This is a genomic window from Glutamicibacter mishrai, from assembly GCF_012221945.1.
Lineage (GTDB): Bacteria > Actinomycetota > Actinomycetes > Actinomycetales > Micrococcaceae > Glutamicibacter > Glutamicibacter mishrai.
Window position 1 is genome coordinate 2404457 of the sequence record NZ_CP032549.1, and the last position, 115343, is coordinate 2519799.

Annotated in this window: 90 protein-coding genes, 4 pseudogenes and 1 riboswitch (2 of these 95 running past the window's edge); of the genes and pseudogenes, 51 read left to right on the plus strand and 43 right to left on the minus strand. The window is 58.2% G+C overall.

Going from position 1 to position 115343, the window contains the following annotated elements:
* Positions 1–745, plus strand: partial view of a siderophore-interacting protein gene (locus D3791_RS11415; protein ID WP_172512256.1) — the 3' portion only. 110 nt of this gene lie to the left of the window's left edge; only the last 745 of its 855 coding nucleotides appear in the window; the start codon falls outside the window, past its left edge; it ends in the stop codon at positions 743–745.
* 298 nt (positions 746–1043) lie between these two features.
* Here the strand turns inward: D3791_RS11415 and D3791_RS11420 are convergent, their stop codons facing one another.
* Positions 1044–1895: a DNA-3-methyladenine glycosylase family protein gene (locus tag D3791_RS11420; RefSeq protein WP_172512257.1), complete on the minus strand. Its 852-nt coding sequence runs from the start codon at positions 1893–1895 to the stop codon at positions 1044–1046.
* A gap of 5 nt (positions 1896–1900) precedes the next feature.
* On the minus strand, positions 1901–2494 hold the full coding sequence (locus D3791_RS11425; RefSeq protein ID WP_172512258.1) for a DNA-3-methyladenine glycosylase I: 594 nt from the start codon (positions 2492–2494) through the stop codon (positions 1901–1903).
* A 317-nt stretch (positions 2495–2811) separates the two neighbouring features.
* Between D3791_RS11425 and D3791_RS11430 the strand changes: the two genes are divergently transcribed.
* The 5 genes from D3791_RS11430 to D3791_RS11450 all read left to right on the plus strand — a co-directional run bounded on the left by D3791_RS11430 (position 2812) and on the right by D3791_RS11450 (position 7942).
* Positions 2812–3177, plus strand: a complete 366-nt coding sequence (locus D3791_RS11430; protein ID WP_172512259.1) for an ArsR/SmtB family transcription factor — start codon at positions 2812–2814, stop codon at positions 3175–3177.
* A 2-nt stretch (positions 3178–3179) separates the two neighbouring features.
* Positions 3180–4106, plus strand: a complete 927-nt coding sequence (locus D3791_RS11435; RefSeq protein ID WP_172512260.1) for a cation diffusion facilitator family transporter — start codon at positions 3180–3182, stop codon at positions 4104–4106.
* A gap of 142 nt (positions 4107–4248) precedes the next feature.
* On the plus strand, positions 4249–4998 hold the full coding sequence (locus D3791_RS11440; protein ID WP_022874801.1) for an ABC transporter ATP-binding protein: 750 nt from the start codon (positions 4249–4251) through the stop codon (positions 4996–4998).
* A gap of 3 nt (positions 4999–5001) precedes the next feature.
* Positions 5002–7497, plus strand: coding sequence for an ABC transporter permease (locus D3791_RS11445; RefSeq protein ID WP_172512261.1), 2496 nt, complete (start codon positions 5002–5004; stop codon positions 7495–7497).
* Between the two features lie 100 nt (positions 7498–7597).
* Positions 7598–7942 carry a DUF6176 family protein gene (locus tag D3791_RS11450; RefSeq protein ID WP_022874803.1) on the plus strand — a complete coding sequence of 115 codons (345 nt, stop codon included), beginning with the start codon at positions 7598–7600 and terminating at the stop codon, positions 7940–7942.
* 72 nt (positions 7943–8014) lie between these two features.
* Here D3791_RS11450 and D3791_RS11455 read toward each other — a convergent pair whose 3' ends face one another.
* Genes D3791_RS11455 through D3791_RS11465 form a run of 3 tightly spaced genes read right to left on the minus strand, consistent with a single transcriptional unit; the run spans position 8015 to position 13488 of the window.
* Positions 8015–11341, minus strand: a complete 3327-nt coding sequence (locus D3791_RS11455; RefSeq protein WP_172512262.1) for an ATP-binding protein — start codon at positions 11339–11341, stop codon at positions 8015–8017.
* Between the two features lie 3 nt (positions 11342–11344).
* Positions 11345–12031, minus strand: a complete 687-nt coding sequence (locus D3791_RS11460; protein ID WP_022874805.1) for a DUF4194 domain-containing protein — start codon at positions 12029–12031, stop codon at positions 11345–11347.
* On the minus strand, positions 12028–13488 hold the full coding sequence (locus D3791_RS11465) for a DUF3375 domain-containing protein (RefSeq protein WP_022874806.1): 1461 nt from the start codon (positions 13486–13488) through the stop codon (positions 12028–12030). Before D3791_RS11465 ends, D3791_RS11460 begins: the two co-directional genes overlap by 4 nt.
* 225 nt (positions 13489–13713) lie before the next feature.
* On the opposite strand from D3791_RS11465, the gene D3791_RS11470 reads away from it, so the two are divergent.
* Entirely contained in the window at positions 13714–14997 is a 1284-nt protein-coding gene (locus tag D3791_RS11470; protein ID WP_172512263.1) for a polysaccharide deacetylase family protein, read from the plus strand.
* Here the strand turns inward: D3791_RS11470 and D3791_RS11475 are convergent.
* Together D3791_RS11475 and D3791_RS11480 are read right to left on the minus strand one after the other, a co-directional pair.
* A complete protein-coding gene (locus tag D3791_RS11475; protein WP_172512264.1) occupies positions 14984–18439 on the minus strand; it encodes a TM0106 family RecB-like putative nuclease in 3456 nt (1151 codons plus the stop codon). The two genes, D3791_RS11470 and D3791_RS11475, sit on opposite strands and share 14 nt — an antisense overlap.
* Before the next feature lie 108 nt (positions 18440–18547).
* On the minus strand, positions 18548–18868 hold the full coding sequence (locus tag D3791_RS11480; protein WP_061953381.1) for a hypothetical protein: 321 nt from the start codon (positions 18866–18868) through the stop codon (positions 18548–18550).
* A gap of 159 nt (positions 18869–19027) precedes the next feature.
* Here D3791_RS11480 and D3791_RS11485 point away from each other — a divergent pair, with 159 nt between their 5' ends.
* Positions 19028–19747, plus strand: coding sequence for a M50 family metallopeptidase (locus D3791_RS11485; RefSeq protein WP_172512265.1), 720 nt, complete (start codon positions 19028–19030; stop codon positions 19745–19747).
* Here the strand turns inward: D3791_RS11485 and D3791_RS11490 are convergent.
* Entirely contained in the window at positions 19730–20887 is a 1158-nt protein-coding gene (locus D3791_RS11490) for a YihY/virulence factor BrkB family protein (protein ID WP_172512266.1), read from the minus strand. The genes D3791_RS11485 and D3791_RS11490 overlap by 18 nt on opposite strands.
* A 677-nt stretch (positions 20888–21564) precedes the next feature.
* Between D3791_RS11490 and D3791_RS11495 the strand changes: the two genes are divergently transcribed.
* Positions 21565–22311, plus strand: a complete 747-nt coding sequence (locus tag D3791_RS11495) for a transglycosylase family protein (protein ID WP_022874812.1) — start codon at positions 21565–21567, stop codon at positions 22309–22311.
* A 118-nt stretch (positions 22312–22429) separates the two neighbouring features.
* The gene (locus D3791_RS11500; RefSeq protein ID WP_246242041.1) at positions 22430–23794 is read left to right on the plus strand and encodes a CoA transferase; all 1365 of its coding nucleotides are present in this window, start codon (positions 22430–22432) and stop codon (positions 23792–23794) included.
* Here D3791_RS11500 and D3791_RS11505 read toward each other — a convergent pair.
* Together D3791_RS11505 and kynA are read right to left on the minus strand one after the other, a co-directional pair.
* The gene (locus D3791_RS11505; RefSeq protein WP_172512267.1) at positions 23791–24630 is read right to left on the minus strand and encodes a PaaX family transcriptional regulator; all 840 of its coding nucleotides are present in this window, start codon (positions 24628–24630) and stop codon (positions 23791–23793) included. The two genes, D3791_RS11500 and D3791_RS11505, sit on opposite strands and share 4 nt — an antisense overlap.
* The gene (gene kynA, locus D3791_RS11510) at positions 24620–25486 is read right to left on the minus strand and encodes a tryptophan 2,3-dioxygenase (protein ID WP_022874815.1); all 867 of its coding nucleotides are present in this window, start codon (positions 25484–25486) and stop codon (positions 24620–24622) included. Before kynA ends, D3791_RS11505 begins: the two co-directional genes overlap by 11 nt.
* 120 nt (positions 25487–25606) lie before the next feature.
* On the opposite strand from kynA, the gene D3791_RS11515 reads away from it, so the two are divergent.
* From D3791_RS11515 to D3791_RS11530, 4 genes are all read left to right on the plus strand, one after another.
* Positions 25607–26293: a CE1759 family FMN reductase gene (locus D3791_RS11515; protein ID WP_172512268.1), complete on the plus strand. Its 687-nt coding sequence runs from the start codon at positions 25607–25609 to the stop codon at positions 26291–26293.
* Between the two features lie 132 nt (positions 26294–26425).
* Positions 26426–27211 (plus strand): 2-oxo-hept-4-ene-1,7-dioate hydratase, encoded by a 786-nt coding sequence (gene hpaH / locus D3791_RS11520; protein WP_022874817.1) that lies wholly within the window; start codon positions 26426–26428, stop codon positions 27209–27211.
* A complete protein-coding gene (locus tag D3791_RS11525; protein WP_172512269.1) occupies positions 27196–28005 on the plus strand; it encodes an aldolase/citrate lyase family protein in 810 nt (269 codons plus the stop codon). The genes hpaH and D3791_RS11525 overlap by 16 nt, the downstream gene beginning before the upstream one ends.
* Before the next feature lie 105 nt (positions 28006–28110).
* Positions 28111–29400, plus strand: a complete 1290-nt coding sequence (locus D3791_RS11530) for a cell division protein PerM (protein WP_172512270.1) — start codon at positions 28111–28113, stop codon at positions 29398–29400.
* Between the two features lie 112 nt (positions 29401–29512).
* Here the strand turns inward: D3791_RS11530 and D3791_RS11535 are convergent, their stop codons facing one another.
* The 3 genes from D3791_RS11535 to D3791_RS11545 form a co-directional block, all read right to left on the minus strand.
* On the minus strand, positions 29513–30187 hold the full coding sequence (locus D3791_RS11535) for a GH32 C-terminal domain-containing protein (protein ID WP_172512959.1): 675 nt from the start codon (positions 30185–30187) through the stop codon (positions 29513–29515).
* A 326-nt stretch (positions 30188–30513) separates the two neighbouring features.
* Positions 30514–31080 carry a VanZ family protein gene (locus D3791_RS11540; RefSeq protein ID WP_172512271.1) on the minus strand — a complete coding sequence of 189 codons (567 nt, stop codon included), beginning with the start codon at positions 31078–31080 and terminating at the stop codon, positions 30514–30516.
* 15 nt (positions 31081–31095) lie between these two features.
* Positions 31096–31257: a hypothetical protein gene (locus D3791_RS11545; protein ID WP_172512272.1), complete on the minus strand. Its 162-nt coding sequence runs from the start codon at positions 31255–31257 to the stop codon at positions 31096–31098.
* 357 nt (positions 31258–31614) lie between these two features.
* Between D3791_RS11545 and D3791_RS11550 the strand changes: the two are divergent.
* A pseudogene (locus D3791_RS11550) lies at positions 31615–32100 on the plus strand (transposase family protein); the annotation flags it as partial.
* A gap of 21 nt (positions 32101–32121) precedes the next feature.
* Here the strand turns inward: D3791_RS11550 and D3791_RS11555 are convergent.
* Positions 32122–32817: pseudogene (locus tag D3791_RS11555) on the minus strand (LacI family DNA-binding transcriptional regulator); the annotation flags it as partial.
* A 233-nt stretch (positions 32818–33050) separates the two neighbouring features.
* A complete protein-coding gene (locus D3791_RS11560) occupies positions 33051–33581 on the minus strand; it encodes a maleylpyruvate isomerase N-terminal domain-containing protein (RefSeq protein WP_172512273.1) in 531 nt (176 codons plus the stop codon).
* A gap of 109 nt (positions 33582–33690) precedes the next feature.
* Between D3791_RS11560 and purN the strand changes: the two genes are divergently transcribed.
* Both purN and D3791_RS11570 read left to right on the plus strand, forming a co-directional pair.
* A complete protein-coding gene (purN, locus tag D3791_RS11565) occupies positions 33691–34260 on the plus strand; it encodes a phosphoribosylglycinamide formyltransferase (RefSeq protein WP_172512274.1) in 570 nt (189 codons plus the stop codon).
* 62 nt (positions 34261–34322) lie between these two features.
* On the plus strand, positions 34323–35837 hold the full coding sequence (locus tag D3791_RS11570; RefSeq protein ID WP_172512275.1) for an SDR family NAD(P)-dependent oxidoreductase: 1515 nt from the start codon (positions 34323–34325) through the stop codon (positions 35835–35837).
* A gap of 18 nt (positions 35838–35855) precedes the next feature.
* Here the strand turns inward: D3791_RS11570 and D3791_RS11575 are convergent, their stop codons facing one another.
* Positions 35856–38876, minus strand: a complete 3021-nt coding sequence (locus D3791_RS11575) for an alpha-mannosidase (RefSeq protein WP_172512276.1) — start codon at positions 38874–38876, stop codon at positions 35856–35858.
* A 266-nt stretch (positions 38877–39142) separates the two neighbouring features.
* On the opposite strand from D3791_RS11575, the gene D3791_RS11580 reads away from it, so the two are divergent.
* Complete coding sequence (locus D3791_RS11580) at positions 39143–39715, plus strand: TetR/AcrR family transcriptional regulator (protein ID WP_172512277.1); 573 nt, start codon at positions 39143–39145, stop codon at positions 39713–39715.
* A 137-nt stretch (positions 39716–39852) separates the two neighbouring features.
* Here D3791_RS11580 and D3791_RS11585 read toward each other — a convergent pair whose 3' ends face one another.
* Together D3791_RS11585 and D3791_RS11590 are read right to left on the minus strand one after the other, a co-directional pair.
* Positions 39853–40350: a hypothetical protein gene (locus tag D3791_RS11585; RefSeq protein WP_172512278.1), complete on the minus strand. Its 498-nt coding sequence runs from the start codon at positions 40348–40350 to the stop codon at positions 39853–39855.
* 131 nt (positions 40351–40481) lie between these two features.
* Positions 40482–41819 carry an MFS transporter gene (locus D3791_RS11590; protein WP_172512279.1) on the minus strand — a complete coding sequence of 446 codons (1338 nt, stop codon included), beginning with the start codon at positions 41817–41819 and terminating at the stop codon, positions 40482–40484.
* 150 nt (positions 41820–41969) lie between these two features.
* Between D3791_RS11590 and D3791_RS11595 the strand changes: the two genes are divergently transcribed.
* The 3 genes from D3791_RS11595 (at position 41970) to D3791_RS11605 (ending at position 47388) form a co-directional block, all read left to right on the plus strand.
* Entirely contained in the window at positions 41970–42746 is a 777-nt protein-coding gene (locus D3791_RS11595) for a hypothetical protein (RefSeq protein ID WP_172512280.1), read from the plus strand.
* A 97-nt stretch (positions 42747–42843) separates the two neighbouring features.
* On the plus strand, positions 42844–44514 hold the full coding sequence (gene purH / locus D3791_RS11600) for a bifunctional phosphoribosylaminoimidazolecarboxamide formyltransferase/IMP cyclohydrolase (RefSeq protein WP_172512281.1): 1671 nt from the start codon (positions 42844–42846) through the stop codon (positions 44512–44514).
* Between the two features lie 1518 nt (positions 44515–46032).
* Positions 46033–47388, plus strand: coding sequence for an MFS transporter (locus D3791_RS11605; protein WP_172512282.1), 1356 nt, complete (start codon positions 46033–46035; stop codon positions 47386–47388).
* Positions 47389–47476: 88 nt separating this feature from the next.
* Here the strand turns inward: D3791_RS11605 and D3791_RS11610 are convergent, their stop codons facing one another.
* The gene (locus tag D3791_RS11610; RefSeq protein WP_172512283.1) at positions 47477–48481 is read right to left on the minus strand and encodes a LacI family DNA-binding transcriptional regulator; all 1005 of its coding nucleotides are present in this window, start codon (positions 48479–48481) and stop codon (positions 47477–47479) included.
* A 197-nt stretch (positions 48482–48678) separates the two neighbouring features.
* Between D3791_RS11610 and D3791_RS11615 the strand changes: the two genes are divergently transcribed.
* The 6 genes from D3791_RS11615 (at position 48679) to D3791_RS11640 (ending at position 59714) form a co-directional block, all read left to right on the plus strand.
* A complete protein-coding gene (locus D3791_RS11615; protein ID WP_172512960.1) occupies positions 48679–51162 on the plus strand; it encodes a glycoside hydrolase family 78 protein in 2484 nt (827 codons plus the stop codon).
* A gap of 62 nt (positions 51163–51224) precedes the next feature.
* Positions 51225–53498 carry a glycoside hydrolase family 3 N-terminal domain-containing protein gene (locus D3791_RS11620; protein ID WP_172512284.1) on the plus strand — a complete coding sequence of 758 codons (2274 nt, stop codon included), beginning with the start codon at positions 51225–51227 and terminating at the stop codon, positions 53496–53498.
* Between the two features lie 233 nt (positions 53499–53731).
* Positions 53732–56257, plus strand: a complete 2526-nt coding sequence (locus tag D3791_RS11625) for a glycoside hydrolase family 2 TIM barrel-domain containing protein (RefSeq protein ID WP_172512285.1) — start codon at positions 53732–53734, stop codon at positions 56255–56257.
* Between the two features lie 11 nt (positions 56258–56268).
* Positions 56269–57042, plus strand: coding sequence for an SDR family NAD(P)-dependent oxidoreductase (locus D3791_RS11630; RefSeq protein WP_172512286.1), 774 nt, complete (start codon positions 56269–56271; stop codon positions 57040–57042).
* A 629-nt stretch (positions 57043–57671) separates the two neighbouring features.
* Complete coding sequence (locus D3791_RS11635; RefSeq protein ID WP_172512287.1) at positions 57672–58892, plus strand: NRAMP family divalent metal transporter; 1221 nt, start codon at positions 57672–57674, stop codon at positions 58890–58892.
* A 30-nt stretch (positions 58893–58922) separates the two neighbouring features.
* Entirely contained in the window at positions 58923–59714 is a 792-nt protein-coding gene (locus D3791_RS11640) for a putative hydro-lyase (RefSeq protein WP_172512961.1), read from the plus strand.
* A gap of 71 nt (positions 59715–59785) precedes the next feature.
* Here the strand turns inward: D3791_RS11640 and D3791_RS11645 are convergent, their stop codons facing one another.
* The 7 genes from D3791_RS11645 to D3791_RS11675 form a co-directional block, all read right to left on the minus strand.
* Positions 59786–60775 (minus strand): adenosine deaminase, encoded by a 990-nt coding sequence (locus D3791_RS11645; RefSeq protein WP_172512288.1) that lies wholly within the window; start codon positions 60773–60775, stop codon positions 59786–59788.
* 383 nt (positions 60776–61158) lie between these two features.
* Positions 61159–61836, minus strand: a complete 678-nt coding sequence (locus D3791_RS11650) for a GntR family transcriptional regulator (RefSeq protein WP_172512289.1) — start codon at positions 61834–61836, stop codon at positions 61159–61161.
* Between the two features lie 52 nt (positions 61837–61888).
* On the minus strand, positions 61889–63628 hold the full coding sequence (locus D3791_RS11655) for an acetyl/propionyl/methylcrotonyl-CoA carboxylase subunit alpha (protein ID WP_172512290.1): 1740 nt from the start codon (positions 63626–63628) through the stop codon (positions 61889–61891).
* 15 nt (positions 63629–63643) lie between these two features.
* Positions 63644–65242 carry a 5-oxoprolinase subunit B/C family protein gene (locus tag D3791_RS11660; RefSeq protein WP_172512291.1) on the minus strand — a complete coding sequence of 533 codons (1599 nt, stop codon included), beginning with the start codon at positions 65240–65242 and terminating at the stop codon, positions 63644–63646.
* Positions 65239–65997: a LamB/YcsF family protein gene (locus tag D3791_RS11665; RefSeq protein ID WP_172512292.1), complete on the minus strand. Its 759-nt coding sequence runs from the start codon at positions 65995–65997 to the stop codon at positions 65239–65241. Before D3791_RS11665 ends, D3791_RS11660 begins: the two co-directional genes overlap by 4 nt.
* 109 nt (positions 65998–66106) lie before the next feature.
* A complete protein-coding gene (locus tag D3791_RS11670) occupies positions 66107–67792 on the minus strand; it encodes a formate--tetrahydrofolate ligase (RefSeq protein WP_172512293.1) in 1686 nt (561 codons plus the stop codon).
* 157 nt (positions 67793–67949) lie between these two features.
* Positions 67950–69353, minus strand: a complete 1404-nt coding sequence (locus D3791_RS11675) for a DHA2 family efflux MFS transporter permease subunit (RefSeq protein WP_246242044.1) — start codon at positions 69351–69353, stop codon at positions 67950–67952.
* 200 nt (positions 69354–69553) lie between these two features.
* Here D3791_RS11675 and D3791_RS11680 point away from each other — a divergent pair, with 200 nt between their 5' ends.
* The 3 genes from D3791_RS11680 to D3791_RS11690 all read left to right on the plus strand — a co-directional run bounded on the left by D3791_RS11680 (position 69554) and on the right by D3791_RS11690 (position 73006).
* On the plus strand, positions 69554–70153 hold the full coding sequence (locus D3791_RS11680) for a TetR family transcriptional regulator (RefSeq protein ID WP_172512295.1): 600 nt from the start codon (positions 69554–69556) through the stop codon (positions 70151–70153).
* A gap of 219 nt (positions 70154–70372) precedes the next feature.
* Positions 70373–72595 carry an NADP-dependent isocitrate dehydrogenase gene (locus tag D3791_RS11685; protein ID WP_172512296.1) on the plus strand — a complete coding sequence of 741 codons (2223 nt, stop codon included), beginning with the start codon at positions 70373–70375 and terminating at the stop codon, positions 72593–72595.
* Positions 72596–72730: 135 nt separating this feature from the next.
* Positions 72731–73006, plus strand: a complete 276-nt coding sequence (locus D3791_RS11690) for a type II toxin-antitoxin system prevent-host-death family antitoxin (RefSeq protein WP_281350595.1) — start codon at positions 72731–72733, stop codon at positions 73004–73006.
* 4 nt (positions 73007–73010) lie between these two features.
* On the opposite strand, the gene D3791_RS11695 is transcribed toward D3791_RS11690, so the two are convergent.
* A complete protein-coding gene (locus D3791_RS11695) occupies positions 73011–73313 on the minus strand; it encodes a hypothetical protein (RefSeq protein ID WP_172512298.1) in 303 nt (100 codons plus the stop codon).
* 397 nt (positions 73314–73710) lie between these two features.
* On the opposite strand from D3791_RS11695, the pseudogene D3791_RS16780 reads away from it, so the two are divergent.
* The 3 genes and pseudogenes from D3791_RS16780 to D3791_RS11705 form a co-directional block, all read left to right on the plus strand.
* Positions 73711–73908 (plus strand): annotated as a pseudogene (locus tag D3791_RS16780) (recombinase family protein); the annotation flags it as partial.
* 85 nt (positions 73909–73993) lie between these two features.
* Entirely contained in the window at positions 73994–74122 is a 129-nt protein-coding gene (locus D3791_RS16785) for a helix-turn-helix domain-containing protein (RefSeq protein WP_246242045.1), read from the plus strand.
* Between the two features lie 67 nt (positions 74123–74189).
* A complete protein-coding gene (locus D3791_RS11705) occupies positions 74190–74648 on the plus strand; it encodes a hypothetical protein (RefSeq protein ID WP_172512299.1) in 459 nt (152 codons plus the stop codon).
* 257 nt (positions 74649–74905) lie between these two features.
* On the opposite strand, the gene D3791_RS11710 is transcribed toward D3791_RS11705, so the two are convergent.
* On the minus strand, positions 74906–75466 hold the full coding sequence (locus tag D3791_RS11710; protein ID WP_172512300.1) for an esterase/lipase family protein: 561 nt from the start codon (positions 75464–75466) through the stop codon (positions 74906–74908).
* Positions 75467–76434: 968 nt separating this feature from the next.
* On the opposite strand from D3791_RS11710, the gene D3791_RS11715 reads away from it, so the two are divergent.
* Positions 76435–77436, plus strand: coding sequence for an RNase H family protein (locus D3791_RS11715; RefSeq protein WP_172512301.1), 1002 nt, complete (start codon positions 76435–76437; stop codon positions 77434–77436).
* A 31-nt stretch (positions 77437–77467) separates the two neighbouring features.
* On the opposite strand, the gene D3791_RS11720 is transcribed toward D3791_RS11715, so the two are convergent.
* The gene (locus D3791_RS11720; protein ID WP_172512302.1) at positions 77468–79000 is read right to left on the minus strand and encodes a deoxyguanosinetriphosphate triphosphohydrolase family protein; all 1533 of its coding nucleotides are present in this window, start codon (positions 78998–79000) and stop codon (positions 77468–77470) included.
* A 40-nt stretch (positions 79001–79040) separates the two neighbouring features.
* Positions 79041–79961, minus strand: a complete 921-nt coding sequence (locus D3791_RS11725) for a 2-hydroxyacid dehydrogenase (RefSeq protein WP_172512303.1) — start codon at positions 79959–79961, stop codon at positions 79041–79043.
* 132 nt (positions 79962–80093) lie between these two features.
* On the opposite strand from D3791_RS11725, the gene D3791_RS11730 reads away from it, so the two are divergent.
* A complete protein-coding gene (locus D3791_RS11730) occupies positions 80094–80327 on the plus strand; it encodes a hypothetical protein (protein WP_172512304.1) in 234 nt (77 codons plus the stop codon).
* Between the two features lie 274 nt (positions 80328–80601).
* Here the strand turns inward: D3791_RS11730 and D3791_RS11735 are convergent, their stop codons facing one another.
* Complete coding sequence (locus D3791_RS11735; RefSeq protein ID WP_246242046.1) at positions 80602–81195, minus strand: YdeI/OmpD-associated family protein; 594 nt, start codon at positions 81193–81195, stop codon at positions 80602–80604.
* A 111-nt stretch (positions 81196–81306) separates the two neighbouring features.
* On the opposite strand from D3791_RS11735, the gene D3791_RS11740 reads away from it, so the two are divergent.
* The 6 genes from D3791_RS11740 to D3791_RS11765 all read left to right on the plus strand — a co-directional run bounded on the left by D3791_RS11740 (position 81307) and on the right by D3791_RS11765 (position 93455).
* Positions 81307–82158 carry a hypothetical protein gene (locus D3791_RS11740; RefSeq protein WP_172512305.1) on the plus strand — a complete coding sequence of 284 codons (852 nt, stop codon included), beginning with the start codon at positions 81307–81309 and terminating at the stop codon, positions 82156–82158.
* 257 nt (positions 82159–82415) lie between these two features.
* Positions 82416–85694 (plus strand): helicase-related protein, encoded by a 3279-nt coding sequence (locus D3791_RS11745; RefSeq protein ID WP_246242049.1) that lies wholly within the window; start codon positions 82416–82418, stop codon positions 85692–85694.
* On the plus strand, positions 85687–86364 hold the full coding sequence (locus D3791_RS11750; RefSeq protein WP_172512307.1) for a DUF4391 domain-containing protein: 678 nt from the start codon (positions 85687–85689) through the stop codon (positions 86362–86364). Before D3791_RS11745 ends, D3791_RS11750 begins: the two co-directional genes overlap by 8 nt.
* A gap of 17 nt (positions 86365–86381) precedes the next feature.
* The gene (locus D3791_RS11755; protein WP_216847345.1) at positions 86382–88466 is read left to right on the plus strand and encodes a site-specific DNA-methyltransferase; all 2085 of its coding nucleotides are present in this window, start codon (positions 86382–86384) and stop codon (positions 88464–88466) included.
* Positions 88466–90364: a site-specific DNA-methyltransferase gene (locus D3791_RS11760; RefSeq protein ID WP_172512309.1), complete on the plus strand. Its 1899-nt coding sequence runs from the start codon at positions 88466–88468 to the stop codon at positions 90362–90364. The genes D3791_RS11755 and D3791_RS11760 overlap by 1 nt, the downstream gene beginning before the upstream one ends.
* A 1-nt stretch (position 90365) precedes the next feature.
* The gene (locus D3791_RS11765) at positions 90366–93455 is read left to right on the plus strand and encodes a type III restriction-modification system endonuclease (RefSeq protein ID WP_172512310.1); all 3090 of its coding nucleotides are present in this window, start codon (positions 90366–90368) and stop codon (positions 93453–93455) included.
* A gap of 375 nt (positions 93456–93830) precedes the next feature.
* On the opposite strand, the gene D3791_RS11770 is transcribed toward D3791_RS11765, so the two are convergent.
* The 4 genes and pseudogenes from D3791_RS11770 to D3791_RS11785 all read right to left on the minus strand — a co-directional run bounded on the left by D3791_RS11770 (position 93831) and on the right by D3791_RS11785 (position 96546).
* Entirely contained in the window at positions 93831–94226 is a 396-nt protein-coding gene (locus tag D3791_RS11770; RefSeq protein WP_172512311.1) for a hypothetical protein, read from the minus strand.
* Positions 94227–94248: 22 nt separating this feature from the next.
* On the minus strand, positions 94249–95274 hold the full coding sequence (locus D3791_RS11775; protein WP_172512312.1) for a restriction endonuclease: 1026 nt from the start codon (positions 95272–95274) through the stop codon (positions 94249–94251).
* A 47-nt stretch (positions 95275–95321) separates the two neighbouring features.
* On the minus strand, positions 95322–95792 hold the full coding sequence (locus D3791_RS11780; protein ID WP_246242051.1) for an HNH endonuclease: 471 nt from the start codon (positions 95790–95792) through the stop codon (positions 95322–95324).
* 192 nt (positions 95793–95984) lie between these two features.
* Positions 95985–96546, minus strand: a pseudogene (locus tag D3791_RS11785) (recombinase family protein).
* A 284-nt stretch (positions 96547–96830) separates the two neighbouring features.
* On the opposite strand from D3791_RS11785, the gene D3791_RS11790 reads away from it, so the two are divergent.
* Both D3791_RS11790 and D3791_RS11795 read left to right on the plus strand, forming a co-directional pair.
* Complete coding sequence (locus D3791_RS11790) at positions 96831–98219, plus strand: ApeA N-terminal domain 1-containing protein (RefSeq protein WP_172512314.1); 1389 nt, start codon at positions 96831–96833, stop codon at positions 98217–98219.
* 662 nt (positions 98220–98881) lie between these two features.
* The gene (locus D3791_RS11795) at positions 98882–100051 is read left to right on the plus strand and encodes a hypothetical protein (protein WP_172512315.1); all 1170 of its coding nucleotides are present in this window, start codon (positions 98882–98884) and stop codon (positions 100049–100051) included.
* A 75-nt stretch (positions 100052–100126) separates the two neighbouring features.
* Here D3791_RS11795 and D3791_RS11800 read toward each other — a convergent pair whose 3' ends face one another.
* From D3791_RS11800 to D3791_RS11810, 3 genes are read right to left on the minus strand one after another with little or no spacing between them, the layout of a single operon-like run.
* Complete coding sequence (locus D3791_RS11800) at positions 100127–100675, minus strand: flavin reductase family protein (RefSeq protein WP_246242052.1); 549 nt, start codon at positions 100673–100675, stop codon at positions 100127–100129.
* Positions 100662–101702, minus strand: coding sequence for a methionine synthase (locus D3791_RS11805; protein WP_172512317.1), 1041 nt, complete (start codon positions 101700–101702; stop codon positions 100662–100664). The genes D3791_RS11800 and D3791_RS11805 overlap by 14 nt, the downstream gene beginning before the upstream one ends.
* 18 nt (positions 101703–101720) lie before the next feature.
* A complete protein-coding gene (locus D3791_RS11810) occupies positions 101721–102713 on the minus strand; it encodes a DUF1852 domain-containing protein (protein WP_172512318.1) in 993 nt (330 codons plus the stop codon).
* A gap of 122 nt (positions 102714–102835) precedes the next feature.
* Here D3791_RS11810 and D3791_RS11815 point away from each other — a divergent pair, with 122 nt between their 5' ends.
* From D3791_RS11815 to D3791_RS11840, 6 genes are all read left to right on the plus strand, one after another.
* A complete protein-coding gene (locus D3791_RS11815; protein WP_172512319.1) occupies positions 102836–103777 on the plus strand; it encodes a LysR family transcriptional regulator in 942 nt (313 codons plus the stop codon).
* A 232-nt stretch (positions 103778–104009) separates the two neighbouring features.
* A riboswitch (SAM riboswitch) is annotated at positions 104010–104100 on the plus strand.
* Positions 104101–104187: 87 nt separating this feature from the next.
* On the plus strand, positions 104188–105489 hold the full coding sequence (locus D3791_RS11820) for an O-acetylhomoserine aminocarboxypropyltransferase/cysteine synthase family protein (RefSeq protein WP_172512320.1): 1302 nt from the start codon (positions 104188–104190) through the stop codon (positions 105487–105489).
* The gene (locus D3791_RS11825; RefSeq protein WP_172512963.1) at positions 105489–106700 is read left to right on the plus strand and encodes a cystathionine gamma-synthase; all 1212 of its coding nucleotides are present in this window, start codon (positions 105489–105491) and stop codon (positions 106698–106700) included. Before D3791_RS11820 ends, D3791_RS11825 begins: the two co-directional genes overlap by 1 nt.
* A gap of 71 nt (positions 106701–106771) precedes the next feature.
* The gene (locus tag D3791_RS11830) at positions 106772–107638 is read left to right on the plus strand and encodes an AraC family transcriptional regulator (protein ID WP_172512321.1); all 867 of its coding nucleotides are present in this window, start codon (positions 106772–106774) and stop codon (positions 107636–107638) included.
* 63 nt (positions 107639–107701) lie between these two features.
* Positions 107702–108238, plus strand: coding sequence for a hypothetical protein (locus D3791_RS11835; protein ID WP_172512322.1), 537 nt, complete (start codon positions 107702–107704; stop codon positions 108236–108238).
* Positions 108239–108653: 415 nt separating this feature from the next.
* Positions 108654–109295 (plus strand): hypothetical protein, encoded by a 642-nt coding sequence (locus D3791_RS11840; protein WP_172512323.1) that lies wholly within the window; start codon positions 108654–108656, stop codon positions 109293–109295.
* Here D3791_RS11840 and D3791_RS11845 read toward each other — a convergent pair.
* Together D3791_RS11845 and D3791_RS11850 are read right to left on the minus strand one after the other, a co-directional pair.
* Complete coding sequence (locus D3791_RS11845) at positions 109292–110461, minus strand: hypothetical protein (RefSeq protein ID WP_172512324.1); 1170 nt, start codon at positions 110459–110461, stop codon at positions 109292–109294. The genes D3791_RS11840 and D3791_RS11845 overlap by 4 nt on opposite strands.
* Positions 110461–111339 carry a serine/threonine-protein kinase gene (locus tag D3791_RS11850; protein WP_172512325.1) on the minus strand — a complete coding sequence of 293 codons (879 nt, stop codon included), beginning with the start codon at positions 111337–111339 and terminating at the stop codon, positions 110461–110463. Before D3791_RS11850 ends, D3791_RS11845 begins: the two co-directional genes overlap by 1 nt.
* Positions 111340–111746: 407 nt before the next feature.
* On the opposite strand from D3791_RS11850, the gene D3791_RS11855 reads away from it, so the two are divergent.
* Positions 111747–112451, plus strand: a complete 705-nt coding sequence (locus D3791_RS11855) for a DUF4238 domain-containing protein (protein WP_172512326.1) — start codon at positions 111747–111749, stop codon at positions 112449–112451.
* A gap of 242 nt (positions 112452–112693) precedes the next feature.
* Here the strand turns inward: D3791_RS11855 and D3791_RS11860 are convergent, their stop codons facing one another.
* The 3 genes from D3791_RS11860 to D3791_RS11870 are packed head-to-tail and all read right to left on the minus strand — an operon-like array spanning position 112694 to position 115189.
* Positions 112694–113212 (minus strand): gamma carbonic anhydrase family protein, encoded by a 519-nt coding sequence (locus D3791_RS11860; RefSeq protein WP_172512327.1) that lies wholly within the window; start codon positions 113210–113212, stop codon positions 112694–112696.
* A 37-nt stretch (positions 113213–113249) separates the two neighbouring features.
* Positions 113250–114092, minus strand: a complete 843-nt coding sequence (purU, locus tag D3791_RS11865; RefSeq protein WP_172512328.1) for a formyltetrahydrofolate deformylase — start codon at positions 114090–114092, stop codon at positions 113250–113252.
* Positions 114093–114139: 47 nt separating this feature from the next.
* On the minus strand, positions 114140–115189 hold the full coding sequence (locus tag D3791_RS11870) for an FAD-dependent oxidoreductase (protein ID WP_246242053.1): 1050 nt from the start codon (positions 115187–115189) through the stop codon (positions 114140–114142).
* A 149-nt stretch (positions 115190–115338) separates the two neighbouring features.
* Between D3791_RS11870 and D3791_RS11875 the strand changes: the two genes are divergently transcribed.
* A protein-coding gene (locus D3791_RS11875) for a bifunctional methylenetetrahydrofolate dehydrogenase/methenyltetrahydrofolate cyclohydrolase (RefSeq protein ID WP_172512329.1) crosses the window boundary here: on the plus strand, positions 115339–115343 show its 5' end (the start). It continues 856 nt past the right edge of the window; only the first 5 of its 861 coding nucleotides appear in the window; it begins with the start codon at positions 115339–115341; the stop codon falls past the right edge of the window.

Consider the following 115343-nt stretch of genomic DNA (forward strand, 5'->3'; position numbering starts at 1 on the left):
GACGCTCGGCGGGCCCGGCTTTGCCAACTTCGTCGACAAGGACGTGACAGACCGATACGTCAAGTTCCTGTTCGCCAAGCCGGAGCTGGGCCTGGACATGCCTTACGACATGGAAGAGCTGCGCAATAAGCTGGCACCGGAAGATCTGCCGGTGCGCCGCACCTACACCGTGCGTAGCAGCGATCATGAAGCGCAGACCATTGACGTTGATTTCGTCGTCCATGGCGATGAAGGGCTGGCTGGGAAATGGGCGCGGGACACAGAGATCGGTTCGTCGATCTGTTTCGCCGGGCCAGCTGGCCTCTTCGTTCCACGCGAAGAATTCGACTTCCATTTCTTTGCCGGTGATGAGACCGCGATTCCGGCAATTTCTGCCGCTTTGGAAGCCATGTCGCCTCAGATGAAGGGCGTGGCCATCATTGAGGTCGCCGACGCTGCTGATGAGCTGGAATTGGTTCACCCAGAAGGTGTAGAAGTCCGGTGGCTGCATCGCAACGAAGCATTTACCCCGCAGAATACCGTCTTGGAACAGGCCGTGCGAGAGTACCCGTGGTCAGGCGGCCGCGTGCAGGTCTTCGCCCACGGCGAGCGTGAAGTGATGAAGCGGTTGCGCCTCTACTTCTATGATGAGCGCGCTGTGGAACGCCGTGACATGTCATTGTCCGCGTACTGGGCATTCGGCCGAGCCGAAGATGCTTTCCAGGCAGAAAAGCGCACCGAAGTCGGCAAGATCTTCGCCGACTAAGGACTAAGTTAGACACACCTAATAAAAAATTACAGATATTAGGTGATTAGGGGTTGACCTTATTAGGGCTAGTTAGGTTATGCTTATTCCAGAGCTTCTCCCGTGTGTGGTCGGGAGAAGCGACAAACTTGACCGATATCATCGGCCAGTTCGCTACGGTTCGGGGCTGCTCACCTCGACCTAGTGGTCGGCTTAGCCGGCTTGAATAAGGGGAATAGGGAATCGGATGACCTGCTCAGTCATCCGGATCGCAGAAAAAGGAACTTGCCAAGATTGCACACCTTGGCAAGTTCCTTTTTCATTTGCCGCGGTTGACGGAGTCATGGGCCCACAGGAGCAAGGTGGCCAGGTATCCCGTACCTACGGGCAGGGACGCACCAGCGCCAGGTGCGATGCCAAGATCCTTGAGAGCCCGTCTGACGACAAGATCGGAATCCAGAAAAATCTTTGGGTCTCGCAGCCCGCGCAGTGCCATATAGTCTCGGGTCCACGGGCCGACCCCGCGCAAAGATAGCAGCTGCCCTAGGAATTCGTCCGGCCGCTGACCAAGTTCTTGCCCGTCATCGAGGTACCACGAGGCGACGGTGTGCAACGTTGCGGCCCGCGACAACGGGCATCGAATGATGGCCTGGATCTCCGCGGGGCTCAGGCTCGCGGTGGCCTCGGCGGTGGGGAAGGCCCGCAGTCCCGACGGGTGCGCGTCACCCAGATGATCAACGTATCGCCCGGCCAATGTCCTCGCGGCAGCCAGCGAGACTTGTTGGCCGATGACCGTAGTTGCGAGCGCTTCGAATAGGTCCGGATAACTGATGAGCCTCAGATGAGGAAATGCCACGGCCAGGATCTTGAATCCTTGCATCTCCGAGAGGGCCTGATAGGCGCCGGATGCGTCCTGCTCAAGCCCGAACCAATGGATGATGACCGTCTGAAGCTGGGGAAGCAACTCCATCGGGGCGTCATGATCCACGGAGATTCCTGATGCATCCAATGTCAGGCGAGTATCAATCAGGTGATCCTCAATGCGCAGAACCCTGTGGACCTCGGCCCTGCCGGAATTGATGTTCTCCTGGGCTGGAAGTGAATGGAGGCTCAGCACGGAGAGCGCATGCGCGATATCCAGCGTTCCCGCCGCTTCCAAACGCAGCCGCATGAGTTCTAGGCCCAGATTCCAGAGCTGTTGCGCCGGTGGGATCCCACCAGATGCGTATCGACCATGCCGATGGCTTCCATAAGCGCGAACATCGTCGTAGGCCCAACAAATTTGAAACCGCGCTTTTTCAAGGCTTTGGCTAGTTCCTTGGATTCAGGGCTCTGAGTGGGGATCTCCGCTATGGTTCGAGGGGTGGGAGTCGCCTCGGGCTTGAAGGACCAGATGAAATTGGCCAACCCTCCCTCTTCACGCATCATGAGCGTAGCTTCCGCATTCGCGATGGTAGCGCGAATCTTCAGCTTGTTGCGCACGATGCCGGGGTTGTCCATGAGGCTGTCAAAGTCGTTCTCCGTGAAGAGAGCGACCTTTTCGGGATCGAAGTTGGCGAAGGCCTGCCTGAAAGCCTCCCGCTTGGACAGGATGATGGCCCACGAAAGCCCGGACTGGAAACATTCCAAGCTCAGCCGCTCGAAGACTCCTGCCTCGGTATTCACCGGCATGCCCCACTCGGAATCGTAGTAGTCGCGGAGCATATCGTTGGTGGCTGCCCATTGCGGTCGGGCGAGGCCATCTTCACCGATAACAAGATCTTCAGTCATGTATCTATCTTCGCATTGAGTGAGGTCAAGGGCATGTACTGAAGAAATGCTTCAGATTTTAGTAAATCTCGAGTGCCGGTTGGATGTCGGAGGCCGTAGCGGCTCGCGGACGTTCAACCGCGAAATTTCGGCCTGTATGACGGAGTTTGAAGTGCTCAATTAGCGGCGCTTCACGTTCAGTATAGGCCGGTTCTATTGCGTAACAATGAGGGTCCTGTGCCAGATGCGAGCGCCCCGGCGAGCCGCCAGAGGCTGAATCGGGCCTTGGTTCGCTACTAGGTCTTCAGATTTCGGGCGCAGTGATCTATCATCGTTATATGGCGATGATAGAGTCCAAAAGCGATGAAGTGCTGGATCGTGAAGGCAAGACGCGGCAAGCTGCCCTCTTCCATGCCCTTGCCGACCCGACGCGGCTGCTGATCCTTGAGCACCTGAAGACCGGGGAGCACAAGGTCAGGGAACTCACCGATCATCTCGGGCTGGCCCAAAGCACCGTCAGCGCCCATCTTGCCTGCCTGCGGGATACCGACCTGGTGACAGTCCGCAGCCAAGGGCGGGCCAGCATCTATTCGCTGGGCCAGGCTGAATATCTGGATCAGCTGCTTTTGTTGGCACAGCAGCTCATTCCAAACCAAACGCATCATTGGCATGAAGCACACACCGGCAACCTGGCGGAGGTGTAATCATGGGCCACGATCATTCCCATGGCCACTCGCACGACCATTCGGACGCGAATCGCGCCCGCTTGGCCTGGGCCTTCGGCATCACCGCTTGCATCCTCGTTGCCGAAATCATCGGAGCCATCGTCACCAGTTCGCTGGCGCTGCTGGTTGATGCCGCACATATGCTGACCGATACGCTCGGGCTGCTGCTCGCCCTGACCGCGGCCAACTTGATTGCACGCAAACCTACGACAAAACGCACATGGGGTTTTCGGCGCGCTGAAGTGCTCTCTGCCACCGTGCAGTCAGCACTGCTCTTGGCCGTGGGGATATATGCGGCCGTTGACGCCGTCCGCAGGCTCTTCGCTCCGGCGGATATCCACCCCACGGGGCTCCTGGTCTTCGGTGTTGTTGGCCTCTTCGGAAATGTCATTTCCATGTGGATCATCTCCGCGGGGCGCAAGAACAACCTCAACATGCGTGCCGCATTCCTTGAAGTCGTCAACGACGCCCTGGGGTCTGTCGCCGTGATCATTGCAGCCATCGTCATCGCGACTACCGGGTGGATGCGCGCAGACTCGATCGCAGCCCTGGTGATTAGCGCGCTGATTGTGCCACGCGCCATGAGGCTGTTGAGCGAAACCACCCACATCCTGCTGGAATCCACGCCGCGGGGCTTGGACCTCAATGCGGTACGCGAACATCTTGAGAACCAGCCCGGGGTTATCGCAGTGCATGATCTGCATGCCAGCCAGATCGCCTCCAACCTTCCGGTGCTCACCGCCCACGTGGTCGTCGAAGACTCCATGTTCTCCGCAGGAGTCGCCGGCGACCTGTTGAAGAACCTGCAAAATTGCGTGGCTGACCACTTCACGATCAGCATTGAACATTCGACTTTCCAGATCGAGCCATCATCGCACCAAAGCACTGAGCATCAGCACGGGTGCTAGCTTTCGGATCAATAAATCCGCGCCGGATCACCTGTGACTTGGTTTTGCCCCAACTGGGTCATACCTGAGTATGAGCGCTCGGTAAACAAGACAAGCCTGTTGGTGGATGCCCCTCTGGCTAGGAAGTTTATATTCTTTTGGTATGACTTCTGAAACCCTGCCAAAAACTGATTATGCGGTCGCCGCTCGCGGGCTGACCAAAACCTACGGACATGACACCACCCGAGTTGAAGCGCTGCGCGGCGTCGACGTTGCCTTCGCCCGCTCGCGTTTCACCGCCATCATGGGCCCTTCCGGATCCGGCAAGTCGACCCTGATGCACTGCCTGGCCGGGTTGGACTCAGCCGACGGCGGAGAAATCATCATCGGCGGCAAGAACCTGCTATCGCTTAGCGACGATCAGCTCACCGAAATGCGCCGCGAACAGATCGGCTTCGTGTTCCAGTCCTTCAATCTGGTGCCCACCATCAACGCGCAAGAGAACATCCTGCTGCCGCTGTCCCTTGCCGGCAAGAAGCACGATAAAGCCTGGTTCGACACCGTGATCAACGCCTTGGGCCTGCGCGATCGCCTCACCCACAAGCCGCATGAGCTCTCCGGCGGCCAGCAACAGCGAGTAGCTGTCGCCCGAGCGCTGCTCACCCGTCCCGAGGTGGTTTTCGGCGACGAGCCAACGGGCAACCTGGATTCCCGCACCGGTGCAGAGGTGCTGTCGCTGATGCGCACCTCGACCCGTGAGATGGGGCAGACCATCATCATGGTGACCCACGATCCTGTCGCCGCGTCCTACGCTGACACCGTCCTGCTCATGAAGGACGGCGCCATCGTGGGAACCATCGAGGAGCCAAGCGTGGCTACCGTGTCCGAGGCGCTTGCCTCTTTGGCGGAGTAAGCGATGCTGCACGTAGCACTTTCCAATATCAAGACCTATGCGCGACGCTATATCGCCGTCGTGCTCGCAGTTGCCATCGGCACCGCGTTCCTGGCGGCAACACTGGCAGTGAACTCATCAACTCAGGCGACCTTGAAGAATTCCTTGGGGGACTCCTACAAGAACGCCGATTTGGTCGCCTACTGGGATCCAAGCCCGAGCGCCGACCCGGACGAGTCGACGGAGCTGACCACCAAGGAAATCAACGGCGTTCGCGAGCTGCCCGGAGTATCCACCGCCTATGGCTTGGGCTTTGCCTACGGCCAGCTGCATACCGCGGATAACGGCTACACCGTTCAGATCCAGCCGGTCGACCCGAACCAGGGACTAGGCGGCATGGAGCTGCTCGAAGGCCGGGCTCCACTGGCCAATAACGAGATGACCATCGATGATTCGCATGCCGAAGACATGGGCATTTCCATTGGCGATGTTGTCGCACTGAGCGATGACCAGGGGAAGACCCAAAACATCAAGGTTGTCGGCATCCAGCGATCCTCAACCAACCCGCAGACCTCCGCCTATGCGCTGGCCGGGATGAGCGAAAAGGCCTGGAACCATTTCGCTGGCGACGGCGCGGTCTTCCGCGATGTGGTCATCAACGCCGACGGGTCCATCGACGCCGTGCGCCAAGAGCTGCAGGACTACTTCGCAGACCAGAAGAAGAAGGACATCGCAGTTGTCTCGGCAGATCAAAAGGTCATCGACGAAGTAGCGCAATTGACCGGCGGCACCGACCAGCTCAGCGTCATCCTCGTGATCTTCGCCTTGATCGCGCTGGTCGTCACCGGCCTGGTCGTGGTCAATACCTTCTCTGTAGTGATCGCACAGCGCACCCGTGAATTGGCGCTGCTGCGTACCTTGGGCGCCAAGCGCAAGCAGATCCGCAGCTCGGTGCTGATTGAGGCCCTGGTCATCGGCATCGTCGCATCGGTCATTGGCGTCCTGCTGGCCATCGCGTTGATGGCAGGCCTGATCCAGCTCTTGCATACGCTGGTTCCTGCCATGTCCTACGCAACATTGGCGATGACTCCGATTGGCCTGGCCATTCCGATTGTTGTTGGCATCCTGATGACCATTGTCGCCGCGAGCCTGCCTGCTCGTCGCGCCATGAAGCTGGCGCCATTGGCTGCCCTTCGCCCCTTTGACTCAGCCAGCGTCAAGAACCGCGCAGGCATTGTCCGCATCGTCTTCGGCACGATCCTTGCATTGATCGGCGTTGCCTTGCTGGTCTTCGGAGCGATCAAGGGCAACCTGATTGTCGCCTTCCTCGGCGGCTTGGTCTCCTTCCCGGGCATCTTGATGCTCGCCTCGCTCTTCGTACCGAGCAGCGTGGCAGGCATCGGCAAGGCAATTGCCGGCAAGTCCACGTCCCGACGCCTGGCCGCGCTGAACGCGGTCCGCAACCCAGGGCGAACCACTGCCACCGCGACCGCGCTGCTGATCGGCGTGACCCTGGTTTCGATGATCATGGTCGGCGGGCAAACCGCCAAAGCCAGCCTGAACAATTCGGTAGCAGCCGAATATCCAGTGGACATGATGGTGTCCTTCTACGATGGCGCGACCAACCAAGCCAAGGCTGAGAAGCTGGCCAAGCAGATCGACGATGTTGATGGCGTGAGCGCAACTTCGATCTTCACCAGCGCCTATGCTGACATGGAACTGTCCAAGGGTGAACTGGTCAATATGCAGCTGCTCGCCGTTGACCCGGATCAATACGCCAAGACCGTACTGGACCAGAAGGTTGTTCCGAAGGATGGCGAACTGATCTTGTCGCAGTGGGAGACTGACCAGAAGACCATTGAGGTGGCCGGCACATCGCTCAAGGTCAAGGAATCCGGGGCGTTGCTCTCGGGAAATCTGATCACGAACGAGACGTTCAAGTCGCTGGGTATCAAGGATCCGGATTCCTACACGGGCATCATCGTCAAGGTCGATTCCGCTGTCGCTGGCTCGCAGATCAATGACCTGGTGACCCAGATTTCGGATATCACCGGTGTTGAATCTTCGATGATCGACGGAGGCGTGGTCATGAAGTCGATGTTCACCCAGATCATCGACGTGCTGTTGACCATCGTCTCGGCGCTGCTGGCCGTCGCCGTGCTCATCGCGTTGATCGGCGTAGCCAATACGCTCAGCCTCTCGGTGCTTGAACGCACCCGTGAGAACTCGCTGCTGCGGGCGCTGGGGCTGAAGAAGAAGCAGCTGCGAAGCATGCTGGCTACCGAAGCAGTGCTGATCGGCGGTGTCGCGGCATTGCTCGGCATGATCCTGGGTGTCGCCTACGGCCTGCTCGGTGCGCAGTCGGCACTGGCATCCATGGGAACCCTGACCTACTCCATCCCGTGGTGGCAGCTGGCTGCTGTCCTGGCCATCAGCGTGATTGCTGCACTGCTGGCTTCCATCACGCCAGGCCGGCGGGCTGCCAAGCTTTCACCAGTGGAAGGCTTGGCCACCGAGTAGACGCGTCATAGGCGCTGAAGGGCGGGCCCGGAGAACAGCACATCTGTTCTCCGGGACCGCCCTTTTGCAACATCCGGCAAGCGGGATCAAGACTTAACCCATGAATATAGAACTCACCCGGTTTCGCGTGCTCCCTGGCAAGACCGAAAAGGTTAATGAATGGATGGATTTACTGAATTCGAATATGCCAGCCGTACTTGAAACCCTGGAACAAGAAAAGATGTACGTCGAGACGATCTTTAGCGAAAGCATCGACGGAGTCGAGTATTTGTATTGGTACAGCATCCAGGGTGAAAACGGTGCAATGGTTCAGGACTCGAATCACGAGATCGACAAAGCGCACATGGAGTTTTGGAAGGAATGCATCGACCCTGAATTCGTTCCGCAAGAACTGATGCCACGTGTGAACATGATCCCTGAACACATTCAAGCCCTCATGAAGTAGCCACCACGCCATGAAGCAAAAGGTCCGGTTCCCTGCCGAGGGAACCGGACCTTTATCCGTGCGAAACGCGTTCTAGCTGCGTAGCGTGATGGTGGTGGCCATGGCCGGAGAGCGGCCGGTGGTCACGAAGCCCGAGATATTCGATCCCGGATGTTTGATGATGTCCGTAATGGAACCCAGATGGCGGCTCAGATCGATCTTGTCCTCGGGAGCGGCCAGCACCAGGTGGAAGCCGAATTCCTGCAAGGCACGTATGCCGGCAGCTGCATATTCGGAGTTGGCCTGGATGAAGGCTTCATCGATCATCACGGTACCGAAGGACGTGAATCCGGCAGAAGCGAAGCCCAGCTGGTAGGCCAGAGCAGCACCCATGATGAAGGAGGTAAAGCGCTGCCCCTCGCCACCCGAGAGGGTTCCAGGCTCCAAACCGGTTTCGATCTCACCGTTGGTCTTGTGCTCATTGCAGCTGATGACCACGTGCTGGCGAACATCCAGCACGGTGGAGCGCCAGGCGTTCAACGCCGGATCACTCAATGCCGTCACCAGGGATTCCAGCGCCTGGTAGGAGGTCGCCAAGGTGGTTTCATCCTTGGTCGTGTAGGCCTCCTGCAGGGCATCCTTCAATTCCTTGCGGAAGTTTCCGGCCTCGACCGGAATCGCGTTCTCGACCTCCAGACGCAGGATGGATCCATGCTCGAAGGTCACCTCGGCCAGGATCTGGTTCAGCGGCTTGATGCGTTCGGAGATCATGCGGCGTTCTTCATCCAGCAGCTGCAGCAGGTCGCTGAAGCGCTCATAGGAGCGGTTGGCGAAATATTCGCGGAACTGCGCTTCATGATGAGGCAAGCCGTCGGCGACAATCTGGTCGTGCAGCTGCGTGTAGTGCTCGGCAGCCTCGGCAGAAGTGCCGTGGGTCTGGGCATGCGAGGTGCCGAAATCCCGGGCAAAACGGCGGAAGGTTTCACTGAGCTGGCTGCCGATTTCTTGGCGCTTGCTGCTCAGCGAGTTCATCTGGCTGCCCAATTGCAGCTTGACCTCGGCGAAAGCCTCGCTGATCTGCTCGCTGGCAGGGCAGTTGCCGGAAACGACCTGATCCAGGACCGGGCCCAAGAGCTGATGCTGGCGCAGGGACAGCGGAATCGCCTGCTCCCAGTCCTTTCTCGGCTCCTGCGCTGTGGCGAGGACCTGCTCGGCGCGCTGGATCTGCAGCTGCAGATCCTGTATGCGGGAGCGAACCAGCGCCAAATCGCCGACCAGCTTTTCGGCTTCGGCCTTGGCGGATTCGATCTGCTGGCGAACCCGCGAGGAATCGCCGGAGAGCGAGAGGGCATCGCCGAGTTTCTGCTCGCCGCGGCGAAGAGCCTCCAACGCCGGCGAAGAATCCAACTGGCTGAAGCTGCGCTCGTCAGCGATGATCGCCTTGAGCAGCTGCGACTTGGCGACCACCTTGTTCTTGGCGGCGCTGCGCTCATCGGCTGAAGTCTGGGCTTCGGTGATCTTCTCTTCCAAGCGGGCGGCCTTGGACTGCAGCTCGGAGATTTTTGATTCGTTGGTGAAGCCGAGCAGGTACTCGGAAGCAGGAAGCCCGCGGGTATCGCGCTCAAAGGTGCCATTGCCGGTCTTCATCGTGCCCGCCGGGGTGATGGCCTTGGGATGCACGTGCATGGCTGCATCGTTCTCGACGCAGACAAGCGGGTAGTCGGCGGTGATCTTGGCCTTGAGCCAGGCGCCGGCCTCGCCGGGAGCGAAGTCGAGTTTGGTCACCAGATCGGCTGGCCCGGCTTCGGCATCCTTGGGCTGCTGTGAAATATCGGTCCACCGCACTCGCCCCAGGCCATCGAGCTGGTCAATAGCGTGGGTCACCTGGCCGAGCAGGTCGCCCGGAATCAGCAGGGTGCGGGCCAGGGAATGCAGGGCTTTCTCGGCCGCCAAGCGCCAGGTCGAGGCATCGGCCGCAACATCCATCAGCTCGCCGGCGAACGGAAGCTGTTCCTCGCTCAGAGAGCAGGCCGAGGCAATGGCACGGCGAGCCGCGATGGAGCGGTCGTCGATGTTGCTGGCGCGACGCTGGTAGGAGCGGATCTGTTCAGCCAGAGTCTCGGCCCGCTTGCGCAAGTTCACCAGCGAGGCCATGGCTTCATATTCCACGGTCTGCGCATCACGGGTGATCGAGGCCAGCTGCTGCAAGGTGCGCGCTGCATTCGCGCGCAACTCGTCCAATCCGGTGGCGGAGAATTCGAAGTTCAACCCCGCGTCCGATGCCTGCTGCTGCAGGGCGCGAATGGTGTTTTCCTTCTCGCTCAGCGCTTTGCGGGCAACATCGGCTTCGCGTTCCAGAAGCATCAGCGAGGCAGAACCAGCCGAATCGTGGGCGGCTTCCAAGGACTGCAACTGGTCATCGAGCTGCTCCTTGCGGGAGCGAAGCTCTTGTTCTTCCGCCTGCAAGGTCGACAGTTCGCTGTGATGGGAGGCTAGATCATTGCGCAGGACCAGCTGGCGGACCTGGGACTCCAGCTCCTGGACGTCGCTATCGAGCAGCTGGCGGGTCTCGGTGATCTGCTGTTCCAGCTGCCGGTAGTCCTGGTCCTGCTGCGGAACATCGGCCAGCGCATCACGCTGGGCGCGAGCGGTATCCAGCTGGCGGTAGATGCCGCGAAGGTGGGCGAAGTCCTCGACTGCCGCGGCTGCGGCCTTAAGCGTTGCCGGTTCTTCGAGCACTTCGTGGCGGAAGAACTGGTTGACGCCCTTGGCCAGTCCCTTGCCGTTTTGCAAGGTGCGCAGCAGGGCAAAGGCCTTGTCGCTTTCAACCCCGAGGCGACGGCGCAGGCGCTCGATAAATGCCTTGTGGGTGTCGAAGGCCTCGGTGGGAGCCAGCGCCTTGGAGAGCGAGGATACGGTGAAGCGGCGCGGGCCATGGTGTTCCAGCTCCGCGATATCGACCTTGCCTTCGCACAACAGGTAGTGCTTGGAGACCTGGCCTTCCAAGCCGGCGTCGGGCAGATCGAACACCGCGCCGGCGGTGACGGTATTGCCCATGCCGTCGTCGTAGCTCAGGATGATGGCGCTCCAGGTTGCCCCGGGACGCTGGTAGACGGTGCCTTCGGCGGTCTTGAACTGGCGGCCGCGCATGTAGGAGAAGGTGGTGCGCCGATCTTCGCGGGTGGCGGCGTCATTGGCTGATTCATTCAGCCGCGGCGTCGCAAAGAACACGTGGCCCATGGCGTCAAACAGCGTCGACTTGCCCACGCCGGGATGGCCGGTGACCAGGGTTCCGGCACGGTCGACGGCCAGGTCATGAAGTCCGTGGAAGGTGCCCCAATTAACGATCTGCACCCGGCTGAGGCGATGCTGGCCGGGGTTGATGGCGCCGCCCAGCGGAAGAGTCATTTCAATGCTCATCGGTTACTCCTGCACCAACTCGGGGGTCTGTTCAGCCAGTTCGTCGTTCTCGTCAGCTGTTAGGTTGAAGGCCGGCTCATTGGCATCGATGGCTGCGATATAACGCGGGATGTCCTGGATATTGCCCAGAGGCAAGGCCATCGCCAACGCAGGGGAGATGCGGAACTCGTTCTCCAACTCGGTGCCGGTCAACAGCCTCAAGGACTGCAGGCGGGCAATGGCAGCATCGCAGGATTCGGCGAAGCGCTTGTCATCGCGGTCGCTGGCCTGGCGGTGCTCGGCCAGGATCTCGTGCATCGTGGACCGGGAAGCCACGGCATCGGCTCCGCTGCCGGACTGCTGTTCCAGCAGCAGGCGCAAGCGCAGCGCCAGCAGCGTTTCATCGCGCTTCAACGGGCGTCGCGGGGCAATCGGTGCGGTATGGACCTGCTCGATTTGTACCGGGGCCAGCATCGCGATCTTGCGATCCATATCCAAGGTCAATGACAGGAAGATCTCCGAGAAGTAATCGGTGATCGTCTGCTGCTGATCCAGCAACAGCTGCCAGGCTGCGGCATCGATCGAGCCGTCGAGGTAAGGGCCGCGCAAGAGGCGAACCAGCAGCTGGCGCAGCGGCAGGGAGTACTTTCCGGTATCACCTTCGAACAACGGTTCGGCGATCGGTGCGGCGTAGGCATCGCTCGTGGTCATAGCGGCTCCTTCGTGAAGCTTAAAGCGGGCAGGATAGCGGTTCTCATCGAACCATCAAGTTGCTGGAATTCAATGTTGACCAGGTCAGCCTCGTTGAGCGACTCGCCATTGGTGCGGCCGATCTCCACGAGGGCGCGAATGGTATTCAAATGCCGATGCTCATCATCCAAGGCAGCGAATACTTCATCCATGCGCACCGCCGAGCCTTGCGAGCCATCCAGATGCCGGGTAATCGATGCGCGCAGCAAGGCCATATCGGCCTGGGGAGTCGCCGGGTTGCGGACGATGTCGGCTTCGCTGAATTCCGGGGCCTGGGCCAACGGCGGAGGCGCGACGTGTTCGGAAGGATCGTAAATGCCCAATCCCGAGAGCGTCATCAGCTGCGGGGTGTACAGGTCCATCGGGGCCAGGCCGCTGCGCGGTTTCAACGCAGTTGACTTGCTGATTGCCAGCTCCGCCTCGCGGACCGCCTGGCGCAGAAGCTCAGCTTGCTTGTAATCCTCGGATTGCACAAAGGCATGCAAGGACTCGGACAGCTTGCCGTAGGACGCGTGCACCTCGGCGGCCTGCCGGCGCAATTCCCGCAGCAGGTTCGTGAGGATCTGGCGTTCTGTGGTCTCCAAGTCGTCAACAAAATCGCGCTCGAGGACTTCAGCCAGCGCCGAGCGGAATCGCTGCTGGGCATCGGGGGAGTTGAGGAATTCGGTGAACCCGCTGAAGGTTTCGCCTTCGGCCGTCGAACGCAGCTGGCGATCGGCTTCGAGCACCTGGCCCACCGCGACGCCCTTGGCTGTGGAAGCATCGAGGATGCCTTCACGAAGCGAGTGCAACATGTCCTGGACGCCATCGCGCATGCGGCGGAAGTCCGCCGGGAGGCTTGAAGCAAGGTCCAGCAGCGAACGCGTGGCCGACAGGGCTGTGGTCCGCGACAACACTGCAGGATCATCCCCGCTGCGCAGCTGTTCAATCTGCGCTTGGCGTTGGGCGATCTGGGATTCCAAGGCGCGGATTCGGGCCTCGGGATCGGGGTCCGTCTCGTGGACCAAGGATTCCAGCGAGGAAAGCAGGGTATTGAGGCGCGAGGAGTTCAGGTGCGAATCATCGGTGGAAAAATCTGCGAGGAATCGAAGCGCGCGCAGGGTCTGGGCGCTGGGTTCGTAGACGAAGCGCCCATCGATCAGCGGACGGGCCAGAATCCCTTGCTTGACCCAGGCTTCGGCAAAATCCTGGGCGGAATACGACTGCGGGATCTGCTCGTCGCTTTTCCGGGCCTGCTTCAAAAACGAATCCAGCGACGCATGGAAGAGCTCCAACGCTACGCGGGAGCGATCTGCGGTGAATTCTGCTCTGATGAAGGCAACCGCCCAAGGTTGGGCCGTCAAAAGACGATATGCTGCCGAGCCTTTGAACTGCTGAGCCTGAAGCCACAAACTATTCGCGCGGTGCGAGGGCTGCATGTACTTCCTTGATCTTTAGGACGCCTAACTAATCAATTCTAAATCATCGGGCTTAACAGTAAATGTGAATCCATCGCGTCTGGGCCTGAATCTGGAGGATTGCCGACGAAACAGCATCCGGGGGTGTTGCCAAAACCTCATCCTGTGTAGGGTCGAATTAGATGGATGACAACTTGTTTTCTGTCCAAGCATGGCAAAAGCCAAAATGCGCGGAGGTGGGGATCAATGAAGTCTTTACGACTAGCGATATCCGTCGGCCTGGTCATGGCAATGGCTGCCTGCAGCGGCCAATCGACCACCGAAACCCCGGATTCCCAGTCCGCTGCCCCTGAACAGCCCCAACAAGAACAAGACCGGGTCAAAAGCGTGAAGGCCGAGATCAACCGGCTCGCCGACGGCTATGACTATGACGCCGCAATCAAGCTGGCCAAAGAGGACAAGGAACTGTCCTCCATGACCGCCGGGCTGGAAGACGAAAAGAAGCAGACGAAAGCGTGGGAGCGGCCCGATCAGATTCCGCACCTGTTTTTCCATTCGCTCATTGTGGATACCGACCGCGCCTTTGACAAGGACAATAGCTCCGCTGGGTACGAGGACTACATGGTGACGCAAAAGGAGTTCTCGGCGATTCTTTCATCGCTCTACGCCAAGGACTACGTACTGGTTAATCCGCAGGATTTCGCCGGGCTGAATAAGGCGAAAAAGATGGAATACCGAAAGATCATGCTCCCCAAAGGCAAGAAGCCGCTGGTCTTATCGGTGGATGATCTCAGCTACTACGAATATATGGAAGGCGATGGGTTCGCCAGCAAGCTGGTGCTCGACGAGCACGGACAAGTCCGCAATGAATATGTTGATGCCGAAGGCAAGAAGCACATCGGCGCCTATGACGTGACCACGATGGTTGATGATTTCATCAAGGAGCACCCCGATTTCAGCTATCGCGATGCTCGGGGCCTGGTTGCCATGACCGGGTATAACGGCGAGTTCGGCTACCGCACCTCGCAGAGCCAGTATCCAAATAACAAGAACCTGGAACAGGATCAGAAACAAGCCACCGCAATCGCGAAGGCCATGAAGGAAACCGGGTGGGTCTTCGCGTCGCATTCATGGGGCCACATCCAAGCTGGCACCGTGAGCATGGGGCGCCTGCAACGCGATTCCAAGCTTTGGAAAGAAGAAGTTGAACCAATCGTGGGCTCAACGGACCAATTCATTTACCCGTTTGGCTCTGACATAGCGCATACCGGAGCGTACGCGGGGCCGCGGTACGAGTACCTGAACAAGCAGGGCTTCAGATACTTCTACGGTGTGGATGGCACTACCGAATCTTGGATGCAGCAGGGCCAGGACTACCAGCGCCAAATGCGCATCAACGTTGACGGACTGCAGTTCGCCAAGGAGGAAAAAGGCGACCGTCCGGTACTGGGCGCATTCTTCGACGTGGAAAAGGTCATCGACCCGGCCAGGAAAATGACCGAGTCGAAATCCCCATCTACAAAGCCATAAAGGCGCCCAGCTGCGACAACGCCAAAGGTGAAGAAGGCAGATAGTCAGTGAGCCTCTCGCTGCGCACGATAATCGCCTTCCACTGGCCTCTGGAAATCGCAACGTTGATCCGGTTCCGGTTCAAGAGGAATTCAATGCCGCGCGAAGCGTCATCTGCGCTGGAGCAGGCCATCGTCATGAGCACGACGGGCGCTTCCTGGCCTTGGAACTTATCGACCGTGCCAACCTTGGCGGCTTCCAGGCCTTCTGCGGCCAGGACATCGCGCACCAGATTAACTTGGGCGTTATAGGCGGCAACAACCAAGATGTCGGCCGGTTCCAAGGCTCGTTGCGGCTTGCCGGGCCCTGGGCTCCACATCAGTCCCAGATGCTCGCGAACCAGCTGGGCAATCGCGCGGGCCTCTTCAACCGAGCTGACGGTATTGCCCCGGTGCTCGACCAGCGCAGTGCTCACTCCCGCTGGCGTGCCTTCCAATGACCTCTGGCCTGCGGCCGGGGCTGAGAACAGCTGGTGGTCGTAGCTCAAGGCCGAGACCTTGGCACACAACTCGGGGTGCATGCGCCAAGATGCCGCAAGGAAGTAGCCCAGTTCCGATGGCAGCACGGGTTCCCCTGCAGAGAGCCAGCCCAATGCGGACTCGTCGACTGGCTGCGGGTGGGATCCCTGGGTTACTTGGGGAAGCTGCTGCGGGTCGCCAAGCAGCAGAAGATTTCGGGCAGCCCGGGAGACGGCCAGGGTATTGGCCAGCGAGAACTGCCCCGCCTCGTCGATGACCAGCAAATCAAGGCTTCCTGCAGGGACTTTGGAACCGGTGAGGGTCCACGCCGTGCCGCCGATGAGCGCTCCGTCGGCCGAAGCCAAAACCTCGGTGATGGAGTCTTTAGAGGTTCCGGACCATGGCACCGGGTCCTTGTGCTTGACCTCTTTGGCGACGAGTTCGGGATCTACCCCTGCGTCGATTGCCTTGCGGAGAACATTTTCGACGACTGCATGGGATTGCGCGACAACGCCGATTTTCCAACCGCCATTGATCAGTTCACGGATCACGTGGGAAGCAACGAAAGTCTTTCCGGTGCCGGGAGGACCCTGGACAGCAAGATACGAGTGGTCAAGGTCCTTCAACGTCTCGACAACTGCTTGATAGACCTGAGACTGGCCATCGAGAACAACCGGCTGGGCCGGGGCGGAAAGCGTCTTGAGCCGCGGGGAGATGCGGCGCAAGATATCGATTCCAGGCTGTTGTGGCAGCACGGGAACCGTTGACCCGACTTTTTGCGCGATTTCCGACAAGGCATCGTCGATGCTCTTGGTCATCAAGGGCTTGTCCGGGGTGAGCGCCATGGGAACCGAACCGTAGGGAGGGATCTTGGCGCTGGACTTCTCAGCAATGATGATCCACCCTTCGCCGACTTCCACGACCGTGGCATTAAATGCTCCGCCGCGCAGGGATTCGTCGACTTCCATGCCTTCGGGCAGCGGGGAGTTGAACATGGCGAAAACCGATGAGCCGGGGGAGAGCAGCGAGCCTTCGGCCAAGGTGCCATTGAGCTTGGTCAGCCGTGTGAAGGTTCGTGCTCGTTCGGTGGGCTTGTGCCAATCTTCGAGGATTTCGGCGCTGTCGACCGAGAATACGCCTCGGACGTCGCTCCAATCATCAACGGGTGCCGAGAGACGGTCGAAGTGCTCCCACCAGAACTGTTTTTTCTCTCGGCGGTTGTAGCCGGTGGCCGCGGCCACCATGGCGATGGCGCGATCGTCATCGCTGAGGGGCTGTCCGGACGGAAGATTTGCCAAGTAATCCTGCAGTCGCAGTTCTTCTGGGGTTGGCTCGTATTCTTCTTTGGCTTCTTCCTGCAATGGCATGGCAGGAAGGCTCTGCGGCTGGTGGTCTTCCAGCGTCAGCAGCCAGTCGCGCAAACGCAGCGTGGAGAGGCAGTCGTATTCGTTGTAGTCGGCAATCGAGGCTAGTACTTCGCTGGCTGTGGCATCATCGTTGGCATCGCGCGCCTGCATGTAGTGGGCGTAGGCCACTACCGAGGCGCCGGCATCGGTCACGTCACCGCCCCTCAGATGCTGCCCCATGTACAGCGGTTCAAGTTTCTTGATCGAGTAGGAACGGGTGGAGACCACTAATGAATTGCGCACCGTTTCATAGAGATCCACCAGCAGGTTTTCCCGCAGCCAGGTATCAACTTCTTCTTCTCCGGCAATGTGCACCTGCGACAGCTTGCGCAGGGCGCTCTTTTCGTAGGCGGCGTAGTGGTAGATCTTCATGTTCGGGAATTGCTGGCGCCGTTGCTGAACGTAGCTGATGAAGTCGAGGAATGCTTGGCGTTCTTCTGCACGGCTATGTGCCCAGAAGGGCTTGAACACCGGCCGTCCGGTGTCGTTTTCAATGACGCCGAAAAGGTATTCCAGGCCCCAGGAACCGTCGGTGCGTTCTTGGTAGAGCGGGTCACCCTCAAAGTCGAAGAAGATATCGCCTGGGTCTGGTGCCGGAAGCTGCGAAATGGTTTGGCTGGATTTGACCCGGAAGCTCACACCTTGGACTTCACCGTCAACGCGCCCTAGCCCCAGCTGCATTTGCGCCTGGTCGACCATTCGAGCCAATGATGTTCCAGCCGGTGCTTCCAGAGCAGCCAGTTGCTCGATGGTGAAGACCTTGCGTTTGCGCAGCTTCTCACGTTGCACCATGGACATGCCGGCGACGAGCAGGACATCGCGGGTTGCCTGGACTTGCTCGGCGCAGTAATCGCAACGGCCGCAGATGCGCAGCTGGTCCGAGTCCCAAGCGACCGGCTGCGAGGATTCGCGATGATTCTGGATCATCGACAAGAAGCGAGCACGCTGTGCACGGAAGACAGGAAGCACCTCGTCGACGCGATGGACCGAATGTGTGCCATCACCGAGGACGAGCGTGGTCTTGCTGGATACCTTGATGCCTTCAGCCATCATCTGATCCGCATATGCGGCGACCTGGAGCAGGGCGCTGACGCGCGCGTGGCGGGCCAACTTCGTATCCCAGACGGCCCATGAACCATCGGGCTGGCGAACCAGGAAATCAGCGAATCCAATGAACGAACCGTCAAAGAACGTGGCTTGGAATATGACATCCGCACCGCTGCGCAAGACATGCATGGTTTGCTCGTGAGCATGGCGGAGTCCCTCGGGCGTCATGGTGGGACGGTCGTGGAACTGCTTGACGCCCTTGCCGGTGGCAGGGTCATACTCGCCGTAGGTCTCGATCAGCTGATCCAAGACGTTGTGTTCGTGAACGTCGCCGAGAATGGCGGTGCGCTCGAGCATTTCGTCGCGTGTGTTGTCAGCAGCAGGACGGCGGCCGAGCTTGACGTCTAGGAGAAATAGAGACTGGAAATTGCAGTCGACGGACACGGCGAGGTCGCTGGCTGAGAAGATGAACTGATCCTCTAAAAAGAACACGGGGCCGGCGCCTTTCGCTGACTGATATCTACCTAGTCAACGTAGCACCGGACCCCGACAGAATCATTGTTCTGCAACGTCAACGACGTTATTCACGTTTGGCGAGTTTCAGGAAAGTTCATCCTTCGACTTCTTGGATCCGCCAAGCACCAGAGATAGGAGCGCAACACCTGCGGTGACGCTGTTGACTGCGGGCCAAGCGCCGAGCTTCTTTGCCAATGGGTGGGAGGCGCCGAAGCCGCCAACGTAGGCACTGATCAATGCGATCGCCTTGCCGGTTCCAGCATCCTTTTTCCAGATGAGGAATGCGCCAACACCTGCTGCGCCAAGCACTACGGCTGCCAGCGGGCGTTTCTTGGTCGCGCGTCCGGTAGCGTAGCCTCCGGCCAATCCGGTAACGGCTAATGCAGTAGAAGCTAAGCGAGACATGAAGATCCTCCAAATATTTTGCACAACATCTCGCTATGAAGGTTATGCCTTGCACCTGTGATGTTTCCCAGAACGTGGTTGAACTGCTGGGTCGCACAGGGCTCAAACAGGCGGTGCTTGCAAGAATGGGTAGCATCGATGGGCGATTGAGGAGCTTGAATGAACTTGGACATTGTTGAAGCTTGGCATCGTTTGGCTCAACCGGTTGCTGTTGATCTGAGTCCTTGGCAGTGGGTGATTATTGCCGCTGTGGTGCTGGTTTTGGTGATCCCTGCTCCAGCTTGGCGGATCACCGGATTGTATTCGACGTTGGTCCACGAGCTAGGACATATTGTCTCTGCATTATTCACCGGAAGATTTGTCACGGGCCTGAAGCTGGGATGGGATCATTCCGGCGAAGTGGTCAGCCGTGGACGTGGAAAATTTTCGGTGATCGTGTCGGGCATTTTCGGCTATCCGGCGCCGTTGTGGGTTTCCGCGGTGATGTTCTGGGCCATTTCCATCGGGTACGCAGGCCAAGCGCTGGGAATTTACGCGCTCTTCTTCCTGTTGGCATTGATCTTTGTCCGCAACTGGCCAGCCCTCGTGGTGTGCGCCGTGAGCGCGATCGTGGCTCTTGGCGTCGTCTTTTTCGCGCCGGTGGAAGCCTATCTATATCTCTCGCTGCTCATCGCCGGATTCCTGCTGATTGCCGGACTGCGCGACTACGTGAAGCTATTAGCTGTTCACACGTGGCGTCGTCGCGACATCTGGCAGTCTGACGCCTACTTGATTGCCCGTGCAACCCATACCTTTGCAGGCTTGTGGCTTTTGGTGATTCTGGTCCTTGGCGCTTTCGCCCTGTGGTGGTCGGCCACAAGCCTAGTGGCCTTGGTCTGAGGTTTTCTCCGTGTCCTTGCGCAGGGACCTGATAGTCGTGGCCCGGGAGATCATCCACGCGGCACCGGCAGCCAGCCCAACCGGCAGCAGTTTTGTCTTGCGCTTGGCGGGGCGCTGCGGGTCGATTTCCATGTCCTGAAGCGGGTCGCCACCATGATTGATGCGAACTTCCTGGGCCTGGACGAGATCTTTGTAAGTAGCCAGTTCCTGCTTTGCCACCAGCGTGTCATCGCGCAGAGGGAGCAGTACCTCGTCATCGGCGGGCAGGCCGGTGCGCAGCTGGCGCAACCGGATGAATTCGATATCGACCAGCGCGCCAAGCAGCAGGGCGATATTGCTGATCCAGCAAGCCAACACGAGGATGATGACACCACCGATGGTTCCATAGGTGGCGGAGTAGCTGGCGAACTGGGAAAGGTAAATGCCGAACCCGACCAGTGACAGCCCCAAGATCACCAGAGCCGTCAGTGTGCCGGCTGAGAACCAACGGAATCGCGGGCGCTTGACGTTAGGCGTGAAGTAGTAGAGCAACGCCAAGACGAGCAGGATCATCACCAGCATGATTGGCGGTTTGGCGATGTTCAGCATGAGCACGAAACTGTCGCCGAGACCAACGACGTTGCCGATACCGCGGGCAATGGAACCTGAAGTCACGAGAAGGACCAGCGTGATCACCGTGACCAGCATGATCATGACAGTAATAAGGAACATCTGTGGGCGGCGTTTCCACTGCGGGCGTCCTTCGGGCACCCCGTAGAGCCGGTTCAAACTACGGCCAAAAGCCGTGACGTATCCAGAAGTACTCCAAAGGGCACCGAGTGAACCGGCAAGGATTGCCCAGAACGTTCCGCTGGCTTGGGACGCAAGACCCTGTAACAGCTGTTCGGTGGTGTCGAGCAGTTGCTGGGAATCGCCATTGGACGCATGTCCGTTGGGTGCCAGACCCTGTTCCAGGATTTCCATGATCCATTTGGTTCCGCTTTCGCTGGCACCGGCCAGAGACAGCAGGGAAATCAGGGCCAGAAGTCCGGGGAACATTGCCAAGACCATGAAGTAAGAGAGCGACGCTGCGACGTCCAGACCATCGTTCCTGAAGAACTCGCGCAATGCGCGCGGGAAGCAGGCGAGTGATTCTTTCATGTGTTCTTTGGTGAATCTGCCTTGGTTTGGCATGGGGTTCCCCTGTCTGACAAATGAATTCATCAGTGCGACGATCTGGTTTCGCACATCACACTACCTAACTGCTCGTCCAGTGACTAGGTCATTTAGATTGTGGTCGTGTCTTAGCCTGTTGAGAACGCCAGATTTTCAGTTGTTGCTGAGGGGTGCAGGACCTGAAGTCTCAGCCAAATTCTGCGGCGTTGGTTCGGCGGTCATTGAGTCGTCAGCGACGGCGTTATGGACGACCGCGGGCCGTGACTTTAACACACGGATTGGGCCGGATTCTGGCGTCGCGGCTGGATTGAAAGCCATATCACAAAAAGTTCTTTGATATCCAGTTCGGTTCGGTAACATTCTTGCCGGTTCACAAGGGGTTTAAGGCCCGTGGTCCTGCCGAAATTTAATTTTTTCGGCTGAAACTGACCTGTGATTTCGCGGATTCTGGACGTTTCCTGAGTTGCGGAGGTGGTGGGGGTCTGGGTTAGTGTCTTTATAACGTTTCGATAACACTCGCTGTGTTATTGGGGAAACAGGTACTGCCGGGACTTCCAGACCGCTCGCCAGGGCAGTACTTCATACAACGTCGAAATGCGACGCTGAGCGGTGCACGAAGATGGTCTTGGACGACCTGAGCGCGGGAAGAGCACTGGAGAATCATGATCCAGCAGAAGACTAAGAAATTGATCCGCCGCGGCGGAGCCTCCCTGGCAGCCGTAGCAGTAGCCGGTGGCGCAATCGTTGCAACCACCGCACCAGCAAACGCAGCAAGCACCTGGGACAAGCTGGCTCAGTGCGAGTCCGGCGGAAACTGGTCCATCAACACCGGTAACGGTTACTACGGTGGCCTGCAGTTCTCGCTGTCGACTTGGAAGGCATTCGGCGGCTCGGGCATGCCACACCAGGCTTCGAAGGCTGAGCAGATCCGCGTTGCAACCAAGGTTCAGGCTGCACAGGGTTGGGGCGCATGGCCAGCATGTACCGCAAAGCTGGGCATCAGCGGAACCCCAACCGGCGGTTCCTCGAGCGATTCCACCTCGAGCACCCAGACCAAGCAGGCTGCTCCAAAGGTTACCGAAACCAAGAAGGCTGCGCCTAAGGTCACCGAGACCAAGAAGGCCGCTCCACAGGTTTCCGAGAGCAACAACTCGGTCAAGTCCACCAAGCAGGCTGCTCCAAGCACCTCGGGCAAGCACGCTGCTCCAGCTCCACAGGCACCAGTGTTCAACATTGATGTCACCGACTCGGGCAAGGACTACACCGTCAAGTCCGGCGACACCCTGGCCAAGATTGCTGACCAGCTCGGTGTTGACGACTGGCGCGGCCTGTTCGTCCTGAACGACGATCAGCTGGCCAACCCAGACCTGATCATGGTTGGACAGACCCTGAACGTTCCAGCGAACTAGTTTCGCTAGACAAGCTAGTTAGGTCCACATGGCGTCAATTGACGCCGTGTGGACCTCTCCGCATTTAACGTACCTATATATAGGGGACGAATCGGCGCAGTAGTCTGGTGCTATGAATATGAGTGCCGATGAGGAAAAGGCTGTTCTACGAATTCTCGGCAGGGGTTTTGAACGATCCGGGATGCTGGCTGTGTCCTCTGTTCCGGAGATCGACGGACTAGGTTCATGGTGGGGAGGTCCACTCAACGTGGAGCAGCTTGCCGTGGGGTCGGTTGCTCTGGTGTCTTCGGCCTTGAACTCACTGAGCAACGGCCAATTCACACCAGCTATCAGTTCCAGCCAGGTTGCCGCGGCGTTCGGGTCCTCCGGCTATCTGCGGATTAATGACGAAAAGACCAAAGGCTTCGCAGAGCATTCGGGCTTCTTCCGCACCAGTGATGGTTGGACCAGGACCCACGCCAATTATCCGCATCATGAGCACCGGTTATTGCAGTCCCTCGGCGTCAACTCAGGAGCGGGGCTGGGCGAAGCCCTGGGCCAGATGTCCTCTGAACAAGCACAGGAACTCATTGTGGCTGCAGGCGGCGTGGCCGCCGCGGTGCAAACTCGCCAGCAGTGGCTGGAATCAATGCAGGGCCAGGCCGCGCAGCAAGGCGATTGGGCGCAATTTTCGCTCCGACCTGCGGATGCGGTCCGAACCTGGCAGTACAACCCATCATCTTCGCGTCCGCTGTCGGGATTGCGCGTCTTGGATTTGACCCGCGTCATTGCCGGTCCCACTGCGACCCGCACCTTGGCCGCGTTAGGTGCCCACGTGCTCCGCGTGGATGCTCCCCGGCTGCCCGAGCTGCAAGCGCAACATGTTGATACGGGGTTCGGCAAGCGCAGTACCTTGCTCGATCTCTCGTCGTCAGAGGGCAGCGAGCGAATGGCGCAGTTGCTGCAGGGCGCTGACGTGCTGATTACCGGTTATCGGCAGGGGTCACTAGCGCGTTTTGGCCTCAGTGCCCAGAACTTGGCCGAGAAATACCCGGAACTGATCATCGCCGAGCTGGACGCCTGGGGCTATGACGGCCCATGGGTCGACCGGCGCGGTTTCGACAGCATCGTGCAGGCCGCCTGCGGCATCTCCGATGTGTACCAAACAAAGGATGGAAAGCCCGGTGCTCTGCCGGTGCAAGCGTTGGACCACGCCACAGGCTATGGGCTGGCCGCGGCGATCATCGCCATGGTCCAGGCCCGTTCAGAACATCGCGGAGTTGGCAGCGTACGTTTCTCATTGGCGCGCACCGCGGCCGCATTATTCGAATTCGGGGCACCCGCCCTGCCGGCGCAGCCGCTGGATGCTCCTCGCATGGGCCATATGGAAAGCCCTTACGGGAAACTGGACTATGCGCTGACACCCTTTGTGGTTGATGGCGAGATTCTCGATTTCCCGGCGGCCCCACCGGCCTATGGGCAGGATGAACCGATCTGGTTTTAGCCCGCGAGCACCGAGGCGACAAATTCCTTGGCTGGGCGTTCAAAGACGCTCGAGAACTCCAAGAAGCGTTCCCTGCTGCGTTTGCCGGACCAAGCCGCCGGCAACATGCCATCGGGTAGTCCCGGATCAAGGTAGGGCAGTGCCCGCCATGCGTCGATCATGCCCACGTACCCGCGGTAGGCGTCGGCGGGATCGGTTTGGCCGGCGTTTAGACCGGCAGTGGCCTTGAGGAACTGCTGGTGCAATGAGTCAAGATGTTCCAGATCCCACCATTGGGCTGCGGCTTCCTGGGGCGTGGCAGGGAAGTGCGGCTGCTGGACCGTGAATAACGTGGCCAGGGAGCGGGCCTGCAATGCCGCCAGGGCCGCGTCGACCTCAACGCGCAGATACTCCGGGAAAATCCACAAACCGGCAGCTACCAAGCCGCCGCCGAGCTGCTGGAAGTGCTTGCGGATCTGGTGGCGCAACGGGCGCATGCTCTCCGGCAGCGAGTAGGTCACCAAACACCACTGGTCGTTGGGGGACATCTGCCGCGGCGTGAAGATGCGGCGGCTGCCGCGTTCAAACATGGCCCGGGCCATCGGCGGCACGTCTAAGGTTGCATCCGCAGTGTTCGCCAGCACCTGCTTATCGATCAGCCGGGAGATGGCTGTTTGGGCTGCGGCGGCGGAGATGCCAGCAGCCGTCGCCAGCTCTACCACTTGCGTGCGCGGTACCGGGGCCGGTTGGTGGCGCAGGTAGAGCCCGGTAATGGTGCGGATGATCGACGTGGCGCTGCCGGTGCGTGCCTCGAAGTCGTCGAGGCTGAAGGGTGATATCGGGGTGCTAGTTGCCAATTTCGGTGCGCACCGCAAACAGCTCGGGGAAGAAGGTCAGATCCAGGGCGCGCTTGAGGAAATCAACGCCCGAGGATCCGCCGGTGCCGCGCTTGAATCCGATGGTGCGCTGGACAACGCGCAGGTGGCGGTAGCGCCATGCCTGGAAATTGTCCTCGACGTCGACCAGATCCTCGCAGGCCTGGTAGAGGCTCCACTGGGTGTCTTCCGATTCGTAGATTTCCTTGAAGACCGGAACCAGGGCTTCTTGGAAGGTCCATGGCTTGGTGACATCGCGGGAAAGGATCTCCTCGGGGATTTCGTAGCCTCGACGAGCCAGTGCCGCCAGGAAGACGTCATAGAGTCCAGGTTCATGCAGGAGCTTGGCCAGCAATTCGTGGGCTTTGGGATCTGCCTCGTGGACCTTGAGCATGCCTTCGTGCTTGTTGCCCAGGATGAATTCGACGGCGCGGTACTGGAAGGACTGGAAGCCGGAAGACGAGCCGAGGAAGCCACGGAACTGCGCGTATTCCCGCGGGGTCAGTGTAGCGAGGACCGACCACTGCTCAGTCAGGGTTTTCTGGATGTGCTTCACGCGGGCCAGGCACTTCAACGCCTTGCCGATATCGTCCTCGCCGAGCAGTCGGCGGGCTTCGACCAATTCGTGGAGCATGAGCTTGAGCCACAGCTCGCTGGTTTGGTGCTGGATGATGAAGAGCATTTCATCGTGATGTTCGGGCACGCTGACTGGGTGCTGCGCGGAGAGCACGCGGTCCAGATCCAGGTAGCTGCCATAGGACATGGTGTTCCTGAAATCGGTGCGCACGCCTTCTTCGATGTCGCGCTGGTTTTCGGACTGTGGCTTCTGGTTGCTCATGCGCCCAGCATATCAATATTCTTACCAACGTCACAGTAATGAAAATGGGACTCGGGAATACCTTCGCAATCCATCGCGTTGATACATGCATACGCATATAAATCATGAAAGGTGGCAGCAATGAGCAAGTCGATAGTGGTAATCAGCGGCGGACTGGGCTCGCCATCGAGCTCCTCTATGCTCGGGCATCAAATTGGCCAGAACATTGCAGCGAAGCTGTCGTCGGCAGGCGTCCAGGCAGATCTCAGCAACATCGAACTGCGCGAGCATGCCAGCGAAATCACCAACAACATGCTCACCGGCTTCGCCGCACCCAACCTCCAGCGCGTGATCGACGCCGTCACCAGCGCGGACGTCCTCGTGGCGGTCACCCCGGTCTTCACCGCGTCGGTATCCGGGCTGTTCAAGTCATTCCTCGACATTCTCGACCCCAAGTCGCTGGACGGAAAGCCGGTAGTGCTCGCCGCGACGGCGGGGACCCAGCGCCATCAGCTGGCTATCGACTACGCAATGCGTCCGATCTTCAGCTACCTGCGGGCCAACATCATGCCCACCACGGTATTCGCCGCCTCGGAGGACTTTGGCGGACAGGGGCTGGCTGGCACCTTGGCCGAGCGCGCTCGCCGGGTTGCTGACGAAGTATTGCTCACCCTCGGCGCTTCCAACGGACGGCTTCAGGCCGACACTGACCTGGGAGACACCCGCTCGATTGCCCCGTCGGTCAGCGAAAACGCGGACCCGAACGACGAACTGACCTCGCTGCCCTTCGAAGCGCTGCTGGCGAATGTGAAAGCCGCGGGCCGCTGACGCAGGCAAAAATGTTAGTACGATGTGCCATGCACCTGGAAGCTCGGTACGATCAAGAAACGTGAGCCATCTCATTGAGCTGGTCGGTGGGGGCTCACCTTGGTTTTAACAGGAGTGAAAGGTGTAGCGCCGATGCTATCCGAGGAAACAATCACGGCCATTGCCGATGAGCTGGTCCAGGCCGGCCAAACGCGTACCCCGGTACCGCGCCTGACCGCGCGCTATCCGGAAATGACTGTCGAGGACTCCTACCGCGTGCAGAACCTCTGGCGCCAGCGTTCCGAGGCGGCCGGACGAGTCCTCGTGGGGCGCAAAATCGGCTTGACCTCGCGGGCCATGCAAATGGCCACCGGCATCACCGAACCCGACTACGGAATCATTTTCGACGACATGGTCCATGACTCGGGTGCCACATTCAACTTCTCGGAATTCACCGGCGCCCGCGTCGAAATGGAACTGGCCTTCAAGCTGAACAAGGACATCGAAGGCCCGCGCGCCAACATCTTCGACGTTCTGGACGCCACCGAATACGTCATCCCGGCCCTCGAAATCCTCGACGCCCGCGTTGAAATGGAAGGGCGTACCATCGTCGATACGATCAGCGACAACGCAGCCATGGGCGCGATGGTGATCGGCGGCAACCCGGTGAAACCAGACGCCGTTGACCTGCGGTGGGTCTCGGGCATCCTTTTCAAGAACCAGACCGTGGAAGAGACCGGCGTCGCCGCCGGCGTGCTGAACCACCCTGCCGCCGGTGTCTACTGGCTGGCCAACAAGATTGCTCCGCACGGCGACAAGCTCAAGGCCGGCGAATTGATTCTCGCTGGCTCCTTCACCCGGCCCATGTGGGTCAATGCCAACGACACCGTTTTTGCCGACTACGGACCGCTAGGAACTGTGACATGTCATTTCGAGTAGAACCGGATCCATCGCTCAAGGACGCGCTGGAGCAGGCCGATCATCCGCTGGCCGGAATCTGGGTATGCTCCGCCTCGCCGCTGATTGCTGAAATCTGCGCGGGTGCCGGATTCGATTGGCTGTTCATCGATGGAGAGCATTCTCCCAACGACCTGCAGAACATCTTGGCCCAGCTCCAAGCGGTACGCAGCTACCCGGTCGTGCCAGTGGTGCGCCCGGCGGTTAATGACCCGGTAGTCATCAAGCAGTTCCTCGACCTCGGCGTGCAGTCGCTGATCATTCCGATGGTCAATGATGCGCAACAGGCCGCCGCGGCCGTGGCCGCCTGCCACTACCCGCCCAAGGGAGTGCGCGGGGTGGGCTCGGCCTTGGCACGTTCGGCAAGGTGGAACCGCATCCCGGACTACCTGACGCGTGCCGATGAAACCATCACCGTGATGGTCCAGATCGAAGCAGATGAAGCCGTGCGCAACGTCCAGGCCATTGTGGAAACCGAGGGAGTCGACGGCATTTTCATCGGCCCTTCGGACTTGGCTGCCTCGATGGGAGTCATTGGCCAGCAAAACCACCCTGACGTTGTGGCCGCCGTGATCAAGTCGATTGATGCCGCCAAGGCGGCTGGCAAATACGCCGGCGTCAACGCATTCGACCAGAAGACTGCGCGCCAGTACATGGATGCCGGTGCAGACTATGTCGGGGTCGGCGCGGATGTGGCATTGCTGGCTCGCGCCACCGAGGCGCTGGCTGCCAGCTTCGCCTCCGGATCCCAGGCACCAGCACCGAAGAGCTACTAAAGCACTGGTTCTGGGCAAGCGCTCAGGGGAAGGTTGCGCGTCGATCGGCGCGGGGCGCTGTGAATGGTGGCAACATTGAAAGTGATGAGTCGCGAAAAGAAACCCATGAAGGCCGTGATGTTGCGTCTGCGCAACGGCTGGCCGATGCCCCTGGCGTTGCAGGGCGTGTTCGAGATCCTGCAATCAGTCGTTTTTTGTCTTGCCTTGATCATGCTGCCCTTGGTTGCGGTGTACTTCAGCGGCGGGTTCCTGGAAGACTCCTTTAACATCATCTTGCAGTTTGCCGGATTCGTCTGGCTGCTGATCCACGGCGTCCCTATCGAGGTGCTGAACCTGGGTCCCGAAGCCGACCCGGGGTCCGTTTCCGGGTGGCTGACGCTGATCCCGCTGGGGCTTTCGCTGCTGCCATTCCTCTTCTGCCTGCGCGCGGGGCGGCGCATCGCCCGCGCCTCCTACACGGACCAGCTGTGGCAGGGATTGCTCGGTGCCTTCATTGCCTATGGCGGCATCGGAGCTGCCGTGGGTGCGCTGTCCAATAACAGCTATGGGCGGGTCAACGTTTTCGCCGCGGCCTTCATTCCGTTGATCATCGCGGCGCTGGGCCTGATCATCGGCGCGCGACGCGAAGCAGGCTCCTGGGCCAGGCTCTTCGGTGTTGACATGGCCGCCTATATCCAGCGGCTTTCACCGCACCGCCGTTGGGCCGGCTCCTACGTCTGGCACGTGGTCGTGGCAGGATTCCTCGGCTATGTCGCGGCGGTAGGCATCAGCGGGCTGCTGTTGACCATCAACTTGGGATTGCACTGGACCGAAGTCGCCAACGTCTACCAGGAACTGAGGCCCGGCCCGATCGGCTCCGCGGCCCTGACCCTGGTGCAGCTGTCCCTGATTCCCAACGCGGTCTTCTGGGTTCTCTCATGGATCAGCGGTGGCGGGTTCACCCTGGGCACCGGCAGCACGCTGTCGACCCTGGAGACCACCGTCGGGCCATTGCCCTCCATTCCGATGCTGGCCTCGCTGCCATCAGGGGAAATGTCCCACCAGTGGCTGTTCCTCCTATTGCCGGTGGCCGCGGGCATCATGGCTGGCTGGTACTTCCTGCGTGGCGGCGAGAACCATCTTGAAGACTGGTTCGCCCGCCGCATCCCGTTCAACATGCTCTCCTTGGGCCTGTCTACCGCCTGCCTTTCGCTGTTCACCGGCATTGTCGCCGCTGTGCTCAGCTTGATCGGTTCGTGGCTTTCTTCAGGTTCCCTGGCCATCGGCCGTCTTATCGACATCGGACCCAACCCGTGGCTCACCGCAGGTGCGCTGGTACTGCAGGTTGGCGTCGGCACCGCGATCGGCTACCTGATCGCCCCCTTGTTCGAAACCGACCCGGTCCTCGAAGGCTAGGGCCCGGTTCCGGATCACTGCATAATCAAAGACCGTGGCCCGGGTGGCATCAATGAACATTGATGCCACCCGGGCCACGGTCTTGTTGGATCACTGCCTGTTCAGCACAGGTCTAGTCGAAGCGGATTACGCTCAGGTCATGGAAACTGGCGGTGCCTTCGGCCGCATAGAGCGAGAGCCCGGTACTGGAAGGGGAGGGGAAGATCAGCTCGGTCATGGTCACTGCTCCGTCGTGGGCAAAGATCTCCACGGAGCAATGGTCAACAAAGATCGTCAGCTCATAGCGTCCGTTGACCAGCGGAAGCGGCGCCTTATCCAGTGAGGCGAATGCTGCGTGGAAGTCCGTTTCCCCGGAGGTGCGGCGATCCACGAACAGCTCGGAACGTTCAACGTCGATCCCGATCCGCGTGCCCTCGCTCGCGCCTGAGCGGACGATCAAGCCGGCTTCCTTTGCCGTCCCGGGATCGATGGACAATTTTATGCGCTGGACCGCTCCCGCCGCCTGCTCCAGCACCCGCGCTTCATTCTCAAGTTGCACGAGGCCGCTGGTGAACTCAGCAGTGGCTTCAAGCTCGTTCTTCGGATCGGAAGCGGGAACCTGGACCAGCCGCGGTGTGCCGTTAATAGTTCGCAAAGCGACTTCGCGAGCCAACGACATCGGGCTGCGCCACGGGGAGGTCGGGATGTCATTGGCGTATTCCCAATTGTTCATCCACGAAATCATCAAGCGGCGGCGCGTGCACGAGTCACTCGGTTCTGCCCGGGGCACGATTCCCTGAGCTGGCATTGGGACCGTGGGCTGCACGCATTCCGTGTTGTGGGAGTGCAACGATGATCTGCCCCGGGTGGCCAAGGGCCTTTGGAACTGCGTGTCCCGTTTACAGATATCTCTGCGGGGAATGCAGTAATTTCCAGAATCAGGTCAAATTCGTTCAATTTTGAGAGTGCCTGTTCGACTTCGATGTGCGGCGTTTATTTAGATCTTGGATCAACGGAATCTGGCACAAAAAGCAAACCCGCCCCGGCTCTAGACTTGAGAGCGGGAGCGGGTTTACGAACTAGATGCAGCAGAAGGCGATTCGGGCTGGCCGTCGTGGGTGATCAGTTGTTGATCTAGCCACGTACGGCAGTTGACATCGCCGGCGTACTTTCAGAGCGCTTGATCAATGCGTAAACGCACCAGCCAATCACAGCACCGACAGCGTACACAATCATGTCGGTAATGGTGAGCGCGCGTCCCCAATTTGTGATCAGTTGAGTAAATTCAATGAGAATACCGAAGCCGACAACAGTGATGAATGCGGCCCTGGTGCTCATCCGGGTGAACCATAAGGTCAATACCATGCCAGGTACGAAGAGCAAGGCGTTCAGCGCTGACTCTCGAACTGCAACTAGATTCAGCCCGTACTGGTCAACCCAGCCGTCAAAGGGAATCAATGAGTAGTTTGGCGGATCATCCTCAAAGCGTTCGCGAATAGTACCGCTTTCGGGGATGACTGTAATCATGACGACGCCGATATACCAGCAGATCAAGAGCCATAATCCAAGTACACCACTTAGCTGACGCTTGGAAGCTCTTTTGGAAAGTCTGTTGATTACGATCATCGCAACTAGAACAATGATGCTGATAATGAGGAACCAAGGTACGAGCCAACCGAAAGCTCGAAGTGCATTAGTCAATACTGAACGCCTTACTTATGGGTAGGTGATTTTCCCGGAAACTGTGACATATCCGCCGTCGTCGACCTTGGAAATGTAAATGCGATATGAACCCTTCGGCATGTCCTTGAAGGTCTTGGATCCTGAAGATCCGCAGCTGACTGTGAAGGTGCCCTTGTTGCGCCAAACGAAGCTCATATGCTCAAGCCTAATGGTGGCTTTCATGCTTGAGGTCGAACCAACGCGCTTGTCGCAACTATAGACTGACGCGGAAACCTTGAGGCTGCCCTTTTTGCTGGAATGTACTTCGCGAGAAGCGACACCGTACTTTATGCGGGCCTCGTAATTCATGGTCGATGTCGCAGCCTGAGCCGGCGCGATAGGAATAAGTACTGCAAAGGACATTACCAACAAGGTAATTAGACTAAATTTCCCGCTGCGTTTTAACGGCTCTTCGATTTTTAGCGTGGTGACCCCAAAATAAGTAAGGTCCGCAGCTCCTCTGCGAAGATGGATGTCGACTAAAACAAATTCATCTGCAAGGAACTACGAGCCGTGGTCAAGGATACCGGGCCAATCGATGCCGCGTCGATTCTGTTGAACCTCACCGACTACCGCGTCATCACCGCCACCCACGAACTTGCCAGACGACAAGTGCTCATTGAACCGGTCGCCACCGAAGCAGCCTGTCCCTCCTGCGGCGTCCTTACCACTAGGATTCAAGCCAGACCGGTACACCGGGTCAAAGACGTCCCTACCGGCGGTGAAGGCCTGCAAGTCCTGGTCCGCAAACGCCGCATGGCCTGCCAAGAACCGGCCTGCGAACGGCGTTCCTTCGTGCAAACCACCGACCAGCTGCCCTTCCGGGCACGGATCACCACCAGGCTCTCCCAACAACTGGTGGACGAGATGAGCTGCGAGCTGCGCGCGGTCTCCCGGGTCGCGGCCGCGCACGGGATCTCTTGGCCTACCGTGATGGCCCGGCTGAACACCGTCGGGGAACTGGTCGGGAACGTGGACCGCATGTTCATCCGCCGCCTGGTAGACGCCCCATGCGGTGCGATCGTTGGCGCAGAAAATAGCAGTCGGCCGGTGAGGCGAGCCCAGAAGCTCCATGCCAAGGGCGTACCCATGGGTTTCACCGCCTTCGCCAAAACGGATCAATGAGGGGTCGAGTTCTAGATCTGCTTCGGCCATGGCCTGCCGGAAGCCTTCAAAGCGTCCCACCGTGGCAGGAAGCCCGCTCTCCAGCGATTCGATGTTGATCATGCCGATCCGGGTGTGGCCGGCTTCGATCAATCGCCGGGTCGCCCGGTATCCGCCCTGGACCTCGTTCGGGGTGACGCTGGGAAGCTTGCCATCCTTGTCTTGGGCATTCAGGACTACCGATGGAACGCCTTCCAGCGCTTTGGGGACTTTGAGGTAGCGGTTGTACATTGCCGCGTAGACGACGCCCGCGACTTTGTACGACAGCATCGTATCCAGCGAGGCGGCTTCAAGTTTCTTGTCGCCGCCGGTGTTGATGGTCAGCAGGAGCAGGCCTTCTTCCCAGGCTCGTTCCTGTACGCCTTCGATGATTGCGCCGGCGAATGGTGAGGTTGCCGCCGTGTCGCCGATGAAGCCGATCATCCCTGATACGCCTTCGCGAAGAACTTTGGCGTGGGCGTTGGTGCGGTATCCGAGTTCTTCCACCGCGTCCCACACTCGTTGCCGGGTGTCCGCTGAGAACCGCGAACCTGTCGCCGAGTTGAGAACCAGGGAGACGGTGGCCTAAGGTACGCCTGCTGCAGCGGCCACATCGTGCATTATGGGCCCGGCTGAAGGCTTGGCTCTGACCATGAAGGTGTCTCCCCGTTGAGTGATGCTCATTAGTTATTCGTATAACAAGAGAAATATGTAGCACGGGTCATAGGAGCGGTCAACGGAGATTTCAAAAAAATTAACTGGCGTTCACGGATCAGTGAACGCCAGTTGCTGCAAGGCCAGGGAAGTCAGGCTGTGTGGGAATCCAAATCCCACAAATGATGCACAAAATCGTGCCATGCGTATTGGTTCAATGTTTCCACGGTGAAGGATGAACCGTTCGAACGCAGGCCCCGGCGCGAGTACGAATCCTCGTCGATGCTGCCCAATTTATCTGCGTACTTCGACGCAGCGCTGCGAAGCTGTGCCGCAACCTCTTCTGGTTCCAAGGCGTTGTAGTTTCCAGCATCCGCGGCTTGGTCCTGGTCCCAATTGGGGAAGGTCGGCTCATCATGCTCCAGCATCAGATCCAGCCGCTCATTCATGATCACCAGCATGTGCGCCACATGCGTGACGTACTCCTGGTCGCTCCACCTCGAGGCTTTGGTCCGCACGCGGGCCTCGGGCCTGGACAGCACGGCAACATAACGCTCCACGCCATCGAGTAATTGGGCGATGACATCTCCTGGAGTCACCGCGCGCACGTCGTATTCGCACTCGGGGCACACCGAGTCCAAGACAAAGGTCCAATTCTTCTGATCAGGAACAATTTTGCTCATGTGATCATCTTGCACCGAGGATGCTGGCCCCGCCACATTTGCTACCGGAGAAGGCAACAAACTGTTGCCGAATGAAAAACTAGGCCGCAGGAACCGTAGAATTGAGCCCATGCGCATCGTGGTTTTGGTTTCAGGTACCGGTTCTAATCTTCAAGCAGTCATCGACGCCGTCCAGGACGGTTCACTGGCCAACGTGGAGATTGCCGCTGTGGGCGCCGACAAGCACGGAACCTTGGGAGTGGAGCGCTCGGCGCAAGCAGGAATCGAAACCTTCGTGGTGAACTTCAAGGACTTCGAGGACCGTGCGGACTGGAACCATGCCTTGACCGAAAAATGCCTGTCCTACGCGCCGGACTATGTGGTCTCTTCCGGCTTCATGCGCATTGTCGGCGAGGAATTCATCAACGCTTTCGACGGCACCTACATCAACACCCACCCTGCCCTGCTGCCGTCCTTCCCGGGCGCCCACGGCGTGCGCGATGCGCTGGCCTACGGCGTGAAGGTCACCGGCTGCACCGTGCACATCGCCGACACCGGCGTGGACACCGGCCCGATCCTGCGCCAAGAGGCCGTGGCTATCGAGGATGACGACACCGAAGATACGCTCCACGAGCGCATCAAGGTTGTCGAACGCCGCCTGCTCATCGCCACCCTGGCAGATCTCGCACAGGGCAAGTAGCTTAGCGCCTAGAACCTCGTGCTGACCGGCCTCGTCTTCAAGGCCGTAAAATTGGTGGCGAGATGACTGAGCAAACACCTATCGCCGATGAGGCGTCAACCACCGAACTGTTCACCGACGCCGAGTTGGCCTCCGCGCTGAAGGTGCTGTCGGTGGTGCACCAGCTGGATTCGGCCGATGAACGCCATATCGCCGTACGCCGCGCCACCAGCAATATGTTCAAAGCCGCCAAGCGCTACCGCAAGTCGCAGAAGCGTGCCGAAATCAGCGCCGCGGACCGCGCGCTGATCGAAAGCACGGCCACCGGCTCACCCCAGCGCCTGGATGATGAAACCCTGGGCCTGGACCTGAGCACGCCCACCGAAGGCGCCAGCGCCGGCGAATTCCGCAAGCCCCGCGGCTGCTACATCTGCAAGCGGCGCTACACCACGGTGGATGCCTTCCACCATTACCTCTGCCCCGACTGCGCGGCGGCCGGACGCGAGCGCCGCGATGCGCGTGCGGATTTGAGCGGCAAGCGCGCCCTGCTCACCGGCGGGCGGGCAAAAATCGGCATGCATATCGCCCTGCGGCTGCTGCGCGACGGGGCGCACACCACCATCACCACGCGCTTCCCCAAAGACGCCGCCCGGCGCTTCGCCGCCATCGAAGACAGCGGCCAGTGGCTGCACCGATTGCGCATTGTCGGCATCGATTTGCGCGACCCCGCCCAGGTCATCTCCCTGGCCGACCGCATCGCCGCCGAAGGCCCGCTGGACATCTTGATCAATAACGCGGCCCAGACCGTGCGGCGCACCACCAACTCCTACCAGCACCTGATCGAATCCGAGCAGCAGCCGCTGAGCGGCGAACTGCTCGCCGGCAACGGCGGCCCGGAACTCTGGGGCGAAGCCAACCCGCCAGCCGAGCACCCCAAGGCCCTGGCCAGCGCCTTCAGGCTCGAAGACTCGGCCTTGCTCGCCCCGGCACAGCTGGGCAGCTACGACGCGCAGCAGCTGGCAGACCTGGCCATGAAAGCCGGGTCGGCATCGCTGGAGCGGATCACCGCAGGCACTGCCATCGACGCCGGAGGCCTGGTTCCCGATGTGGTCGCCGAGAACTCGTGGACCCAGATCCTGGGGGACGTGGACGCGCTGGAGATGCTGGAAGTGCAGCTGTGCAATGTCACCGCGCCATTCCTGCTGGCCTCGCGCTTGCGCCCTGCTTTGGCAGCCAGCGACGCACGGCGCAAATACATCGTGAACGTCTCGGCTATGGAAGGCCAGTTTTCCCGCCGATACAAGGGCGCCGGGCACCCGCACACCAATATGGCCAAGGCCTCGCTGAATATGCTTACCCGCACCAGCGCCGAGGAAATGCTGGACACCGATCGGATCCTGATGACCGCGGTGGATACCGGCTGGATCACCGATGAACGCCCGCACGATTCCAAGGTGCGCATGGTCGCCGAGGGCTGGCACGCGCCGCTGGATTTGATCGACGGGGCCGCCCGGGTCTACCAGCCGATCGTTGATGGCGAGCGCGGAATCGACCTCTACGGCTGCTTCCTCAAGGACTACGAACCCTCGCCCTGGTAAACGGCGGCGGCCCGGCCGCTAGCCGGCTGTGGTCAAACGCAAGGTCCGCACCTCGAAAGGCCCCAGGGCCAAGGGCAACCCGCCCTCTGTGAGCTCAAGTGCGCCGCCATCCAGCGGATCTTCCAGCAGGCTTGCCGTTGTTGCCGAGGCGAGAGGAAGGTTCAGCTGCAAGGTGCCGTTGGCCCGGCGGCCCAGCGACTCGTAGACGCGCACCACGAGGTCCCCGGAACGGTCGGCTGCCAGCTTCACGCTGGATACCACCAGGCCTTCACCGGCCACGCGCACCAGCGGCGCGACGGGCTCGGCGCCGAGGATCGTGCGCTCAGCGCTGTTGAGCAGGGCACCTTCCCTGGTCACGGTGGCAACATCAGCGCCCACCACCAGTCCGTAGCGGTGGGTTTGCATGCCCTGATCGGTCTGGGGGTCCGGGAAGCGCGGAGCTCGCAGCAAGGACAGCCGCATGGTGGTGGTGACTTGGGCGTCCTTGGCATCGCGGGTGACATCGAATCCGTAGATGGAGTCATTGACCAAGCCAACGCCGAAGCCCGGTTCTTCCGCCAGTGCAAAGCGGTGCATGGAGGTTTCGAACTTGGCCGCTTCCCAACTCGTATTCACATGGGTCACCCGCTTGTGGTAGCCGAACTGGGTTTCGGCGATGATCTGCTCGGCGCGGACATCCAGCGGGAAGGCGACCTTGAGGAACTTCTCGGTTTCATGCCAGTCGGTGCTCTGGCTGATCTGCACGGTGCGTTCGCCCGGCGCCAACGAGACTTCCTGCACCACGGTGGACTTGGAGAAGCTGCGCTTGATGGTGATCACCGCGCCCGAATCCTCGGACGAAGCCAGCTCCATGGAGTCCAGATCGCGCAGGTCGGTGACCTGGTTGCGGTAGTACTTGTCCACGTCCCAGGCATCCCACATATTCGGGAAGTCCTGATGCAGCTGCAGGAGGTTGGCTTCCTGTCCCGGCGCGATCCCATCGCGCCCGGTGGCCAGATCCACTGCGGAAGTGATCAAGCCCTGGGCATTGATGGCTACCCGGATAATGCCATTATCCAGCAGGTAGCCGCCATCCACAGCGGTTGCCTGGACCGCCGCCGCGGTGTCCGAGTCCAGGGCCTTTGCTTCGCCGAAGGCCAGGGTGTTGCGGGTGAACGCGGCGCCGTTGAAGGTGATGGGAATTGAACCGTTGCCGGCCAGACGCTGCTGGGCCTGGAGGATCAGCTGCTCGGCCTGATCGATCACCTGGGCGTAGCGGGCGACGACTTCTCGGTGCACCCACGCGATGGACGTGCCCGGCAGGATGTCGTGGAACTGGTGCAGCAGCACGGTCTCCCACAGCTCGTCGAACTGCTCGTACGGGTACTCGGCGCCGGTGTATGCGGCAGCCGTGGCAGCCCATAGCTCGGCTTCGACCAGCAAATGCTCGGTGCGGCGATTGCCTTGCTTGGTCTGGTGCTGGCTGGTGAGCGTGGCGCGGTGCAGTTCCAGATAGAGTTCGCCCACCCATACCGGGGGATGCGGAAGTTCGGCCTTGGCACGATCGAAGAAGTCGTTGGGGTGCTCCCATGTGACCTTGGCGCTGCCCTCGAGGTTGGCCAGGCGCTTGGCCTTGCCGGTCATCTCGCGGGTGGTGCCGCCACCGCCATCACCCCAGCCCACCGGGGCGATTGAGTTATTGGCGATGCGTGCTTCGCGGAACTGGCGGGAGGCCTTGGCGACTTCTTCGCCGGAGAGCTGGGAGTTGTAGGTATCCATCGAGGGGAAGTGGCTGAAGATGCGCGAACCGTCGATGCCTTCCCAGTCGAAGGAGTGATGCGGGAATTTGTTCTGCTGGTTCCAGGAGATCTTCTGGGTGAAGAACCATTCGAAGCCAGCGCGGCGCATCAGCTGCGGCAGGGCAGGGGAGTAGCCGAAGGAATCGGGCAGCCAGACGCCCTTGGAACTCACGCCGAATTCGTCGCGGAAGAATTTCTGGCCGTAGAGGAACTGGCGGACCAAGGATTCGCCCGAAGGCATGACGGTGTCGGATTCAACCCACATTCCGCCCAAGGGCAGGAAGCGCCCATCGGCCACCGCCTGCTTAACCCGGTCCCACACCTCGGGGCGATGGTTCTTGAGCCACTTGTACTGCTGGGCGCTGGACATGCCGTAGAGGAATTCGGGCTCATCGCCAAGCAGCTCGACCATGGAGGAGCAGGTGCGCGAGACCTTGCGGATGGTTTCGCGCAATGGCCACAACCAGGCGGAGTCGATATGCGAGTGGCCGATGGCCGAAATCTGGTGGGCGCTGTGCTCCGCGGGAGCGGCGAGTACGCCTGCGAGTTCCTTACGGGCCAACGGTGCGGTAGCGGTGATGTTCTGCAGGTCCAGCACATCCAGCGCGTTGTCCAGGGCTTGGAGGATCTGCATCTTGCGCGGGCCCTGGGGCAATTGCTCCTGGAGGTCGAGCAGCACTTCGAGGTCCAGTGACAGGTCATGGACCTGCGGCTCGAACACGGCCAGATCCATTCGGCGGGTGGTGTAGAGCCGGCTGCTCGAGGAGGTGAGGATATCGCCTTGCTCGGTCGGCAGGAAAGGATGGTGGTCCAGCAGCACCGGATTGGATGCGGCTTCCAGATACAGATCCACCAGTTCATCACCGGCGGCGCAGTCGGCGATCGGCACCCACTGGTTGCGCGGATTCAGGGCCTTGATGGTGATGCCGTCCGGGCGATAGATCAGCCCTTCACACTGGAACCCGGTCATGTTCACGTCAAAACCGAGGTCGATCACCGCTTCGACGCGGCGCCCGGCCCAGCTGGCCGGTACCTGCCCCTGCAAATGGAACCAGGTGGTGCCCCAGGCCGCGCCCCAAGAGGTTCCTGCCTGTGTCGGCGAGTAGTCCAAGGCCAGGCCCTCGGCAGGGGTGACCGGTTCGCCGGGAAGTTCATGCCACGACACCTTCAGCGGAATCGACTGAGAGTAGATGGCAGGACGAACACGTTCCTGCAGTACTCGTTTGACTCGACCGGTGGTCAGTGAGGTGTCGTCGTGCATTGCTGCCTTTCCCAGGGCGGCACCCCGAAAATCAGCGGGGTGGTTCCCTGCCAGACTACCCAAATTCACTGATGAACAGCTATTTATTCGACAAGCGGGGGAGGTTTTCTGGCAAATGGCTTGAGACGGTAGCCGACACCGCGGGTTTCTGGAAAAATCACTGGGGCTTGGAGTCGACCCATCAGGTAATCTATCCAAGATCCTCAAACCGGCAGACGGCGGCTAGCTCGCTGTCTGAGTTCCCTACGGAAAGGCACAACAGTTCTATGCGCTCAGATGCTTTGCGACGACGAGAAACGATTCTGAGTACAGCACGAGAACTTTTCGCCCAGCATGGCGCCAATATCGCAATGGATCTCATTGCAGAGCGCAGCAATGTGGGAATCGGAACCCTCTACCGCAACTTCGCTTCCCGGGCCGAACTGATTGAAGAAGTCACCGTCACGACGCTGCAAGAAGTCCTGGATGCCGCCACGAGCGCCGAAGCGAACTTGGCTGGGGAACCCCGGGCATGGACCGAGTTCCTGGAGAACCTGGTGAAGCTGAATCTCGGCGCGTTGAGCGAAGCACTCGGGGCCGCCTTGCCTTCGACCTTGAGCGAGCGCGTGTTGCGCGTGCAACGCGAATGCGCCCAATCGGTGAGCCGGGTCCTCGAATTGGCCAAGGGCTATGAACTGGTGCGTGAAGATCTGAACGCCGTAGAGCTGGTGACCGCCATCGGAGCGGCCACGCGCCCCTTGCCCCGGCCTTTCAAGGACCAGGCGCCGCAACTCCAAGAACGCCTCGTGCAGCTGATGCTCGATGGTTTCCGTCCGCACGTCGTGGCGGTTAACGCCTAGGAATTCTCCGCCCCGGAGGTGAAGTGCTGCTCCGGGTCAGTGCTGGAAAAATTCGGGCAGTCGCCCAAGCAATTCATCCCAGTTCCGGCGCAGCCAGCGTCCTATCGAGCTTTTGATGATCCGGATCCGGACATGCTTCATCGCGCACGCACCAGATTGGCAAAGGGCAGCTTGTTGTAACTGTCGTGGAAATCCTGGTGGCAGGAAGCCAATGCGGCGTTCAGTGATTCCACTGGCAGTTCCTTCCACGCGACCAAGAGCTGCGAGGAGCCAGCCAGCTGCCAGATCAATCGTCCATCCCAGTGGCCCGGCGGCTTTCCCCGGCCGAAATCGATGAACTCCTGGATCTGCCGGCGCAACCCTCGGTTCCCCTGGCTGCCGGCACCGGCCTTACCGATGTACAGGACCTCGGAGCCCTCGACCCATTCGCCGGCCAGTTGCTCTGGGGTGAGGGATGGATTTTTCTTCTTGAACGTGCCGGCGGTGCTGCGGTTGAGGAACCGGGGATTAAAGCCTTGGGGCGCCAGGACGACGAAGATTCCCTGGTGCTGCGGGATGCGATTGATTTCCAGTTTGGCGATGGGCCGGAAGCCGGTGAACCCGTCGTTCTTGAGGTAGTGCTGGTCAAAGACCATGGATGATTCCCGTCGCTGTGCTCCGCCATGCCTACCGCCAAGGATGCTGCGACGATCTACCTGCGCAAGAGGTGTAGTCCTCTCATTGTATGGCGCAGGTCTGTGCCCCGCGCGCCATCATGGGAACTCGACTAGTGCAGTTCCTGGCCCTTGGTTTCCGGCGCGAGCTTGGCCATGACAAGCATGGCGATGACAACCAAGACCGTGGCTCCGGTGAAGAGCCCGGGCAGCCCGACCACTGGCCACAACGCGGCGAAAAGCAGCGGGCCGAAGCCCGCGGCAAAACGCGACATGGTCGATGCCCAGCCGAATCCGCTGGCTCGCAGCTCGGTCGGATACAGCTCTGAAACGTAGGCATACAGCACCGGAATGGCCACCTGGACGATGACGCCGAATACCAGCACCCAAGCCACCGCCGTTGACGGCACATCCAGGTTCAGGGCCACCAGAACCAGCACAAGACCCGAGAGCGGGGCCGAGATCGCCAGCAGCCATTTGCGTCCTACCCGCTCCACCAACAAGGCAGCGATGACCACGCCGAGCAGGCCCATCAAAGCCATCACGGCGGTAGCGAAGAAGGAAGCGGACTGGGCCATGCCGGCTTCGGTCAGAATGGATGGCAGCCAGGTCAGTGCCAGGTAGTACACCAGCAGCACGGTGACAAACAGCAGCCAGCTGGTGGCGGTGATCTTCCATGAATAGCGCCACAGCGCCACTACCTGCTCCCACCAGCGTGCCGGGCGCTGGGCAACAGGCTGCTCGATGACGTAGTCGCGCGGGGTGGCCCCGGTGCGCTGCACCAGCTGGTCGATGACGGCTCGCGCTTGTTCTTCCCGCCCCTTCGCCGCCAGGTACAGCGGGGATTCGGGGACCGAGCGGCGGACGAGGAACACCATGAAGGCCGGGAGGATCATCACTGCCAGGATCAGGCGCCAGTTATCGGCGGTGGCCATGACCCAGCCCGAAACGAAGAAGGACAGCGCAGCGCCTACCGGCCACCAGCCATCCATGGCGGTGAGCACTCGGCCGCGCAATTTTGCCGGGGTGAATTCGCCAACCAAGGCGTAGTCCACGGGAATGCAGCCGCCCAACCCGACGCCGGCGAGGAAACGGAAGGCGACAAAGAAGCCGAAGTTCGGCGAGAGTGCACCCAGGACGGTGAACACCGCGAACATCAGCAAGGTCAGGCTGAAGGCGTTCTTGCGGCCGAACCGGTCAGCGATTCCGCCCCAGAGGAAAGCGCCCAGGGCCATGCCCACCAAGTTGGAAGTGCCCAGCAGTGCCGCGGTGGGGCGATCCAGCCCCCATTCCTCGGCTACCAACGGGATCAGGGCCCCATTCAGCGTCACGTCCCAGGCATCGAACATGAACCCGAGGCCGCCGATGATGAAGATGGCGCCCTGGACCTTCCACTTGAAGGGGAGTTCTTGCACGACGGTTGTGCCCGAAGTCGGGGGTGCAGAAGACACGGTGCGGCGCCTTTCTCAGTGCGAGCGAAAAGTAGTGTGTACCGCGTCGAAGCATAACCGAAAAGCAATCCAAGTCCCCAGCTCTCTACGCTTCTTTGCTTGCCACGTCAAGGCCTGTTGCCAGCGCGAGTCAGGGAGTAATCTCTGGGCATGGGAGTAGATTGGGCCGCTCTCGAAGAGGCGATACGGGTGACCGCCCTTCGGCACGCGGCAGAAGTGATAACTGGACACCCGGACCAAGACTTCTATGCCATAGCCCTGCATGGGGTCAGCACCGAGGAAAGCGAAAGCATCGCCATGCCGTTGCTCGCGCTGAATTCGGTCCAGGCCCTGGAAAGAGACCGTGCTACGGCTTCGCGGGAAGAATTGGTGGAACGAGGCGAAGACGCCGATGAGCCAGCTGATTATGAGGATCGCCCCGACGCGCAGCCAAATAGCCCGCTGGAAGGCGAGGACGTCACATTGGAAGAAAACTCCATCGTGATTTCCGATGCTGATGATCAGGAATTTGAGGACGAAGATCAAGAGGATACCGACGAGGAAGATCTTGATCAGGTTCTTGCATCTCTCGAAGAGGGACTGGATGTTGACGATGCTGAGAGCTTCTACTCGGATAAGTGGGAGCCCAGCGATTGGCACTGGTCAGCTATCGATTTATGTGAAGATCCGGCGGCTACGCTGTGGTCTGATGCGATGACTGACCTCGCCTCACGCGAGGGATGGGAACCGACCATCAAGCGCTACTACCGGACCTTGGTGGCTGTGGCCAACGCACTGCGGGAAGAACTTCAGCAACGCACCCCCGCAGACCTTGTCTGTTATGTTGCCGATGAAGATCATGCAGAAAAACTTTTGCGTCTCTGCCTGACTGACCAGCAACTTTCTAAGTATTTCCCACAGCTTTCCCAGCTGGTTGAAGGGCAGTGACACGAACTGAATAATCGGGCTATCTCTTGGTTAGAATGAGGGCGGTGGCCTGTGCGCTGCCCGCCCCATTCATTCTCACCGCCGGGAGAAAAATTTCGTGAGTAAGACCGTCCTGGACAAAGTCGCCATCCGTCGCGCACTGATTTCCGTCTACGACAAGACCGGCCTGGAGGAGCTGGCAACCGGACTGCACGCCGCAGGCGTACAACTGGTATCCACCGGATCCACCGCTAAGAAGATCGCCGCAGCGGGAATTCCTGTGACCGAGGTTGAGCAGGTGACCGGTTCGCCAGAAATGCTTGACGGTCGCGTGAAGACCCTGCACCCACGCATCCACGGTGGCATCCTTGCTGACCGCCGCGTTACCGAGCACATGGACACCCTGTCCTCGATGGACATTGAGCAGATCGACCTGGTGGTCGTTAACCTCTACCCATTCGTGCAGACCGTTGCTTCCGGCGCATCCCAGGATGAAGTTGTTGAGCAGATCGACATTGGCGGCCCTGCCATGGTCCGCTCGGCAGCCAAGAACCACGCTGCAGTTTCCATCGTGGTTGACCCAAACTTCTACTCGCAGGTCATTGCTGCCGCGGCTGACGGTGGCTTCGATTTGAAGACCCGCCAGCGCCTGGCAGCTAAGGCTTACGCTCACACCGCAGCATATGACACCGCTGTTGCTTCGTGGACTGCCAGCCAGTTCCTCGATGAAGACGGCGACGGCGTCATCGACTGGCCAGCCTACGCAGGCGTTGCCCTGCAGCGTTCGGCAGCACTGCGTTACGGCGAAAACCCACACCAGCAGGCAGCGCTGTACGTTGACGAAGCTGCTCCAGCGGGCATCGCCCAGGCTGATCAACTGCACGGTAAGCCAATGAGCTACAACAACTACGTTGACGCCGATGCCGCACTGCGCGCTGCTTTTGATTTCGAGAAGCCAGCCGTAGCTGTTGTGAAGCACGCAAACCCTTGTGGTGTTGCGGTGGCTTCCGACGATGCCGCTGATCCGATCGCTGACGCGCACCGCAAGGCTCACGCGACCGATCCAGTATCCGCATTTGGTGGCGTGATCGCCGCCAACCGTACGGTCACCAGGGAAATGGCTGAAACCGTCAAGGGCATCTTCACCGAAGTGGTTATCGCACCAGACTTCGAACCTGAAGCTGTTGAGATCCTCTCGGCTAAGAAGAACATCCGCTTGCTGGCCCTGCCAGAAGGATATGACCGGAACAAGAACGAGTTCCGCCAGGTCTCCGGTGGCATGCTGGTTCAGGCCTGCGACAAGATTGACGCCGAAGGCGACAACCCAGAGAACTGGACCCTGGCCGCTGGCGAAGCTGCCGACGCAGCAACCCTGGCTGACCTCGAATTCGCGTGGAGCGCAGTTCGCGCTGCAAAGTCCAATGCGATTCTGCTGGCCAAGAATGGTGCAGCAACCGGTATCGGCATGGGCCAGGTCAACCGCATCGACTCCTGCAAGCTAGCTGTCGAGCGCGCCAACACCCTTGGCGTGAAGGTTGATTCCGGCGCAGATGCAGCCGGTGGCGCTGAGAACGCTGACGGCGCTGCTTCCGAGCAGCGTGCTGTGGGCTCCGTGGCTGCTTCGGATGCGTTCTTCCCATTCGCTGACGGTCTGCAGATCCTGATCGATGCTGGCGTCAAGGCTGTTGTACAGCCTGGCGGTTCGGTCCGCGATGAGGAAGTCATCGCTGCTGCGAACGAAGCAGGCATTACCATGTACTTCACCGGTGCACGCCACTTCTTCCACTAGGAGCCGATAGCGCTTATAGCCACGATTCACGCGGATCTTTCCGCGTGAATCGTGGCTATTTTTTGCCTTGGACCGCAACATTTAGTCAGACGGAGAAATCAAGGCAGAGGCCGCCGGCGGCTTTGCCGAGGAGAAACACTCCGATGATGAGGGGCGGTACCGAGGTGATCACAGCGGTTTTTCTGGCGAACCACTCACTGAAGGCCTCGAAGGGTTTGCCCGGGCTAGGGTCTCCGGCACCACCGAGGACGGTCATGAGTAAAAACAAGCCACTCAACTGTAACGATATCCATCACCCGGACCACGGGGCGAACATGACGCCTGGTTCCTACCACCGTATGACAAGCCACGGGCCACTGTACAAAAGCCTCTTGGCGCACTTCATTTGTCACCGGGATCGAAAGTTCAGATGTTCGGCGCGTGAGTCAGTCCGTCAGCGAGCGACTTCCCGTCGGTGCTGCTCGCTGCCTCGCAACTTTTCGCATACGCGCAAGCGGCCACCGATGGTGTAGAGGTAGGTCTCGACGTACTCGGTGCCGTTTCGGCTCTTGCGATGGTCTTTCTAAACATTGGTGTCGCGCTGTTCCTTGCACATTCATTGGAGCCACCGATTCATATCCCGACGCGTTGGCGTCTTCATTGCACTTCCGCGGCGGGGATCCTTGAACGCGGCTCCCTGCTGATCCTCGTGATGTCGAATCAGATCGTCACGGTCAGGGCGGCCTCGTCCGCTCCCTTGAATATGTTCCGAACACGAGTGGTTCGCCTGAGTGAACGATGTAGTCAGTAAAGGTGCGGACGTAGACTAACTGATGGACGACGTGGCTCGATTCTTTGGTCCTCTCGAAAAGTTGCTCTAGGCGGACGGCGGTCCCATTCGTGCTGAAGTTTCCCACTTTCAAGACGATGATGTCGCACTTGTCGCTCAGCACGCGCGTGCCGATGCCTCTTCCCGGCTAGAGGGCTTGCTGCAATCCGTGGGCGGTATGTGTGGGGACAGAATCCTCCGCCGCTCGTGGAACTCGCGTCATATTCGTCCGCACTTGCGTTACTGATGATGTTGGCGGCCCTCGTATTGGTCGGTGCGTTCACCCCGTGTTCAGTCTCGTTGTTTTCTCGTCGATTGCCGGACTCGGCACGCTCGTTGAGAACTCAGACGCGGTGATGCCCGCGGCGATCATGGTTCTCGTCTATCTACAGGTGGAAGCCTACATTCGCACCAAGAGAATGATGTCTTAGACAGTCAAGGTCCCTGGTCCTCTCCTCATCTTGGCGGCGATGATCATGGTCATCAAGCAAGTCGTTATTTCTCGTCAAAACGGATACCGAAGACGCATTCAGCGATGCCCTGGTGGCACCGCCAAGGTTTGTTTTGCTTTCAGGACTTGCGCGCGCAAGTGATAACGGTTACAGTCGTTTCAACTTGCGCGTGCAAGTTGACGCACACGCCGTAGATAATGTCCTGCAATCCGCACTGTGCTTACACGGCATCTCTTTGACAATGGAGTCCCTATGACCATGCCCTTCAATCCAGGCTCTCAGTCCGAGGAGCCATCCACTGTGCTCTCCGCGCCCCTTCCTGCGCCGTCCGGCGCGCACCAAGAAGGTACCCGTACGGTCACGGGCCTCATCCGTCCCTCCCAAGCGTCACGTTCCTACATTTGGCTGCTCGTCCTCGCGCAGTTCGGAATTTTCGTAGCGTTCATTACGCCGATCGCCATCTCTCTCGCGGTGCGAGTGAGTGCACTGGCACCCGGTTTCGAAGAGCGGTATCTGGGTTACATCACCGGGGCCGCTTCCATTGTCGTAATGGTCATTACTCCGATCGTCGGAATCCTTAGCGACCGCACACGCTCGCGCCTAGGTCGTCGACGCCCCTGGATCCTCGGTGGAATGCTCGTTGGGGTGGGGTCACTGTTCGTTATGGGCTTGGCACCGAACGTGCTCCTTCTGGGCGCGGGTTGGATCCTGGCACAGATTGGGTGGGGGCAGGCATTGGCCATCCTCACCACCTCGATGGCAGACTCCCTTCCTGAGCATCAGCGCGGCAGGGTCGCAGGCCTCGTCGGGTTCGCGACGCAGGTCGCACCCGTAGCCGGTGTGATCATGGCCGGAAGTCTCGTTGCCGATTCGCTCCTGCTGTTCTTGGTCCCCGGCATGGTGGGCGTATTGTTCCTTACGCTCTTCCTGATCTTCTCCCGCGAGCAGGACAGTCGCCAAATGATCATCTCCGGGGTTCTCACCATCAGAACGACGTTCCGTAAGTACTTGTTCAACCCCGCGAAGTACCCCGACTTCTCACTGGTATGGACAGGCCGATTCTGCTTCTATTTCGGGCTAACCCTGAACACGGCCTTCACTGCCTTCTTCTTCGCGGCCCGCCTGAAGATCAGCGTCGAGGAAATTGCCGGCGTGCTCGCGACTCTGAGCTTGGTTGGCATCGCTGCGACCACGATCGGTGCGATCGGTGGCGGCTTCCTTTCCGATAAACTCCGTCGCCGTCGACTCTTCGTTCTCGTCGCATCCGTAATCTTCGCCGTGGGAGTCGTGACGGAGGCCGTTGCGTCGGACATCACCATGCTCTTCGTCGGATCGCTCATCGCGTCAATAGGCATCGGAGCGTTTTCTGCTGTAGATCAAGCGCTGCTCTTGGATGTCCTTCCCGAGCGTGACACCGATGCTGGCCGATTCATGGGAATCGCCGGATTCGCCACCGCCATCCCCCAAGCGATCGCGCCGTTCATCGCTCCGCTCATCCTTGCCATCGGAGCGAGTTCGTCCGGGGGCAAAAACTACACCCTGCTCTACTTCATTGCCGGAGCGATCACCCTGGTCGGCGGAATTATTGTGATGAGGGTTCGGCAGGTGCGCTGATTACACAACACAGGCAGGGCCCGCAACGATCGAGAAACTCACCGACTTCGTTGCGGGCCCTGCTTGTTTATCGTCGTCTCAGCTACTGCTATGTGGACGGACTCACGGAGGTCGATTCTCGCGAGATCAACGTGAGGGCAGAGGTCTGCTCCCAGTCCGGCGTCGGCGTCCCGTCCAGTGCATGAATGGCCAGCGCCGCGAGATAGTGCCCCAGTCCTGTCGAGTCGATCCGCACACTGGAAATGCGAGGCTCGAACATTAATGCCGTCGGGGTATCGTCGTGACCGACCACGGAGAGGGACCGGGGTACAGCGATTCCTGCACGTGCGGCGGCACCGATGATTGCCGCCGCGACATCATCATTGAATGCAACCACGCCCGTGATGCCTGCGTCGACCCATGCCTGGACGGGCGGGTCGAGCTCGGATCCCACAGTGACCGGGTCGAGCGTTCTTGGAGCTTCGAGACCGAGACTGACGGCCGCAGCTGTGGCCGCAGCTTCTCGCGCGTCCGCAAGTTCAACGAGTCGCGGGTCGCTCGGTCGGGCAAAGCCGATTCGCCGGTGGCCGAGTTCGCGAAGATGCTCCACCTGGAGTCGGGGTCCCCCCTCAGAGTAGCGGGCATCTGATGCCTCATCTGGGTCCGGGATGATGCGTTCGACGCCTGCTTCACGCATAGAACGGATCAGAGGGTCTGGGAATCGAAGCAGGCCCATCACGACATCTGGCTGCAGCGTCTCCCATAACGGACGGGAGCGCGCCCCCTCGTGTGGCGTGAAGGTGATCAAAGTGTATCCATGCTCGTCGAGGGCTTGGGTCGCCTCATCGATGTTCTCTCGCAGGCTGTGCTCGATAGGCCAATCCGGAAGAACGAGCAACACGAGGTGGCTGCGTCCGCTGGCGAGCGCTCGCGCGGCAATGTGAGGCCGATATCCCAAGCGTCTGGCTTCTGCGAGCACCCGGGCCGTGGTGGCTGCGGAGATCGTCTGCCCGGGGGTCTCGTTGAGGACGAAGCCCACCGTCGCTCGGGATACCCCGAGGGATCGAGCGATATCCGCCGCGGTAACCCGACGCCCTGATGACTGCGATGCCACTGTCACTCCTTCGTTGCACGGCGTTTTCCTCCATTAGTCCATCACACTTCCCTCCTATTTTGATGGATTGACTTGTGCGCGCTAGCTCACGTGTTATGGTAGAGCGTAACTAGCTCGCGCTAGTTGAACTTTTTGACAACGGAGTCTCGGTAGCCCGACTATCGAAGCTCTCATCCGTAAGGAGCGCCGTTCCGGTGATGACCGAGTCCAGTTCTGCCGTTTTCGTCAGCCCTCCCTTTGCGCAGGGAGCTATTGGTGAGCCTGCGTCGTATCTTCGGAAGGAGTTCGTCGCGCTGACAGCGCCCCGTCGCGCGACGCTCCGATCGACTGCAGTGGGGCTCATCGAGCCGCACCTCAATGGTGCCGTCGTCGGTGATGAGGTGCTCGCTCCCGGGTGGACCTCCTATCGTCACCGGCTCATCGTGAGCACGCACGATGTCACCGACCGGATTGTTGTCGGTGCGAATACTGTCGCGGCTGTGCTCGGTGAAGGATGGGCCGTTGGTCGCCTGGGATGGGAGGAGCGACGCCATCACTATTCCGATCGTCCTGCGGCGTGGTTCGAACTCGAACTCGAATATGACGACGGGAACCGGGAAGTGATCGTCAGTGACACATCGGTCACCGCCTCGCGCGGCGGGCTGGGAGCGAACAGCATCTACGATGGCGAGACCTACGACGCCCGAAGCGAGCCTGTTGGGTGGGACCGTTCAGGGTTCGATGACAGCGATTGGGTACAGGTTGAAGAATTTGACTGGCCGCTTGAAGCTCTGGTTGACCCTATCGCCCCGCCGATTCGACGCATCGAGGAGCTGGCACCTGTGGCAGTTCTCCGCACGCCCCGCGGAAAACTCGTCGTCGATTTTGGACAGAACATCTCGGGCTGGGTCCGGCTAACCGTCGATGGACAGCGCGGTGACACGATCACACTGCGTCACGTCGAGGTAATGGTGGACGGGGAGATCGAGGACGAGACCTTGCGCACGGCCGCCGCGACGGACACCTACATCCTCCATGGTGACGCGCCGGAGACGTGGGAGCCGCGATTCACCTTCCATGGTTTCCGCTATGTCGAAATCGATGGGTGGCCAGGTGAGCTCTCGTCGGACGCGATCCGAGCGGTGGTCATCCACTCCGATATGAATCGCACGGGATGGTTGAAGACCTCCAACCCCCAGCTGAACCAGCTGCACTCGAACGCAGTGTGGTCGATGCGCGACAACTTCGTGGGCGTGCCCACCGACTGCCCACAGCGGGACGAGCGTCTGGGGTGGACAGGGGACATCAACGCGTTCGCTCCGACTGCCGCTTTCCTCTACGACGTACGTGGTGTGCTCGGGTCCTGGCTCAGAGATCTCGGAATCGAGCAGCAGGAGAAAGGATTCGTGCCATGGGTTGTACCCGATGTCCTCTCTACTCCGTCCTCTCCGACAGCCCTGTGGAGCGACGTCGCAGTGAGTCTTCCATGGGCGCTCTATCGTGAGTACGGCGACAAACAGATCCTCCATGACGCGTACGACTCGATGAGCACCTTCATCCGTCAGGTTGCTGGACTTCTTGATGATGACGGCTTGTGGAGTACCGGATTCCAGTATGGGGATTGGCTCGATCCGGACGCGCCGGACGATAATCCTTCGGGCGGGAAGACTGACCGTCACTTGGTCGCCGGGGCCTATCTGTGCCGTACCACGCGAGAGATGGCAGACACCGCGCGCATCCTCGGACGCACAGAGGACGCGGCGGAGTTTGAAGCCCTCGCTGATCAGGTACGTGGGGCGTTCTGCCGCGAGTATGTGACTCCCAACGGCCGTCTGGCCTCAGAGACCGCCACAGCGTATGCGTTGGCGATCTCCTTCGGAATCCTCGACGAAGCGCAGAGGGAGCATGCAGGTGACCGGTTGGCGGCGCTTGTCGCACAGGCCGGGTACCGCATCTCCACCGGATTTGCCGGAACTCCGTTGGTGACCGATGCTCTCTCCTCGACCGGGCACCTAGCTGAGGCGTACCTCCTGCTGTTGGAGACGGAGGCGCCGTCCTTCCTCTACCCGGTGACCATGGGGGCTACGACCATCTGGGAGAGGTGGGACTCGATCCGTCCGGATGGCAGCATCAACCCGTCCGGGATGACGTCACTGAATCACTACGCACTCGGCGCGGTTGCCGACTGGATGCATCGGACGATCGGCGGTCTCCAGGCGATCGAACCGGGGTATCAGCGGATGCGAATCGCCCCACAACCGGGTGGAAATCTCACCCACGCCGAACTCACACACACCATCACGGAGGGCGAGGTTCGCATCGCTTGGCGCATCGAGGACACGCATGTCTGCGTCGAGGTGAGCATCCCCGCAAACACCACCGCAGAAGTCGTGCTGCCGCTGCACGCCGATTCGCAGGTCGTTGAGATCGACGGGGGAGAACACTCGTGGAATTACGAGATCAATGCGGTGGTGCGCCCCGTGCTCAGCCTGGACTCCACGCTGCGTGAAGTGTCGGATGACCCGGCCGGATGGCGCCGCTTCACCGAGACCTTCGCGCGCCACTACCCGGGTGTGCCCTTGGATGGGCGCGCCCCTGAGGCGACAGGAATGTCGATCCGCACGATGCTCGAGTATGTTCCCGGTGCCTCCGAGGAACTCCGCGCCGAACTTGCCGCCGCTCTTGAAGGATCCACCAAGTGAGCGCCTCGCACCGCGCTGTTCACCGTCACACAGTCTCATCTCGCGATTCCTTGGAGGAACCGATGCCTGCCCTGCCTTACAAGAATCCTGATCTCTCGGTCGAAGAGCGTGTCGAGGACCTGCTTTCGCGCCTGAGCGTCGAAGAGAAAGCGGGGCAGCTGACACAGTACTTCTACACCGGCGACGGAGAACCGGTCCCGGAAGACTTCGATATCGAGTCGCTTCCGCCGGAGCACAGGATCCACGTCGAACTCCCGGCGCTCATCGAAGCGGCGATTCGCAAAGGTCGAGCCGGGTCTCTGCTCTTCCTGCGAGATCCCGCGCTGAGCAATCGCATGCAAAGGTACGCCGTGGAGGAGTCGCGCCTGGGCATACCCCTGTTATTCGGCTTCGACGTCGTCCACGGCTGGCGGACGATCTTCCCAGTGCCGATCGCTCTGGCCGCGACGTGGTCGGAGTCGAGTGTGGAAGCAGTGCAGGCAGCTGCGGCGCGCGAAGCGCGTGCCGCCGGGGTGCACTGGACATTCGCGCCGATGATTGACATCGCCAGGGATCCGCGGTGGGGCCGCATCGTCGAGGGCGCAGGGGAGGACCCCGTGTTGGGAGCGGCGATGGCCGCGGCACAGGTGCGTGGTTTCCAGGGGGATCTGGGCGCTCACAGCATCTTGGCCGGGCCCAAGCACTTCGTCGGTTACGGTGCCGCTCGCGGCGGGCGTGACTACGACGACGCCGAGGTGTCTGAGAATGAACTCTGGAACGTCCACATCCCTCCTTTCCGGGCGGCCATCGAGGCCGGGGCTGCGAATGTGATGAGCGCCTACATGGACCTCAACGGTGTTCCGGCCTCGGCGAACAGGACGCTGCTCACCGGTATTCTTCGCGACCAGCTCGGCTTCGAAGGATTCGTCGTGTCGGATGCTAACGCAGTCCGCTCGCTCGCCGTTCAGCACTTCGCCGAGGACCAGACCGACGCCGCGATTCGGGCGCTCGGTGCCGGACTCGACATGGAGATGTGCATGTTAGAACCGGCCTTCGATAATATCCCGCAGGCGGTGGCCGATGGCAGGATCAGTGAGAGCGCGCTCGATGATGCAGTGCGAAGAGTGCTGGGAGCGAAGATTCGACTGGGTCTGTTCGAGAGTCCCTACGCTCAGGAGGAACACACCGCCTCCGTACTCGCTGCGCCTGAACACAGGGAGCTGGCCAAAACGGTGGCGGAGGAGTCTATCGTGCTCCTCAAAAACGATGACTTGGCACTTCCTCTCGACTCGAGTGCTCTGGGACAAATCGCGGTGATCGGCCAACTCGCCGACAGTCGACGCGAAGTGCTCGGGCCTTGGGTTTTCGATCACGACACGAACGAGACCGTCACGATCGTCGACGCACTGCGCGCCGCACTCGGGGACGCGAGAGTCGGCTACGAGGCAGGAGCAGGAATACCGGAAAGGATCCATCCGTCGATGTTCGACGTGCTCGACACCACTGTCGAACGCACGCCGCCAGACTACGACGACGATGCCGCCATCGACCGCGCGATCGCGCTCGCGGAGGCCGCAGATGTGGCGATCGTCGTGGTCGGACAGCGACAGAACCAGATCGGGGAGAAATCATCCACTAGTACTCTGGATCTGCCCGGTCGCCAACTGGAGCAGTTGCAGCGTATCCATGCCACCGGCACCAAGGTCGTGGTGGTGGTCGTCTCCGGCCGGCCATTGGATCTTCGTTGGGCTGATGAGAATGTCCCAGCGATCGTGCAAGCGTGGTACCCGGGAACACGTGCCGGTGAAGCGATCGCGTCGGTGCTTACGGGAGCGACTAGCCCCGCGGGGCGTCTGCCGTTTACCTGGCCTAGGCATGTCGGTCAGGTGCCGTTGATCTACGCGCACAACCGCACTTTCATTCCGGAAGAACAGAATGCACGGTACTTCGAAGAGTCCAACGCACCGCTGTATCCATTCGGGCACGGCCTGTCCTTCTCCTCATTCAAATACAGCAGTCTTCGTATCGAACGACCGGTGATCGCCAGGGGCGAGTCGACCACGGTGAGCGTCGACATCACCAACATCGGGGATCGTGACGCCGACGAAGTCGCACAGTTGTACATTCACCAGCGGTACGGAACGTCCACTCGCCCTGTTCGGGAGCTGAAAGGCTTCAACCGGATCTGCCTCGCTGCGGGAGAATCGCGTCGGATCGAGTTCACACTTGGGCCGGACCAACTCCAGTATTGGAGCGCGGTCACGTCGTCGCACATCCAGGACGTAACGACGTTCGATATAGGCATCGGCGGCGACTCCACCGCACCGTTCACAGCGTCTGTCGAAGTGACGTCGTGACTACTCAAACCGCCAAACTCGGCAAAACAATCATGGCCACAGGAACCGTCTGTCACTGTCGAGCCGGTCAATCATCGGCAACTGCAGGACCTAGCGCAGAACGCTCACGAACCGAATCCGGCGACACCATTGGAATCGGAGACTTCACGGGGCCGGTTCCGCACCAATCACGAGTTCGAATGGCTGAGGAACGCGATGCCCTATGACCGGAAAACCAGCAGCGAAAGGCAGTAATGACCCGCTCATCTTTCAATTCCAATTGGTCCTACCGGCCGAAGACCAGCATATTCGCGGATGTGCAGGGTCAGTCATCGGCAGGTATCCCGGTGCGCCTGCCGCACGATGCGATCATCGGCCTCGAACGCCGTGCTGATGCGCCCAGCGGTGCCGCGGGCGCCTATTTCCCAGCCGGTGCATTCGAGTATGTCACCTCGCTCGATGTCCCGCTGGAGTGGAGCGATAAGCACGTCGCGCTCGAATTCGAAGGCGTCTATCGCGACGCCATGATTTACGTGAACGGTGCATTCATCGCGCAACGGCCCAACGGCTATGCAGCCTTCGTGGTCTCGCTCGACGGCTTCCTCGAATACGGTGCTCAGAACACCATCCGAGTGGATGCTCGGACGCATGACGATTCGCGGTGGTACACCGGCGCAGGGATTTACCGCGAAGTGCACCTCTGGGTCAGCGATCGAGTGCACATCTTGGAGCAGAACGGTGTCCGGATCACGACACCCGATATCGATGATCAGTGCGCTGTTGTGGCGATTGCTACGCGCGTGCGCAACGCCGGAATCCTCACCCGCACGGCAACGGTGTCCACCGAGATCCTTGATCCAGATGGCAATGTCGTTGGGGTTCAGAACAGCCCGATCACGACGCTTCCCCAAACTGAAGGAGTCGTCCGGCAGAGGATCTATGTCCCAGGACCGCAACGATGGAGCGTCGATCGTCCAGCCCTCTACACCGCTCGTACGCGGCTAAACGGTATTGCCGACGAACCGGAGATCCGCCACACGACCTTCGGAATTCGAACCCTGCAACTCGACCCCCATCACGGTCTGCGCATCAACGGTGAAACCGTGAAGCTACGAGGCGCATGCATCCATCACGACAACGGCATCATGGGCGCCGCGACTTTCGCGGATGCCGAAGAACGTCGCATCATCCTCCTCAAAGCCGCCGGCTTCAACGCCATCCGCAGCAGCCACAACCCCATGAGTGTTGCGATGCTCGACGCCTGCGACCGTCACGGCGTCCTGGTGATGGACGAGACTTTCGACATGTGGACCGATTCGAAATCGCCCTTCGACTACGCGCTCTCCTTCCCCGAATGGTGGGAAAGAGACGTCGAGGCGATGGTCGCCACGGATTTTAACCACCCCAGCGTGATCATCTACTCGATCGGAAATGAGATCCCCGAAACGGGTAACGCGATCGCAAGTCAATGGGGACGCAAACTCGCAGAAAAGGTCAGGGAGCTCGACGGCACACGCTTCGTCACCAACGGTATCAACGGCTTCGTCTCTGCAATGAGCGAGATCTCCACGGTCATCGAGGCAGCCACCGCGCAGTCCACCACAGAGGGGGGACCTGAGAGCGCGGAGGCCGACGGCGGCATCAACGCACTCATGGGAAGTACCGAGGACTTCATGGACTGGGTGGCCACGTCGCCACTGGTCACCGCTGCCACGGCGGAGTCTTTCGCGATGCTCGATATTGTCGGATTGAACTATGGTGATGCACGATACGAACTGGAACGGCAAGAACACCCAGAGCGCATCGTGGTCGGCACGGAGACGTTCCCCTCGCGTATCGATCGCAACTGGAAACTCGTGACTGATCATCCGCAGGTGATCGGAGATTTCACGTGGTCCGGATGGGATTACCTCGGCGAAGTCGGAGTAGGACGCGTCAAATATGAGGGAGAGTCGGACGCGTTCGATGGGCAGTTCCCATGGCTGACGTCTTGGTCGGCGGACCTAGACATCACGGGCCACCGCCGCCCCATGTCGTATTACCGCCAGACCGTATTCGGCCTGCGTTCCACGCCCTATATCGCCGTTAGGCGTCCCTCCAATTATGGTCGTGCGTTCACCCTGGGGCAGTGGAGCTGGACGGATGCCGTCTCCAGCTGGAGCTGGAACGTCGCGGACGGGTCACCGGTGATCCTCGAGGTCTACAGCAATGCTGACGAGATCGAACTCGAGCTGAACGGTCGGGTGATCGCGAGGGAGCTGGTCGGAAGCCGACGCGCTTTTGTGGCGGACTTCGAGCTTCCGTTCGAGGCGGGTGCGCTCACCGCGATCGCCTTGCGCGAGGGCAAGGAAGTCGGACGCACCATGCTGCGCACGGCATCCGGCGAGGCGCTTCTTGATGTCAGGCTCGACAAGTCCAGCACCGATTTGCGCGACGGGGCGCTATTCTTCGTCGAGATCGAGCTCCGAGACGCCGACGGCAACCTCATCAACGATGCTGATCGTCCCGTGACTGTCTGCGTGACCGGGGCAGGATCGCTGGCGGCTTTCGGCAGCGGACGCCCTTGCACGTCGGAGCGTTTTGACCAGGACACACACGGTACATATGACGGGCGTGTGCTCGCGGTAATCCGTCCTGATCGTGTCGGTCTCGTCGAGGTCACCGTTTCCGCAGAGGGGGTAGCGGATGTGGTTGTCCGTGCCGAGGTGCATGAGCGTTCTTCCGCTCCCTTTTTGGACAGCATCACGCCGTCCAATTTCACAGAATCGATCCAAGCATGAATGGAGAACATATGAACACCCGGCTTACGGAAAAGATCATCATCGTCACCGGAGCAGCGTCCGGCATCGGACGCGGTACCGCCCTCAGGCTGCTGAGCGAGGGGGCGCAGGTCGCTGCCCTCGATCTGCGCGAGGAGGATCTGCGACTACTTCACGAGAGCGCGCCGGACAATGAGCGCTCTCGGCTCTTCACCCAACCAGTCGATATCGCCGACGAACAGTCAGTGCAAGAAGCGGTGGCGGTAGTCATCGCTCGCTTCGGCCGACTCGATGCGATCGTAAATGCCGCCGGCATTCTGTACGGCGACCACACGCATGAGATGACTCTGGACCGCTGGAACCGCCTCCTCCAGGTGAACTTGACCGGAACCTTCCTGATGGTTCGGGAGAGCCTGCCTCATTTACTGGAGAAGAAGGGTGGTGTCATCATCAACTTTGCGTCGACCTCAGCGTTCTTCGCGCACCCATATATGGCGGCCTACGCTGCGACGAAGGGAGCGATCGCCTCCTTCACTCACTCTGTCGCACTCGAGTACGCAAAGCAGGGCTTACGCGCAGTGAACATCGTCCCGGGCGGAATCACGAGCGGAATCACGAATACCACACCGCAGAATCTGCCGGCGGACGCTGATTGGAGCCTGCTTGAGCATCTTGGCGCACCTCTGAACGATGGGCGAATGGGGACTCCCGCAGAGGTTGCTGGAGTGATCGCCATGCTCATATCCGAGGACGGAGCCTTCATTACGGGCACGGAGATCAGGATCGACGGCGGCGCACACACCTAAGCTGCGGGGGAGTAAGTGGCCGATTAGGTTCGCGGGTTCAGTGGATGGTGAGCATGACGGCACCAAAACTGAACCCCGCGAGGTCGCTGAGTGATTCGAACGCGTGAATTCGGCCTGAGCTGACGCATCGAAAAGATCACGAAGACCGTGATGCTGATCGTGCTCCGCACAGCTAGCAGGCGTATGGCCAGACACCTCGGTGAGACTCCTGCGCCTGCGAGTTCACGGTCACTTCTCGATGATCAACATGGCCATCAGAAAGACGGAGGACGTGCGGAGTGAAATCATCGAGTGGAGACCGGCGCGGTCCAGCTAGTCTCAACAGCAGCGCCCCTTGAAGGACGAGGCTATTGCGGACGCGGCGGTGAGCCGCACAGTGATCGTTCCCGCGGGCCGGCTAGGGAGCACAAGGACAGGGTGTTCGACGGGAGCATGATGGGCGACAGTATTCCGATGAGGTGTTTCTAAAACTGCATGAGGGTGGGATGTTTCGGTGCTGAATACGTGAATCTTACGAAACATAAAATTGTTCAACAACATCTTGCCAAGGTTGTTCAACAACCTGTAATGTCATGTGGGTTACATTGATTCTGTGACAGCTGTCACCACTATCGCATTGGAACGTCACCATGGCACTTCCTGAGTCAAAGACTGAAATGAGCCCCAAAGCTCGGCGCACCGCCCTGCTAGGCGCCATGTTCTTGATGGCCACCAGCGCCATCGGCCCTGGATTCATTACCCAGACCACCGAATTCACAGTGAAAATCGGCGCGGCCTTCGCCTTCGCTATCGTTGTGTCCATCCTCGTCGACATCGCGGTACAGTTGAACGTCTGGCGCGTTATTGGCGTCTCGGGCATGCGCGCTCAAGAACTTGGCAATAAGGTTCTACCTGGTGTGGGCTGGTTCTTGGCAGTCCTTGTCTTCATCGGAGGCATGGTCTTCAATATCGGCAACATCGCCGGTACCGGACTTGGCGTCAACGCAATGCTCGGTGTGGATGCCAAAATCGGCGGAGTGATCTCAGCTGTCGTCGCCATCCTGATCTTCCTGTCCAAGAAAGCCGGAATGGCTTTGGACCGCATCGTCGTACTGCTCGGTGCCATCATGATTCTGTTGATGCTCTACGTAGCGATTGTCGCCGCGCCACCTGTTGGCGACGCCCTGCGCAACGTGGTTCTGCCTGAGAAGATCGACTTCCTGATTATCACCACCCTGATCGGTGGCACCGTTGGTGGTTACATCACCTACGCTGGTGCGCACCGCATGATTGACTCGGGCACCAGCGGTGTTGAGCACGTCAAATCAATTTCCAACATCTCGATCTTGGCTATCATCGTCACCGGTGTCATGCGAGTGCTCTTGTTCCTTGCGATCCTCGGCGTTGTTGCCGGCGGCGTGGTGCTGGCCAGCGATAACAAGGCAGCCGAAGCTTTCGGCCACGCCGCAGGCGATATCGGTATTCGAGCCTTCGGCATCATCCTGTGGGCTGCGGCTCTGACCAGCGTTATCGGAGCGGCTTATACGTCGGTTTCCTTTGTTACCAAGCGGACCACCTCAGAACGTACCCGCAATTTAATCACCGTCGCCTTCATCGCAGTCTGCGGCATCATCTACCTGTTCCTGGGCAAGGCGCCAGCTACCTTGCTGATCTTCGCCGGAGCATTCAACGGCCTGATCTTGCCTGTGGGCTTCGCAGTTCTGCTGTGGGTCGCGTGGCGCCGTCGAGATCTCATGGGCGGTTACAAGTACCCGAAGTTCCTGTTGCTTGTAGGTGTGCTGGCATGGCTGTTGAGCGTGTTCCTCGGATGGAACTCGTTGGCCGGGCTAGCAGCGCTCTGGCAGGGCTAAGGCAGGTAGAACGTGAGCAACATCAGTGACATGACCGTGGCCGAACGTTCGGCATTATCCCCAAGCCAAGCTCGTGAGTTCTTCCGCGAAGGCCAAGTGCTTCCCACTGCTGGAATCAGTGCTGGGTATGCGCAGGCGAACCTCATGATCGTGCCTAGGGACCTGGCGTTTGATGTTCTGCTTTTTGCCCAGCGTAACCCCAAATCCTGCCCGGTGCTGGGCGTGCTTGAAGCAGGGGAAGTATCCAGCGAACTACTGGCTGGCGGAGACATCAGAACCGATGTTCCGAAGTACGTGGTCTATGAAAATGGGGTCAAGGTTGCTGAACTCACCGACCTGACCGAGTATTGGCGCGATGATTTGGTCACCTTCATCATCGGCTGTTCGTTCACCTTTGAGTCAGCCTTGATGGACAACGGAATCTCCGTCGCCCACATTGATCAAGGCGTCAATGTTCCCATGTACAAGACCACGACGCGCAGCTCCACTGCTGGGGCGATCTCCGGCCCAATGGTGGTGTCGATGAGGCCCATTCCGGCGTCACAGGTGGCAGATGCTGTTCGGATTACCTCGCGATATCCAGCGGTGCACGGAGCACCGGTACATATCGGCAATCCGGAAGAGCTGGGAATTACTGACCTGTCGAAACCAGACTTTGGTGACGCGGTGAAAATTCCCGAAGGTAGTATTCCGGTGTTCTGGGCTTGCGGCGTCACGCCACAAGCAGCTGTCATGGAGTCGAAGCCATCGCTGGCCATCGGGCATGCACCTGGCCACATGCTGATCACCGACATCAAAGATGCACAATATCAGGTGCCATAACAGCGAAGTGCTGCGGTGTTCATCCCTTGAGGGAAGGACACCGCAGCGCTTAGTTAAGCCGCAAATCGTCTTTAGCGTTGGCTAACCCAAGCCTCTACTTCCGCCAGCCGCTCGCTCTTCGCAGAATCGTCAATGAATGAAGATTCAAAAGAATTTCGGGCCAACCGTGCCAATTGCTCGGTGCTGAAATTGAAAGCTTTCATCAGTGAAGCGAAGTTGGCGTCCATGTACCCGCCGAAATACGCCGGATCATCGGAATGCACCGAAACCTTCAGCCCCGCCTCAAGCATGGATGGCAATGGGTGATCCGCCATGGTGTCCACCGCACGCAGACGAATATTTGACAGCGGGCAGACGGTCAGCGGCATCTGTTCTGCAACGAGCCGCTGCACCAGCTTCTCATCATCCAAGCAACGAATTCCATGATCCACTCGCTCCACCTTGAGCAGATCCAAAGCCTGCCAAATGTAGTCGGCTGGGCCTTCTTCGCCGGCATGGGCGACAACGTGCAAGCCATGCTCGCGGGCTAAGTCGAAAACTTCAACAAAGAGTTCTGGTGGGAATCCCAGTTCGGAGGAGTCCAGTCCGATGCCATCGATTTCGTGCTTCTGCGCGATCATCAGGCGCAAGAGCTCCAACGCTTCGCTGGCCGGTGCATGACGCCAGAAGCAGGCGATGAGTTTGTGCGAGATTCCCCAGCGATCTTGTGCTTCGCTCAACGCGTCACGAATACCCGCGATGACATCGCGCAGGTCCATGCCGCGCTCTACATGGGCTTGGGGGTCAAAGAATAATTCCACGTGGCGCACGCCGGAAGCGTGTGCGCGCTGCAAGTAGGCCATGGTGATTTCGTAGAAATCCTCGCGGGTGCGAAGTACCAGCATGTTGGCGTAGAACAGGTCAAGGAATGACTGCAGGTTGCTGAACTCGTACTGCGCCCGCAGCTCGTCGATTGAGCTGTAAGGCAGATCAATTGAATGCTTGTCGGCCAGCGACATGATCATCTCGGGCTCTAGAGTTCCTTCGAGATGGATATGTAATTCGGCAACGGGCAAGTTCACAGGGCGGAACCTTTCAGCAACGACTAGAGGGTGCGGTCCCTGGTCTAGCCAGGAACGCGCAAGATTGCCTTAAACCATACGCCGACAAGCTAGGTACAGGCAGGTCGAAATAACAAACGTGCAGCCAACTTAGCAGGTGAATATCCTTGGATTTTCATCATGATGACCCATCCGTGAAAAGAACTCATTGCAAGGTACCGGGGCGCTAAAAGTAGCGGAATCACAATGAATATTTCGACTGTTCGTGCCAGGCCAGTCAGGTCTCATCGGTCAAGCGCAACGACGGCGGATCAGGCGCAGCGAACTCTGAAGACTCTCAAAGACCAAGATGCCGGTGAGACAGAAATCGCAAGACTGACACGGAGGCGCAACCGACGCTGACGCTAATCGGATGCCTTGTTGATGTGTTCGAGCAACTCCGCTTCAGCCTTGTCCAAGTACCCGCGCAGGGCCGTGGCTGCTTCATCGCGTTGGCCTTTACTCAGTAGATCCACCAAGCGGGCATTTTGCTCCACATAGTGCGAGTGGAAATCAGGGGCGTCACTCATCGCGTGGAAGACCAAACGCATTTTGGCCAGCACACGTCCCATGAGCTCTTGGACCAAAGTACTGTCAGAAGATCGAACCAGCTGCTGGTGGAACGCCTGATTGGCGCTGGCCATCCGGGGAATGTCCTTAGCTGCCAAAGCCGCGCGAGCTTCAACAATGATCTTGCCCAGCTGCTCCAAATCCAGTTCTGGACCCCAAGCCAGGCAAGCAGGCTCAATGGTGCGTCGCACCGCATAGATTTCTCGCACATCATCAGCATCTGGAGACGCAACAAAAACCCCACGATTGGGGATTCGGGTGATGATCAGTTCACTGTCGAGCAGGGTGAAGCTTTCACGCAAGGTATTGCGTGAAAGCCCCAACGACTCCGCCAAGGACTGTTCAGACAGTTTGTCTCCGGGCAACAATTCACCTTCGGCGATGCGAGTACGCAAAAGGTTTGCGGCCCAAACGCTGCTGTGCGCATGGGGTGCTTTGGCCGGAAGCTTGGAGACATTGCTGCTGGATTTCATTAGTCCAATTTATCCCAACTCGTTGCCCGAAATAGAACGGACGGAGGTCCAATTACTGGATACTGCCCAGCGCGTCGGAACGACGTACCGCGGCCCCCACCTCGATACTGCCTGCAGTGAAAACTCCATCGCGATGGGCTGCTACGGCAGACTCCATTTTCATGGCTTCAACTACAGCGACAGTCTGTCCCTTGGAAACGGCCTCACCGTCTTCGACAGCAAAGCGCACGAGATTGCCATCCATTGGGCTGAGCACAGAAGCAGCATCTTGCTCTACAGCATCCTGGTTCTGAGTCGCCTGGGAAGAACCAGCACCCGATGGGTTGCGCAAAGCGTTAGTGAGAGCAGCGGGTAATCCTAGCTGGACCGACTTGCCGTCGAGCTCAATGGTGATCGTTTCCCGGCTGGTATCTCGCTGGTCAAGATCCATCTCATCGCTGGCCTCGACTTCATTGAGGAATTCGTCCTCAATCCAAGTCGTGTAGACCTTCAGCTTTTCCCCATTAAAGTCTTCGTGGTCGATCACCGCGCGGTGGAACGGCAGGACCGTCGGAACACCAGCAATGGTGATCTCTTCCAGTGCCAAGCGGGCTCGACGCAACGCCTGATTGCGGTCGGCTCCGTGCACAATCAGCTTGGCAATCATTGAATCGTAGAACGGTGGAATGACCGAACCGCTGCGAACACCAGAATCGATACGCACCCCGGCGCCCGTGGGTGCCTCGAAGCGCTCTACGGTGCCTGGAGCTGGAAGGAATCCGCGGGCAGGGTCCTCGGCGTTGATACGGAATTCAAAGGCATGGCCCTGAGGAGTTGGGTCTTCGCTCAGTGATAGCGGCAAGCCATCAGCGATGCGGAACTGCTCTGCCACCAAATCCACGCCAGCGGTTTCTTCGGTGATCGGGTGTTCCACCTGCAAACGGGTATTGACCTCCAAGAAGGAGATCAGGCCGTCTTGGGCAACCAGATACTCGACGGTGCCGGCGCCAACGTAGCCAGCTTCCTTGCAGATCGCCTTCGCCGATTCGTGGATGCGGGTTCGCTGCTCATCGCTGAGGAACGGCGCCGGTGCTTCCTCCACCAACTTCTGGTGACGGCGCTGCAACGAGCAATCGCGGGTACCCACGACGACAACATTGCCGTGGGTATCGGCCAACACCTGTGCCTCAACATGTCGTGGTTTGGACAGGAATCGCTCCACGAAGCATTCACCGCGGCCAAAAGCCACGGTGGCTTCACGGGTAGCCGATTCGAAGGCTTCGGAGATCTCATCGAGCGAATACGCGATCTTGATGCCGCGGCCGCCACCACCAAAGGCCGCCTTGATAGCTACGGGCACACCATACTCTTCGGCGAAGGCACGAACCTCTGCAGCATTTTCGGCAGGACCATCGGTGCCCGGAGCCAATGGTGCCCCGGCACGAACGGCGATCTGACGAGCGGTGACCTTATTGCCCAGTTCCTCAATGGCCTGCGGCGAGGGACCGATCCATTTCATCCCAGCGTCAATCACCGCCTGGGCAAAGTTGGCGTTCTCCGAAAGGAAACCATAGCCAGGGTGTACCGCGTCGGCCCCGGAGCGCTGGGCGATCTCAATGATCTTCTCGATATTCAAGTAGGTGTCAGCGCCGGTGGATCCATGCAACGGGTAGGCCTCGTCGGCACGCCGTACGTGCAAGGCGTCGGCGTCTGGGTCCGAGTAGATAGCTACGGAACTAATATTTGCGTCAGTGGCCGCCCGGGCAATGCGAACTGCGATTTCGCCGCGGTTGGCGATCAGTACCTTTTTCATGACAATCCTAAGAAGTTACTTGGCCGTCAAAGCGGCGGGGGACTGGAGGACAAATCGAATCTTGCTTCCCGGGGGAAGCTGCGCTGCAGCGCTGAGGTCTTCAGCGATCACCGTGGCGATCACCGGGTAGCCGCCGGTGACCGGATGATCAGCGAGGAAGAGCACCGGAAGGCCCGACGGTGGAACCTGCAAGGAGCCTCTGGCGACACCTTCACTGGCGAGCTCCCCGGAGAGAACACGCTGTAAGGGCTGCTGGTCGGTCGACAAGCGGATGCCCACTCGGTTCGACTCGCTGGTGACATCCCAGAGCTGTTCGGTCAGCTGTTGCACCCCGGATGGGCCAAACCACTCGGTGCGAGGTCCGGCGATCACCCTGAGCTGGTACACCCCTTGGTCATCGGGTATCGGTAGCGTGCTCGGCTGCGGATTGCCGACTATACGCCCGACCATTGGTTGCCTGACCGGAATGACGGATCCGGAAACCAACGGATCGGGGCCAACCCCAGAGAGTGTGTCGGTGGACAGGGAACCCAGAACCGGTGTGAGCGCAATAGTTCCACGCACAGCGAGGTAGCTGCGCAACCCCAGTCCGTCGGGCTCCACGCTCAGGCGCTCGCCGTGCAGCAGTGCAAAGGGAGCATTGCTGGCGACCTGCCGTGGAGTGCGTAGCTGGTCATCCTCAGCCGGGGTAATCCACAGCTGCGCTTGCGCCCCGGTATGTGCCAAAACTTGATCGCCGCTGGTTTCGAGGGTGATGCGGCTGCCGAGATTTTCAATGACTGCCTGGCCTGCCGGGTTGCCGACGAGCCGATTGGCTTGGCTGAATGCGGTGGGGTCCGCTGCTCCGGCGACGCCGACACCGAGGTTTCCGTAACCGATGCGTCCGGCATCCTGGAGCAGGGACTGCAGGCCGGCATCGATGATTGTCAGGCCACCGTCATGTGCCTGCGCTGGCGCTTCTTCTCGTGCGGCGGGCACCTGGCTCACCGACAACTTCTGGGTAGCCGGGACGAACTGCACTGTATCTTGTGGCCGGATCAACGCAGGATTTTCGCGCTGTAGATCCCACATTTGCAGATCGGTATGACCGATCAACTGCCAACCACCGGGGGATTGGCGCGGATAAACAGCCGAGTACTCGCCTGCCAGGGCCACTGCTCCGGCGGGCACTTTGGTGCGCGGGGAGTCACGGCGGGGGACATTCAAGACGTGGTTTTCACCGAGAAGATAGGCGAAGCCGGGAGCGAATCCGCCAAATACTGCACGCCATTTCTGGCTTGTATGGGCATTGATGACTGCTTCGGTGCTCAGTCCGGTCAGCTCGGCGACTGCCGACAGATCCTCACCATCATAATGAACCGGTACTTCTACCAGCTTGCCCGCGTCCTGAACCGCAGAAGCTACTTCAAGTTCTGGCAATGCTGCAAAGGCTCGTTCGGCGCTCTGCGGCGAATCGAACTTCAGCAATACTGTCTGGGCAGCTGCCAAGAGATCGCGCTGCCCGGATAGGGGAGCAGATTCCAAAGCGGCATTGAGTGCCAGGACGGCATCGAGTGAGTCTAGGTCGACGAGCAGATCATTGGATCCAGCCCGGTGGATGGCGCGGATGCTCACGCGAAGCTCCGGATCTGCACTCCGGCGTTTTCCAATCCGGCGCGGACAGCACGAGCCATGGCGACAGCGCCGGCGGTATCGCCGTGAAGGCAGATGCTTTCGGCAGGCATGGTGATGGTGCTGCCATCAACCGCGACGATGGTTCCTTCGGTGGCCAGACGGATCATGTTTTGGGTGACCGCTTCGGGGTCATGCAGTACAGCGTTGGCTTCGCGGCGGGAGACCAAGGTGCCATCGGGGTTGTAATTGCGGTCGGCAAAAGCTTCGGCCACGCCGCGCAGTCCGGCGGTCTCGGCCTTGCGCAGGGCAACGGATCCAGGCAGGAGCAACACCGGAAGGTCCGTTCCGAAAGCCTTGATGGCATCGATGACCGCTTGGGCATGTACCTCGTGGTGCACGATCGTGTTGTACAGGGCGCCGTGGGGTTTGACGTACTTGATCTCCGCACCGGCACTGCGGGCCAATGCCTGCAGGGCGCCGAGCTGGTAGAGCACGTCGTCAGCTAGCTCGGTCGCCGAGCAGTCCAGGAAACGACGGCCGAAGCCGGCCAGATCCCGGTAGCCTACGTGCGCGCCGATGGTGACGTTAGCACTGACGGCATCGCGGCAGGTTTGTGCGATGGTGCTTGGATCCCCGGCATGGAAACCGCAAGCGATATTTGCAGAGGAGACGGAGGTGAAGATGGCGGCGTCATCGCCCATTTTCCAGTTGCCGAATGATTCGCCTACGTCGGAATTCAGGTCTATGAATGGCATTGTGATCCCCGTCTCGTGAACATGTCTTGGTAAAAGAATGCCTTACTTTCGATAATTGTTCAACAATCTGAGAAAGGTTTCGAAAAATACAACGCGCTACCGGGGATGTTTAAGACAGGCCTACTGCCTTCCCCTGACCGTCAACACCCATGCGCAGGGCAGCCGGCACCTTGGGTAGCCCCGGCATCGTAGTTAATGCTCCGGTAATGGCAACAATGAAGCCCGCGCCGGTTTTGGGAATCAACTCGCGGATCTGCAGTCTGAATCCTTGTGGGGCGCCGAGCAGTTGAGGATCATCGGAGAAGGAATATTGCGTTTTCGCTATGCAGACCGGCAATCGATCCCAGCCGTTGGCATGGATCTGCTCCAGCATTCGCTGCGCCTTAACCGAATACTCGACGCCTTCGCCACCGTAGATTTCTTGCGTCAAGGTCAGAATTTTCTCTTCTACACTTTGATCAAGGTCGTACAGGTGCTTGAAATCCGCAGGGGACTCAATGGCCCGCACTACTGCCTCAGCCAGTGCGCCGGCCCCTGCGCCACCTTGACCCCAGACATCGGCCACCGCACAGGCAATTGCATTCTCGTCCGCCCAGTCGGTGACGACCTTGAGCTCAGCCTGTGTGTCCTTGCTGAATTGGTTGATGCCAATCACCGGTGGGATGCCGAACTTCTTGATGATGGAGGCATGGCGAGCGAGGTTGGGCAATCCGGCGCGCACGGCATCGATGTTCTCGGCACCGAGCTCTTCTTTAGCAACTCCACCATGCATTTTTAAGGCACGAATGGTCGCGGTGATCACCACGGCGCTCGGGGCGCAATCGGCATAACGAGCCTTGATGTCCATGAACTTTTCGGCCCCAAGATCCGTGCCGAAGCCTGCCTCGGTCACCACAATGTCCGCCAGAGATCGAGCAGTGTTGGTGGCGATAGCCGAATTGCACCCGTGGGCAATGTTGGCGAAGGGCCCACCGTGAATGAACGCTGGGGTGCCGGCGATGCTCTGTACAAGATTCGGTTTGATCGCATCCTTGAGCAGCAACGTCAAGGCTCCAGCTGCGCCTAAGTCATCGACGGTCACCGGTTTCATCTCGTAGGAATATCCGACGGTCATACGGCCAAGTCGTGCGCGCAAATCTTCAAGACCGGTGGCTAGGCAGAAGACTGCCATGACTTCTGAGGCTGCGGTAATCTCGAATCCGGTCTCGCGCGGGACACCATCTGTTGGCCCGCCCAGCCCGATCACCACGGTGCGCAAGGCGCGATCATTCATATCCAGGACGCGCTTGAAGGTGATGCGTTGCGGGTCGAGGCCCAACTGATTTCCGTGGTGCAGGTGATTATCGACCAACGCCATCAGCAGGTTGTTGGCGCTGGTAATGGCGTGGAAGTCCCCGGTGAAATGCAGATTGATTTCATCCATCGGCAGCACCTGCGACTGGCCTCCGCCGGTGGCCCCGCCCTTCATGCCGAAGCTGGGGCCCACCGAAGGCTCGCGCAGGGCGATCATGGTTTTTGCCCCGGTCGATGCCAAGGCATCGGCCAGGCCGACCACCATGGTAGTTTTCCCCTCACCGGCGGGAGTCGGAGACATTCCGCTGACCAGGACTACCTGTCCGCGGCGTGTCCTATTTCCCGTGAGTAACGAGGGATCGACCTTGGCCTTGTAACGTCCGTACGGTTCCACGGCTTCGTGTGGAATTCCCGCATCCGCGGCAATGTCCGCGATGGGCTTGAGCACCGTTCGTGAAGCGATCGCAAGATCACTCATGTCGGCTTCTGGCGTCGTTGCCATGCTGCGTCCTCTCTGCTGACCCGGAGAATCCGGAGTGCGAGGAAGACCAAGGTCAGTGGTATTCCCCGATGTGCCTTCAAGCTACCACCAGAGGTTCCACCGCCCGAGCAACGTGGCCCGCACTTCGCATCACGAAATGCTCAAGCCCCACCGGTTTCTATCGACGCTGTGCCGGAGCAGAACCCTTGATGCACACAGCGAAGACGATCCCTATCGTTGCCAGCACCGCACCGATAATGAACGCGATATGAGCACCCGAGAACAGGGCCTGCGCAGCGTCAGCGCCGGCGTCGATTTTCGCCTTCGAGATCACAGACATCACCGTGACGAAAATGGTGGTGCCGATGGCTCCGCCTAATTGCTGTCCAGTGTTGAAAATGGCAGAACCGTGGCCGAAGAGCCGCGGATCCAGCGTCGCCATGGCCGAGGACATCAACCCGGTCATCAACAGTGCCAGACCGATGGAGAAGACGATATGGGTGATCATGAACATCCACAATTCGGTTTCCGCGTTGATCAGCGTGTAAAGCCACTGGCCAGCGGCGAGCATGATGGCACCTGGGATCAGGACTGGACGTGGACCGTGCTTGTCGTAGATGCGACCGAAAATTGGAGAGGCAATCGCCTGGGCAACACCGCCAGGAAGCAACATCATGCCGATCTTCAAAGAATCGATGCCCTTGCCTGATTCCAGCAGCAACGGAACGATCATCAATGAGCCGAGCAGGGTGCCAAAGGCGATCATGATCATGATGATCGCAAAGGTGAACCCTCGGGAGCTGAAGGCGGAGAGGTTGAGTAGTTCGCGCCCCTGACCGGTCAGCTTTAGCTGTCGCTTGATGAAAATCGCCAGTGAAACCAAACCAATGACAAAGCTGAGAATCGTCAGTGCCGGGTTGGTCGAGGCGTGCTCGATGCTGGAAATGGCGTACACCAAGAAACCAAAAGCCAGTGCGGAGAGGGCAACTGAAAGACCGTCCACTCGAATGTTGCGTGCATTGGATGGAACCTTGAAGAAAATGATGCCCAAGATCAGCACCACCGCGGCGATGGGGAGCATCATCGCAAAGATGTAGTGCCATCCCAGGGCGTGCACTACGGCGCCTGAAACGGTAGGGCCGATCGCAGGACCCACGCCAATGACGATGGAATTCAAGCCCATGATGGTGCCGCGCAGGTGGACCGGTACCAACGTGAGGGTAGTGGTCATGAGCAACGGCAAGATGATGGCCGTACCCAGCGCCTGAATGATGCGGGCTAAGAGCAAGAAGACAAAGCTCGGGGCAATGACTGCGATGACTGTACCCACCAAGAAACTGATGATGGCAAACATGAACAGCGAACGGTGGTTGAACCGCTGCAGCAAAAAGCCGGTCGTTGGGATAACCACCGACATGGTGAGCAGGAAGCCAGTGGTGAGCCACTGGCCGGTCGCTGCGGTGATATTCATGTCAGCCATGATTCCTGGCAGTGCCACAGTCAACACTGTTTCATTCAGAATCATCATGAAAGCTGCCAACGCGAGCGCGGCAATAATGCCGGTGAGCGCCTTGGTGCTCAACGCTGCTTGAGCGGACTGTGGGGGTGAAGCTTGGGGCTCAGTTTTTGTAGGTTCTGACGTCACTTTTTCTCTTTCTGGGAATCTTCAACTGTCAAATAGTGACACAATTTCGTAAGGAAAAGTGTCAGAGTGTGACAGGAAACTACTTTTCTTCCGGCTTATGAGACGATCGCTAGAAGTTAACAGGTATGGAGGAATGCATGGGGATTCGAGATAAGCGCAAGGCTGAGACCTCGCGCAAGATTCAAGCAGCTGCCTTGGACCTTGTTGAAGAGTTCGGTTTGGAAGCCACGACCGTGGCACGAATTGCGCAGCAAGTGGGCATCTCGGATCGCACGTTTTTCCGCTATTTTGATTCCAAAGAATCAGCCATCGTCCCCGGACAGGGCGAGCTGGTTACCGCGTTGACAGGCCTTGAACATGCCGCAGGCGCTACTCCGGCATCGATATTCCAGGCTCTGTTGCAAGTGTGCAGGGATCATTTTTCTGCAGAAATTGAACAGCATGAATTCCGTCGCGTGACACGCCTGATGGTCTCTGTCCCTAAGCTGCTGTTAATCGCGACCAGTAGGGAACAGGAGCTAGTCGTTGAGCTGAGTCGGTCACTGGTCGACCGGGGTTTGGTTACACAGATGCAGTCGTTATTGATTGCTGAGATGGTCGCGTCCAGCTGGCGCGTCGCCTGGCAGTGTTTCACTCAAGCTGAAAGATCTGGAACTAGCGCTGTGCCTTCCGAATTCTTTGAGCAGGCGGTCAAAGAGATGGTGCAAATTTCGTCCACTGGCCTAGCGCTTTCCTGAGTAGCGCCGGAAGCAGCATTGAGTTATGGGAGATTAACTTAAATGTGACAAAGTGCTCCCACGCTATTCATCCCGGTATTTCGGGGCAAAAATGAGATTCCCAAAGGTCATTCGCACCCCGTGGAAGTGTGGTGCAGAGCAAAATCGGGTAGATTTGGAACGTTGAGTTCAGGGCGGTTAACCCCGCTTCCGCACGACGTTCAGGGAGACGCCACACCTATGGCTAAGATTATTTACACCCACACCGACGAGGCGCCAATGTTGGCGACCCACTCGTTCCTGCCAATCGTGGAGGCCTTCGCGTCGACCGCAGGCGTGGAACTCGAGACCCGCGACATCTCGCTCGCTGGCCGCATCATCGCTACCTTCCCTGACTATGTCACCGAAGAACAGCGCATTTCCGATGCCCTGGCCGAACTTGGCGATCTGGCCAAGTCCCCAGAAGCCAACATCATCAAGCTGCCAAACATCTCGGCATCCATCCCACAGCTCAAGGCCGCAATCGCCGAGCTGCAGGCTGCCGGCTACGCACTGCCTGACTACCCGGACAACCCATCCTCGGATGAAGAGACCGACGTCCGCGCACGCTACGACAAGATCAAGGGTTCTGCAGTGAACCCAGTGCTGCGCGAAGGCAACTCCGACCGCCGTGCGCCGCTGAGCGTTAAGAACTACGCTCGCAAGTACCCGCACTCGATGGGTGCATGGACCGCTGATTCGAAGACCAACGTCGCCACCATGGGTGTTGACGACTTCGCTTCGAACGAGAAGTCCGTAGTCATCGATGCAGACAAGAAGATCTCCATCCGCTTCGTTGGCGAAGATGGCGAAGTCAAGGTCCTGAAGAAGCCTTTCGACGTCCTCAAGGACGAAGTCATCGATGGCACCGTGATGCACGTAGCTGCACTCTCGGAGTTCCTGAAGAAGTCCGTAGCCCGCGCCAAGGAAGAGGGCGTGCTGTTCTCGGCCCACCTGAAGGCCACCATGATGAAGGTTTCCGACCCGATCATCTTCGGCCACGTGGTGAAGGCCTACTTCTCCGAGCTGTTCGACACCTACGGCAACGAGCTGGCGGCAGCCGGCTTGAACCCGAACAACGGCCTTGCCGCTATCCTCGGCGGCCTGGACGAACTGTCTGACGACGTTCGCGCCGGCGTCGAGAAGCTGATCGCCAAGGGCCTTGAAGAAGGTCCAGCAGTTGCCATGGTCGATTCCGACAAGGGCATCACCAACCTGCACGTCCCATCGGACGTCATCGTTGACGCTTCCATGCCAGCAATGATCCGCCTGGGCGGCAAGATGTGGGATGCCAAGGGCAACACCGCAGATACCCTGGCTGTCCTGCCGGATTCCTCCTACGCAGGCATCTACCAGGTTGTCATCGACGACTGCCGTGCCAATGGCGCCTACGACCCAACCACCATGGGCACCGTGCCAAACGTCGGCCTCATGGCACAGAAGGCCGAAGAATACGGTTCCCACGACAAGACCTTCGAACTGGCTGCCAACGGCCACGTTCAGATCGTTGACGAGAACGACACCGTGCTCATCGAGCACCAGGTCTTCGCTGGCGATATCTGGCGTGCATGCCAGGCCAAGGACGTTGCCATCCGCGACTGGGTAAAGCTGGCCGTGAACCGCGCTCGCGCATCCGAGACCCCGGCCGTGTTCTGGCTGGACGAGAAGCGCGCACACGACGCCGTGCTGATCACCAAGGTCAACGAATACCTGAAGGAACTGGACACCGACGGCCTGACCATCGAAATCCTGTCCCCGGTTGACGCTACCAAGTACACCATCGATCGCATCCGCAAGGGCGAAGACACCATCTCGGTGACCGGCAACGTACTGCGTGACTACCTGACCGACTTGTTCCCGATTCTGGAACTGGGTACCTCGGCCAAGATGCTCTCGATCGTTCCACTGCTGGCTGGCGGCGGACTGTTCGAGACCGGCGCTGGTGGATCGGCTCCAAAGCACGTGCAGCAGCTGGTGAACGAAAACCACCTGCGTTGGGATTCGCTGGGCGAATTCCTGGCACTGGCAGCTTCCTTCGAGCACCTGGCGGTCAACAACGACAATGCCCGCGCTCAGGTTCTGGCTGACACCTTGGATGCCGCAACCGGCACCTTCCTGCTGGAAGACAAGTCGCCAAAGCGCAAGGTTGGCGAACTGGACAACCGCGGCAGCCACTTCTACCTGGCCAAGTTCTGGGCAGAAGAACTGGCCAAGCAGGACAAGGACGCCCAGCTGGCCGAGGCCTTCTCTGCAGTTGCCAAGGCACTGGATGAGAACGAGGAAACCATTGTTTCCGAGCTCGCCGAGGTCCAGGGCCAGGCTGTGGATATCGCTGGCTACTACCGTCCGGATGAGGCAAAGACCTCCGCTGTGATGCGCCCAAGTGCAACGCTGAACAAGGCTCTGGAACTGCTGACCAAGTAGTCTCTCCGATACCTAAACAGCTGGCCCCAATCCTTCACTGAGGATTGGGGCCAGCGGCGTTTTAACCTGCTACAAATCAAGAACAGTAATGTTGATTTCCCTGTATTTATATGCATTTATTGCTACCTTGGTGTCATGGCAGCGACTCAACCGCTAAGAATCTCTTCTACTGTGGCCGCCCGCAAAGGAATAGGATTCATTACGACCCAGGCTCAGGAACGCCCGGTGACTTTGACGACCCATGGAAAGCCTATTGCAGTTGTCATGAGCGCTGCCGAGCGCGATGACCAGCTCCGGCTTCTACGTGACGTTGAGTTGAAGGTGCTGAGCATGGCGGCCAACCTCGTTGCAGACCGTTCAGCAATGTTGACGACGGACCAGGTTCGGGAGAGGCTCCTTGGCACCGATTGATGAGCTACTGTAACGGCAAATTGAAGTTGTCTTCACCGAAGAAATCATAGGCTGGCTGGTCGAGAACGTTGTAGCATCGCAGCGGGAAAACGTGATGGACACTATCGTTTCGCTTTTCGCTACTGCACAGGGCAAGCACCCTCTTTGAAACCAGAACAAGACAAACTTGGTTGACTTCAACACCATTGAAGCGGCGCAAAGACAGTTTCGCATCATATATAGGTTGAGCGTGCGGGAAGGCGTTGGCTTGATTGAAGTCATAACAATCGGTCATCGACGTGACGACGAGACGTATGTTGACGTGCACGACCTGATTCAATCCGGCAAACTCAGTGAAGCAGAGCAGTGCAGGCTCAGATCTGGGATGCGCTGAATCCGATCGCCGACACCAAGGCACGTCTCGGTTTGGAGAATGGGGACTATATGGAAGAGCCGGCTACTGAAGGGCTCATTAGATCGGCTGTGGCTTCAGAAGCGCTCGATGGAGGCTTCGCCGGAAAGGTCTTTCAAATACGAAACGTTGCAGAACCTGAATGAGTAGCGTTTTTGGTGTGGCAGTCAGCGGAAATGCGCGAGTGAGCACGCGCGAGCAGAAACCGGAATCGGAAGCGGCAGAGCTGCGCGCGGCCGGAGCCGAGTAAGTCTTTACTGATCGTGGGGAGTCGAGACGGGAAGCTGCGCGGCAGCAGTGGACCGCGTGCAGGCTCAATTGCAGCCGGGGTACATTGATCATCCGTGCCCTGGATCAGGTGGCAGGCGAAGAGAGAATGGCCATTGAGATTATCCGCGAGTTGGGGGAGCGCGGTATACGGAGCAAGAGTCTTACAGAGCCATTCTTGGACGTGGACATATCTACGCCTATGGGTGAAGTCATTGTGGACATCATGGCAGTGATGGCGTAGCTGCGTGTTTCCATGATCAAGGAAAACCCTCGCAGGGGATTAGTGCACGCGCGCCCAGGGCAGGGTCGGAGGGAGACCGCGCGTCATGGATGCAGACCGCACCGCCACGGCGCGGCAGATGCGCGAAGAAGGGAAGAGCTATGCGCAGATTGTCAAGATTCTTGGTGTCAGTACAGCGAGCATCTACCGCGCAATATCGGTCATAAACCCTTAAACCAAGGTGATAACTAATGTTATCGTTCAAGTGAGGGAATGTTTGTTCCGAGGTTTAGGAGGTTGTTATGGGTCAGCTAATGAAACGTCCGCAGCATGAAGAAATGCGCGCGCTGCTGTTGAAAGCTCGGCAGCGTGTGGAAGTTGACGCACTGGATTACAAGCGCACTTTGAAGGCTGCCGCTGGTGGGATGACTCAGCGTGAGATGGCGGCGCTGCTGGGTATGTCCCAGCCAGCGGTGGCGAAGGCGTTGCAGCGTGCCCAAGCTGTTCCGGCAGTGGTTGGGGAGTTCAATGCTGCAAGCCCTTATGAGATGTGCCAGCGGTACGCGGCAGGATTTATTGACCGTGCCGAAGTGGTGCGTCTGCTGGTCGAGTGGCCATATAAACCGACCTCTTGGGCGAACGAGTACGGCGAGTACGAAGAGAGCCTGGACGGAACTTGGGACGAAGTGGGCGACGCGCTGCGGCATGAGCTGATTGACGCTGCTATTTACGATGAAGTTTTGATGAAAACGGCCGATTAGACGGCGAGCAACCGAAGGGTGAATCGTTGGCTAACGACGAATCGATAGAACGACATTAGGTGGCTCTGTGCCAGGTTCTGGCTGAAATGACGGTTACGGGGTTTGAGGGGCGACTCGGGTCACGGTTGTTTGGTTGCAAGACCTGAGGGTTGGTCGACAGTTTTTGAAATGATAGAGCAATACTTCCTGAACGATATGCCGCTTGGCTATTGAAAAAGGGTCAAGCGGCATATTGTCGTTGTGGGGCGAATAGTGATCTACATCTTGGAACTTGATGCCTGCGCAATGGCACGTAGCACCAGATTCGCGACGGCGGGGTCACCCAACACCCGGAAGTGCCCTGAGGAAGCCACCCGATAATTTTGGGCTCCTTCTAAGGTTGAACCGGCAGGAATGTAAGGATCAAAAGCGGGTGTGATCGTGGTGATCCTTGCGTTAATCGATTCCTGCGCGCCGAGCTCTCGGAGCAATGCGTCATCCTCCCTGAATCCCGAGATCACAGCGTGTCGAACCAGGCGAGCATAGGGCGAACCGGCGAAAGGTGTCGCGATGGCGATCAGGTGTTTAATCGATACCGACGGATCTTTGACTAGCAAATATTTGCCAATCAACCCACCCTTGCTATGCGCGAGCACAATGATCTGATCGAGCGAGTTCTCCCGTAGGTAGGCCGCGGTGACGGCAGCGGCTTGCACCACCGGAATCGTATTGCGGTTCAGTCCCAGTAGTACGTGCACAGGATGTCCGTCCGCATTGATGCGGTCGCATAGCCTGCGCATCATCGTCCAGTTTTCGAAGACACCGGGGATGATCAGCACCGGCCACGAGCTCCGCTGGCGTAGGAGGCGGGTAACTGCGGACGAAAAATTCCGTGCCCTATTGAATACAGTGCCCATCTGCTGTCTTGGACCCAGGACCATGCGCGAACCAGCGGTAGGGGTCGAGCAGGAGTTCCACGAATTTTCACACTGCCATCGTATCCACCGATGATACGGGTCATTCGAAAATGACGAATCTACTGAGTAGGACAATAAGCCAGTGAAGAGCGAATCGAGCCTCGCGGTTTCCTCGGACCAACAACACCAATCCGACCATGCTAAGACGCCGGCTGATGTGGTTGCGTGAAAGGTCGGTGCGACATGGAAGCCATATTGGAGGGACCTGACCCGTGTGCTTGCTTGCCAGGGTGTTGGGACTAGTTGGACGTTTCCTCAGCGATAGCACTCTAGGCAAGAGGATGATGGATTCGTTTTCGATCGCCCCAGTAATTCGCCTGCCTTGGGTATTAACCGTGTAAAGGACTTATTACTTCCATGTAAAAAGTGTCTAATTTTTCGTAAATTACCCATTGTCAGGACGTTTTTGCACTAGTGTCTTAATTGTCAGGACGAGCTGTTCGTGCTGACGCGAATTAACTACATGACTAGAACGAATGAGGTAATTTGATGTTGAGTGATCTCCTTGCAACCTTGGTAGAACTAATCCGTAGCCTGGGTCTCTAAGCTTAAGACCGCAGGCATCGAACGGATGCCGTTGGCCGCTGCTCATGGAAATGAGCGGCGGCCAATGATTTTAAGTTGCGGGATAAATGTGATACCAACGGAAAGTCCGGGAAGTGTGATGTAGATTTTTTAGAATTGCTCAACGAAGAAGGTAACTATTCGATAAAACAATCCATTAATTAACGCGTGAGAAACCATTTTGTGGGAAGTTGTCAGTAGTATCGTTCTCAAGTCTTTTGGTCGCGCGAGGAGGAATGATGCATGCTCATTTCCCAGGATCTCAAATGTCCATTGTTCGGGACCCGGACGGAGTGCGGCGGTTTACTTCGGCGCAACGCCAGGTCCAGCCAACTCGGATCCTCGCTGTTGTAGATCGCGTGCCCTATACCTGCGATCCTTCAGGGGCTAAGCACGCTTATGTGCCCTTTTCTGCTGCAGTAGTTCTTGATGGGCATTTAGCGCAACGCAGTGAACGTGGTTTGCATTTCGACTTTGCCGTGACTCTCTGCGACACCAACCACCGTCCTGTAGTTACGCTTTCCGGAGCTTGCAAGAGTGGTGAGTTAGGGACAGCAATTCTGGATTTGATTGCCGAATTTACAGGAACGAGTCGGATCGTTAGTCCTGCTTCCATAGATCTTCTGATTTCAAATCGTGATGGTCTTGGATTGAACGATTTGTCGGCTAACCCCGTCTTCTGCCTAAATCCGTCCTGGCTTTTCGGAATCAACTTAGAACAAGCGACGCAAGCAAACCAAGATGCCTTAACGCCACGCATCGCAGGGTATCGCTCACGGTCTTCAGTCGTTGCCTATACAGATGGTTCGCTACCGCACCATGGAAGAGACCGTGGAGCAGGCGCAATGGTGACCATGCAGGGACACTGGGCCTCGCAGATTTCACCAAGGAATTTCTCTCGAAGTTCGTTGATGGCGGAGACTACCGGCGCGTTATTAGCTTTGCGATACACCCCGTCCGAATCCGACCTCGCTATTTTTAGTGACAGTCGAGCCTTGGTGAACTCAATAAATGACATTGTGGCCGGAAGACTTCGGTCCAGACAAGCGCACCATGTAGCACTCGAAATTGCGATAGCCCGCCGTAGGGGACGTACCCGAGCTGTATGGGTGCGTGGGCACAACGGAAATTGCTATAACGAGGCTGCGGACCGGATAGCCGTACTCATGGCACGCCACTTCAACGCTGGGATTGATCCGGCACAGACTCACTCGCTGATGCAAATGATCATTGCCGAAGAGCTGGCGGAGCTTGCACTCGCTGTTTAGTCTGTTGTTCGTTGGATGAATTCCAGGATTCCTAAAGCCCGCGACCAGCCTCCCACAAATTATCAGCAGTGCCGGTCAGCAAGGCATTGAGCGAGACCGCCTGGGCATCCGTGAACGAGGCGATGTAATCCACGATGGCGCGGGACTGGCCCAGACGCTGCACCTCGTCCGGTCCTGCTTGGCGGAATAGCTCGGGGGATAGCTCGCGCAGATTCCGGTACTCCTGCGTGGTGGCTTCGACCGAATCGAGCAGCCGGCGCGGGGCGCGGCCGGCATCATCGGGATCATTGAGCCAGCCGTGGAAGCCTTCGGCCAGTGAGCGGATGATCCGGGTCTGCCCGCGCTGGTACACGGCCAAATCCGGGCGCTCGAGCACAAAGCGCGAGTGGACGAATTTCAGCACGATCACGTCATGCCAGGCCTCATCACCCAACCGGACGTGGCCGCTGCGCACGGTGGGGGTCCGCTCGACAGTCACCGAGGTCTGAAGCCGTTCGATCCAGCGGCGGGTGAACGCGGTGACCGCGCGATCCGCTTCTAGCCCTCCGTCGTAGGGGACTGCCAGCAGCCCGTCGACCAGGTCATGGCCTACCCGTTCTACGGATTCGCGGAATGCTTGCGCATCGGCGATCCACGGATCCTTGGCCAGCGCCCGCCGCCAGGTTTGCTCCAAGGCGTGTCCCGGGCGTCGGGCATCGATGTCGGCCTGCTTTAGCTGTCCTAGGCTCGCCGTGTTTTCCAGCCATGCGCGCAATTCCGCTGAGACGGTGGTGTACTGCAGTACCCCGGCGCGGTAGAAGTCGTCCAAATCGTGCACGGCATAGGCAATGTCATCGGCGATGTCCATGACCGAGCTCTCAAGGGTCTGCTGGTGCTGGCCGATGTTGGGGAACACCGAGAGCACATCGGCCATCTCGTGGGCATCGATATCGTAGGCCGAATATTTCAATGCCCCTGCCGCCGGGTCGGTCCCCACGCCGCGCGGCAGCATCTCCGGGGCTAGCGGGGCCAGGGCGCGCCATTCATTGCGGGTCCACGGGTACTTCAGCACGGCGGCGCGCACCGCGCGGGTGAGGTTCATGCCGCGGGCGGTGGCGTCGCAGCTGTCCAGTGCGGTGAGGATGCGGAAGGTCTGGGCATTGCCCTCGAAGCCGTCGGGCAGGTTCAGCGTTCCCCGGGCCACGCGGTCCAGCTCCAGCTCGCCGAGGTGCCCGAAGGGCGGGTGCCCCAGGTCGTGGGCCGCCGCGGCGGCCTGCACGACTACCGGATCACAGCCACCCAAATGGTCGACGAGTCTTCTAGTTGATTCATCAGCATTACGCAGCCGGATCGCGATGGAGCGGGCCACAGCCGAGACCTTCAGCGAATGCGTCAGCCGGTTGTGCACCAGGGTGCCGGAGCCTGCCTGCGGGATCACCTGGGTGACCGAGGACAGCCGGGAGAAATAGGGGGAGAAGCGGATGCGCTCGATATCGACGCGGAACTCGTCCTCATCGTTCAAGCTCGGCTCGGCAATGGCGCGATCCCGCCCGCCGCTTTGATGTGTCTTGGCCCTGTATTCCATGGTAGAAACCAGCCTAGGGGATCAACTGCTTAACGCCGATTCAATTGATGATTTGGTTGGCGAGTTCTTCACCGTGCGCAAAGGCGATGACCTGCTCCACTGCCAGTTCAGAGACCAGCGAGATGAACTGTCCAGTGTCTCCGGCCATGTGCGGAGTGATGATGCAATTCGGTGCGCTCCACAGTGCGTGGTTTGCCGGCAACGGCTCAGGATCGGTGACATCCAAAGCGGCGTTCAGCCTGCCAGCTTGCAGCTCCGGCAACAGGGCATCGGTGTCGACGATGGGCCCGCGTCCCACATTGACCAGCAGCGCTCCGTCCTTCATTGCCGAGAAGAATTCGGCGTCGATAAGCTGCTCGGTTTCTCGGGTATGCGGCAGGGCAACAATCACCACATCGGCAGTGGGAAGAAAAGCCCAGAGCCGGTCGAGAGAATAAATGGGGAAGCCCTGCTCATGGACTCGTTCGGTACGGGCAAATGACGTGAGCTCGGCAGGCTTGAAGGGCAGGAGCCGCGAACGGATTTCGCTACCGACTCCGCCAGCTCCAAGGAGAACTACCTGTGACCCGTGCAGCGAGCTGGTCCACGTCCGGGTCCAGTTCCGCTCGCGCTGTTGCTGTCCGACCTGCGGCAGCTGGCGCAGGGATGCCAGAATCATGGCGAGGCAGTGTTCGGCGGTGGCATCTTCCACGGCGCCCTTGGAATTGGTTAGTGTCACTTCTCCAGGCAGGTGCTCCAGCACCCACTCGTAACCGAGGGATAGCAGGTGGACATGCTTCAGTCCCTTGATACGGGCGACTCGCGAACGCAGCTGCGGATTGCTCGGACGTTCGGTGACCAGCACGTCGGCTGGCGGGGCCTCATTGGGGTCATCATCGATGTGCCAGAGGATCGGTTCGATTCCCGGAAGCTGCAGCTGTTCGACGAGATCCTGCCAGGGGAGCAATACACGTAATGCCATAAGAAGAATGTCCTTTCGGGTTCTATGACTATTGTGTCCGTTGGCTGACAGGGATGGAGAATCTGGTGACCAACTCATTACTCCGCATCAGTTACTCCAGATTGAAGATCAAATACCTAGTAGACTGAACCCATGACTCACAAAGGGATTGTCGGAACCACTACGCTGATAGTGCTTGGCTGGACGGTGTTCGTCCTTGGCCTTGCCGGGCTATTTATCGACCCGCTAATCGGTGCGTTGCTGGCAATCGCCGGCGCGGTACATGTCAGCGGCGGCATGATAACCGAGGCGCTGAATAGGAAGCGGAACACTTTCGAAGATCTGCAAAATAGCAGAGAAGAAAGTGTCACTGCAATCGATTCATAGCTGCCCGCCGCGCTCTACTGCCTTCGAGAGCACATCAGGGGCTTGTGGCAGGCTGGCGAATCTCAGATTAGACGCTGCTCGCTTAAGATGTTGGGGCCAAAGGGATCGGAGCCGCCTTCTGGCCAGGGCAACCGTTCGTCGCTTCCCTGTGAGCTAGACCTTGATCTTTGTATGCGAAACGGTTGTGATGAGTTTCCTAGGCCTGCTTCTTCTTGCATAGCCATTCGCGCTTTTGGTTGCTGAAAAGATCTAGGGCGAATCTGGCTTGTTCACCTTAGCCTGATGTTTCGGACAGCTGCCGAACGAATTTCTCCAGTCTTGCCGACCGGGTCTTCTCGGTCTTGGCAATCATCAGCTGGTGCAGAATATGATAGCGCGGCTGGGACTTCAGCGCTTCGAAAGCGACTTTGGCAGTCGGGTTCGCGTCAAGAGCGCGCTGTAGGTCTTCGGGCACTTGGGCTGTGGCTTGCCCTTGGTAGGCGCGGTCCCACCGGCCATCGGCTTTGGCCTTATCGATTTCTGCTTGCCCACGAGGGCGCATCCTGCCCTGCGCGATTAGTCCCTGGACGAACTGTGTATTTTTCTCGGACCAGACCGACGCTTTGCGTCTCGGAGTGTAGCGCTGCAGGAACGTTTTTCCGTCGTTGCTGCGCCGCTGGCCATCGATCCACCCACTGCACAAGGCTTCCTGCAATGCGTCGGCAACCATTAATGAGGTCGGTTCGGAGGTGCCCTTCTTGGCTACGAGCAGCCACACGCCGTCGCTGGTTTCTTCGTTTTCATCCAACCATGCGCGCCAAGCGGTGACATCTTTGAGGATCAGCGGGTTGTCATCGTCCATGGGAACTATTGTGCTGGTTGAAGCCATGGTTAGAAAGTGACCCCGGGAGTTGAATAGCTATCTATACAAGTGCCTTGCTGCATAACGACGTTGCCGTTTGTCGTCTAGTCTGTCGGATCTCCCAGATAGTCTTCTCCTATGAAGGAAGACGATTTTTATAAAGAGGTGGAGTCACCATTCAGTGGCTGGGGACCACGGACAGCTACTCGGGAGTTCAATGCGGAACTTCTCGAAGCGATTAGTCAGGGTTCCATTCCTGAGCATCCTGACATTGAGGTAGCCGTTGCGCTTGCTCATCTCGTTCGTGATGAGTACGAACTCTACGGGACTTCTGGCTCAAAGTTGAACAATGAAGATTCTGTCCTATTTACCAGAACGCTCCTTCACGTGCTGAAACGTCTTGGCATAGAATCCTTCGAGATGCCTTTCCATGACTTTGACTCGTTTCGTAAGTATTGGCGACGAAATGGCGGTCATGGTAGTTGGCAAGTTCGGCGTGAAATGGTCGATGGCATCTTCGGGCCGCTACATGAACTTTTAGATCAGCGTGAGACCAGCAGCATGACTTGGACTCTAGCCACGCCGATTTCTCCTCACCCTGTTACAGGTTGGCCGCGAGTTGATGAAGAGATCGCTGAGATGCGCCGCCACTTCAATTCTGCAACCTCGCAACAGGACTACTCCAATGTTGGCAACGACTGCGTTGCGATCCTTGAAGCATTGTCTGCGGTGGTCTACGTTCAAGATAAACATGGCGAATATGGAAAGCCTGAGCCTTCGGTTTCGAGTACCAAAGCACGATTTGATCGCTTCGTAGAAATTGAAGTGTCAGGCACTGAGAACTCCTATATCCGAAAACTTGCCCGTGCTGCCATTGAGCTGGCTCAGGCTGTTAAGCATCGTCGTGAGACTGCCACCAGGACTGACGCGGGGATTGCTGCTGATTCAGTTATTCTCCTAGCCAATATCTTCCGCCGCCTACACGCGTAGGATTTCGCAGGGACGGCTCGAACATATCGACTAAGAAAGACGCAAGCTACAGATTGTGCGAACTTATTTGCTCATTCCTGAAGCGCGTCCGCCCAAGACGCAAACCTGCACGTATTAACAGAAGTCAATGGTTGTTCCTAAACGGCAGAGCAGTAATGAGGGTTCTCAGGAAGCGCTCAGGATAGAATCGGTCGAGGGGCAATGGTCGAATATCGGCTATAGGTATAAGAGATTGGGAGAGCTGACGAGTGCGTTTGATGAGTAACACAACAGAGCGTCTCGGAGATGACCTCAAAACTGAGCTGCGCCCTGGTTCGAAAGTCCGCATCGCAGCATCTACTTTCTCTATTTTTGCTTTCGAAGCACTTCGTGAAGAGCTTGAACAGATAGACGAGCTGGAGTTCGTCTTTACTTCTCCGGCGTTCACGCCTGCGAATACAGGCGACAAAATTCCCAAGGAACGCAAAGAATTCTTTATTCCTTCTGGCCATGCCGAATCGAGTTTGTATGGCACCGACTTTGAGATCCGATTGCGTAACAAGCTAACGCAGCGGGCAATTGCCAAAGAGTGTGCCAGCTGGGTTCGCCGTAAAGTGAAATTCCGCTCTAATGCCACCGGACAATCGATGCAACCGATGGTGATTGCAGATGACCGGGCCGGGTACTTCGCACCTCAAGGTTTCACGACTGCGGATCTTGGCTATGAACAAGGAAACGCCATGTCTAGCATGGTGACGAAATTGGAAGGTGCGGCAGAGACTAAACAACTTCTCGACATTTTCGACCAGATCTGGAACACACCCGGGCATCTTGCTGATGTTACTCAGGCGGTTCATGACCACATTGCGGCTGTCTATACTGAGAATTCTCCGGCAAGAATCTATTTCTTGATTCTCTACAACTTGTTCGCCGAGTTCCTCGACGACATCTCAGAGGATACGCTACCTAATGACCGTACCGGATATGAAAACACCAAGGTGTGGCAGAGCCTCTACAACTTCCAGCGGGACGCTGCCACTGGCATTATCAATAAGCTTGAGACATTCAACGGCTGTATTCTGGCCGATTCCGTTGGTTTAGGCAAAACCTTCACAGCGTTAGCAGTAATCAAGTACTACGAGCTGCGCAACAAGTCAGTGCTGGTGCTCTGCCCGAAGAAGCTAGCCGAAAACTGGACTACGTACAACTCAAATTACACGACGAACCTCTTTCAGGAGGATCGATTTAGCTATGACGTCCTTGCTCACACGGACCTCTCCCGGAGCAAGGGTCAGTCCATCGGCGGTTTGCATCTCGATCGGATCAACTGGGGTAATTACGATCTAGTCGTTATCGACGAATCCCACAACTTCCGCAACGCGGACTACTCTGAAGGCAAAGAATCACGCTATCAACGGCTTATGCGACAAGTCATCCAGGACGGCGTGAAGACTAAGGTCCTCATGCTGTCGGCGACTCCGGTAAACAACCGTTTCAATGACTTGAAAAATCAGCTACAGCTCGCATATGAGGGAGATTCTGAACAACTAAGCGAGCACCTGAAGTTGTCCTCCAGCATCGAACATGTGTTCAGGGATGCGCAGGCGGTCTTCAATGCGTGGTCAAAGTTGGAAGCGGAGGAACGAACAACTGAACGAATCCTTTCCATGCTCGACTTTGACTTCTTTGAACTTCTAGACGCCGTCACAATTGCCAGATCCCGCAAGCACATCGAAGCCTTCTACGATACTTCTGCTATCGGCGCCTTTCCCAAGCGTCTGCCACCGCAGGCTATTCGTGAACCGCTCACTGACTTAGCAACAGCGCCAAACTTCAACGAGATTTTCGAGCAGATCCAAATGCTTAATCTCGGCGTCTACGGACCTTTAAGTTATGTATTCCCTTCACGACGTGCCAAGTATGAAGACGCATCTCGTGCAACCGATGGCAACGCTCGCGGCAACCTTGATCAGGCCGGTCGTGAACAAGGCATCAAACAGCTGATGACGGTCAACTTGCTCAAGCGCCTAGAATCCAGCGTCGAAGCCTTCCGGATTACGCTGGCCAAGGTTGAACAAACTATCGATACACGTCTGCGACAACTCTCCGGAACTGGAACGAACTGCGACAACAGCGAAGTTGATAGTGACCTTGATTTGGACATTGAAGACTCGGAATCCGCCGGTGTCGCTGCGCTTATGATCGGTGACCTACAAATCGAACTCGAAGACCTCGACGTAGATCGGTACCAGTCGGATCTATGGCACGATCGAGAAACTCTCCGTGAACTCATCAGCGCCATGTCCGCCATTACGTCTAAACATGACTCGAAGCTTCGTAAGCTAAAAGAACTGATAGCGAATAAAGCACTCTTTCCAATCAACCCGGGGAACAAGAAGATCCTCATCTTCTCCGCCTTTGCCGACACCGCTTCATATCTTTATCGCGAACTTGGCCCGGACCTGGCAGCCGCTGGATTGCACACCGGTGTGATTACTGGTGGGCAGAGCGGTGCGAAAACTACATTGGGGACCAGCTACGACTTTGGGGAGATCATGGCCATGTTCTCCCCAATATCCAAACACCGCGATCAGATTATGCGTGGAGAGTCTGGCGAAATCGAAGTCCTCATCGGCACCGATGTGATTTCCGAAGGCCAGAATCTCCAAGACTGCGACACTCTGATCAACTATGACATCCATTGGAACCCCGTGCGAATCATCCAGCGCTTTGGCCGTGTGGATCGCATCGGATCGAAGAACGACGTCATCCAACTTATCAATTTCTGGCCAGACATAAGCCTCGACGAGTACATCAACCTCAAAGACCGCGTAGAGAACCGGATGCGAATCGCTGACCTTGCCGGAACTGGCGATGACAACGTCCTTGACCCGAACAGTGCAGAGGCCACGTACCGCCGCGAGCAGCTGCGCAAGCTCCAGGACGATGTCATCGAACTCGAAGACGTCCGCTCCGGAGTCTCCATCACCGACCTCGGCCTCAACGACTTCCGCATGGACCTGGTTGGCTACACCCGTCAGGTCGGCGACCTCGCCGGGACTCCCAAGGGCTTGCACGCCGCTGTCCCAGCGAACCCTGATCTGGGACTTGTGCCCGGAGCTATCTTTGCCCTGCGTAACATCCAGACCGACGATGACCAGCTTGGAAGTAAGGACGGAGCCCGAGGCAATCGACTGCATCCTTACTACCTGATCTACGTAGATCAGCACGGAGATGTAGTGGCCGACCATACCGAGGCCAAGCACCTGCTTGATTTGCTCCGTGCCGGATGTCGCTCCTTCGACGAACCCGTTCTCGAAGCGGTAGCGGCATTCAACGCGGCCACTGCCGATGGTTCGGAGATGGGGGCATATTCCCAGATGCTCACCGACGCTATCAGTTCCATGATCGATCTTAACGACGAACATGACATCGATAGTCTCTTCACGTCTGGAATGACCACTGCGTTGAAGAACACGATCGCAGGGCTGGATGACTTCGAACTCATCGCATTTATCGCCGTGCTCGACCCCACACAGGAGTTGCTCCATGGTTGATGTGCTCTTCGACTGGCCGGCCAACGCGGTTGTCGGCACTCGGATTCCCAAGGAACGCTTCTATGCCCAGGGCACCGTTCATGCCGGGGCTAAGGAGAAGTTCGTCGCCGAGGTCGCCAAGATCACGTGGAGCCACAAGCTGAGCGTGGACACTGTCAACGTCCCGGGCGTGGACGACCTGGTCGAGATCGACGTTTTCCGGATCGACACGAAGGACGGAGACCTCTCCGACAGCATTCTGACCGCGATCGACAAGGCCATTCCGCGCCCGCTGATTTTCGAGGTCACCCGGCCCACTGCACAGTTGGGAAGCGGCAATGGTGTCATCCGTATGGTCGCAGCGCACAAGCAACTGGGTGTAGGTAGCCCGAAGCTGAGCGGCTACTATTCGACCGACTGGATGCCGTATGACCAGGAGCGCACCGACCTGCCCGCTGCGATCAACCTTCAGCTGCTCTACGCCGCCTTGCTGGAACCGCTCACCCCAGTGGAAATGAAAGCCGGCGAGTCAATGCTTGACCTTGCCGAGCGACTTGAAACGATCAGGCGTTTGGACCGCGAGGTCGTGACCTTGGAACGAAAGCTCCGCACCGAGGTGCAGCTCAACCGCAAGGTTGAGCTGCGGCGCCAACTCAAGACCAAACTAGCCCAACGAGAACAGGAGAAGTAACCTTGGAGAAGATCCGCATGACTTCACGCGACCTGACCGCGGCGAACATTGAAGCCCTCGTCGGCCTGTTCCCGAACGTCATCACCGAAACAGTCGATGCAGAAGGAGAGCCGCAGCGCTCTATCGACTTCGACCTGCTCCGTCAGGAACTCTCCGACCACGTAGTTGACGGCCCGCAAGAGCGATACCAGCTCGACTGGCCCGGCAAGCGTGCAGCGGCTTTCGCAGCGAACGCCCCGATCGCGAAGACGCTGCGCCCGGTGCGAGAGGAGTCTGTGGACTTTGACACGACCAAGAACTTGTTCATCGAGGGGGACAATCTTGACGCGTTGAAGCTGCTTCAGGAGTCGTACTTGGGCAAGGTAAAGCTCATCTACATCGACCCGCCTTACAACACGGGCAACGACTTTGTGTACGCGGATGACTTTGCCGAATCCACGGCAGAATACCTCGTCAAGTCCGAGCAGGTTTCGGAGGCTGGTGAGCGACTGGTGGCGAACTCGGAATCGAACGGCCGGTTCCATTCGGACTGGCTCTCTATGATGTACTCCCGACTGAAACTCGCAAGGAATCTGCTGACCGATGACGGGGTCATCATCGTGGCGATTGGCGACCAGGAACATGCCAACTTGCGTAACTTGCTGGACACCGTGTTCGGTGGTGAGAACTTCCTCGCGAACGTCGTATGGCAGGGTTCGGGCAAGAACGATGCAAGGTTCACGTCTGGCGGCCTGGACTATATGCTGATCTACGCTCGGAGCCGACGCAGCTTGGTCGACCTCGACGTCCGATTCAAAGGACCAAAGCGCGGTTACGACGACGTGATGGCAGCCGGCAAGAAGGCGTGGGAGGATTCGGGCCACGATGCTGAGCGGGCAACGGCCCTCTACCGTGTCTGGTGGAAGACCAAGCCGGATGTTGAGCCGGGGCTGAAGGCTTACGGCGAGATCGACGATCAGGGACGAATCTTCACCCGAGGTGATCTTAGGTCCCCGAACCCTCGCGCAAATCTGATGTATGACCTTCCTCATCCGGAGACAGGAAAGCCAGTTAAGATGCACCCCAATGGATGGGTGTATACGAAGCATCGAATGCAAGATCTCGTTGCGCAAGGAAAGATCTTGTTCGGTAAGGATCACACGTTTTCTCCGCGCTTCAAGCGGATGCTGAATGAGACCAGCTCTCAGGCGATCCGTCCGGTTGTGGTTCAAGACCGAGCTAATGCAGGGGATGCGCTTGTCAGTCTGTTGGGAGGGAAGTTCTTCGACTACCCTAAAGACGTCGACGTGTTATCGATGTGGTTCATGGCTGTCCTCGCCGACGACAAAGATGCGTTGGTTCTGGACTTCTTCGGTGGCTCTGGTTCAACTGCTCATGCCGTCATGAAGCTCAATGCAGGCGACGGAGGCACCCGACGGTTCATGCTCGTCCAACTACCGGAAAAGCTTGACGGTGCTGATCGTCAGGAGGGCTATTCGACGATTGCTGACGTTGCACGAGAACGACTTCGTCGGGTCGGTGAACAGTTGACCAGTTCTGTTATGGCCGCGAGTTCTTCGTCATTGGACTGTGGCTTCCGGTCGCTCAAAATCGACACCACTTCCAAGGCTGATACCCTGCGTTCAGCGGATGCTCTTCAGCAGCTGGACATTCAGCAGCTGGAATCCAGCATCAAATCTGACCGCAATGGCGAGGACCTACTTTTCCAAGCCATGCTCGACGCGGGACTGGAACTGTCCTTGCCAATCACTCGCGAAGAACGCGACGGCTTCGAAATATACGATGTTGAAGAAGGAGCACTCATGATGTGTTGCCGCTCACGAGAAAAGAATCTCTCTCTCTCTCTCTCTCTCTCTCTCTCTCTCAAGGGCTCGTCCGCGAACTTGCCGCCCGGCAACCGCTGCGCATGGTCTTCCTCGACGAGGAGTTCGAGCATGATGCAGCACGGATCAATGCAGAACAGATCTTCCGCGAGCTCTCACCGCTCACCGAGGTCAAGGCAATCTGAGTGGTCGCTACGCAGGTCCGAGAACACCCGCGTGAGTTCGCGTGGGCGCGGTTTGGCATGCTCTGCATACTTCTTCGCTGGGGCTGGTGCGTGATGGAGAAGCGCACCCTACACTCACCTGACCTCACCGTCCGCAACATAGAGCGGATCGCCGAACTGTTCCCGAACGTCATGACCGAAGCACATGACGCCGGCGGCAACGTGGTCCCTTCGATCGACTTCGATCTCCTCCGCCAGGAACTCTCCGACCACATCGTCGAGGGTCCGCAGGAGCGGTACCAGCTCGATTGGCCGGGCAAACGATCGGCGGCTTTCGCAGCGAACACGCCGATCGCGAAGACCCTGCGCCCGGTACGTGATGAGTCGGTGGACTTCGATACTACGGAGAACCTCTTCATTGAAGGTGACAACCTCGACGCACTCAAATTGCTCCAAGAGTCGTATCTGGGCAAGGTCAAGCTGATCTACATTGACCCGCCGTATAACACAGGCAACGACTTCGTGTATGCTGACGACTTCGCCGAGTCTACGGCGGAGTACTTGGCCAAGTCCCAACAGATCTCAGAGGCTGGCGAGCGTCTGGTGGCGAACTCGGAGTCCAACGGCCGGTTCCACTCGGACTGGTTGTCGATGATGTATTCACGACTTAAGCTCGCGCGCAATCTGCTGACCGAGGATGGGTTGATGTTCATTAGCATCGACGATAGCGAAGCGGCAACACTGGCATCAATCGCAGGTGAGATTTTTGGCGACGAGAATGTCATCGCGGATATTGCGTGGGAGAAACGGTATACGCGCAGCAACAATGCAAATGCGTTTTATTCGGTAAAGGACACAATTCTATTGTGCCGCCGTTCCTCCAGAGCTGCACGAGTGAAAGAAGTCCGCGGAACTCAGAATTCGGACATTTATGCGAATCCTGACGGCGATAAGCGTGGACTTTGGACGAGTTCCTCGTATGTTAATCCAGCGACGAGAAGCGCTCGACCGAATCTATCATATTCGATCGTTCGTCCGATCGATGGAGTTGTTGTTGAGCATCCGACTCATGCCTGGAAGCATGGGCAGGCAGAGCATGAGCGCCATGTTCGAGAAGGGCGTTTGTGGTGGGGAAAGGATGGAAAAGCGCAATATCCCCGCCTGAAGGTGTTCCTTTCCGAACTGGGAGAGGGCATGGTGCCTATTGACTTGTGGTCGCATGAAGTAGCGGGCACTACGGATTCTGGCGGGGCAGAGGTCAAGGCCCTTTTTGATGGTGCCGCCGTTTTTGACTTCCCTAAACCCACAAGTCTGATTAAGAAGATTTTGGGAATATTTGTTCCGCCTTGGGCTGAATGGTCTAAAGATTTTATTGTCCTAGACTTCTTTGCTGGATCGTCGTCGACGGCTCACGCTGTGCTGGAACAGAATGCGAAAGACGGAGGGGAACGTCGCTTCGTGATGGTGCAGCTTGCTGAGGAGCTTTCGCCGAAATCGACCGCTGCACTGCAAGGATATGCAAACATTGCCCAGGTGAGCCGTGAACGAATCCGCAGGTCTGGCCAGAAGATTCTCGGGAGTTTGGAACAGGATTCTGCGAATCTTGATGTGGGCTTCCGGACTCTTCGCGTGGATTCGACCTCCCAAGCTGATGTGCTCCGCTCGGCAGATGAGAGTCAGCAAGATCTCTTGGCATCTCTTGAGTCAAGCATCAAACCAGACCGCACAGGCGAAGACCTCCTTTTTCAGGTCATCCTCGACTGGGGTCTGGAGCTCACCCTGCCGATCGTTCGTGAAGAGATCGATGGGCGTGGGGTCTTCGCAGTTGACGATGGTGCGCTGTTGGCCTGCTTTGCGGAGTCCATGACCCCTGCTGTAGTCAGGGCCCTAGCAGAGCGTGAGCCGCTACGTGCCGTTTTCCGTGACGACGCGTTCGAGTCGGACGCGGCACGGATCAACGCGGAACAGATTTTCAAGGAGATTTCTCCCACTACAGAGGTAAGGACCATCTGATTTGAAACTCCAGTTCAAGGTTCAGGAGTACCAGACTGAAGCCGTCGATTCCGTAGTTGAGATCTTCGCCGGACAGCCTCGCCGTGACGGCACCTCATACCGAATCGACCCTGGACTGTCGAGCGCCGGCCAGAACCGGATCTTCGATGATTCCGGCCTGGCAAACGCACCGATCGAACTGTCACGTCCCCAGTTGCTGGAGAACGTGCACCGAGTTCAGAGTTCGCGGAACTTGCCGCTATCCTCGGAACTCAAGGACTCAAAGGCTGCTCCTGGCGCTCCGAACCTAGACGTGGAAATGGAAACCGGTACTGGTAAGACCTATGTCTACATCAAGACCTTCATGGAACTGAACAAACGCTACGGGTGGTCGAAATTCATCATTGTCGTCCCTTCCATCGCGATCCGCGAAGGTGTGAAGAAGACCTTCGATGTCACCGCCGGCCACTTCCAATCGCTATATGGCACCAAGCCTCGCTCGTTCATTTATGATTCGAAGCAGCTGCACGAACTGGAACGCTTCAGTTCGGACGCAGGTGTCCAGGTGATGATCATCAACATCCAGGCCTTCAACGCCACCGGTAAAGACCAGCGTCGAATCTACGATGAACTCGACGACTTCCAGTCGCGACGTCCGATTGACGTAATCAAGGCCAACCGCCCGATCGTCGTGATCGACGAACCGCAGAAGATCGGTGCCGACAAGTCACTCAAGGCACTCGCCGAGTTCAACGCCCTTGCTGTGTTGCGCTACTCGGCGACCCACAAGGTCGAACACACCAAGGTCCACCGCCTAGACGCACTTGATGCCTATAACGCGAAGCTCGTTAAGAAGATCGCAGTCCGCGGCATTACTGTTAAGGGTCTTGCAGGTTCAACGGCATATCTGTACCTCGACAGCATTATCCTGAAGAAGGGTGCCGCCCCGACAGCTCGCGTGGAACTGGAAGTCCAGACCAAGAGTGGATCGATCAAGCGATTGACTAGGATCGTTGAGAAAGGCACCAACCTCCACGATCTTTCCATGGGGATTGAAGCCTACAAACCCGACGGCCACGCACTGTTCATCACGAATATCGATGCTACCCGTGACGTCCTCGAACTCTCCAACGGCGACATCGTCACCGCAGGTCAGCTAGCCGACCGTGACGTCACCGAGGACTCAAAACGCCGCATCCAGATCCGGGAAGTCATTCGGGCACATATCGCCAAGGAGCGAGAGCTCTTCTCCCAGGGCATCAAGGTGCTCTCACTCTTCTTCATCGACGAAGTTGTGAAGTACCGCGACTACAACCGTGAGGATACCCACGGCGACACCCTCGGCGACTACGCCCGGACCTTTGAGGAAGAGTACGAAGCCATCCGTGCCGAGATACTCGGTGAGCTCGAACTCGATGACGCCACCGCAGAATACATGAACTATTTGCGGCGCGATCAAGTCGGAGCTGTCCATGAGGGATACTTCTCGATCGACAAGAGGTCCAAGCGGCAGATCGACGGCAAGGTCTCAGGCCGTGGGGACGACAAGGGCCAGTCTACCGATACTGATGCCTACGACCTGATCCTCAAGAACAAGGAACGGTTGTTGTCCTTCGCCGAGCCTGTCCGGTTCATCTTCTCCCACTCCGCACTGCGCGAAGGCTGGGATAACCCCAACGTGTTCGTCATGGGCATGCTTAAGAAATCCGACAATACCGTCTCCCGCCGTCAGGAGATCGGACGCGGTTTGCGACTCTCGGTCGACCAACATGGTGAACGGATGGATAACCCGATTACCGTCCACGAGATCAACGAGCTGACCGTCGTCACCGACGAGTCCTACACGGACTTCGTCAAAGGACTCCAGGAAGAGATCTCCAAGTCCCTGGCCTCGCGCCCGCGCAAGGCTTCGATTGAGTTCTTCACCGGCAAAACTATCAAGACTCCCGAGGGCGAGTCGCAGCTGGAGAAGGAACTCGCTACCGCGTTGTACGACTACCTCGTCAGGAACGATTACCTCAACGAGGACCATACCGTCTCGGAAGCCTACAAGGATGCCAAGGAGAATAGCACCCTCGCGGTTCCGACCTCACCGATCTTAGCTCCGGTCATTGACTTTGTGTGGCCGCTGGTAGACGCGCTGTACCTCGACGTCTCCATGATCGGCGGCGACGACCGGGCCATGAAGAAGATCCCCCTCAACGAAGCGAACTTCGCCAAGCGTGAGTTCAAAGAACTCTGGGGACGGATCAACCACCGCGCCGTCTACCAAGTCGAATTTGACTCAAACGAACTGATAACCAAATCCGTTACGGCCCTGGACTCGAAGCTCAACGTGGCAGGTCTTCAGTACGTTGTTGAACACGGCAAGCAACTCGCTGGTGTGGACGCCGAGCAGCTGAAATCCGGTAACGCATTCAAAGTTGCTGGTCACGCCCGTGAGACGGAACAGATTACGGCGAGCTCCTCGGTGAAGTACGACTTGCTGGGGGAGATCACTGAGAAGACCCAGCTCACCCGACGTACGGTGTCAGCCATCCTCCGCGGCATTCGTCCGGATACTTTCGGTAAGTTCCGGCTAAACCCGGAGCAGTTCATTACTGAGACCGCCCGGCTGATCAACGAGGAGAAGGCGACTGTGATCGTCGAACACCTGACCTATGATGCTCTGGAAGACCGATTCGACACGGCGATCTTCACCGAGAACCAGTCAGCACAGGATTTCCGGAAGGCCGGCGAAAAGCTTACCAAGCACGTTTACGACTACGTGGTGACGGATTCCAAGGTCGAGCGCGAGTTCGTTGAAAAGCTAGACACAAGCAAGGAAGTCTCTGTCTACGCAAAGCTCCCGAGGGGCTTCTCTATTCCGACACCCGTGGGGGATTACAACCCCGACTGGGCCATCGCCTTCGAGGAGGGGGCGGTCAAACATGTCTATTTCGTGGCAGAGACTAAAGGCACCATGTCGAGCCTAGAGCTTAAGGGGATAGAGGATGCGAAAATCCAGTGCGCGACCCGCTTCTTCGAAACGCTCACCGCGCAACATCGAGGCGAGGTCGTTTACAAGCAAGTTGACAGCTTTGATACCTTGATGGGACTCGTAGGCAAATGACCGGGCAAACTTAAAACCGGCAAGCAGGATTTAAGGAGATTCCCGCGAGTGGCCGGTTTTCGGAAAAGCGGAACGTAATCAATTCTCTTCGCTGGTTCGTTCGTTTAGCCAGATGGCATGGTCCAAGTGAGTCACTGTTTCTCCCAGGCCTGTGATTGCATGGGCACTCGTCACGATCTTTCGAGCCAGCGTGGGAGTGACGGAAATATCTATTTCGTGGGTATCAGCCACTCGCTGAATTGCTCTGATGATCCACACATCGGGTTTCACATCTCCATGGCCCAGAAGCATAGTGAAATAGCGGAATGTCACTTTGCCTAGCCCGTGGACATCGAGGTAGGCGTGGCGGTGCGCATAATTTGATGGGTCGAAATCCTATGCGCCAGAAACCATGTGGAGCTTGAGATTAGCTAGATTGTTGGCGACTTGCAATGCCGCACGAGCTTTCGGATTGTTTGCCGTTACTCCGTTCCCGAGGATGTCCGATATCTGGCTTTCGGAGAGTTTCAAGAATTCATGGAGGTCTTGGGCTGCGAGATGGTACGTGTCTTTGAATTTTTTCAAACGAGGGGCGAGACCCTTGCCATATTTCGTGGTGTATTGAGCACGAATTGAAAAGACCGCATCTAAGAGAGCCATGGGCAGATGATTCGGCCAACCGCCAGGGTAGGCAGTGAGCTGTTGTTCTGTGAGGTTTTGAATATCTGCACAGAAAAACTCGACCAGTCCGCTAGTATATTCAGGGCCCGCAGGCTGAACTGGGATTTGCACTATCGATTTCCTTCTCTAATGGTTAAGAAGCAGCGTCAGAAACGACGAGCAGGGGAGTAAGTGGCATTAGGGATCGCCAGCGCTCGGGCAGTGCTGCATAGTGTTCCAAGACGAGGGAGACAATGTCTTCACCGGTGATCAGACGCAGTCCTGGCCGTTGGCGCTCGAGCGCGAGTGCGTCGCGGCTGTAGGCACCGAGAGTCATGAACACGACGAGTTCCCCGGCGCCCTGGACACCGATGAGTTGCTGCACTTCAGGAGCGCCGATCGTGGCGGTCTTGTGTTTGCACTGGACCTTGATCAGGGGCGGCTCGACGCCCAAGGGATCCTTGTGGGCGATGACATCGACGCCTCCGTCTTGGGAGTAGGCAGTGACTCGGGCTTGATATCCCAGGGCCCGCAGGAGGTCGGCGGAGAATTCTTCGAACTGGCGGTGGCTTATTCGTTCTTGGAGTACTTCGAGGACGAAGTCTCGGGTATGGCGTTCGATCCTGGATGCACGGGGCTCATCGGATGTGTCGTCATCGGGGGTGTTGCGTGCAGCGGCTTGTTCAACGACCTCCGTGACTTTTTCGACGTCTTCTGTGCGCGTTTTGAGGGCGGCGAGGAATTCGTGCGTGTGCTTGCTGACTTTAAAGAGTGTCAGCGCTGAGCCTATCTCGTAGAGCGCTGGTTGGGTAAATACAGTGCGGGAGAGCCCGATCTTCTTCCATTGCACTCCCCGGCGGTGACGGTGGGTCGGTGCTGTGGAATCGAAATAATAGTCGCTGTTCACGACGCCAATGTTGATGGTGCTGTCGGGTTTGTATGGGGCGACGATGATGTCGCCGATCTGCAACTCATCGCGGAAGCGAAGGAGCACTCCGGCCCAGGTGGGGATTGCTTTGTGGCGTTCTTCAGGGGTAATTCGCGCGAGCTCGGCTTTGAGCCCCTCGCGCCCGCCGGGGATCTGCGATAGATCATTGATGTTGTCCCAGCTGAGACTGACGAAGTTTTCCTTGGTCAGCTCGGTGGTAAGCGTGTCGTTGTGGAGGCCCCATATCTGCATGCGGTGTTCTACTTTCGCGAGTTTAGTTGCTACGTGCCTGCGTAGTTCTAGTCGAGGCGTCGTACGGTGAGGTTGGCGCCCTTTGCCCTGTTGCACGGCCCGCAGAGGATCTGGAGATTTTCTGCGTTACTGCTACCACCGCGCGAGACAGGGATGATGTGGTCGTATTGAAGTTCGGACGAGGAACCGCAATGGCAACATTGGCCTCCGTCTCTTTGCATGACGAATAATTTGACCTCGTCGGGGATGCCTCGGCGCATCGCTGGCTGGTGTTTCAGATCTTGGAGTGCCACCGCGTTTTCTACTTTTCGTTGCCGCCGCAAACGGGATGCTTCGAGGACTGCGTAGATTTGGCTGGCTTTGAGATCGTCGAGATCGGAATAAATATTGTTTTTGAAGAGCCAGTAGTTTTTGCCTTTGACCCGTGCAAGGACTTTTGGCTGTTCTAACTGGCGTGAAAGGAGGTGGTCGTATTCTGCTCTGGCGGCTTTTCGCAGAAGATAGTCCTTCTTTCCCAACGTGAGGACTAGCCTGCCTGAGGTTCCCCAGAATCCCTTATCGAAACGAATGCGAGCAGTAGGTACCTTGTGAACCATTAGATGAACCCCATGATGTTCTTTTAGTTGTTTGTAGCAGTATATGTTTCTTGGGCGACAGGTTCTCTTGCTGAAGGGCATGGGCTCAAAGCGACTTCAGGTCGGCATTTCAGTCTATCGCTCTTCAATCCTGCGGTAGAGCGTGGCTCTGGACATACCCATGTCTTTGGCGACTTGGGTTGCCGGTTCGCCGGCCTGGATGAGTTTGGCTGCAGTGCGGTTTTGGGATTCGGCGAAGATCGGGCTGTGGCCGCCGAGATCCCTGCCAGTCGTGCGGCGTTTGGTAACGGATTCATTGATCCGTTCGCGTTTGATCTCTAGTTCCATTTGGGCGAGGGCGGGCATGAAGGTGAATACCGTGTCGCCCATTGGGGTTTTGGTGTCCACGTCATCGCCGCCGAGGTTCAGCATCCGTAGCCCGATATTGCGCTCGCGTGGCTCTTGGGCGAGGTCGAGCATCTTCTGGGGGGCGTCCGAGCCGGTCCAGGGTAATAATCACGAGGGTGTCGTTCGGGTACAGCGCGTCGAGTGCTATGTCCTGTCCGGGGCGTTTGGCCAGTGCTCTGGCGAGTCCATGGTCCATGTAGAGATCATCTCGACGGACGCCGGCGGCGAGCAGGTCCTGGCTTTTCCGATCGGCATCTTGGGCTTTGGTGGAAACGCGGGCGTAGCCAATGAGCTTGGTCGTTGGTCCTTCAAAAGTGTCTCGCCACCGATGGTCTAGACAAGATTCTACGGCAGCGGTTGCGCCACATGGTTACGAGAATTCTGGGCCGTTGGTTTTACGCGGATCTTTCGATGGAGGAGCGGTGCGTGGCGAGATGTCTTGCAGTCTATCGGGTTCGATACAAGCGATATTATTACGGTGAGTGCCAAGGTCAGCACGGGGGCAGTTGTCAACGATTTCCCCTCCATTCCGTGAACCTGATTGGCGAGGTGCAACATTACTATGGAGCTGTGATGAACTCATTTGGAATGAAGCTCGGGGACACAGCTATTGGGTTGGTGTATGACGGGATTGAAGAAAACGAACTGCTCTACGGGCAGATGATCATAGATGAAAACTATGGTCCGCTGCTTGTCGTATCGTTCCCAGATGACATCTTCGGGGAAAAGGATCCACACTGGTGGAAGCAAGCTGATGTCATCCCGGAAGTGTTGTGTTTCCGTTCAGTTGAAGGGAGTGCATCTTTCCTTGATTGCGTAGTTATTAGACGAAAGCGACGTTTTTCCGGTGTCTCGGAGATTACGATGCGCCCTGCGACAGTCATCTATGATTTGGTCTCAAAGAATAAAGAAGGGCCGCTTGAAGCAACTCAAGTTACTTCTACTATTGAATATTTAGGTGAATGGCTTGATCAGGGAAGTATGACCACTCGGCTGGAACAAGATGGTTCGGGAAAAGCAGTAGCATTCGAAATTCGTGTGGAGACGTCACCAAGCAAGAATCTCACTCTTTCGAACATGAGTGTAGAGCTATCCACTCCTTGGCGAGGGCGTTCTAATCATGGCCAGGCAAGCATTGAAACCAACGGTCAGATAAGTACCAACGCAAAGCGTCCACTTCCCGTGGATGATCATCTGAATGTTCATAAGCGTTTACGCGATTTCTTGGTTATCTCCACGGGCAAGCCTGTAAAGATCTCTGGTCACAAGCTGAACTTTGAGGTGGAGAGCGACTCGCTAGAATTTACGCATTTCAGTACCGCTCGTGAACAGTTCGCTACTGAACATGACGTGCCCCGCGGCGTGGATCATTTGATTGATTTTAATGAAGTGGTGACATCAAAATTAGAGGCGTGGCTAGAAACTGATTCTTCACTTGCTGGTAAAACCGGAGCTCTTATTCAATTGCTCGAACGAGAGCATTTCACTAGTACTGATCGAGTGATCTATGCGGGGATGACTGCAGAGAGCCTGGGGAAAGAACTGCCTCCGGTTCTCGGCGATACATTCACATATAGTGGGTGTCCCACTACGAACTCTCCCGGGAAGCCGACCCAATACACATACGTATTACGATGCATTGCGCATTCGAGGTTGAATTTTACCAACTCTCCATTGAGTATCTACGAGGCGAGTAAAGCAATCGCCCAAAACTACAATAAAACTAAACACTACGAACCTGCGAAGACACCGGAACCTTCAGTGTCGATAATTCTAGGCAGAGTTCTTGCTGTAGCCCTTCGAAAATTGATGACCCGGGCGGTGCGCGCCAAGCCGCCAATGTCCTATCCTGAGCCCGATGACCGCGAAGCACGTTTTGCAGTTGGAGCGCTCGAAAACATAGGGCTGGATGAGAACGGATGGCCGCGCTACAGGGTCGTTACAGAAGATATCGAATCCTAATGCCCTTGCGATAACGATGTTTTTGCAACCTAGTTTTCGGCACTGGGTTTTTCTACGATCCTGACGGAGAAGTCTGTTGTTATTTCAGCCGGCCCGTTTCCGTATCTCGTCTCATGAAGAATGTGTCAAAACGACCGTCATAGGCGTGCGCATAATGACCGATGAGGGTGGTGGCGAAGTATTGGCGCGTCGGATCCAGCATTCCAGCGCATGCATTCATTGTTGCCCTCGAACAGCGCCGCGCTTTCCAGCTTCCAATGCGATCGCAAGGTCTAGGCAGTCAGTTCTTATCACTTCCAGTGGCAGGTTGAAATGTAGTTCAGGTGACAGAGCCAGAACTGCGGGCCAAGTCGATCTTCCACCGTGAAAGGATTCTATTGATTCTCAAATTCCAGCAGATTACTAGTCGGCGATCGAGGCCTGGCTAGTGGGTGGCTAGGTAAAAAGATGGATACAACAGTGATCTCGGATATTCCTAGGCTGACTAGGGTCGAAGAGAACGCGATTTGCGTGAAAAATTACTTGGTGATTCTTCGGGTAATGGGCTAGATTTAGTCTAATCATCAATATGTTGGCGCGAGACAGAGCGGCTTTAGCAATCATTGCTAATTTATTCTGTTGTGAGGTTCTTGCGCCGATTCGCACTCTTTGAAGCAGGATAATTGAAAACTAAATTAAGCGCGGCAGTAATGTCGACGGCATTGATCACGGGATTGGTGCTTAGCGGCCCGGCAGCAAATGCAGAAGTGATTTCGGATGAGGCCATCTCAACCCCCGTGGAATCATCACCGTCAGCGGACGTGCAGGCGGAGCCAGTTGCGTCTCAGTCTCCTGTAGCGGACGTCGTTGAATCCGAGGCAAGCATCCTTCCATTAGAGCCAGAGACGAAGCTCGATGCCGGCGAGTCTATTGAGGCAGAAACGTCGGAACCTGCCATTGACCCGGGAACCGAGTCCTCGGCTGCTCCAACTGCTGTATCCGAGGCGGCTGAAGAATCAGAACCCACGGTGACGGAATCAGCTGTTTTGGCAGAACCTGAAGCTACACCTGAGCTCACGGCTGAAGTGAGTGAGTCAGCCAAGGCCACCGAAACGTCATCGGACGACGTCGCAGTCGAGGACGAGGATCCTCGCTGGGCTCAAATTGACGCGCTGATGCCCGAAGGTAGTGAGGACTGGGATGAAGCCCAGTGGGAAGCTTTCGATGAAACCGAAGCAGGCCAAGAACTAAACCGGCTTATCGATGAAGTGCTAGCTGACGAAAGTTACTGGGAAGACGAGTACGAACTTTCTGACGAGGATCAGGCTTTCTGGGACGCTATTACCGAGCTTCTTCCTGAGGAAAGCTACGACTGGGATGAAGCGCAGTGGGAAGAATATTTCCAATCCGACAATGGCCTTGAGCTGATTGACTTGATTCTGCCATTCATCGCCGAAAGCATCGAAAGCGATGAAGACGCCGCTGAGTTCCAGGCGTTCCTCGAAGAAGTATTTGCCCATGATCCCGACCTGCGAGCGTACTATCTTGAACTGTTCTTCGGCATCGAGGCAGCTCCCGAGGATAACGGTTCTGACGGAACCGTAACTGAAGAAGAACTGGTTCCGTCCGAGAGTGAATCTCCTTCGGCCAGTGCTGTCATCGAACCTGCAGGCCAGGTAAAACCAGCAACTTCGGTCAAGAAGGAATCGTCCAAGAAGAGCGCCGACGCTGTTGCACCGGCACTGGCAAACACCGGTTTTGACGGTGTCGCGGCTGTCGGTGTGGGGCTACTGCTGGCCTTGGCCGGTGTAGTATTTGTTGCTCTGGGCCGTCGGAAATCTGCCAAGCACTAGTTCGGCGAGATATTACTGGCGAAATGCCAATTGAAGCTGTTCGGCCACCGCCTTTGAGACGGTGGCCGAACAGCTTCAATTCTTTATTTGCGACTTTTCATCCAAGCGGTGCCAGGCACGGTTATGGTAGACCAATCCGTTGCTGGGCTGGCCGGGTTCGCTATCTCGTTCAATGTGCGACTCAAGGGCGCGCGCGACAAAAACCGTGGAGGTGCCCGCCTGAACCCGTTCGGTGACCGCGCAACGTACCCAGGCCCGGACGCCATCGAATACCGGTTCCCCGGTGCTCAGCCTTGACCACGTTTGCTTCTGTGCGAAGCGGTCGATCCCACTGGTTGCCCCCAATTTAGCCACCTCGATGTCGTGCACATCAAGGCTGTGAACGACCAGCGTTGCTACCTTGGTCAGTACTTCTGCTGCCGAAGACAGCGCAGAAATCGAGAAAACGAGCAATGGCGGATCAACGCTGATCGAAGCCACGGACGTTGCCGTGAGGGCAACTGGTCCGTCGCCGGCATCGGCGGTTATCAGGCTTACGCCACCGGGGTGACCGCGGAAGATCGCTTTGAAATCATCTGCGGGCAACGATGGTGTCGCTGATTCTGTCACTTCAGACGCGGGCACCAACAAGCTCCTCGCGCAGGATGCTAGCTCCTGCGCTGAGCGCATTGAGCTTGGCCAGGGCCACATCGCGGCGGAACGGGGCCATGCCGCAATTGGTGCTGGCAATCAGCTTGTCGGCATCGACAAATTCGAGTGCGTTGCGCAGAGTCTGCGCGACTTCCTCAGGAGTCTCCACAGCGTCATTGGCCACGTCGATAGCTCCGAGCATCACTCGCTTGCCGCGCACCAATTCGACAACCTCCAGCGGGACATTCGAATGGTGGGACTCCAGCGAAACGGTGTCGATGGAGGAAGCCTGCAACAGCGGGAAAGACTTCTCGTAGTGGCGCCACTGAGCGCCCAGAGTCGCTTTCCAATCGTTGTTCGCCTTGATACCGTAGCCAAAGCAGATGTGGACTACGGTCTCGGCTTTGAGTCCCTCGCAGGCGCGCTCCAGCGCAGCGATGCCCCAGTCGGCCACCTCGTCGAAGAAGACGTTGAAGGCAGGCTCGTCGAACTGGATGACATCCACCCCGGCGGCTTCCAGCTCGCGGGCTTCCTGGTTCAGGATGGTCGCGAATTCCCAGGCCAGCTTCTCGCGGCTGCGGTAGTGCGCATCGTACAAGGTGTCGACCATGGTCATGGGGCCAGGAAGGGTCCATTTGATCTGCTTGTCGGTACAGGAGCGCAGGAATTTCGCGTCCTGAACGAATACCGGCTTTTCACGTTCAACGGCACCGACGACGGTGGGGACACTGGCGTCATAGCGGTTGCGGATGCGCACGGTCTCGCGCTTCTCGAAGTCGACACCACTCAGGTGCTCAATGAACGTGGTGACAAAGTGCTGGCGCGACTGCTCGCCATCGGAGATGATGTCGATGCCGCGCTGGGCCTGCTCGAGGACCGCTGCGCGCATGGCGTCTTGCTGGCCTTCGCGCAATTGCTTGCCTTCAAGCTTCCAAGGGGACCAGAGCTTTTCAGGCTCGGCAAGCCATGACGGCTTGGGCAGGCTGCCGACAATCGACGTGGGGATAAGCGGGGAAGTCATGAGTTATCTTTCGGAATCTTAGGCGACTGGAGTCGGGTAGGAGGAAGACCACTGATCTAGCAGTTGGCGATTCGGGATGATGAAATGCTCTTCGGTGAACTTGCCTTGGATCTTGCCCAACTGAGTTCGTTCTTCGCGGTCATAAAAGACGCGAGTGGGGGAGAAGTCTTCGGCGCCCAGGCTCGGGTGGTACACAGAAGGAGCGGCCGAATTGGCGTTATAGATTTCCGGGCGATAAATCTTCTGGAACGTTTCCATCGTGCTGATGAGGCTGATCAACTGAAGGTTCGTGTAGTCATTGAGCAGGTCGCCGCGGAAGTAGAACGCCAGCGGTGCGACAGCGCCCGGCGGCATGAAGTAACGCACGCTCAAGCCCATTTTCCCGAAGTACGCGTCGGTCAATGAATTTTCATCCTGCTGGTATTCCAAACCGAGCACTGGATGGCTGTTGCCGGTGCGGAAGTAGGTCTTGGAAGTCGAGACGCTGATGCAGACCACCGGCAGCTGGGCAAAACGCTCACGGTACGCCTGTGAGTTCAAGAAATGCTGGAAGAGCTGCCCATGGAGATCGCCAAAATCTTCCGGAAGCACCGGGGCTCCGCTGTCATTGCACGAAGCTGGAAGCACCACGCTGAAGTCGTAATCGCGGACATAAGAAGAAAAATTATTGCCGACCATGCCCTGGGACCGGGTACCCGTGAGTTTATCCACGATCGTGGTTTCAAGCACTTCTAAAAGGGGAAATTCCTGATCGGTATTATTGGCAGAAACATGTACATTTGCGGAAATGATTTCCAATTCCAGTGCATAGCGGTCACCTTGGGGATTGTCCCAGTGAGCCTGGGAATTGAAACGGCGGTTGATCATCGTCAGGGCATTGCGAAGGTTCTCTTCGCGGCGCTCTCCGCGCGCCAAATTGGCGAAGTTTGTCGTGGTTCGAGAATTCGCAGAAGGGGAGTAATTCTCGTCGAATCTTGTGGTGCTAATGCTGAAATTTAATGCGTCTGCCATGATGGCCAATCTGTATTTGGGAGGCCTGGACAGGCCGAGGGGAAGTCGTTGCGTCAATCATGCAGGGTGATTCTTGATATCAGGTAACTCGATATAACTATGGATTCATATAGACTCAAACTATGGTTCAGGTTTCGAATGGATTGACACTGCAGCAGCTGCGCTATTTTGTGGCGGTGGCCTCGGAGGGGTCGATCTCGGCTGCCGCCGACCTCATTTACGTCGCGCAGCCCAGCATGTCGGCGGCGATGAAGGAGCTCGAATCGCGGGTGGGGCGCACCTTGCTGGTGCGCTCGGCCAGGGGAGTGACGCTCACCGCCGAGGGCGCAGAATTCCTCGGCTACGCCCGCCAGGTCCTGGAGCAAGTGGAACTGCTGGAGCACCGCTACCTCGGCCGGCCGGCGGCAAGACGACTGCTGGGTGTCTCAACCCAGCACTACTCCTTTGCGGTGGATGCCTTTGTCCGGATGGTCCAGGCCAGCGGGGCCGAGGAGTACCAGTTTTCGCTCCGCGAGACGCGCACCGAGGAAATCATCGAGGACGTGCGCACGCTGCGCAGCGATATCGGGATCCTCTACCGCAACGACTTCAACCGGAAAGTCATCGACAAGCTGCTGCGCGAATCCCGCCTGGTGTTCCACCCGCTGTTCCTCGCCGACCCGCACATCTTCGTATCGCGCAGCAACCCGCTGGCCACCCGTGACCAGGTCACCCTCGAAGACCTCGAAAACCTGCCCCGGCTGACCTTCGATCAAGGGGCGAACAACTCGTTCTACTTCGCCGAGGAAGTGCTCTCCACACGCTCCAGCCAGCGGGAAATCCAGGTCTCGGACCGTGCGACCATCTTCAACCTGATGATCGGCCTGGGCGGGTACACGATCTCCACCGGCATCATCAGCGACGAGCTGGATCCATCCATCGTTGCCATCCCGCTGGACATCGACGAGCGCATCGAGATCGGCTGGATCGATCACGCCGCGATCCCGCTCACCGACCAGGCTCAGCGCTACCTGCAGGAAGTCCGCGCAGTGGTGGCCAGCTTCGGGGTGGAAGTGCTCGGCTGAGCCGCCAACAGCGTAACTCTCGGTCATCGAGTGCCGCTCCTTCGTCATAAACTTCCGAAAAAGCCTTGAAAGTCTCGGGGGTATTCTCATTTTGGTGCGTCACAAAGTGGCGCCAGCCACCGCGTCATCATGACAAGTGCACGACATATGAAGCTTGGCGGCCTTGTATGAAGCCCGCCGCCCGATAGCGCTTGCACCCCTCGCAGCCCATGGCCAACCATGGAAGAACAACAAACCATCAAGAGCGACTAAGAGATCTGGCTCGTTGACGTCGCAGCAACCATCGGGAAACCGAAAGGTGCTAATGCCAGGAACGATGGAGCAGTTCCGAACGCGTTTTCGCGCTGTGCTTCGTGCCTTTGCACGATGCCTAATCGGTGCACTCCCTCGCAGAGAATCGAGGAGGAGCTATGAGCCAAGGAACCGACGCGGTCCACGCAGGATACCGCCCGAGCGGAGACTTCCGCCCGATGCTGCCGCCACTGCACAATTCCGCCGCCTACCAATTCCAGTCGCATGCCGAAGCGATCGAGAAGTTCGCGCTGCGCCAGGCCGGCTTCACCTACTCGCGCACCGGCAATCCCACCGTCTCGATCCTTGAACAGCGTGTGGCAGCACTGGAAGGCGGAGCCCACGCGGTGGCCACCGCCACCGGCCAGTCCGCGGTGGCGTTGTCCTTGCTGGCGCTGACCCAGGGACCCAAGCACATCGTGGCGTCCTCCTCGCTCTACGGCGGCACCGTGGATCTGCTCACCGACACCTTCGCCGACTTCGGCATCCGCATCAGCTTTGTCGACCAGGCCGATCCGGCCGCCTGGGCCGGGGCCATCGAGGACGACACCCGCGCATTCTTCCTGGAGTCCGTCTCCAACCCGCTGTGCACCGTGGCCGACCTTCCCGCTATCACGGCCATCGCCCACGAGCACAACATCCCGGTGGTCGTGGACAACACCCTGGCCACCCCGCTGAACGTGCGGCCGCTGGATCATGGCGCCGACATCGTGGTGCACTCGGCCACCAAGGGCCTGGCCGGACACGGCTCGGTACTCGGCGGGATCGTCGTGGACTCGGGGGAATTCGACTTCTCCGACACCGCGCGCTGGCCGCAAATCGCCGCCCCGCGAGTGCGCCTGAACAACACCTCGCTGCTCGAACGCCACGGACCGGCCGCCTACGCGATGCTGGTCCGCTCCAAATTCCTGCACGATCTGGGCCCAACCTTGGCCCCGGCCAGCGCCCAGGGCATCCTGGCAGGCATCGAAACCCTGCCGGTACGCGCCGCCCACGTGCAGCGCAGCGTCACCACCCTGATTCACGAGCTCTCTGCCCACCCGGGCATCGCGGCCATCCACCACCCGTCGCTGCCCGCCCACCCCAGCCACGAGCTGGCCAAGAAGCTCACGCCGAAGGGAACCGGCTGCGTGGTGGCCATCGAGCTGGCCCACCCGTCGCTGGTTTCCCCGGTGATCGACGGGCTCAAGCTGATTTCGCTGGCCGCAAATGTGGGGGACACCCGCACCATGATTTCGCACCCGGCCACCATGACCCACTGCCGGCTCTCTGCCTCCCAGCTGGCCGACGCCGGCCTGAACACCTCAACCCTGCGCCTCTCGGTCGGCCTGGAAGACCCAGCCGACCTGCTCGCAGACCTCACCCAGGCCCTGGATCTGGCATTGGACCAGGCCCTGGCCCCGCAAACCCAAGGAGCATGATGACTGGCTTCAACACCCAGGCCGTCCACGCCGGCCAGCACAAGGACCCGCACACCGGCGCGGTCGTCCCGCCGATCTACCAGACCAGCACCTTCATCCAAGACGGCATCAACGTGCTGCGTTCCGGGCACGAATACTCCCGCGGCTCCAACCCGACCCGCGACGGTTTCCAGGATCAGCTCACCGCCCTGGAAGGCGGGGCCGCCGGATTCGCTTTCGCCTCGGGCATCGCGGCCGAAGACGCCCTGCTGCGTGCGGTGCTCGAACCGGGCGACCACATCATCCTCGGTGCCGACGGCTACGGCGGCACCAATCGGTTGATCTCCAAGCTGCACAGCAAGTGGGGGATCACCTCCTCGGCGGTGGATATCACCAACCTGGACTCGGTGCGCGCCGCCGTGCAGCCGAACACCGCACTGCTCTGGGTGGAAACCCCCTCCAACCCGCTGCTGGGCATCGCCGATCTGGCCGGCTGGGCTGCCATCGCCCGCGAGCAGGGTGCCCTGCTGGTCGTGGATAATACCTTCGCCACTCCTTATCTGCAGCGCCCGCTGGATTTTGGAGCCCACGCGGTGGTCCACTCCACCACCAAGTACATCGGCGGGCACTCCGATGTGCTGGGAGGTGCGGTCATCGTGGCCGATCACCTCTTCCGCGGGCAATCCCTGGCCGAAGCGGTGGGCTACCAGCAGTTCGCCGGGGGAGCGGTGGCCGGACCGCAGGATTCCTACCTGGCCGCCCGCGGACTGAAAACCCTAGGCCTGCGCATGGAACGCCACTGCGCCACCGCTTCCACGCTGGCCCGCTGGCTCGATGCGCAGCCCGAGGTCACCCGGGTCTACTACCCGGGGCTTGAGAACCACCCGGGCCACGAGCTGGCTGCCCGCCAGCAGCACGGTTTTGGCGGCATCGTCTCGGTGGCCCTGAAGGACGAGGCGTCCGCCCGCGCCTTCGCCGAATCCATGGAGTACTTCCAGCTTTCGGTGTCCCTGGGCGGGGTGGAATCCCTGGTCTGCTATCCGCGCGAAATGACCCACGCTTCGCTGATCGGCACCGAGCTGGAGATCCCGGCCAATCTGGTCCGCCTCTCGGTGGGCATCGAAGAGGTCGAAGATCTGATCGCCGATCTGCAACGCGGGCTGGCCGCGGCCCGCGCTGCGTCCAAACCGGTCGTCACCCGGGTACGTGAAAAGACTCTGGAAAACGCCTGATCGCATCGAACCGCGATGATCGGGCGGCGTGCCCCAACCCTGGAGAATAGTAGATGGGGAAGGGTGGAGACATGATCGGAATTCTCAATCGGCTCATCGAGCATATCGAGGCGAATCTGCGCGAGCAGATCAACCTCGCTGAGCTGGTGCGCGCCGAAGGCACCACCGAATACCACGTGCGGCGGATGTTCTCCTCGCTGGCCGGCATGCCGGTCTCCGAGTACATCCGCCGGCGCCGCATGACCCAGGCCGCCGCGGACCTGCTCACAGGCGAGGACCTGCTGAGCATCGCGATCCGCTACGGATATGGCTCGGCCGAAGCATTTGGCCGGGCCTTCCGAGCTGTCCACGGCGCGTCCGTGGGTGATATCCGCGAGAATGGCGGCCCCCTTCGAAGCCAACCAATTATCAGGTTCAGCCTGCACGTCGAAGGGAATCGCCCCATGGATGCACGAATAACAGAACGAGAGAACTTCCAGCTCATCGGATACGCCGCGCAGGTACCGCTGATCCATCACGGTGCCAACCCGCACATCCAAGAGCACATCGCCTCCATCCCGGTGGCCGAACATGCCCGGCTCAAGGAACTCTCAGCCGCCGATCCGGCAGGCTTGCTGCAGGTCAGCGACCAGGTTGATGCGGACTACCAGGAAGGCAGCGAGCTGACCTACCTGCACGGGGTCGCGGTGCCCGCAGGCCCGGTGCCCGAAGACCTGGATTCCATCCAAGTTCCCGCCGGCCACTGGGTGGTTTTCAGCGTGACCGGGCCCTACCCGGCGGCCTTGCAGGAGCTCTGGGCCTCCACCGCCACCTCGTGGTTCCCGTCCAACCCGTGGCGATTGCGTCCCGGCCCGTCCATTGTTGCCGTGCTCGATCGGGCCGCTGATTTCAGCACCGCCACCTGCGAGCTGTGGTTCCCGGTGGAAGCCGACCGCTAGGCTTATCCACACCTCGTCACTGCATGCCCCGCGTCGTATCTTGCGCGGGGCATGCTCGTTCCTATGGACACAGCGCAGGCACTGAAGAATCTGGCTGAGGCGGGACAACTGATCGCCTCAGCCACTGCTGTGCTTTCCGGCGATCTTCTCGCCGGCCACGCCGCCTACTTCGCTTGGCTCACCGAGCACATCGGCCAACAGCAGGCCCGCGCCCAGATCGAGGCTGCCCACGCGGTGCGCCGCACCGGCGCGCACAAGCTGGACCGGGAATCCTTCCAAGCCATCACCGATGCCGGCACCAACCCCACGATCGAGCAGATCGAAGCCGCTGCCGGCCGCACCACCACCGGGCGCACCCATTTCAAGAGCGCCCGCGGCCTGATGCAGGACTGGCTGGATATCCCGAGTAGCACCGCCGGAAACCGGCTGATCCAGGCCGACTGCCTGATCGGTGGGATCGATGACGCGGGGCTTCCGCTGGATCCCTGGCTGCCTGAGCTGGCCGAGCAATTTGCCGATCCGTCCGTGGATCCGCGCCTGGTCGCAGCCGCCGCCCTCAAGCTGACGAGTGTCACAACGGAAGAAATTAGGGAGGACTAAGCCGTGTGATCGCCGTAGCCCGAACCGCAATTGCCGGACACGATATCGTTTTTTGTTGACATGAAGTTGAAGCGCTCAGGAGGCGCGCCTTTGGGCCGGGGTAAAGCTAAATCATCCGCGAAAAACCAGACGAAAATGCCGACAGGTTTGGACGACGAATATTAGACGATGGTTGCCTCTGCCGAAGGGTACAGTCCACTATGAACCAGCGCGAGATATGATGTTTAGAAGTACATGTGGTGGAGAACTGAACGTATCCTGTCGATTATCGAAAAATGTCTAGGATTCTCAACTGATTCAATGTCGGGCAGGGGATGAACTAAGTTTCAACTCAGCGTCTTGTTGTCCAGGAGACTTGTGATTTTCGCAATAATCTCACGCCCATCTTGTTGTTAACGAGGAATAGAATTTAGGTATGAATCTGCGCGATGCAGAGAACGACGGCAACCCATTCAACAATCGAACCGTGGGTCAGCCTATCTACGAAGTTGCATTGACCTCATCGTTGCGTAAGAACGCGAAGCTGTTACTTCCACCTGGGCCCGGGCGTAGCGTAGTAGTTATACCTGAAGCCGCTATCGGACGAGGTCGACCAGATGTTCTTTTGGTGGTCGTTTCCATTAGTTCTCTACATTCTTACATTCATTCTGGGCTGAAGATTTATTCTTTGAATCATGCGAGAGAGATAACATCAAAATTGTTAGATTCTAATCAGATGAAGAAGAAAAATCCGTTCGACGGATGGACGCGGAATTCATTCCGTCAGTTCTCAAATTCCGTGAATAATTCACTTGCAGTTGAAGCGAAAATTAAAGACTGGAAACAAGCGGTGCGACAAGCCAGCAGATTCAAGCACCTAGCCCATCGCTCAGCAATTATGATGCCAAATGCGCGTTTGTCAGAACGCCTTAACCCGTATTTAAAAACCTACGACCTTGGGTTAATTAGTTTTAGTGGAGCTGAGCCTACATGGATTGAACCAGCGCACAAGCAATTCCTGCGTCCCGAAAATCAACTTTGGCTCCTTGAATTAGCCGCGCGACAATTTAAAAATTAAATTCCTTCGGAATTTCTGAACGCACTGATTGCTTCCGATAAAATCTGTAATTTTATGGTGTAAGATCCCTCGAAAATCAGGTTTTGTCGGCCCAAGTCTTCAAACAATTGGAGACTTTGCTGTATCCACGACTCGACTGTATCAAGTCTATCTGGAATACTGAGATTAGTCAGAATTGAAACAAGATCACCCATGCTAACCATATGGTGTTTTTGTGAAATTCCACGTTTCCAATATTCTGCATCACTCATATATTCTTGGAAGAGTGCATCAGCTCTAGACTTTGGAATTAAGTGACTTGCGCCGACGCTCGAAATGACACTTAATTCACCATCTAGGCGGAGGGGGCTGAGTAGGGTACTGACGAAGCGGCGGGGTATTGGTTGCGCACCACCCGATTTTGGTCGCCATTTGTCTATGCTGAATCTTCTAAGTGAATTGTGCCAACCTGTGGCCACGCCAGTAGCACCAACAGCAAGGCCAAGAAGGCCTTCTATATCTGAATACCCCCATATGAGCTCGTAGCCGTTGATCTCTGTCAAGGTGTAGATCATCCTCATGGCATTAGCTAAATGATTAGGCGCCCAGCCGGATGCTGGGTACGAAAGTGTGCCACGATGATTTGCTAAAAGGTAGAAACCATGAACATCGATCGTAGTAATTTCATCTAGCCAGTCATTAATTTGTTCCCAGCCAGCGAATGCAATTTCTTCGAAAACGATGGAAGCATATACTTCTTTTTCGCTCCAAGTTTCAGCAGCTGCCCTAGCATACTGAATCCCAAGCGGTGTCCAAATGTCTTCAAAAGAAGATTGCAGTATTGATGGGGCGATTAATGAGTTAGTACCTAAGGAATTGTTCGCTTGCTCAACTGCGGTTAGTACTTTCTGAACGTCTCCTGGAGACTGAGACCATCGGATGGGGGAGAAACTGAGCCCGTTTGAGCTGTGGCAACGACCCGCGAGTCCAACGCCATCTGTATACAGATAAGTCTGAGGATCTAGGAGTGGTTGGACACCAAGACTCTTTAAATGCGTTGCCGTTTGTGCTAATCCCTCAGGCGTTTCATCTGTCGGGCTAAGTATCACGGATGAGACGGTCGTATGCTCAGAAACGTAGTCGAGTTTGTCTGATTTTCCGTAACCGTGCTGAAGTATAAAGCTCACTATGACTTCTCCGAATCATTGAGATATTTAAGGGCTTGCTTGGCGGTCCTAAATCTTCTGTTTTGGCGCTCAGCCAAGCATCGATCGATTACATCCTGAAGAACACGTTCACAGCCAAACTCCTTCAACTGACCAGGTTCATGGTTAATAAGGCGGTTGAAGTAGTTGTCAAAGGTCATCTGTGGGGAATCATAAAAGGGGTGCTTACCCGAAACAGCCTCAAATAGCACTATTCCTGCCGCGAATAAATCAGTTCGTGTATCTACCGAGCTTGATCCTCTTGGGTAAAACTGCTCCGGCGCAGCATACATGTTGGTCATAGGTGAGATGACCCCTGTTGCGGTAAGTGGATCCATCGTCAAGGCTTGGGCAATTCCTAGATCGAGAATCACAAAATCGCCATTAGCTGTTTGGCATATATTCGCAGGTTTAATGTCTCTGTGCACGATCGAGGCTGATTCGAGTGCAACTAACCCTTCCAGCAGATGCGTGGCGAGGGAGAATATCTCGTTGTTTGAAAGCTCGCGATTCTGAAGAATACCGTCTAAGGATCCACCTTCATAGTGTGGCTCGCCGTACCATACTAATTCAGAACTTCCTATTTTTCTTTTATCGACAGGGGTATGCATTCGCACAATCCGAGGTGAATTGAGCGAGGACATGATTTGTATTTCTCGAATAAATCTTTCGTCTAAAATGACTTCATCGCCTGGATCTGTGGCTTCGCCATATAGTACCTTGAGAACGAAATTGCTAGACCCGTCATTAGCGAGGAAGGCTGCTTTGAAGCTGCCTCTACCAATAGCTGGTGTCACAATCTTGTACTCTGGAAATGCTTCGACAACATCTTCATCAAGTAGCATATATTCCTCCGTCATGAAATTTATCCTAGCTCAAGATCAGGACCGATAGAACTTCTACCTATATTATTCATTTCTGGATTAAGTGTCATTCTGATTCTAACTTGTAGGCACAACCTTGTGCGATGTATAGGCGCAAGCCACAGCATTCAAGTTTCGACAATCTCGTAATGTTACCGTTGAACCCAAATACAGCGAATCAAGCGACTAAGACACTGTTGCTGAGGCGTCAGCATGGACCATTTTAGAATCTTTTCCGACTCCTTCCAAAGTTGAGCACTCTAGCTGGTGACTTATTGTTTTTCTAGTAGAACACTTAAGATTGTTATCGGTGGGATGCGATAGTTTGTAACACCGTTTCATTTGCGCTTTGAGAGGAACTGAGGGTGTGGACATGTCCTCAGAAAATATGCAGGGTGGGATAAATGAGTAAGGTCAAGCGTGCGCATATGGTTTCAAGAGGATATCTGAAGCCGTGGAGTGATGGGCAAAATCGAGTTGAAGTCATCGATATCGATAAGCGTAAAGGGTTCACTACTGCGATCGGAAATGCAACTGTTGTCAATTATGCCTACGAGTCGGGCATCCTCAGGAATGATTTAGAAGGAGAATTTCAGAAAGTTGAAAGCGCTGGAATACCAAACTTGGTTAAACTTCGTGCTGGACATGCACTAGATAAAGAGGAAAAGCGGAAAACGGTTGATTTTCTTGATATGCACTTGAGCCGTGGCCGTTTCGCTAATCAAGTCGAAGTCTTGACACCTGCCCTAGTACTCAGGGCTGATAAGGATCCTGAAACGCTGTTGCTTAAACTTGGTGATCGATTTCTTCTGTCCCAGTATGAGAAAGAGACACTAAGGCTTCCTGAATTGCAGCTTGAAGATTGGCCATGGGTGATTACGGAAACCCGTGGACTCATTACGGGAGACGGTGCTGTTCTCTTGTGGCATCGGGAAAAAGGTGGGCCGGTTGCTACCGTCAGTTTTCCGTTATCTCCTACGCAACTACTAGTAATCGGCGAGCCGCTTGCAATTTCAGGAACACAGTATCTGAATGATCGAGTCGGTGTGTGCAGTCGACGTTGGTTGGTAGGCTCAATAGGATCGTTGAATCTAGAGTGGGCCAAATAATGAGTTCTCACCCGTAGTTGGCGAACGCGTTCGGGTATTCGATTGTCGGCAGAAGACCGATTGGGTTGCGAAAATTTGGTTAATCCCTTCTTTGGGCACATCAATCGAGGAATAGTCGATCTCGGCCATAATCTAGTCCTTGTAGTGGACATGTGCATGTATTTCAGAAAATTCTGGTTTCGGGGAGCCAATGCGTTTATGAATAATTGGTCCGGAAACCGTCTCTTCCAAGACCTTGAAGTTTAAGCGTTCGCCGCAAGGTGCTTGGCGGACAGTTCCAGGTAGTGATCGGCGTTGGTCTTCAACCCGGCCACTTCCTCATCGCTCAGTTCGCGGCGGACTTTGGCCGGGACGCCGGCAACCAGTGAGCGCGGTGGAACCTGCGTGCCTTCGAGCACCAGCGCACCGGCGGCCACGAGTGACTGCTCACCGATCACCGCGCCATTCATAATGGTCGCGCTCATTCCCACCAAGCAGCCGTCGCCTACGGTGGCGCCGTGCACCACTGCCGAGTGGCCGACGGATACGCCCGCGCCCAGCGTGCAAGGGAAGCCGGCGTCCGCGTGAAGCACGACGTTGTCCTGCAAGTTGGTGCCTTCGCCCACGCGAATCGGGGCGGAATCCCCGCGCACGGAAACCCCGTAGAACGCGCTGGCCCGATCGGCCAACACCACGTCCCCGCTCAGCACTGCAGTGGGTGCGACAAAAACGTCCTCGCCGAGAAGTGGGGTCGACCCGTCAATAGTAATAATGTGGCTCATGCCACCCACTCTAATTGCCGCGGGGGCACGGTGCGAGTTACGAGAAGACGATGGTGCGCTGGCCATCGAGCATCACCCGGTGCTCGGCATGCCACTGCACGGCGCGGGTCAGCGTGCGGCCCTCCACGCTGCGCCCCAGCTCCACCAGCTGCTCGGCGGTGCGGGTGTGCGAGACGTGGGTGACTTCCTGGTCGATGATCGGGCCCTCGTCCAGGTCGGCGGTGACGTAGTGCGCGGTGGCGCCGATCAGCTTCACGCCGCGGGCGTAGGCCTGGTGGTAGGGCTTGGCACCCTTGAAAGACGGCAGGAAGGAGTGGTGGATGTTGATGACGCGCCCCTCCATCCGCTCGCACAGCGAATCCGAGAGGATCTGCATGTAGCGGGCGAGCACCACCAGTTCGATGTCGTAGTCTTCGGCGAGCTTCAGCAACTCCGCCTCGGCCTGCGACTTGTTCTCCTTGGTCACAGGCAGATGCACGAAGTCCACGCCGTAGAAATCAGCCATCGGCTTGAGATCCAGGTGGTTGGAGACGATCACCGGCACCTCGATCGCCAACGTGCCCGCGCGCTGGGCGAAGAGCAGGTCGTTGAGCGCATGCCCGGCTTTGGAACACATGATCATGGTGCGCACCCGATCTTCCGCGTCGGCTACCTTCAGCGTCATCGCGAACTGGTCGCGGATCGGGGCCAGCGATGCGCGTGCCTGTTCCAGCGACTGCTCGGTCTCCACTTCAATGCGCATGAAGAACGTTCCGGTCTCGGGGGAGAGGAACTGCTGGGACTCGGTGATATTGCAACCGGCACCCAAAAGACCTCCCGAAATGGCGTGGACAATGCCCGGGCGGTCGATGCAAGACAGGGTGACGATGTACTGGTTCATGGATTCTAAGGTAGCGCCCGCCAGCAATTTTCTGCCAATTCAGTGAGCTACGTTGCGTTTACGAGGTATTTTGTGGCGGCCAACGCAGCTTTACGCCCAGCCCTAGTGGCCCCCAGCGTGGAAGCCGACGCTCCGTAGCCAACAAAAAAGATCCCGGGCATCGTGGTGCTCACCCCGTCTTCGGCCATCACGATGCCACCGGCTGCGGTATGCAGTTTCAGCTCACGTAAATGACGGTGAGCATGACGGAATCCGGTAGCCCAGAGGATCGCGTCGATGTGCTCCCGCGAACCATCGGTGAAAACCACGGCATCAGATTCCAGCCGGGCGATCTTCCCACGCGAAACCAGCGCCCCGGAAGCGATCCCCGCCCGCATCTTCTCATTCAGCAATAGCCCCGTGGTGCCCACTACCGACTTGGGCGGCAACCCGGCGCGGGTGCGCTCGTTGACCGCCCGCTCCACCTCCAGGCCCCACTCCGCACCGGTGAACTCCCGCCAATCCGGCGCTCGCCGGGTGGACCACAGGGTGTCGATGCCGGCCTCGCGCAATTGCACGATGAATTGCGTGGCACTGGCCCCGGCCCCGACCACCAGCACCCGCTTCCCGTCAAACTGTGCGGGGGAGATGAACCCGTTGGTATGCACCTGCAGGCCGTCAAAATGCCCGGGGTACACCGGCCAGAACGGGTTGGTCCAGGTGCCGGTGGCGTTGATAACGGTGCGCGCGGTGTAGAGCTGATCGGCGTGCACTTCGAAGTGGCCATCCACCCGCTGCACCGAGGTGACCGTGGCCGAGTGCCGCACCGGCAGGTCGTACCGCCGTTCGTACTCGCCGTAGTACTCCTTAACCACGGCAGATGCGGGACGGGAGGAATCCTGATCGCGCAGCGGAAAATCCGGCAACGGGTGGATATGGTGGGTGGCGCCCAAGGTCAGCGAGTCCCAGCGGTTCTGCCACGCGCCTCCGGGCTCGGGGTTCGCGTCGAGCACCAGGAAGTCCACGCCGCGCTTGGCCAGATGGTAGGCAGCGGACAGGCCAGCCTGCCCCGCGCCGATCACAATTGTCGAGTACACATACAAGGTAACCGGGGACACCACACTCTCATTCCCGCACCAATTTTCGCTACACTGGAACGCGTGACTGGCGTTAGGTGGGTAACCACCAGGGAGCTAATCGTGCGAGCCGCGCGCCTGGGTTTGCACACCACCCGCCTTGGGAACAGGGCACCTACGGAAGGAACAGCGTGAG

Excerpts from the sequence above, each read along its gene's own strand:
- D3791_RS11515 (WP_172512268.1), top strand. The coding sequence starts at position 25,607 with ATGAGCAAGTCGATAGTGGTAATCAGCGGCGGACTGGGCTCGCCATCG.
- D3791_RS11490 (WP_172512266.1), bottom strand. The coding sequence starts at position 20,887 with ATGAAAGAATCACTCGCCTGCTTCCCGCGCGCATTGCGCGAGTTCTTC.
- D3791_RS11485 (WP_172512265.1), top strand. The coding sequence starts at position 19,028 with ATGAACTTGGACATTGTTGAAGCTTGGCATCGTTTGGCTCAACCGGTT.
- D3791_RS11450 (WP_022874803.1), top strand. The coding sequence starts at position 7,598 with ATGAATATAGAACTCACCCGGTTTCGCGTGCTCCCTGGCAAGACCGAA.
- D3791_RS11680 (WP_172512295.1), top strand. The coding sequence starts at position 69,554 with ATGGGGATTCGAGATAAGCGCAAGGCTGAGACCTCGCGCAAGATTCAA.
- D3791_RS11690 (WP_281350595.1), top strand. The coding sequence starts at position 72,731 with ATGGCAGCGACTCAACCGCTAAGAATCTCTTCTACTGTGGCCGCCCGC.
- D3791_RS11625 (WP_172512285.1), top strand. The coding sequence starts at position 53,732 with ATGACCCGCTCATCTTTCAATTCCAATTGGTCCTACCGGCCGAAGACC.
- D3791_RS11455 (WP_172512262.1), bottom strand. The coding sequence starts at position 11,341 with ATGAGCATTGAAATGACTCTTCCGCTGGGCGGCGCCATCAACCCCGGC.
- D3791_RS11580 (WP_172512277.1), top strand. The coding sequence starts at position 39,143 with ATGCGCTCAGATGCTTTGCGACGACGAGAAACGATTCTGAGTACAGCA.
- D3791_RS11820 (WP_172512320.1), top strand. The coding sequence starts at position 104,188 with ATGAGCCAAGGAACCGACGCGGTCCACGCAGGATACCGCCCGAGCGGA.
- D3791_RS11445 (WP_172512261.1), top strand. The coding sequence starts at position 5,002 with ATGCTGCACGTAGCACTTTCCAATATCAAGACCTATGCGCGACGCTAT.
- D3791_RS11495 (WP_022874812.1), top strand. The coding sequence starts at position 21,565 with ATGATCCAGCAGAAGACTAAGAAATTGATCCGCCGCGGCGGAGCCTCC.
- D3791_RS11525 (WP_172512269.1), top strand. The coding sequence starts at position 27,196 with ATGTCATTTCGAGTAGAACCGGATCCATCGCTCAAGGACGCGCTGGAG.
- D3791_RS11620 (WP_172512284.1), top strand. The coding sequence starts at position 51,225 with ATGCCTGCCCTGCCTTACAAGAATCCTGATCTCTCGGTCGAAGAGCGT.
- D3791_RS11560 (WP_172512273.1), bottom strand. The coding sequence starts at position 33,581 with ATGAGCAAAATTGTTCCTGATCAGAAGAATTGGACCTTTGTCTTGGAC.
- D3791_RS11725 (WP_172512303.1), bottom strand. The coding sequence starts at position 79,961 with ATGGCATTACGTGTATTGCTCCCCTGGCAGGATCTCGTCGAACAGCTG.
- D3791_RS11530 (WP_172512270.1), top strand. The coding sequence starts at position 28,111 with ATGAAGGCCGTGATGTTGCGTCTGCGCAACGGCTGGCCGATGCCCCTG.
- D3791_RS16785 (WP_246242045.1), top strand. The coding sequence starts at position 73,994 with ATGGATGCAGACCGCACCGCCACGGCGCGGCAGATGCGCGAAGAAGGG.
- D3791_RS11585 (WP_172512278.1), bottom strand. The coding sequence starts at position 40,350 with ATGGTCTTTGACCAGCACTACCTCAAGAACGACGGGTTCACCGGCTTC.
- D3791_RS11750 (WP_172512307.1), top strand. The coding sequence starts at position 85,687 with ATGGTTGATGTGCTCTTCGACTGGCCGGCCAACGCGGTTGTCGGCACT.
- D3791_RS11835 (WP_172512322.1), top strand. The coding sequence starts at position 107,702 with ATGGACACAGCGCAGGCACTGAAGAATCTGGCTGAGGCGGGACAACTG.
- D3791_RS11665 (WP_172512292.1), bottom strand. The coding sequence starts at position 65,997 with ATGCCATTCATAGACCTGAATTCCGACGTAGGCGAATCATTCGGCAAC.
- D3791_RS11720 (WP_172512302.1), bottom strand. The coding sequence starts at position 79,000 with ATGGAATACAGGGCCAAGACACATCAAAGCGGCGGGCGGGATCGCGCC.
- purU (WP_172512328.1), bottom strand. The coding sequence starts at position 114,092 with ATGAACCAGTACATCGTCACCCTGTCTTGCATCGACCGCCCGGGCATT.
- D3791_RS11605 (WP_172512282.1), top strand. The coding sequence starts at position 46,033 with ATGCCCTTCAATCCAGGCTCTCAGTCCGAGGAGCCATCCACTGTGCTC.
- D3791_RS11705 (WP_172512299.1), top strand. The coding sequence starts at position 74,190 with ATGGGTCAGCTAATGAAACGTCCGCAGCATGAAGAAATGCGCGCGCTG.
- D3791_RS11650 (WP_172512289.1), bottom strand. The coding sequence starts at position 61,836 with ATGAAATCCAGCAGCAATGTCTCCAAGCTTCCGGCCAAAGCACCCCAT.
- D3791_RS11570 (WP_172512275.1), top strand. The coding sequence starts at position 34,323 with ATGACTGAGCAAACACCTATCGCCGATGAGGCGTCAACCACCGAACTG.
- D3791_RS11740 (WP_172512305.1), top strand. The coding sequence starts at position 81,307 with ATGAAGGAAGACGATTTTTATAAAGAGGTGGAGTCACCATTCAGTGGC.
- D3791_RS11460 (WP_022874805.1), bottom strand. The coding sequence starts at position 12,031 with ATGACCACGAGCGATGCCTACGCCGCACCGATCGCCGAACCGTTGTTC.
- kynA (WP_022874815.1), bottom strand. The coding sequence starts at position 25,486 with ATGAGCAACCAGAAGCCACAGTCCGAAAACCAGCGCGACATCGAAGAA.
- D3791_RS11805 (WP_172512317.1), bottom strand. The coding sequence starts at position 101,702 with ATGACTTCCCCGCTTATCCCCACGTCGATTGTCGGCAGCCTGCCCAAG.
- D3791_RS11745 (WP_246242049.1), top strand. The coding sequence starts at position 82,416 with ATGAGTAACACAACAGAGCGTCTCGGAGATGACCTCAAAACTGAGCTG.
- D3791_RS11685 (WP_172512296.1), top strand. The coding sequence starts at position 70,373 with ATGGCTAAGATTATTTACACCCACACCGACGAGGCGCCAATGTTGGCG.
- D3791_RS11635 (WP_172512287.1), top strand. The coding sequence starts at position 57,672 with ATGGCACTTCCTGAGTCAAAGACTGAAATGAGCCCCAAAGCTCGGCGC.
- D3791_RS11760 (WP_172512309.1), top strand. The coding sequence starts at position 88,466 with ATGGAGAAGCGCACCCTACACTCACCTGACCTCACCGTCCGCAACATA.
- D3791_RS11840 (WP_172512323.1), top strand. The coding sequence starts at position 108,654 with ATGAATCTGCGCGATGCAGAGAACGACGGCAACCCATTCAACAATCGA.
- hpaH (WP_022874817.1), top strand. The coding sequence starts at position 26,426 with ATGCTATCCGAGGAAACAATCACGGCCATTGCCGATGAGCTGGTCCAG.
- D3791_RS11735 (WP_246242046.1), bottom strand. The coding sequence starts at position 81,195 with ATGGCTTCAACCAGCACAATAGTTCCCATGGACGATGACAACCCGCTG.
- D3791_RS11815 (WP_172512319.1), top strand. The coding sequence starts at position 102,836 with ATGGTTCAGGTTTCGAATGGATTGACACTGCAGCAGCTGCGCTATTTT.
- D3791_RS11480 (WP_061953381.1), bottom strand. The coding sequence starts at position 18,868 with ATGTCTCGCTTAGCTTCTACTGCATTAGCCGTTACCGGATTGGCCGGA.
- D3791_RS11430 (WP_172512259.1), top strand. The coding sequence starts at position 2,812 with ATGGCGATGATAGAGTCCAAAAGCGATGAAGTGCTGGATCGTGAAGGC.
- D3791_RS11670 (WP_172512293.1), bottom strand. The coding sequence starts at position 67,792 with ATGGCAACGACGCCAGAAGCCGACATGAGTGATCTTGCGATCGCTTCA.
- D3791_RS11425 (WP_172512258.1), bottom strand. The coding sequence starts at position 2,494 with ATGACTGAAGATCTTGTTATCGGTGAAGATGGCCTCGCCCGACCGCAA.
- D3791_RS11595 (WP_172512280.1), top strand. The coding sequence starts at position 41,970 with ATGGGAGTAGATTGGGCCGCTCTCGAAGAGGCGATACGGGTGACCGCC.
- D3791_RS11855 (WP_172512326.1), top strand. The coding sequence starts at position 111,747 with ATGAGTAAGGTCAAGCGTGCGCATATGGTTTCAAGAGGATATCTGAAG.
- D3791_RS11640 (WP_172512961.1), top strand. The coding sequence starts at position 58,923 with ATGACCGTGGCCGAACGTTCGGCATTATCCCCAAGCCAAGCTCGTGAG.
- D3791_RS11860 (WP_172512327.1), bottom strand. The coding sequence starts at position 113,212 with ATGAGCCACATTATTACTATTGACGGGTCGACCCCACTTCTCGGCGAG.
- D3791_RS11470 (WP_172512263.1), top strand. The coding sequence starts at position 13,714 with ATGAAGTCTTTACGACTAGCGATATCCGTCGGCCTGGTCATGGCAATG.
- D3791_RS11440 (WP_022874801.1), top strand. The coding sequence starts at position 4,249 with ATGACTTCTGAAACCCTGCCAAAAACTGATTATGCGGTCGCCGCTCGC.
- D3791_RS11435 (WP_172512260.1), top strand. The coding sequence starts at position 3,180 with ATGGGCCACGATCATTCCCATGGCCACTCGCACGACCATTCGGACGCG.
- D3791_RS11420 (WP_172512257.1), bottom strand. The coding sequence starts at position 1,895 with ATGCGGCTGCGTTTGGAAGCGGCGGGAACGCTGGATATCGCGCATGCG.
- purN (WP_172512274.1), top strand. The coding sequence starts at position 33,691 with ATGCGCATCGTGGTTTTGGTTTCAGGTACCGGTTCTAATCTTCAAGCA.
- D3791_RS11575 (WP_172512276.1), bottom strand. The coding sequence starts at position 38,876 with ATGCACGACGACACCTCACTGACCACCGGTCGAGTCAAACGAGTACTG.
- D3791_RS11615 (WP_172512960.1), top strand. The coding sequence starts at position 48,679 with ATGACCGAGTCCAGTTCTGCCGTTTTCGTCAGCCCTCCCTTTGCGCAG.
- D3791_RS11545 (WP_172512272.1), bottom strand. The coding sequence starts at position 31,257 with ATGAGCTTCGTTTGGCGCAACAAGGGCACCTTCACAGTCAGCTGCGGA.
- D3791_RS11775 (WP_172512312.1), bottom strand. The coding sequence starts at position 95,274 with ATGCAGATATGGGGCCTCCACAACGACACGCTTACCACCGAGCTGACC.
- D3791_RS11825 (WP_172512963.1), top strand. The coding sequence starts at position 105,489 with ATGACTGGCTTCAACACCCAGGCCGTCCACGCCGGCCAGCACAAGGAC.
- D3791_RS11850 (WP_172512325.1), bottom strand. The coding sequence starts at position 111,339 with ATGACGGAGGAATATATGCTACTTGATGAAGATGTTGTCGAAGCATTT.
- D3791_RS11655 (WP_172512290.1), bottom strand. The coding sequence starts at position 63,628 with ATGAAAAAGGTACTGATCGCCAACCGCGGCGAAATCGCAGTTCGCATT.
- D3791_RS11830 (WP_172512321.1), top strand. The coding sequence starts at position 106,772 with ATGATCGGAATTCTCAATCGGCTCATCGAGCATATCGAGGCGAATCTG.
- D3791_RS11465 (WP_022874806.1), bottom strand. The coding sequence starts at position 13,488 with ATGCAGCCCTCGCACCGCGCGAATAGTTTGTGGCTTCAGGCTCAGCAG.
- D3791_RS11715 (WP_172512301.1), top strand. The coding sequence starts at position 76,435 with ATGTCCATTGTTCGGGACCCGGACGGAGTGCGGCGGTTTACTTCGGCG.
- D3791_RS11810 (WP_172512318.1), bottom strand. The coding sequence starts at position 102,713 with ATGGCAGACGCATTAAATTTCAGCATTAGCACCACAAGATTCGACGAG.
- D3791_RS11790 (WP_172512314.1), top strand. The coding sequence starts at position 96,831 with ATGAACTCATTTGGAATGAAGCTCGGGGACACAGCTATTGGGTTGGTG.
- D3791_RS11535 (WP_172512959.1), bottom strand. The coding sequence starts at position 30,187 with ATGCCAGCTCAGGGAATCGTGCCCCGGGCAGAACCGAGTGACTCGTGC.
- D3791_RS11630 (WP_172512286.1), top strand. The coding sequence starts at position 56,269 with ATGAACACCCGGCTTACGGAAAAGATCATCATCGTCACCGGAGCAGCG.
- D3791_RS11500 (WP_246242041.1), top strand. The coding sequence starts at position 22,430 with ATGAGTGCCGATGAGGAAAAGGCTGTTCTACGAATTCTCGGCAGGGGT.
- D3791_RS11755 (WP_216847345.1), top strand. The coding sequence starts at position 86,382 with ATGACTTCACGCGACCTGACCGCGGCGAACATTGAAGCCCTCGTCGGC.
- D3791_RS11730 (WP_172512304.1), top strand. The coding sequence starts at position 80,094 with ATGACTCACAAAGGGATTGTCGGAACCACTACGCTGATAGTGCTTGGC.